The organism is Streptomyces sp. NPDC058697 (assembly GCF_042715345.1).
In the GTDB taxonomy this organism is placed as follows: Bacteria; Actinomycetota; Actinomycetes; order Streptomycetales; family Streptomycetaceae; genus Streptomyces; species Streptomyces liliifuscus.
Map to the genome: position 1 here is coordinate 107190 of NZ_JBHXSU010000005.1, position 115343 is coordinate 222532.

The following is a 115343-nucleotide window of genomic DNA, read 5'->3' on the forward strand; positions in this document are numbered from 1 at the left end:
CCGCCCGCCGCCGGCCGGGCGCCCGGGGGGCGCGGGGCCCGGGCCCGACATCCCGCCTCGTTGGCGCGGGGTGCGCGGGCCCCCCCCCCCCCCGACCCCCCCCCCACGACGCTTTTCCCTTGACACCCCGCCACCAACTCGGGACCCCGCCGTTCCCTCACGGTGTGACGTGTGGCACCATGCTGGCCACCCCCACCGGCACAGCCCTCACGGGAGACACTTCCTAGTGCAGCAATCCGCCGTTCCGGAACTGGCACACACGCACACCCGTCCGATCCACTGGCTGGCCACGGCGACCGCCCTCGCCGGAGTGGTCGCGGCCTCCGGCTTCCTGCAGCCCGACCGGGCCACCGCCGCCCAGCACGGCCCCGAGGCGAAGACGGCCCCGGCCGCCGTGGCGCCGCCCGACCCGGCCGGCGTCGAATTCCCGATCGAGTGCGGCCCCACCGAGGCCGCCGTCCAGAGACAGGCCTCCGGCGATCTCGACGGCGACGGCCGCCCCGAGACGGTCGCCGTGGTCCGCTGCGAGGCCGGCTTCGGCACCCCGCCCAGCGGTGTCTACGTCGTCACACGGTCCGCGGACGACCCGAAGCCCCGCGTCGTCGCCACGCTGGTCGACCCGAAGGACCGTATGAGCGTCAAGGACTTCGCCGTCCGTGACGCCACGATCACCGCGACCCTCCTCGGCTACTCGTCGCGCGACGTGCCGAGTTGCTGTCCGGACGTGACCGAGCGCGCCAAGTGGCAGTGGAAGAACGGCGCGTTCGTTCGCTCCACGCCGTCCGAGGCCCACAGCGTGTGAGAAGCGGGCCGGGCGTGAGAAATCAGACAGGTTGTCACGCGGAGTGGTCTTACGGTCACTCCGCGTCGGGACCGTAGACCTCGACCCTGTCCGAAACGCGACGTACATGGATGCAGTCGCCCGGACACTCCTTCGCGGAGTCGGCGACATCACGCAGAAGCGTCAGCGGTACGGGCGTTGTGGCGCCAGGGGCCTGCAGGAGCTCGTCCTGGGAACTCTTCACGTAGGCCAGGCCGTCGATGTCCAGCTCGAAGACCTCGGGGGCGTACTGGGCGCAGATTCCGTCGCCGGTACAGAGGTCCTGGTCGATCCAGACCTCAAGCCCCTCGCCGTCGACTCCGGCCTCCTGCTGCACGGTCTTTTCTCCTGCCGTTTCCTGCGCCGAGCGATCCGAGGACTTGGGAATCGGGCCAGCTCTGACGGGTGTTGAACACTTCGACCCTACCTCCGTCGGCTTCCCAATCATGTTGTGTGGGTATTCCACTGGCGTGAGGGAGAGCGCAAGGGTGAAGATCGGACACACCTCGACCGTCTTTGTGATCTAGGGGTTTCAATCGACACCCACCCAGGTAGGGTCTGGAAGCGTCCAGCTCCCCTTGGAGGAGGTGAGGACCGTGGCAGCCCACGACGACGACATGAACCGCGGCATCCGCCCGGGACGAGGGTCCGACGACCCGTCCGGGCAGATTGCCTACCTTGAGCAGGAGATCGCCGTCCTGCGACGCAAGCTCGCCGACTCTCCGCGACACACGAGGATTCTCGAAGAGCGGATCGTCGAGCTGCAGACCAATCTGGCCGGCGTGTCCGCGCAGAACGAGCGGCTCGCCAACACCCTCCGAGAGGCCCGCGACCAGATCGTGGCACTCAAGGAGGAGGTCGACCGGCTCGCACAGCCGCCGGCCGGCTTCGGTGTCTTCCTCGTGGCGAACGAGGACGGCACGGCCGACATCTTCACCGGGGGCCGCAAGCTCCGGGTGAACGTCAGCCCCAGTGTCGAGCTCGAAGAGCTCAGGCGTGGCCAGGAAGTGATGCTCAACGAAGCTCTCAACGTGGTCGAGGCCATGGAGTACGAGAGCGTCGGCGACATCGTCACCCTCAAGGAGATCCTCGAGGACGGCGAGCGCGCCCTCGTGGTGGGGCACACCGACGAGGAAAGGGTGGTGCGGCTCGCCGAGCCGCTGATGGATGTCACCATCCGCCCGGGCGACGCCCTGCTGCTCGAACCCCGCTCCGGCTATGTCTACGAGGTCGTTCCCAAGAGCGAGGTCGAGGAGCTCGTCCTCGAAGAGGTCCCGGACATCGGCTACGAGCAGATCGGCGGTCTGGGCGGCCAGATCGAGATGATCCGCGACGCGGTCGAGCTCCCGTACCTCTACCCCGACCTGTTCAAGGAGCACGAACTGCGGCCGCCCAAGGGCGTACTGCTGTACGGGCCCCCCGGATGCGGCAAGACGCTCATCGCCAAGGCCGTCGCCAACTCGCTGGCCAAGAAGGTCGCCGAGGTGACCGGACAGGCCACGGGCAAGAGCTTCTTCCTCAACATCAAGGGTCCCGAGCTCCTCAACAAGTACGTCGGTGAGACCGAGCGGCAGATCCGCCTCGTCTTCCAGCGTGCTCGTGAGAAGGCCAGCGAGGGCACCCCCGTCATCGTCTTCTTCGACGAGATGGAGTCCCTCTTCCGCACCCGTGGATCGGGCGTCAGCTCGGACGTGGAGAACACCATCGTTCCCCAGCTGCTCGCCGAGATCGACGGCGTGGAGGGCCTGCAGAACGTGGTGGTGATCGGCGCCTCGAACCGCGAGGACATGATCGACCCCGCGATCCTGCGTCCCGGCCGTCTCGACGTGAAGATCAAGATCGAGCGTCCGGACGCCGAGGCGGCCAAGGACATCTTCGCCAAGTACCTCACCGAGCGCCTCCCGCTGCACTCCGACGACGTCGGCGAGCACGGCGGCAGCAAGACCACCACGGTCCAGAGCATGATCCAGACCGCCGTCGAGCACATGTACACCGAGTCCGAGGAGAACCGCTTCCTCGAGGTCACGTACGCCAACGGCGACAAGGAAGTCCTGTACTTCAAGGACTTCAACTCCGGCGCCATGATCGAGAACATCGTCGGCCGCGCCAAGAAGATGGCGATCAAGGACTTCCTGGAGCACAACCAGAAGGGTCTGCGGGTCTCCCACCTGCTCCAGGCCTGCGTGGACGAGTTCAAGGAGAACGAGGACCTGCCGAACACCACGAACCCGGACGACTGGGCCCGTATCTCCGGAAAGAAGGGCGAACGGATCGTTTACATCCGTACGCTCATCACCGGAAAGCAGGGCGCGGACACCGGACGCTCCATCGACACGGTGGCGAACACCGGTCAGTACCTGTAAAAGACAGGGTGGCTGCGGGTGCCCTCACCGGGTACCCGCAGCCGACTGTTTTCCAGGGCACAGCTGGAGCTGAGCAATGACGCAAATGATCTCCCCACCAGCGCAAAGGCGCTCTAGGCTCTTCGGTACCGCCGAGTCGCGCAGTGCGGGGACGGGCACCGCACACGCACCGGAGCGCCAGCGGTACTTGAGCGGCGTCCCCGACCGAGGACGCCGCCGGGCAAGGAGGGCCGCATGACCGTACGGCGAGTAATGGGCATCGAGACGGAGTACGGGATCTCCGTCCCCGGCCACCCCAACGCCAATGCCATGCTCACCTCGTCCCAGATCGTCAACGCCTACGCGGCGGCGATGCACCGGGCCCGGCGGGCCCGCTGGGACTTCGAGGAGGAGAACCCGCTGCGGGACGCGCGGGGCTTCGACCTCGCCCGCGAGGCCGCCGACTCCAGTCAGCTCACCGACGAGGACATCGGCCTCGCCAATGTCATCCTCACCAACGGGGCGCGGCTGTACGTGGACCACGCACACCCGGAGTACAGTTCTCCCGAGGTGACCAACCCGATGGACGCCGTCCTGTGGGACAAGGCCGGCGAGCGCATCATGGCGGAGGCCGCGGAGCGCGCGGCCCAGCTGCCCGGCGCCCAGCCGATCCACCTCTACAAGAACAACACCGACAACAAGGGCGCCTCGTACGGCACGCACGAGAACTACCTGATGAAGCGGGAGACCCCCTTCTCGGACATCGTGCGCCACCTCACGCCGTTCTTCGTCTCACGCCAGGTCGTCACCGGAGCGGGCCGCGTCGGTATCGGTCAGGACGGGCACGAGCACGGCTTCCAGCTCAGCCAGCGCGCCGACTACTTCGAGGTCGAGGTGGGCCTCGAAACCACTCTGAAGCGCCCGATCATCAACACGCGTGACGAGCCGCACGCGGACGCCGAGAAGTACCGCCGCCTGCACGTGATCATCGGCGACGCGAACCTCTCGGAGATCTCGACCTATCTCAAGCTCGGCACGACCGCCCTCGTCCTGTCGATGATCGAGGACGGCTTCATCGCCGTCGACCTCGCAGTGGACCAGCCGGTGCGCACGCTGCACCAGGTCTCGCACGACCCGACCCTCAAGCGCCTGATCACGCTCCGCAGCGGCCGGACACTCACCGCTGTCCAGCTGCAGATGGAGTACTTCGAACTGGCGCGCAAGTACGTCGAGGAGCGGTTCGGCGCGGACGCGGACGAGCAGACCAAGGACGTGCTCACTCGTTGGGAGGACGTCCTGGGGCGCCTGGAGAGCGATCCCATGAGCCTGGCGGGCGAGCTGGACTGGGTGGCCAAGCGGGAGCTCATGGAGGGCTACCGGCGCCGTGACAGCCTCGAATGGGACGCGGCGCGGCTGCACCTGGTCGACCTCCAGTACGCCGACGTGCGCTCGGAGAAGGGCCTCTACAACCGCCTCGTGGCCCGCGGCAGGATGAAGCGCCTGCTGGACGAGCCGGACGTGGAGCGGGCCCGGACGAAGCCGCCGGAGGACACCCGCGCGTACTTCCGCGGGCGCTGTCTGGAGCAGTACGCGGACGATGTCGCGGCGGCCTCCTGGGACTCGGTGATCTTCGATCTGCCGGGCCGTGACTCGCTCCAGCGGGTCCCAACCCTCGAGCCGCTTCGCGGAACGCGTAATCACGTCAAGGAGCTCCTCGACCGCTGCCGTACGGCGGAAGACCTGGTCAGGGTCCTTTCGGGCGGCTGATCCGGCCGCCGCGGCCCTCGGGCCGATACGGCAGGGCGAGGTGGAAAGAGGCGGCGTCCGGGAATCATCGAGGTGGCCCCCGGACGTTGTAGCAACTGCGGGGCCGATGTCGGACCCTGCTTGTAGGGTCTGATCAAGAACGTCGAACCGAGCGGGGTGAGGGTTATGGCGACCAAGGACACCGGCGGCGGACAGCAGAAGGCGACGCGCAACACCGAAGAGGTCGAGGAGGCGCCCGAGGCGCAGGCATCCGAAGACCTCAAGGAGCGCCAGGAGAAGCTGTCGGACGATGTCGACTCCGTACTGGACGAGATCGACGACGTCCTCGAGGAGAACGCAGAGGACTTCGTGCGTTCCTTCGTCCAAAAGGGCGGAGAGTAACCCCGGTTGTCCGCCCCGGAGTCGGCCCGTTCCATCGGGTCGGCGCCGGGACGGATGACTGGCGTGGGTACGGGTATGGTCCGTGCACAGATTTGATGATCGGCTCGGCCGTCCCCGGCGGGCCGCCGCCTACGTGGAAGGACATCGCGTGGAAGCCAACCCTCGTAGCACCGGGCGTCTGCCGGCTGCCTTCCTGACGCCCGGCTCGTCCTCGTTCATGGACTTCCTGTCCGAACACCAGCCGGCCATTCTCCCGGGCAACCGGCAGTTGCCGCCCATGAAGGGCGTCATCGAGGCACCGCACGGGACCACGATCGTGGCCGCCACGTTCCCCGGCGGTGTCGTACTCGCGGGTGACCGTCGGGCCACCATGGGCAACATGATCGCCCAGCGCGACATCGAGAAGGTCTTCCCGGCCGACGAGTACTCGGCGGTGGGCATCGCCGGTACGGCCGGTCTGGCCGTGGAGATGGTGAAGCTGTTCCAGCTGGAGCTGGAGCACTTCGAGAAGGTGGAGGGCGCCACGCTCTCCCTGGAGGGCAAGGCGAACCGCCTCTCCACGATGATCCGGTCCAACCTCGGCATGGCCATGCAGGGCCTGGCCGTGGTCCCGCTCTTCGCGGGGTACGACGTGGACCGGGAGAAGGGCCGCATCTTCTCGTACGACGTGACGGGCGGCCGCTCCGAGGAACACGGCTTCGCGGCCACGGGCTCCGGCTCGATCTTCGCCCGCGGCGCCATGAAGAAGCTCTACAGCAAGGACCTGACCGAAGAGCAGGCCACGACGCTCGTCGTACAGGCGCTGTACGACGCGGCCGACGACGACTCGGCGACCGGTGGTCCCGATGTCGCCCGCCGGATCTACCCGATCGTCACCGTGATCACCGCAGACGGATTCCGCCGCCTCACCGACGACGAGTCCTCCGAGATCGCCCGCTCGATCCTGGAGCGGCGCCTTGAGCAGCCCGACGGCCCACGGGCCGCGCTGCTCTGACAGCGGACCTCTTGTCAAGGTGATCGAGTGACTTCCACAGAAAGGGACGGATAGCCGGTGTCGACGCCGTTCTATGTATCACCCCAGCAGGCCATGGCCGACCGGGCGGAATACGCCCGCAAGGGCATCGCCCGTGGCCGCAGCCTCGTCGTGCTGCAGTTCGCCGACGGCATCGTGTTCGTCGGCGAGAACCCGTCCCGTGCGCTGCACAAGTTCAGCGAGATCTATGACCGGATCGGTTTCGCTGCCGCAGGCAAATACAACGAATACGAGAACCTCCGGATCGGCGGCGTCCGTTACGCCGACCTCCGGGGCTACACCTACGACCGTGACGACGTGACCGCCCGCGGTCTGGCCAACGTCTACGCCCAGACCCTCGGCACGATCTTCTCCTCCGCGGCGGAGAAGCCGTACGAGGTGGAGCTGGTCGTCGCCGAGGTGGGCGAGACCCCCGACGGCGACCAGATCTACCGCCTTCCGCACGACGGGTCGATCGTGGACGAGCACGGCTCGGTCGCGGTCGGCGGAAATGCCGAGCAGATCAGCACCTACCTGGACCAGCAGCACCAGGAGGGGATGTCGCTCGCCGAGGCGCTCAAGCTGGCCGTTCAGGCGCTGTCGCGCGACACGAACGGTACTGAGCGGGAGATTCCCGCGGAGCGGCTGGAGGTCGCGGTGCTGGACCGTACGCGGCCGCAGCAGCGCAAGTTCAAGCGGATTACCGGGCGGCAGCTCGGGCGGTTGTTGGAGGAGGGTGGGGCTTCCACCGCTGCGGAGGCCGAGGACCCGGAGGACGAGGAGTGACCTCCTCGACCTGATTGGACTTGTGTGCCCTCGGCCTTTTGCAGGCCGGGGGCACACGGTGTTTGCGGGGGGCTCCGGCCGGTGGTCGTGTGCGGGTCGGTGGGGGCTTGTCGCGCAGTTCCCCGCGCCCCTTGGGGGGCAGGGGCCGGTGGTTGTGTGCGGGTTGTTCTGGGCCGAGCGCGCCGTTCCCCGCGCCCCTTGTGGGGGGCGGGTGTGCTGCCCCGTGAACCCTACGGGGCGGCTGGTGGAGCTGTGGAGGATCGGATTACCAGGTGTACCGGGATGTCCTCGGCGGTGGGCTCTCGGGCGTTGAGGACGGCCAGGAGGGCCTCCATGCCGCGTTCGCCGAAGAGGTCGGCGTCGAGGCGGACCGTCGTGAGTTCCGGGTCCAGGGCCGTGGCGAGGGCCAGGTCGTCGAGGCCGGTGACGGAGAGGTCGTCGGGGATGCGCAGGCCCAGGCGGCGGGCGGCCTTGTAGGCGCCGGCGGCCAGTTTGTCGTCGTCGCAGACCAGGGCGGTGGGGCGGGGGCCGGGAGCGGCCAGGGCCGTCTCGGCCGCGGCCAGGGCGCCCTCGATGGAGATCGGGGCCGGGGCCGTGCGGAGCTCCGTGCCCGGGACGGCAGCCAGACGCTCGGCGAGTTCGCGGGCGCGAATGTCGAAGGTCCAGGACGGGATGTCCGCCGCCAGGTGCAGGAAACGGCGGTGCCCGAGGCCCAGCAGATGCTCTGCGACCTGCCGTACGCCGTCGCGGATGTCGAGGTTGACCGTTGCCGCGCCCGTGCTGCCTGCCGGATCGCTGTCGAGCATCACCAGGGGCAGCTGGTCGCCGCGGATCGCCGTGAGGGCGTCGGCGGCCATGGAGGAGGCGATGACGCCGTCCAGGGCGGCCTGTGCGGAAGCGAACGGGTCCCTGGCCGGACCGATGCCCTCGGGGGAGGGGTAGAGCACCACTCCGAAGCCGTGCTTGGCCGCCACCCGGGCCGCGCCCGTGTAGACGCCGGCGAAGAACTCGGTCGTCAGGGCCGGGACCACCAGCAGGACCGTACGCGTGCTGCCCAGACGCAGGTTGCGGGCCGCCAGGTTCGGCCGGTAGCCGAGCTCCCGCGCGGCCTCCCGTACGCGCTCCGCCGTGCCCTCCGAGACCCGCCCGCGCCACTTGCCGCCGAGCACCAGCGAGACGGCCGCCTGGGACACTCCCGCGGCCTGGGCGACGTCACGGCTCGTGGGGCGGGGGCTGCCTGCTGCCACCGTCGACCTGTCTTTCTGCTGGACTCGCGGACAGCGCACATGGTACGTATGACCAGCGAAGTTATACGTAACACTTCCAACGCTTCCGGCGGCGCGGGTGGGACGACTCGGGCATTCTGGAGCCGAAAGGGGCGGGCCATGGCCACCGGCTATCTGGAGATTCTGCGGGCGAAACACGCCATGCGGCTGCTCGTCGGCACCCTGGTGGGACGGCTGCCGAACGCGACCTCCGCGATCGCCATCGTGCTGTTCATCCGCGCCGAGGGCGGCAGCTACAGCCTCGCCGGAGCGCTCGCCGCGGTCTACGGAGTGGCCAACGCCGTGGGCCAGCCGCTGCTCGGCCGCCTGGTGGACCTCTACGGCCAGCCGCGGATCCAGCTGCCCGCCGCGCTCGTCTCCGCCCTCGCCACCACCGTGTTCGCCCTCACCGGCACCGAGGCGCTCCCGCTCGCGTACGCCCTCATAGCCGTCGCCGGACTCTTCACGCCGCCCCTGGAGGGCGGTCTGCGGGCACTGTGGCCCTCCGTCCTCCGCAAGGAGGACCAGGTGCACACGGCGTACGCGATGGACGCCGTGGCGCAGGAGGTCATGTTCACCGTCGGGCCGCTGCTCGTGACGCTCTGCGTGGCCCTGTGGTCCGCGCAGGCCGCGCTGATCATCCTGAACGTCATCGGGGTGCTGGGCGCGCTCTCCGTGGTCGTCTCGCGGCCCTCGCGCGCGTGGCGTTCGGCGCCGCGCGAGGCGCACTGGCTCGGCGCGCTGCGCTCGCCCGGACTCATCGCCCTGCTCGGCGCGTTCCTTTTTGTCGGAATGGCGCTCGGTTCCATCACGGTCGCGAGCGTGTCGTACGCGGACGACCACGGCGGCGACGCGACGTACGGCTGGCTGATGTCCGCCATCGGGCTCGGTGCGCTCGTCGGCGGCACGGTCTACGGGGCGCGGCAGTGGGGCGGCGCGCCGGAGCGGCGACTGCGCGTGCTCGTCGCCCTTCTGGCGGTCTGTTATCTGCCGCTGATGCTCATGCCGGGTGTGGTCGCCATGACGGCGCTGATGGCCCTTGCCGGAGTCTTCCTCGCACCCTGTATCGCCTGCGCGTTCATCCTCGTCGACCGGCACGCGCCGCGGGGCACGGTCACCGAGGCGTTCTCCTGGCTTGTGACGACGTTCACCGTGGGAGCGTCCGTCGGGACGGGCCTCGCGGGACCGGTCATCGAGTGGGGCGGAGCCGTCCGGGGCTTCGCCGTATCGGCTGTCGCCGGAGGTGCCGCGCTGCTCGTTCTGCTGGCCACGGGACGGGTCCTCGCAGCTACGGGCGGGGGCACGGTGGTCGAGGGCGGTTCGGAAAATGATCGAAACGGTGCCCCCGAACCCCGTTTCAGCACAGGCCATCAGGCGTAATGTTCAGTCATGGACCGCCGCATTTTCGGGCTGGAGAACGAGTACGGCGTCACGTGTACGTTCAGGGGACAGCGACGCCTGTCTCCCGACGAGGTGGCGCGGTACCTCTTCCGCCGTGTCGTGTCATGGGGCCGCAGCAGCAATGTCTTTCTGCGAAACGGCGCCCGCCTCTATCTCGACGTGGGATCACATCCGGAATACGCGACACCCGAATGTGACAACGTGACGGAACTGGTCACCCACGACAAGGCCGGCGAGCGCATTCTGGAAGGACTCCTGGTAGACGCCGAACGACGCCTGCACGAGGAAGGAATCGCGGGCGACGTCTACCTCTTCAAGAACAACACCGACTCGGCGGGCAACTCCTACGGCTGCCACGAGAACTATCTGGTGGCCCGTCACGGGGAGTTCTCCCGGCTCGCGGACATCCTCATTCCGTTCCTCGTCACGAGGCAGCTCCTCTGCGGTGCCGGCAAGGTGCTGCAGACCCCGCGTGGTGCCGTGTACTGCGTAAGCCAGCGGGCCGAGCACATCTGGGAGGGCGTCTCCTCGGCGACGACCCGCTCCCGGCCGATCATCAACACCCGCGACGAACCGCACGCGGACGCCGAGCGCTACCGCCGGCTGCACGTCATCGTCGGCGACTCGAACATGTCCGAGACGACCATGCTCCTCAAGGTCGGCGCCACCGACCTCGTGCTGCGCATGATCGAGGCGGGCACGGTGATGCGCGACCTGACCCTGGAGAACCCGATCCGGGCCATCCGCGAGGTCAGCCACGACATCACGGGCCGCCGCAAGGTGCGCCTGGCCAGCGGCCGTGAGGCCTCGGCCCTAGAGGTACAGCGCGAGTACTACGAGAAGGCCGTGGACTTCGTCGAGCGCCGCGGTATCCGTACCGGCGTCGTCGACCAGGTCCTGGAGCTGTGGGGCCGCACACTCGACTCGATCGAGTCCGAGGACCTCGACCGGATCGGTACCGAAATCGACTGGGTGATGAAGTACAAGCTCATCGAGCGGTACCGCGCCAAGCACAACATGACGATGTCGCATCCGCGTGTCGCTCAGATAGACCTCGCCTACCACGACATCCACCGTCGCCGGGGTCTCTACTACCTGCTGGAGAAGCGGGGCCAAGCCGCGCGGATCTGCAACGACTTGAAGATCTTCGAGGGCAAGTCCGTACCGCCGCAGACCACTAGGGCCCGGCTGCGCGGCGACTTCATCCGGCGCGCCCAGGAACAGCGTCGTGATTTCACCGTCGACTGGGTCCACCTGAAGCTCAACGACCAGGCACAGCGCACCGTGTTGTGCAAGGACCCGTTCCGTTCCGTCGACGACCGGGTGGAGAAGCTCATCGCCGGAATGTGAGTCATGACGCGTCCGGGAGTGTTTCCGGAACGCAACGCGGGGCGCCGTACGTTTTCCGTACGGCGCCCTTCTCACGTCGTAGAGTTGCGCGCACGCCATCAACCAAGATCGACCGATACGAGGCCCCCACCGTGCGCCGACGCTCACTTCTCATCGCCGTCCCCGCTGGACTGGTCACTCTCGCCGGATGCGGTGACGACGACAAGTCGGACAAGGCCAAGTCCAGCGACAGCCCGTCCCCATCGGCTTCGCCCTCGGCCTCGGCGCCCCCGCCGCCGAAGATCGTCGACGGGCCGCTGCCGGGCATCACCGGTGGTGAGAAGTTCGGTGAGAAGCCCACCGTCGCCAAGGGCAGCGGTGACCCCTCGAAGGACCTCGCGGTCGAGACGGTCATCGTGGGCACCGGCCGGACGGTCGCGGAGAACGACTTCGTCCAGGCCCACTACCTGGGCCAGATCTGGTCCTCGGCGAAGGTCTTCGACAACTCCTTCGACCGCAAGACGCCGCTGGTCATCCAGCTCGCCCAGGGCCAGATCATCGACGGCTGGCGCTATGCCCTCGCGGGCAAGAAGGTCGGCAGCCGCGTCGAGATGGCCGTGCCCCCGACCTGGGGCTACGGCACGTCGGGCAACGCGCAGGCGGGTATCAAGGGCACCGACACGCTGGTCTTCGTGGTCGACATCCAGCAGGCGTTCAACGGCAAGAGCTCCGCCAAGGGGACGGCCGTCGCGCAGGACAACATCGACCTGCCGAAGGTCGGCACCAACACCGACGGCAAGGCCCCCTCCATCGAGGTGCCGAAGAAGGCCGCGCCGAAGAAGCTCGTCGCGAACTACATCCTGGAGGGTGACGGGGACGAGGTCGCCGAGAGCGACAGCCTCCTCGTCCAGTACAAGGGCGTGCTGTGGGCGGACGGCAAGGAGTTCGACTCCTCGTACAGCCGCGGGCAGCTCACGTCGTTCCCGCTCGCACAGGTCGTGAAGGGCTGGGCGCAGGGTCTGACCGGCAAGAAGGTCGGCAGCCGGGTCCTCATCGTCATTCCGCCGGCGCTGGGCTACGGAGACAACCCGCCGCAGGGCAGCAGCATCAAGAAGGACTCGGTGCTCGTCTTCTCCGTCGACATCCTCGCGAAGATGTAACGCCTTCGGGAATGCAAGACTGTCCGCGTTGCCTTGTCACAGAGGCGTCGCAAACACGTGCCGCAAACAAGCAGGAGCCAGAAAAGTGAGCATCGAGAAGCCCGAGATCGACTTCCCGGGCGGCGAGCCCCCGGCGGACCTCGAGATCAAGGACATCTGGGAGGGCGACGGCCCGGTGGCCCAGGCGGGCGACACCGTCTCCGTCCACTACGTGGGCGTGGCCTTCTCCACCGGCGAGGAGTTCGACGCCTCCTGGAACCGCGGTGCGCCGCTCCAGTTCCAGCTGGGCGTCGGCCAGGTCATCGCGGGCTGGGACAAGGGCGTACAGGGCATGAAGGTCGGCGGACGCCGTCAGCTGACCATCCCCTCGCACCTCGCCTACGGCGAGCGTGGCGCCGGTGGCGGCCGTATCGCGCCCGGCGAGGCGTTGATCTTCGTCTGCGACCTGGTCGGCGTCTGAGCCTTCGCGGCGGACCGGCCGGGGGAGACCTCCGGCCCGGTCACCACGAGAGCCCGAGTACGACCCGAGCACGACCCGATCACCACGAGGGCCCGAGCACGGCCCGGTGATCACGAAGGTCTGATCATGGTCCGGTCTTCGTACGCCGTGTGATCACGGTCCGACCGGACCCGATCACTTGGGGCCCATGCCAGTCCGGGCATGGGCCCTCGGCTTTTGCCACGACACCCCGGGGCGGTACGGTCATCGGTCGGAAGCATCATAGGGAAGGGCATCGATGGCCATTGCCAAGGCAGAGCGGCTGATGAACCTGGCGCTGTGTCTGCTCGGGACCCGGCGGCCGCTCAGCAAGCGTGAGCTCCGCGAGTCCATCGAGGCCTATCTGGAGGCGAGCTCGGACGACTCCTTCAACCGGATGTTCGAGCGCGACAAGGACGATCTGCGCGAACTCGGCCTGGTCATCGAGACGGTGGAGAACCTCGACGGCGAAGTCGGCTATCTGGCCCGCCGCGACAGCAACCGGCTGCCTCCCATCACCCTCGACGCCGAGGAGGCCGCGGCCCTCGGCCTCGCCGCCAAGGTCTGGCAGCAGGCCCGCCTCGCGGGCGCGGCGAGCGGCGCCCTGCAGAAACTGCGCGCCGCAGGCCTCCCCGAGGACGTAGATCCGTACGAGGCCCATGGCGCCCTCGAACCCCGCATCCCCGTCCACGAGGCCGCCTTCGAGCCCCTGATGCTCGCCTGCCGTGACCGGCGGCCCGTCGCCTTTGACTACCGCAAGGCCACCGCGGCCCGGCCCGAGCCCCGAGTCGTCGAGCCGTGGGCCCTGGAGTGCTGGCGCGGCCACTGGTACCTGGCCGGCTGGGACCGCGACCGGAGCGCCGAGCGGGTCTTCCGGCTCTCCAGGATCACCGGCAAGGTCCGTACACGCGGCGGAAAGTACACGGCCGAGGTGCCCGACGTCGTCACCGTGCGTGAGACCGTCGCGGGCTGGGCGGGGGACATCGCCGACCGCTCCGCGCTGATCCGGCTGCGATCGGGCTCCGGCTACCCCCTGCGGGCGAAGGCCGCCTCCGTACGGGAACTCGGTGGCGGGTGGGACGAGTTGGAGATTCCGTACGGGCACGGTCTGGATGCCTGGCTCGTCGAGTTCGGGCCCGACGTCGTCGTCCTGGAACCCGCCGAGCTGCGGGCCGACGTCGTCGACCGGCTGCGCGCCGTGGCCAAGGGCTGAGGGGGAACGTAAGAAAGTGGCAGGAAAACCGGCCAAGCCCACGAACGCGCTCGACCAGACCCGGCGGATGCTCTCGCTGGTGACATATCTGCGTGAGCGCCCCGGCGCCCGTGTCGAGGACGTCGCGCGGGCCTTCGGGATCACCGAGGACGAGCTGATCTCCGATCTCGACGTACTGCCGCTGTGCGGGACCAGCTTCCGCGGGGGCGACCTGCTGGACATCGACACCGACGGCGACCGGATCTGGTGGCACAACCCGGACGATGTCGCCGAGCCGCTGCGGATCGCCGCCGACGAGGCGACCGCGCTGCTGGTGGCCGCCCGGGCCGTGTCGACCCTGCCCGGACTGCGTGAGGGCGACCGGCAGGCGCTGCTGCGGGCCACCGCGAAGGTGGAGGCCGCCTCCGGAGAGGCCGCGGGGGCCAGCGCCCGGCTGTCGGTCACCTTCGAGTCCGAGGGCGGGGTCTTCGCCGACGTCGACCGGGCCATCTCCGAGCGCCGCAGGCTGTGGATCCGCTACTACTCGCCCTCGCGGGACGAGCTGACCGAGCGGGAGATCGACCCGATCCGCCTGGTCAGCGTCGGGCACACGTACGTGGAGGCGTGGTGCCGCCGCTCCGAGGCGCGGCGCACCTTCCGGCTCGACCGGGTCGCCGAGATCAAGATCCTCGACGAGGCGTCCGCGCCGCCCGAGGTCGAGCTGCGGGACCTCTCCGAAGGCCTTGTGCAGCCGGCCGCGGAGGATCCCGAGGTGGTCGTGGAGGTCGGCCCCGGCGGGCGCTGGGTCGCCGAGTACTACCCGCACGACAGCGCCGAGGAACTCCCCGACGGCGGCCTGCGCATCACCCTGCGCGCCCCCGACCCGGCGTCGCTGCGCCGGCTCGCGCTGCGGCTCGGCCGGGAAGGCCGGATCGTGTCGCCGGCGGAGGTCGCGGACAGCGCCCGGCAGGCGGCCCGTGAGGCGCTCGCGGCGTACGACGGACCGCAGGGCGCCGGCGAAGCAGGGGACCGGCCGCAGGACGTTCCCGGTACGCCTCGCGAGGGTGCCCCGGGTGCCCCGCTCGACGGCGGCGGGGGAGCGCAGCGCCCGGACGACGGGCCGCACGGAGTTCATGACGGGCTGTACGGCAGGCAGGAGCAAGGGCTTTGAGCGGGTCGGCGATGTCTGGTATCAGTGAAATGTCCGTGGCGTCCGCTTTCTCGGGGATGACAAGGGTGGATCCCGTGGTGTTCAAGGCCGCGTGCCCCGACTGCCGGGCCGGCTTCGAACTCTCGGCGAACGCTCTGCGCCTGGTCATCGGCGCCACACATCGGACCACTTTCTACTCCTTCACCTGCCCGGAGTGCGGCGCGGCGGTACGCAAGCCGGCCGGGGAGCGCATCGTCGAACTCCTCACCGGCGGAGGGGTCCGGGCCCTGCGGCTCCACGCGACGGTTCGCGGGGCTTAGGGTCGAGCCATGTTCTGGCCGATGTTCGCGATCGCTGTGGGTTTCCTGGGAATCTCCGTCCTCGGAGTGCTCGCCGTCCGTGTCTTTCTGGAGGCGGAGCGTCTGGGCAGGCAGGTCACCGAGTCCGCACGCAGGATCAGCCGCGCGGCCGAGGATCTGGAGCACGCGTCCGCCGGTGCGGCCCGCGCTGCGGACGCCCTCTGAGCCTTCCTGTCCGTGCGCTTTGAGTCACTCCGGCCTGTCTGGTTCGCAGGATCGGCAGGTACGCTGCTGGTCGCGGCCCGGAGAGCGAGGCGCCGACCGCAAACTGGGAGTACGCACAGGGATTGCCCCGCGTTTACCCCTGAGCGTTACGATCGCTGCCAGCACGACTGTCGGACAGACGTCCGACCGGTCGGGCAGCAACCCAACCACGCCGCCTCGGTGAGAAGGTAAAAGCTTATGTTCGGAAGGCTCGGCGCTCCCGAGATCATTCTCATCCTCGTCGTCATCATCCTGCTGTTCGGCGCGAAGAAGCTTCCGGACATGGCCCGCTCGCTGGGCAAGTCCGCCCGCATCCTCAAGAGCGAGGCCAAGGCGATGAAGACCGAGGGCAAGGACGACAGCGCCGCCCCGGCAGCCCCGCCGCACGACGACCAGTCCCAGGTCCAGCGCACCATCCAGGCCGCACCCGGTGACGTGACCAGCTCGCGCCCGGTCACCGAGCCGACGGACACGACCAAGCGCTGACGCAGGGCCGGTGACCGCCGGCCCCCTGCACGAGATGGGAACGTGGGTTGCTCAAGTCTGCCCGCAAGATCGAGGAGAAGGATCCGGAGGGGCGGATGCCCCTCGCGGAACACCTTCGTGAGCTCCGCAACCGGCTCGCGAAGGCGATGCTGGCCATCGTCGCCGTCACGGTCGTCGCCGCCTTCTTCTACAACGACATCATCAACTTCTTCACCGAACCGATCCTCGACTCGGTCGGTTGTGCGAAGTCCTTCGAGGAGTTGGCGAAGCAGCCCGACGACACCACCTGCGCGCAGATCACGATCAACGGTCTGCTCACGCCGTTCACCCTGGCGTTGAAGGTGTCCCTGATGGCGGGCGTCGTCTTCGCCTCGCCGATCTGGCTCTACCAGCTCTGGGCGTTCGTCGCGCCCGGCCTGCACAAGAGCGAGAAGAAGTACGCCTACGCGTTCGTCGCGACGGGCGTCCCGCTCTTCCTCGGCGGCGGATTCTTCGCCTACAAGGTGCTGCCCACCACCGCGAAGGTGCTGATCGAGTTCACGCCGTTCGGTGTGGACAACCTGCTGCCCCTGGACGACCTGCTCGACCTCGTCACGCGCATGGTGATCGTCTTCGGCCTCTCCTTCGAACTGCCGCTGCTCCTGGTGATGCTCAACATGACCGGGATCATCTCCGGCAAGCGCATGGCCGGCTGGTGGCGCGGCATGATCATGGGCATCACCGTGTTCGCCGCGGTCGCCACGCCCAGCACCGACCCGCTGACGATGATGGCGCTCGCCGGGCCGATCTGGATCCTCTACTTCGCGGCCACCGGCTTCTCGCTGCTGAACGACCGCCGCAGGGTCCGTCGCGAGGCCGAGGGACCGGACGACGACGAGGCCTCCGAGCTCGACCTCACCCCCGAGGACATCGGCGAGATCGAGTCCGTGTCGGCGAATCGCGCGCTCCCGGCGCAGGCGGACTCAGAGCACGACCGGATCAACGGCTACGACGACGTGACCTGACGCCGCCGGACGACCTTGTCGGCCGACACTGCCTGACGACGTTGTAGGGTCCGTGGCCGTGACCAGCGAGATCACCCTCTTCGTCAACCCCACCGCGGGACGCGGCCGGGGCGCCCGAGCGGCGCAGCCGGCCGCTTCCGCGTTGCGGGCCGCCGGCTTCTCCGTACGCACGGTCCTCGGCGAGAACGCCGAGGACGCCCTCACGCGCGCGCGTGCCGCCGTCGAGGCGGGCACGGGCGCCCTGGTGGCCGTCGGCGGCGACGGCATGGCGAACCTCGCCCTCCAGGCCGTCGCCGGGACCCGTACGCCGCTGGGTCTGGTCGCCGTCGGTACCGGGAACGACTTCGCTCGGGCCCTCGGACTGCCGGTGCGCGACCCCGCCGCCGCGGGACGGGTGGTCGCCGAGGCGCTCAAGGGGGCACGGCTGCGCGAGATCGACCTGGGGCGCGTCGGCGGCACCTGGTTCGGCACCGTCCTCGCCTCCGGCTTCGACTCACGGGTCAACGACCGCGGCAACCGCATGAGATGGCCCACCGGCCGCTTCAAGTACGACCTCGCGATGCTCGCCGAACTCGCCGCCTTCAGGCCCTTCCCGTTCCGGATCACCCTGGACGACGGCCAGGTCCGCGAGATCGAGGCGACGCTGGTGGCCGTCGGCAACGGATCCTCGTACGGGGGCGGGATGAAGATCTGCGCGGGTGCGGATCTCACGGACGGGCTCTTCGACGTCACCGTGGTCGGGGACTGCAGCCGCAGATCGCTGCTCCGGGTCTTTCCGAAGGTCTACAAGGGGACGCATCTCGGCCACCCCAAGATCACCGTGCATCGCGCGGCGAAGATCGAACTGGCTGCCGAGGGGATCACCGGATACGCCGACGGGGAGCCACTGGGGCCCCTGCCGCTGACCGCGGAATGCATACGCGGCGCGGTGCGGGTCGCCGGGCCCTGAGCGGCCGAGTACGGTCCCGAGGCGACTTCCTGAGCTGGCCGGACGCCGGATCCACAGGCTCCGATCGGATAATGATCGTCCTGTTGTCAGTGGTGGCCGGTAGTCTCGAATGCACGATGACAGAGGATCTCTCACCGGCCGAGCGGTACGCGGCAGCCCGTAAGCGTGCTGTCGAGCAGGCCACCGCGCTCGCGGACTTCCGCGAGATGTACGACTTCGGCCTCGACCCCTTCCAGATCGAGGCCTGTCAGGCCCTCGAAGCGGGCAAGGGTGTTCTCGTGGCCGCGCCCACCGGCTCGGGCAAGACGATCGTCGGTGAGTTCGCCGTCCATCTCGCCCTCCAGCAGGGCAAGAAATGCTTCTACACCACGCCCATCAAGGCACTGTCGAACCAGAAGTACGCCGACCTGAGCCGTCGTTACGGCGCGGACAAGGTCGGCCTGCTCACCGGCGACAACAGCGTCAACTCCGATGCACCGGTGGTCGTGATGACCACCGAGGTCCTGAGGAACATGCTGTACGCGGGCTCACAGACCCTCCTCGGCCTCGGGTACGTGGTCATGGACGAGGTGCACTACCTCTCGGACCGCTTCCGCGGCGCCGTCTGGGAGGAAGTGATCATCCACCTCCCCGAGTCGGTGACCCTGGTGTCACTGTCGGCGACGGTGTCGAACGCGGAGGAGTTCGGCGACTGGCTCGACACCGTCCGCGGTGACACCGAGGTGATCGTCTCCGAGCACCGGCCCGTGCCGCTGTTCCAGCACGTGCTCGCCGGACGCCGGATGTACGACCTCTTCGAGGAGGGTGAGGGCCACAAGAAGGCCGTCAACCCCGACCTCACGCGCCTGGCGCGCATGGAGGCCAGCCGTCCGTCGTACCAGGACCGCAAGCGGGGCCGCGCCATGCGCGACGCCGACCGGGAGCGCGAGCGGCGGCAGCGGTCCAGGGTGTGGACGCCGGGGCGGCCCGAGGTCATCGAGCGGCTCGACTCCGAAGGGCTGTTGCCCGCCATCACGTTCATCTTCAGCCGCGCCGCCTGCGAGGCCGCCGTCCAGCAGTGCATGTACGCGGGGCTGCGGCTGAACGACGAGGAGGCCCGGGAGAGAGTCCGCGCCCTCGTCGAGGAGCGCACGGCCTCCATCCCGACCGAGGACCTCCACGTCCTCGGCTACTACGAGTGGCTGGAAGGCCTGGAGCGCGGCATCGCGGCCCACCACGCGGGCATGCTGCCGACGTTCAAGGAAGTCGTCGAGGAACTCTTCGTACGCGGCCTGGTGAAGGCCGTGTTCGCCACCGAGACCCTCGCGCTCGGCATCAACATGCCCGCCCGCTCGGTGGTGCTGGAGAAGCTCGTCAAGTGGAACGGCGAGCAGCACGCCGACATCACCCCCGGCGAGTACACCCAGCTCACCGGCCGGGCCGGCCGCCGCGGCATCGACGTCGAGGGCCACGCCGTCGTGTTGTGGCAGCGCGGCATCAACCCCGACCACCTCGCGGGCCTCGCCGGCACGCGCACGTACCCGCTGCGCTCCAGCTTCAAGCCGTCCTACAACATGGCGGTGAACCTCGTCGAGCAGTTCGGGCGGCACCGCTCGCGCGAGCTGCTCGAGACATCCTTCGCGCAGTTCCAGGCCGACAAGTCGGTCGTCGGGATCTCCCGCCAGGTGCAGCGCAACGAAGAGGGTCTCGAGGGCTACCAGGAGTCCATGACCTGCCACCTCGGGGACTTCGAGGAGTACGCGCGGCTGCGCCGCGACCTCAAGGACCGCGAGACCGAGCTGGCCAAGCAGGGCGCGTCGCAGCGGCGCGCCGAGGCGGCCGTCTCCCTGGAGAAGCTCAAGCCGGGTGACGTCATCCACGTCCCGACCGGCAAGTTCGCGGGACTCGCACTCGTCCTCGACCCGGGGCTGCCCGCCGGGCGGTCCAACGGCCACCGGGGCTTCGAGCACCACGACGGGCCGCGCCCCCTCGTCCTCACCGCCGAGCGGCAGGTCAAGCGGCTCAACACGACCGACTTCCCGGTGCCCGTCGAGGCGTTGGAGCGGATGCGCATCCCGAAGTCGTTCAACGCGCGCTCGCCGCAGTCGCGCCGCGACCTCGCCTCGGCGCTGCGCACCAAGGCCGGACACATCGTGCCCGAGCGGCACCGCAAGCGCCGCGCCGAGGCGGCCGACGACCGCGAGATCGCCCAGCTGCGCACGGCGATCCGGGCCCATCCCTGCCACGGCTGCACCGACCGCGAGGACCACGCCCGCTGGGCCGAGCGCTACCACCGGCTGCGGCGGGACACCGCCCAGCTGGAGAGCCGCATCGAGGGCCGGACGAACACCATCGCCCGCACCTTCGACCGCATCGTCGCGCTCCTGACCGAGCTGGACTATCTGCGCGGCGACGAGGTCACCGAGCACGGCAAGCGGCTCGCCCGGCTGTACGGCGAGATGGACCTGCTCTCCAGCGAATGCCTGCGCGAAGGAGTCTGGGAGGGCCTCGGACCGGCCGAACTGGCCGCATGCGTCTCGGCGTTGGTGTACGAGTCCAGGGTCGGCGACGACGCGATGGCACCGAAGCTGCCGTCGGGCAGGGCGAAGGCCGCGCTCGGCGAGATGGTCCGCATCTGGGGCCGGCTCGACGCCCTGGAGGAGGACTTCCGCATCACCCAGACCGAGGGCGTCGGTCAGCGCGAGCCCGACCTGGGCTTCGCCTGGGCGGCGTACGAGTGGGCGTCGGGCAAGGGCCTCGACGAGGTGCTGCGCGAGGCGGAGATGCCAGCCGGTGACTTCGTCCGCTGGTGCAAGCAGGTCATCGACGTGCTGGGACAGATCTCGGCGGCGGCACCGGTCTCGTCCGGGGCGAGCTCTACGGTCGCGAAGAACGCGCGCAAGGCGGTTGATCAGTTGCTGCGGGGAGTGGTGGCTTACTCGTCGGTGGGGTGAGGCGGTGGGCGGTGAGTTGGTGGCGCGGGGCGGGGCCGGGGGTGTGTGCGGGGCTGGGCCGCCTGGGCGGGGTATGGCCGCCTGAGTGGGGTGGTTGCGCCGACGCGGCTCGCTGGCTGCCGTGGGTGTCGCGGTGAGATGGGTGTTGCCTGGCCTCTCGGGGGCGCCTCGCGGGCCTTGGAGGGCTTGGGGGCCTTGGGGGCCTTGGGGAGTGCTGGGGGCGGTCGGCGGGCTCGGCAGGCGGCGGTCGGGGCCGGCGGGGCGGCGGGGTGCTGGGGCGCTGGGCGGCCTCGGCGGGCGTGCGGGGCGCGGCTTGTGCGGCTCGTACGGATGCCTGTGCTTGGGCACGATTGGGCCGTACCGCTGCCCGTCGGGCGTGCGTCGGCCGGTGCCGTCGGGTGCGTGCCGCGCCGCTGTCGGGGGGCGTGCGACGGGCCGCTGACGTCGGGCACGCCCGGGAGGCTGCCGGAGCGCTCACCGCCACGGCCGTTCCCGTCGTTCTCCCGCAGGGCTCCAGTGGATCTCCCGGGGCGCTCCCCGGCGTAGGTGCAGGCTTCGCTCAGGAACGGCTGAGGAGTTGCCATGCGCTTCCGAGTACTGGGTCCTGTCTGCCTCGAACCCCGCACACCGTCCGCGCCCAAACAGAGGGCGGTGCTCGCGGCCCTGCTGGTACGCGCCGGAGCCGTCGTGCCCGCCGGTGCCCTCTTCGACGAACTCTGGCCGGACGGGCCGCCCCGCACCGCCGCCACGACTCTCCAGGTGTACGTCTCCCATCTGCGCAAGGCCCTCACCCAAGGAGGCCACGGCCGGGGCCCGTTGGAGACCCGGCCGCCCGGATATCTGCTCCGGGTCGAGCCCGGCGAACTGGATCTGCGACGGTTCGAGGAGCTGCTCTCGCGCGGCCGAGCCGCCTTCCGGGCCTGCGACTTCATGGCCGCGTCAGAGGCGTTGGCAGAGGCTCTCGGTCTGTGGAGCGGGCCCGCGCTGTCCGGCGTCCCGCAGGGTGAGGTGCTGACGGCGGCGGCCGTACGGCTCGACGAACTTCGGCTCGAAGCACTGGAGTTGCGGATCGAGGCCGACCTGCGGCTCGGCCGCCACCACGAGGTGACGGGTGAGCTGATGGAGCTGGCCCGCGCCCATCCGCTGCGCGAGCAGCTGCACTGTCAGTTGATGGAAGCACTGCGCCGGGCGGGCCGGACCACGGACGCGCTGCGCGCCTACCGCGCCGTACACCGGTCGCTGCACGACGAGTTGGGCGTCACACCTGGGCCGGCCCTGATGCGGTTGCACGCGCGTGTGCTCAGTGCTCACGCGTCCGAGCCGGTCACCGCCGCCACCGCCACTGCCTCCGCAGCTGTCGTTGCCGCCCCTATCGGCCGGCCCCGCGCAGGTTCCAGGCGAGCCAGCGGCGGACCGCTCCCGGATGTCCGGGCGATCCGTGCACATCGTCGATCACTTTGACGCGTACGTCGGGCACGGCGGTGCGCAGGAGGTCCGCGTCGCGGGGCGGGATGATCTCGTCCCGGGCGCTCGTCACACAGCGGACCGCCGCGCCGACCGAACGCAGTTGGTTCTCGGTGAGGGCGAACTCCAGGAGCCGTGAACGGAGTTCGGTCTCGTCCCGGGCGTCGGTCAGCCGGCGCAGGGTGTCTTTGGTGATGCCCGGGACCCGCTCCCACCACGTCGCGTCGGTGAAGAAGCCGGCGACCGGCGGGCCGACCGTCAGGATCCGGCGGACGCGCGGGTCCTCGGCGGCGGCCCGCAGTGCCATGTGCCCGCCGAAGCTGAGGGACAGGAGCGTGGCCGTGTCTGTGCGGGCCCGGGGCGACAGGTGGTCCAGGAGCCAAGGGATCAGGCGCCAGGAGTCGGCCGTGTAGCGCTGGGTGTTCTCGCCCACCCCGGGGAGCTCGGTGACCACGGCCGCGTAACCGAGCTTGGTGAGCCGGGGCAGCAGGGGTGCCCACTGCTCCTTGACGCTGACGATGCCGCCCATCATGAGGAGAAGGGGGCGGTGGGAGCGGCGGTGCGTGTCCAGGCCCGCCGCCCATGCGTGCAACGTGCCCTCCGGGTACGGGAGTTCGAGGCGCTCGATGCCTCCGTGCGTCCGCCGCCAGGTGTCGAAGGTGGCGACGGCCGTCTGCTGTGCGTGGCGCCGGGGATCGTCGTACGGGTAGGGGAAGCGGGCCAGGGTGTAGTGGCGGCAGGCCGCCAACAGGCGGCCACGGTCGGCCAGTTCGTCGCCGCGCAGCCGCCAGACGCGGGTCCAGGAGTCGGCCGCGTCGGGGGCGTCGGTGCCGATACGGGCCAGGATGCGGGCCGTTCCGCGGGCGCCGACGCCCTGGTTGCGGGCGTGGAGGCGGGCGAACTCCTTGAGCTCACCCAGGTGGTCGAGCGCGGCCCGGGAAGCACCCTGCTGTTGGAGCGGCTGGTCGAGCCGGTCCGGGGCGTCGAGGTGGCCGAGGTGGTCGAGGTGGTCGACAGGCGTGACGTGGTCGGTGGGGTGGCGGTCGGGCATGTGGTGTCCTTCCGGCGTGGGGTTCAGAGGTGTTCCAGCGCGAAGCCGGCTTTGATCCACTTGCTCGACTCCACGGCCACGGCCAGGGCCTTCTGACCGCTCGTCATTTCCCGTAGCAGGCGTTCCAGTTGGAGGAACGGCAGGGCGTTTCCGTTGTTGCCGGTGTCGGCGACGCAGGAGATCTCGCGGGCCTCGGGCACGCCCAGTTGCTCGGTGATCAGGCGGGTCATGCGTCCGGAGAGTTGCGGGGGCAGCAGGAAGTCGAGGTCCCCGGCCGCCCAGCCCAGGCTGTCGAGCAGCTCCCAGAGGATCTCGACGGCCATCGTCGGTACGGACTCCTCGATGGCCTTGTAGTCCTCGATGAGTGCCTGACGCGGTTCGTCGCGGTCGGCGAGGCCGAACCAGTCGATGATCTGGCCCGGCTCACGCCCCAGCCCCGTACAGCGGTTGAGAACCCGGCGCAGCGCCACGGCCCGGTCGCCCGGACGCGAACTGAGGACGGCGGCCCCCGCGCCGTCGCCGAACAGCACGCAGTTCACGAGGTCCCCCGGAGCCGCCTCGGAGAGGTCGCGGCGCAGGTCCAGATGCTTGGTGCAGACGTCGCCGCCGATCGCCAGACCGGTCGTGAACTCACCGCTGCCTATGAGGTGCCGGGCGACGGACAGCGCCTGGACCGCCCCCGCGCAGCCCGACTGCAGCTGGAAGGTGGGCAGTTGGTCGAGGCCGAGCTGGTCGGCCACCTGGTTGACCGTGGCCGGCATCAGATGGTCAGGCGTCGCGGTGCCCAGGACCAGGAACTCCACCTCCACCGGGTCCGTCCCGGCGTTCTCCAGCGCGTTCGCCGCCGCGTCGGCGCAGAGGTCCGCCAGGGTCCAGCGGATGTCGCCGCTCGTCAGATCGCGGGCGAAGTGCCGGGTGCGGGTGCCGATGAAGACGTCGATCCACTCCTCGTTGACCCCCAGGGCGGCGGCGAGCGCGGTGTTGTCGACAGGCTCGCCGGGCAACGCCGATCCGGCGGACATGACGTGGACGGAAGGGCCGGAAGGATCGGAAGGGGTGCAAGGAGCGGATGGGCCGGGACTGGTCATGCGGACGTCTCCTGCCGCAGGTAGCCGATGAGCTCGCCGAGGGAGGTGAGCCGGGGGAGCAGGTCCTGGACCGTCAGCGCGCCCACGGCGGGCAGGCGCTCGGTCAGGCGCTCCTTGAGTTCGACCAGGGCGACCGAGTCGAGGCCGAGGTCGTCGTGGAAGCGGGAGTCGTGCGAGAGGGCGGTGGGGTCGTAGCCGCCGAGCGCGGCGACGGTTTCGTACACCGCGGTGGCCACGGGGTCTCGGGGTGGAGTCACGGTCGCTGACACGGCTTCTGCGGGCGGAGGGTCCACCTTTGGCGCCTGCGGCTCCTCCTGTACGGCGGGTGCCTGCGGCTCCTCTTGTACGGGGATGGGGGCGCCCGGTGTCTCCGTACGCGTCGGCCCTCCCGTGTGCCAGAAGCGACTGTCCGTGGCGAAGGTGTACGGGGTCAGGCGTGCCGGGGTGTGGTCCCGGCCGGGGTGGGCCGCCGCCGTCCAGTCGATGTCGATGCCTGCCCGGTAGAGCGCGGCCACGGTTTCGGCGAGGGCGCGGCCGCCCGACTCGGAGTCCGGGAGCGGGTGCAGGGCGACCGGGTCGGCGGACCGGTCGCGGGCTTCCGGGGCGGTGGGCCGGTCGTCGAGGCGGCGGGCGAGGGCGGTGAGGACCGGACGGGGGCCGAGTTCCAGAAGGTGCGTCGGCCGTTCGTCCAGGAGCTGGGCCGCGGCGTCGGCGAACAAAACCGGGGCCTCGATGTGTTCGGTCCAGTACGAGGCGTCCAGCTGCTCGGACTCCAGGCGCTTGCCGCGGAGCGTCGAGTAGAACGGCAACCGCGGTGTCCCGCCCGCTACTTGCTCGGCCACCCGGCGAAACGCTTCGAGCGCCGGACGCATCAGCGGCGAGTGGAAGGCGTGCGAGACCTCAAGGCGGCGGAGTCGTACGCCGTCCAGCTCGCGTGACTCCGCGATGCGGTCCAGCGCGGCCAGGTCGCCCGAAATCACGGTCGAGCGGGGGCCGTTGAGGGCGGCGAAACCGACCAGTGGCTCGCGCTCGACCAGATCGCGCAGCCGGTCCGCGGAGGCGTGCACCGCCAGCATGGCGCCACCGTCGGGGAGTTGCTCCATCAGGGCACCCCGTACGGCGACCAGTCGCGCCGCGTCTTCGAGAGGCAGCGCCCCGGCGTGCACGGCGGCCGCGAACTCGCCCACGCTGTGGCCGAGCAGCAGGGCGGGGCGTACGCCGACCTCGGCGAGCGTGGCGCCGAGCGCGTGGCCGACCGCGAACAGGGCGGGCTGGGCCCAACCGGTCCTGTGCACCGCCGGGTCGCCGGTGAGGAGCAGGTCTCGGACGGAGCGGCCGGTGTGCGGGAGCAGTGCGGCGTCGGCGCCGTCGAGGTGCCGCCGGAACAGGGCGGACTCGCGGTAGAGGCGGGCTCCCATGCCCGGGTACTGGGCGCCCTGGCCGGTGAACAGCCAGGCGGTGAGGGGGAGTTCGGGGGAGAGGCTGGCGATTCCGGTTGAGCCGGTCGAGCCGGTTGAGCCGGTTGAGCCGGTTGAGCCGGAGGAGCCGGAGGAGCCGGTCGTGCTGAGCGGCTCCACAGCCTTGGCTGCCTCTCGCAGTCGTACCGCCAACTCGGCACTGTCCCCGGCCACGACCGCACTCCGGTGGCTGTGCCCGGTCTTCACCCGCTGCGATGCCCGGCACAGTGGTCCGAGCGGGGTGCGTCGCCGGCCGATGGTGTCGGCCTGCGTCAGCAGATTGCGGCGGAGGGCTCCCTCGGTGGGTGCGGTGAGGACGAACACCTCGGCGCCGAGGCCGCTGCCCGACGGCTCCGGCAGGCGGTCCGGCAGGCCGACGCCGGAGCGGTCCGGCGTGGCGACCGCGCGCCGCGTTGCGGCCGCCTTCCGGATCGGTGCCGACTCCAGCACCGCGTGCGCGTTCGTACCGCCCATTCCGAAGCTGCTCAGGCCCGCCAGCACCGGTTCTCCGGAGGGCAACCGCAGGGGAGCCTTCAGGAGCCGCAACCCTTGCTCCGCGAGGCGTAGTTGGGGGTTCTCGCGGGCCGCGTACCGGCTCACCGGGACCGTGCGGTGGTGGAGGGACAGGCACGTCTTGATGAGGCCCGCGATGCCGGCGGCGCCCTCCGTGTGGCCGAGGTTGCCCTTGACCGAGCCGAGGGAGAGCGGGCGCGGGCGGGGCCGGTCGGCGTGCAGGTGGCCCAGCGCCCTCGTCTCGATCATGTCGCCCAGGGCCGTACCGGTGCCGTGGGCCTCCAGGAAGGACACCTCGTGCGGATCGGCGCCCGCCCGGCGGCAGGCCGTCGCCAGGACCTCCTGCTGGGACCAGCGGGAGGGCGCGGTGATGCCGTTGCTGCGGCCGTCCTGGTTCACGGCGGTGCCCCGGATCACCGCGTACACCGGATCGCCGTCGGCGAGCGCGTCCGCGAGGCGGCGGAGCACCACCGCGCCCACGCCCTCGCCGCGCCCGATCCCGTCCGCCCCCGCGCTGAACGGCTTGCAGCGCCCGTCCGGCGCGGCGAGGCCGGCCTTCTCGTAGAAGAGGCCGAGCGCCGGAGTCAGCGCGAGATTGACCCCGCCCGCGATCGCCCGGTCGCACTCCTCGGTCAGCAGCGCGTTCACCGCGAGATGCACGGCCACCAGCGAGGACGAGCACGCCGTGTCGACGGCCATGCAGGGGCCGCGCAGGTCCAGGTGGTAGGAAATCCGGTTCGCGATCATGCAGTAGCCGTTGCCCGAGCCGATCTGCGGGGTGATGCGCGCCGGGTCGGTCAGCGTGAGCTGCGCCCACTCGCTGCCCATGACCCCGACGAACACCCCGGTCGGCGAACCGGCGAGCCGCCCGGGTGCCAGCCCCGAGTCCTCGACGGCCCGCCACGCGCACTGGAGCATCAGCCGCTGCTGCGGATCCATCGCGGCGGCGTCGCGGGGCGGGATCCTGAAGAACTCGTGGTCGAAGGCGTCCGCGTCCGCGAGGAAGCCGCCCTCCGCCGGGCCGCCCGTGAGCGACGGGTCCCAGCGGGGCGGCGGCACGGGGCCCGTCCCGTCGCCCGAGCGCATCAGCAACTCCCAGAACGCGCCCGGGTCTTGGGCGCCCGGGAACCGGCAGTCGATACCGGTGACGGCCACCGCGTTCACCCCTGGCCCTCCAACTCGGTCAGCAGGTGTCCGGCCAGTGCCCGTACGGTCGGGTAGTCCCAGGCCGCCGTCGGGTCGATGGTCACCTCGTAGTGGTCCTCGACATCGCCGCACAGGCTCAGCGCGGCCACGGAGTCGAGGCCGTATTCGGCGAGCGGGGTCGTCGGGTCTATCTCGGTGGGGGGCCGGCGGAGGTACTCGGCCACGCGGGTGGTGATCCAGGTGGTCAGGGTCTGCTCGGTGTGCGCCGTCGGTACGGGCATGACCGGTGGTCCTTTTCTTTTTGGCGGGGGGTTCCTGTGGTGTGTTTCGGCTGCGGGTGCGTTGTGGCTGGTCGCGCAGTTCCCCGCGCCCCTAAAGGCAGCCGTTGTACAGGTCGAACGTGCGTGACTCCTCGTAGCGCGATAGGAGTTCGTCGCGTAGGGGGCTCGCCCACCTGTCCGGCACCGGGTCTGTGCGCAGGCCCAGGCGGCATGCTGTGCGGTGGAGGGCGGCGCCCAGCCAGGCGGGGTCGGACAGGAAGCCGGAGCGTGCGGACCGTGCCACGCCTGTGGCGGCTGCCGCGCCGAGCAGTTCCGCGTAGCGCGCGGCCAGGGCGAATGCGTCCGGGGAGGCGAGCGGCGTGCGGTCGGCCGGGGGCAGGGCGCGGGCCCGGTCGCGTACGGCCGAGAGGTCGGCGGCGAGGTCGGTCAGGAGGGGGCGTACGGCGGCGGGGGCACCCTCCGGTGTCAGGGCCCCGGTGAGTGGGTCGCCCGTCGCGGACAGTGTGAGGCGGTCGAAGGGGATGCGCGGTGGTGGAGCTGTGGCGTCGGCCGGGGTGAACAGGGCGTCCAAGGGGTCGAGTTGAGGTGCCGTGGTCAGCCTTCGTAGTTGGGGGATCAGGGTGGCCAGGCATGCCGTGGGTCCGGCGTGTCCGAGGCTCAGTACCGGGAGGTCCCGTAGGTGTTTGCCGAACACCGCGTGCTCGCCCTCGCGCAGGTAGAAGCGGGCACCCAGCACCACCGAGAGGTCCCGCACTGTGCGGCTCAGCAGGCGGGGCACGAGGTACTTGACGGCGGCGGCGGTCACGCTCGCCTGCTCGGGGCGCAGTTGGACCGTACGGGCGGCGGCCAGCGACAGGCTGTCGCACAGGAGGAGGTCCGCGAACGCGGAGGTCAACGCCCCGGCCGCGTGCGGGAGTTCGAAGACCCGGCGGCGGTACAGGCGTCGGTCCAGGGCGAAGCGGAGTACCGAGCGCAGGCAGGTGTCCACCGTGCCGATCGCCATCCCCGGCAGCGCGCTGCGCGTCACCTGGAAGGAGCGCAGCGCCACTTCGCCGCCCCTGCCCTCGGCGCCGACGAGCGCCGACGCGGGCAACGGGCAGCCGTGGAAGGCGAGTCCGGTGAGCCGGCAGCCGCGGACGCCCGCGGTGCGATAACGGGCCATCCTTTGGAGACGGTCGGCGGGCACGTCGTCCGGGCCGGCGAGCAGCACCGAGTGGCTGCGGCTGCCCGGTCCGTCGCCGGTGCGCGCGAACAGCACCCACGCACCGGCCCGGTCGGCGTTGTTGATGACCTGCTTCACGCCCTCCAGCAGATAGCCGCCGGCCACCGGGCGGGCCGCGAACTCGTTGCGCAGGAAGTCGTTTCCGTGGGCCAGCTCGTGGTACGCGACCGAGGCCCGGCCGCCGTCCAACAGAAGGCCGGCCAGGTGCCGTTGCTGCTCCGCCGAGCCCGCCGTCCAGACGTTGACGGCGGCCATGAACGAAGTGATGCCGTGCCCCAGACCAAGCCCGACGTCCCGCCGGAACACCTCGCGCATCACCCGGACCAGTCCGTCCAGGTGAGTGAGCCGTCCGCCGAGCTCCGCCGGTACGTACTCGGCGGCCAGCCCGAACCGGTCGAGCAGCGCCTCCCCGTCAGCGCTGAGCACGCTCTGTTCGTCTGCAGCGAGGAGCGCCGCGGAACCGAGCGGGTTCGCCGGGTCCCAGAAGTCCCCGAAGGACCGGGCGAGTTCGGCCGCCCGGTCGGCGGCGGTCAGCGTCGAGTACGGCATCTATGCCGCCCCCCGGCGCAGTTGGAGCCGCAGCAGTGAGACCAGCCGCCCGTTCCCGTGCAGCGCGAACGCCGCCTCCAGCAGCTCCTCCTGCGCGTCGGACGACGACTGTTCGCCCAGCCGCGCGAGCAGTCGCTCCAGCGCGGCCCGCAGCCACAGCCCGTTCCGCCAGACGCCCTCCCCGCCCGGCACCCCGGAGCCCGACTCCACCCACAGCCCCAGGCACGCCGCCCCGGCGAAGCACAGGCAGTACCGGCGCGCCACGGCGAAGGCCTCCTCGGGGACGTCTGTCACCACATCCGCGTGGGCGGCCATCTCCTCGTGCACGCGGTCGGAAACGGCCAGCAGGTGTTCAGCCAGCTCGGCCGCGTCCTTCAATGCCGGTTCCTCGGCGGCCCGTTCACGCAAGGCGGCTGTCCACGCCGGGAGCGCGGCCAATGGAGCCGCGCCCCGCCGTGCGGCCAACTGAAGCTCGGCCGGGTCGAATTCGGGGAGCGGGGCCGCGAGATCGCACGCCGTGCGCACGCCGTCGGCGGGTGGCGTCCGGCGCCGCCAGTGACGTACGAGCGAACGGAACTGAAGGATCAGCGAGTTGAGATTGACGAGGGTGTTTCCGTCGAAGAGGCCCACGATTCGGTGGTCCCGCTCGACCTTCTGGAACATGCCGTACGGGCCCATGCCGGGGCCCGACACCAGGAAGGCGCGGGCGCCCAGCAGTTCTCCGAGGGCGGTCAGCACGTCCTCCGTGCCGGTCGGCAGCAGGTACTTGGTGACGGCCGCGACGACGGAGAGTTCGCCGGTCGTGGTGTGCACCATGCGGGAGGCGACCAGGGCCAGCGCCTCATGGGTCAGGACGTCCGCCACCGCTCCCGCCAACAGGGCCTGTGCTTGCGGGAGTTCGGCCAGCGGGCGACCGTACAGGCGGCGTCCGCGGGCGAAGTCCAGGGCGATGCGCAGTCCGTGGTCGGCGGCGCCGAGGGAGAGCGACGCGCACATCGTGCGGGTCAACTGGAGGGATTTGAGGACGGTCTCGATGCCACCGCCCTCCGGACCGATCAGCGCCTCCCGGTCCACGTGCGCCCCGTCGAGGACGATTCCGGAGATGTCCGCGCCCCGGATGCCGTGTGTCGGAACCTTCGGCAGCGGACGCCAACTGCCGGGCGCCAGCGTCCTCTTGTCGACGAGCAGCACGCTGAATGCGCGCGGGCCGCCCTCGGCGCCGGTACGGGCGAGGAGGCAGAGGACCGAGCCGCGGGTGGCGTTGTTGATGAGCCATTTCTCTCCGCGCAGCACGAATCCCTCGCCGTCCGCGACGGCTTCGACCTCCCCCGCCAACAGGTCGCTCCCGTGGGCCCGTTCGGTGAGTGCCAGCGCCACGGGGACCCCCGCCCGGATGTCGCTCCCGAGCCGCGCCGCCTGCTCCTCGCCGCCCGCGACCCACACGCACACCCCGCCCAGATACGTCTTCCCGTGCGCGACCGCGACCGTCAGATCGCGCCGCGCCACCGTACGGACGAGATGCAGCGCGTGCTCGTAGTCGCGCAGCCGTCCGCCGTGGCGTACCGGCACGTAGTAGTCGGGCAGGCCCCAGTCGTCCAGGAGCCGGCAGATTCCCGCCGGGAACTCCTCGCGGGCGTCCAGTTCCAGGCCGGCGGCGTACGAGAACGGGGTGCGGGCGTCCGCCGGGTCCCCGAGCGTGTGCTCCAGCTCCTCGGCGAGGCGGTAGGGGGAGTGCTCGCCGTTCACGAGGACACCGCCGAGTCGTTGGGCAGGGCCGCCGCGTCTGCCGTGTCTGTCGCGTCGCTCACGAGGTCCCGTACGGCCGGTTCCAAGACCTCGTACAGGGGGGTGAGCGAGCCGTCGAGGAACAGGTCGCGCATGGTGGTGCGGCGGACCTTGCCGCTGGTGGTGCGGCGTACGGTGCCGGGCTTGACCAGGACCACGTTGCCCGCGGGCACGGCGAACTGCCGCCCGATCGCACTCTGCGCGGCTGTCGCCACCGCCCGCAGGTCCCCGTCCCGGACCGCGGCGAGCCGCACCTCCTGGATGAGGACGAGATGCTCGCGCTCGGAGCCGCCCGAGCCGCCGGAACCGCCCGAGCCACCCGAGCCGCCGGAACCGCCCGAGCCGCCGGAACCGCCCGAGCCGCCGGAACGTACCGCGAAGGCTGCCCCCGCTCCGCGCGTGAGCGACGGGGCCGCCGACTGGGCGGCCCGCTCGATGTCGTGCGGGTAGAGGTTCCGCCCGGCGAGGACGATGACCTCCTTCAGGCGTCCGGTGACGAAGAGTTCGCCCTCGTCCAGGACACCCAGGTCGCCCGTACGCAGCCAGCCGTCGGCCCCGAAACAGTCGGCCGTGGCCGCTTCGTTGCCGAAGTAGCCCGCTGTCACGCTCGGCCCGCGCACCCAGATCTCCCCGACCAGGCCGTCCGCGAGAGGCGCTCCCGTGCCGGGGGCGACGATCCGCACCTCACAGTCGCGGGCGCTCCCGCTGCCCGCGAGTGTGCGCCCCTCGCCGACGGCCAGGACGCCCCGTTCCAGGGCGGCCGCGTCGACCGTGCGGATCGTCGGTTCGGTGGCCGGGTCCGCGCCGGTGACCAGGAGCGTGGTCTCGGCGAGGCCGTAGCAGGGCGCGAAGACCTCGCGGCGCAGTCCGGCGGGGGAGAAGCGCTCCACGAAGGCGCGCAGGGTGTCGGCGCGTACCGGCTCGGCGCCGTTGGGCGCGCACCGCCAGCTCGACAGATCCAGCCGCGCCAACTGCTCGTCCGTGACCCGCCGTAGACACAGGTCATACGCGAAGTCCGGTGCGCCGGAGCCCTCCACGCGGTAGTCACCGATCATCTCCAGCCAGCGGCGCGGCCGTTTGAGGAACGACAGCGGAGACATCTGCACCGACAGACCGCCTACGTACAGGGAGTGGAGGAGATGACCGATGAGGCCCAGGTCGTGGTAGTGCGGCAGCCAGCCGCCCACCACCATGCCCTCGTGGGTGCCCGCCCAGCGGCCGATCGCCGCCTCGTTGGCGAGCAGGTTGGCGTGGCTGACCATGACGCCCTTGGGCTCGCTGGTGGAGCCGGACGTGTACTGGAGGAACGCCAGGTCGTCGGGGGAGATGTCCGGCGCCCGCCACGCGTCGGGGTCGCCGATGTCCTCCCGGTCGGTGGCGAGGCAGTGCACGTGCGGCATGCCCACCGACTCCAGCCACGCCTCCAGCAACGGCACGTACGCGCCCGTCGAGAGCACCGCGGATGCGCCCGAGTCCCTCAAAATGCCTGCCACCCGGGCGAGTTGCTGCCCCTGGTCGGTCGGCAGCGGTGCGGGGACCGCCACCGAGCCCGCGTACAGACAACCCACGAAGGCGGCGACGAACGCCGTGCCCGGCGGGTGGAGCAGCAGCACGGGCCGCCCGACGGCCCCGTGCTCGCGCAGCCAAGAGGCGATGCCGCGGGCCCGCCGGTCGAGACCGGCGTACGTCAGGTGCTCGGGGACCGACCCCTGCCCGTCGTCCGGGAGGAAGACGAACGCGTCGCGTTCGGCGAGGGCGTCCGTGCGCTCCCGCACGACGTCGGTGAACGTCCGGGGCGTGCCCTGCGCGGGAGTCCGCGGGGTGATGGATGCGGTGGTCATGCCAGGGAGCGTGGGAGAGCGGCCTAAACGCGGCCTTGTGGCGGGGGTGTTGGCGCAAGGGGGCTACAAGAACCGTTGCGGAGGGTGGAGTTCAGCGACACGGCTTCACCGACACGGCTTCACCGAAACGGCTCCGGCACCGCCCCGCACGGACTCCCAGGAGGCAGCTGATGCACGTACCGACGCAGGTGTGCGTGGTGGGTGGTGGGCCCGCCGGGCTGACGCTCGCCGTGGAACTCGCCCGGCGATCCGTGCCCGTGGTCGTCGTGGAGGCGAGCCGGCACTTCAACCGGTCCTTCCGCGGCGAGTCCGTCTCGCCCGACTCCGTGTGGCTGCTCGACCGCCTCGGCCTGCTCGACCGGCTCGACGGCGAGTACGTCCAGATGCACCACATGCGCATCCAGGACTCCGGCCACACCGTGTTCGCCGCCGACTTCGAGCGCTTCCGCTATCCGCATCCCTTCCCCGTCGAACTCCCGCAGCCCGCCCTGCTGTCCGCGCTCGCCGAGACCGGCGCGGCCCACCCCGGCTTCACCCTCCTCCAGGGCGCGACCGCCACCGGACTGCTGCGCGATGACGACGGCACGGTCACGGGGGTGCGGGTGCGCACCGCCGAGGGCGAGCGGGAGATCCGGGCGACACTGACCGTCGCGGCGGACGGACGGTTCAGCAAGGTGCGCGAGATGTCGGGTCTCGCCTACCGGACGGTGCCGTTGGAGCGGGACGTCATCTGGTTCAAGTTGCCCTTTCCGTACGGAGATTGGGACGACCGTACGTATCGCGTCCGCATCCGGGGAGACCAGCACGGGCTGTTCATCCCGACCCGGCCCGACAGCGTCCGGGTCGGCTTCAACATTCCCAAGGGCGGCCTCAAGGAGATGCGGGGGCGGGGACTGCCACGCCTGTACGAACGGCTCGACGCGCTCGCCCCCGAACTGTCCGGCGCGGTGCGCGAGCAGGTGCGGTCCTGGTCGGACACGTCCATGCTGGACATCTTCACGACGGTCGTGCCGCGCTGGTCCGCGCCCGGCATCGTCCTCGTCGGAGACGCCGCCCACACGCTGACGCCGATCCTCGGGCAGGGCGTCAACCACGCCATCATCGACGCGGTCACGCTGGCGCCGCTGGTGGCGGACGCCCTGGACAGCGGGCCGGAGGCGCTGAACACCGCGACCCACGCGTTCCAGCGCACCCGCGAGGCGTCCGTGGCCCGCTCCAGGGCCCTCCAGCTCCGCCAGGAACGCCTCTTCACGCTGCACGGGCGCCTCGGCGGAGCCTGGCGGCGCACCCTCTACCGGGCCGTGAACCGCAGCGAGTTGCTCACCCGCCGGGTGCTGGCCGGGGCGTACTTCCAGCTCCAGGAACCGGGGGAGCGGGTTGCGAAGGTGCAGGATGCGGCGCGCTGAGGGGCCGTCGGCCGGGGCAGGGGTCGGGTTCGGTGGCGGGGGCCGGGTGCTGTACGCGGCCTGCGCGCTGAGCCAGTTCCTCGTCGCTGCCGGCGCCTCCGTGGTGACCACCATGGGCCCGGCACTGCGCGAGGCGAACGGGCTGCCCGCGAGCCGGCTGCCGTGGGCGGTCCTCGTGTACGTCCTCGCGCTGGGCCTCCTGGTCCTGCCGCTGCGCCTGCTGATCCAGCGCACCCGGCCGCTTCCGGTGCTGATCCTCGGGCTGTGGCTCTTCGTCCAGTCGTCGGTGGCGTTGACGCTGGTGTCCGGCGCGGGGGCCTTCCTCGCCTTCCGGGCGGTCCAGGGGGCGGGCGCGGCGGCGCTCACGGCGACCGCGCTCGCCCTCGTTCTTGCTCCTGTCGGGCAGCGCCCGGATCGGCTCCTCCTCGTGTGGAGCGCCGTGGTCGTCGCCGGTTTCGGTACGGGGCTTGCCGTGGGTGCGGTCGTCGGCGCCGACTGGAGGTGGGCGCTGTGGGCGAACGTGCCGTTGACGGCGACCGCCGGTATTCCGCTGGTACGGCTGCTGCGGTGGACTCCCCGGCGGGACAAGGCAGTTGGTGCGGGCGCGGGTGCGGCCTCAGGCGATGGTGACGGCTTGGGTGTCGGGCAGGGAGACGATGCTCAGGATGCCGCCGCGTGAACCGTCCCCAAGCCGCCGTAACGGCGGACCAGGGGTGCCACCTCGTCCAGCAGCCACCCCTCGTGCGTCCGCAGGAAGAAGTGCCCGCCCGGCAGGACCCGCACCTCGCAGCCGCGTGCCGCGTACCGGCGCCACGCGGTCACCTCGGGGACCCGTACGAGGGAGTCGTCCGCCCCGGCGAACAGGTGGAGGGGCACGCGGACGGGCCCGCCGGTCGGGCCCCCGCTCGCGCACAGCGCCAGGTCGTCCCGCACCACGGGCAGCAGCGCCCGCAGCCACTCCGGGTGCCCGAGCAGGGCCTCTGGCAGCCCGCCGAGTGCGACCAGCGCCCGGGCCAGGTCGAAGTCGGCATCGGACTCGGCATCGGAACCGAAGTCGGCATCGGAGCCGTCGGCATCGGAGTCGCCATCGGAGCCAAGGCGCGGCGGCGGCAGATGCGGGGCACGGTACGCGGCGAGCAGGGCCGCGCGCGGAAGGGGCGCTCCCCGCTCCTGACGCCGCCGGATCAGGGCGTACGCGATGAGGGCACCCATGCTGTGCCCGTACAGGAGATGTGGTGAGGCCAGCACCTCGTCGAGTTCCTCGTCCAACTCCTCCACCAGCGGGGCGAGTTCGGTGAAGCGGGGCTCGCCGGACCGCCCCTCGCGGCCGGGCAGCCGTACCGGCAGGACGTCCACCGAGGCGCCCCGCGTGTCGAGCTCGTGCTGCCAGCGTGCGTACGCCGAGGCCCCGCCGCCCGCGAAGGGGAAGCACAACAGCCGTACCGGCGCGTGCGGTTGCGGTGTCCGGGCCAGGTAATCCGTCATCGTCATGGCATCACCACGTGGGCCCCCGTCGCGGCGCCGCGCCACCCCGATGCCCGGTCGGGGTGCCCCTGCGCGGCGCCGCTCCACCCCCCATCAGAGTGGTCGCGGATGGCGTCCAGGGACGTGTCGCCCCGCAGGATCGCCTCGTGCAACTGCCTTACACGTACGGATGGTTCGAGTCCCAGCTCGTCCGACAGGACGCGGCGCAGACCCCGGAACAGCTCCAGCGACTGCCAGGAGCGGCCGCTGCGGTGCAGGGCGAGCATCAGCTGCGCGTGGAGGCTCTCGTGCAGGGGGTAGCGGGAGGCCAGGGCGGTGAGTTCGCCGAGGAGCGCGCGGTGGCGGCCCAGCCGGAGCTCCGCGCCGAAGCGCTCCTCCAGGGCGGTCAGCCGAAGCTCCTCCAGACGCAGAACCTCCGCACGCAGTACGGGTCCTGGCGACACGTCGGCCAGGGCGGGCCCCCGCCACAGCCGCAGCGCCCCCACCAGGAGCTCCGAACCCTCGGCGTCGGCGCCCGCCTCCAGTGCGGCACGTCCGGCCGAGGCGAGCCGTTCGAAGCGGGAGACGTCCATGGCGTCCGGCGGGGCGTCCAGGCGGTAGCCGACGGGTACCCGCCGCAGCACGTCCTTCGGACCGAGCACGTGATCGGGACCGAGCGCCGAGCCGATCATCCTGCGCAGCTGCTTCACGTACGTGTGCAGCGTGGCCTCGGCCGAGCGGGGCGGGCGGTCTCCCCACAACTCGTCGACCAGGGCCGAAACCCCCACCGGATTCCCGCGGTTGAGTGCCAGCAGAGCCAGGACCTGACGTGGCTTCCGTGCGCTCGGTACCACTGACGCCGGCCCCACCCGTGCGTTCAGCGGTCCGAGCACGGCGATCTCGATCACTCGTCCCCCCAGAGAGTGCGGCGTTCAACTGCCTTCCAGACCTTGGCAGTCGGCGTGCTGCGGTCGCCAGTGACGTGCCCACGAAAACATCATGAATCCCTCATACGCGGCACTTCTGGCACGCCCCGGCGAATGCGCCCCCTCCAAGGCCCACTGTCCGTGACCGGGTGCTTGCCCTTAGCATCCCCGCATCAGCACAGAGGGCGCTCTGGGAGACTTCTGAGGGGGAGTCGATGTCCGGTGCGGCTGAGCAGCTGACCAGCACATGGGTGGGGGAGTTCGACGGCAGGACCGCCGGTGTGCCGGTCACTCGGCATGCGTTCAGGACCGCGTTCGCGATCACGGCGGGATTCGTTCCGCTGGGCGCGGCCGCGATCGCCACTACACACCCCGGGCGGGGCGCGGCGGCAGCAGCCGTGGGAGCCCTGCTGGGGACGTACGTCCTGCATCTGGTGACGGGCCGGGTGCGGGAGCGCCGGCGTGCCCTGACGATCGCGGCACAGGGCCTACTGGGCTTCCTGCCCGCCCTGACACCCGTGGCCGTCTGGCCCGGCACGGCGGGGTACTTCGCCGGCGCGCTCCTGGTCAACTTTCCTGGCCTTGGAGGCCGTTCGCTCGCCGCTCTCGCGGTCGCCGCGACCTGTGCCGCGGCGCTTGCGGAGGGGGCGGACTGGGCGGACGGGCTGTACGCGGGGGCCGTCACCGGGGGCACGGCACTCGTCCTGCTGGGCGCGGCCCGGTTCGTGGAACTCGTGACCGCCGCGCACCACGAGCGCGAGACACTCGCTTGGCGGGCCGTCGAGCAGGAGCGGCGGCGGTACGCGCGCGATCTGCACGACCTGCTCGGCTACAGCCTCTCCGCCATCACCCTCAAGGGTGATCTCGCCCGGCGGCTGGTGCTGTTGCAACCCGACCGCACCCGTGAGGAGCTCGACGGGATACTCGGCGTCGCCCGCGAGGCGCTCGCCGACGTGCGGGCCGTGGCGCGCGGCTACCGGGAGCTGTCCCTGGCCGTCGAGGCCGAGTCCGCACGCTCGTTGCTCGCCGCGGCGGGGATCCGGGCCGGCCTCGATGTGCGGTGCCGGTGCGAGGGGCCGGTCGGGACCGTTCTCGCGACCGTTCTGCGGGAAGGGGTCACCAATCTCATCCGGCACAGCAAGGCGACGGAGTGCCGGATCGAGATCCGGGATGTCGAGGGGGGTTTCGTGCGGCTCACTCTGTCCAACGACGGGGTGGGGGCCGATGCGGGGGCGCTTCGCGGGTGCGGTGGCGGGGCTCGGGGTGGCCTCGACAACCTCACGGAGCGGATGGAGGCCGTCGGGGGGCGGTTGACCGCCGGCACGGATGGGAAGGGCTGGTATTTGGTGGTCGCGGAGGCGCCTTGCGGTGGTGTGTGACCTGCGGGCCCGGTGGGGGCTGGTCGCGCAGTTCCCCGCGCCCCTAAAAAGCCGGGGTTGCCCTCGCCCCTGGCAGACAAAGAACAGGGGCGCAGCCCCGTTCTTTTGGGGGCGCGGGGAACTGCGCGCTCAGCCCAAACGGACCGGCACCCAAGTCGCAGCATCAACCCCCACCCACCCAGGGGCGCGGGGAACTGCGCGAGCACCCCCCCACCGGCCCGCACCCGCAACCGAACCTCACATCAGCCACCCCGACTCCGCCGCAATCCGAACCGCATCCACGCGATTGCGGGCGTTGAGCTTGGTCACGACCGAGGTCAGATAGTTCCGCACCGTGCCCACGGACAGATGGAGCGCCTTGGCGATCTCGGTGGCGTCCGCGCCCTGCGACGCGAGACGCAGGATCTCCGTCTCGCGCCCCGTGAGAGGCGACTCGCCGTTCGCGAAGGCGGAGAGCGCGAGCTGCTGGTCGATGACCCGCTCACCGGCCGCCGCCTTGCGGACGACCTCGGCGAGGTAGGACGCCGGTGAGTCCTTGAGGACGAACCCGGCCACCTGCTGGGCCAGCGCCCGCCGCAGCGTCCCCGGCTTGCCGAGGCTGGTGATGATCACCGTTCGGCAACCGGGCAGCCGTTCGTGCAACTGCCCCGCCGCGGTGATCCCGTCCGTGTGCGGAAGGTCGTAGTCGATGACAGCCACATCCGGCCGTACGGCAAGTGCCGCCGAGAGGATCGCGTCGCCCCGGTCCACCTCGGCCACGACCTCCAGGTCGGGTTCGAGATTGAGCAGTGCCACCAACGCACCGCGCACCATCGAGACGTCCTCGGCCAGCAGAATCCGTATCAACCCGCCCCCAGCTCTCCTACGGGCGCGACTCCGCAACCCCCTTGCGAGGAAGTCTAGTTGGGTCATATAGCCGAGTTGTGCAGGACTTGTGTGCAGGGGTCCGTTGTAGGGGCGTACCGGGGTCAGGTCCGGCCACTCACGGGGCGCTCGGTGCGCGTGGGGATGTCCGGATACGTCGTACGCGCCTCCTCTTCGAGCCCCGCCCGCCGCTGCAGCCGTCGCAGGGGTGCCGGGGCCCACCAGGTGGCCCGCCCGGTGAGCCGGAGCACGGCGGGCACCAGGAGGGCCCGCACGACCATCGCGTCCATCAGTACGGCCAGTCCCACGCCCAGGCCCAGCATCTTGATGTTGGTCACGCGCGAGGTGCCGATCGCCACCATCACCACGGCCAGGATGAGCGCCGCCGCCGTGATGAGCCCGCCGGTGCGCCGGATGCCGAGGACCACCGCGTCACGGTGGTCGCCGCCGAGCTCGTACTCCTCCTTGATGCGTGAGACCAGGAAGACCCCGTAGTCCATGGAGAGTCCGAACGCCACGCAGAACATCAGCACGGGCAGTGCCGTCTCGATGTCCCCGGTGGGTGTGAAGCCGAGCGCGCCGGACAGGTGCCCGTCCTGGAAGACCCAGACCACGGCTCCGAACATCGCGGTCAGGCTGAGCCCGTTGACGACGACCGTGAGGAGCGGAAGCAGCACGCTTCCGGTGAGCAGGAAGACCAGGATCAGCGTTGTGACGGCGATCACCGCGAGCGCCCAGGGCAGCCGCTCGGCCGTCCCGTGCTGGGTGTCGGCGAGCACGGCGGCCGGTCCGGTCACCGAGGTCTCGAAGGAGGCCGGAACCGCGCGGATCTTCTTTACGAGACTCACACTCTGCGGTGAAGCGCTTTCCGCCGAGTGCAGTACGGAGACGTATCCGGCGGCCGGGGGCGCGTCGTCCACGCGCCTCCCGTCCACGAACCTCCCTGCGGGGCCCGCGACTTGGACGACGTACGGCAACCGCGACACCTCGCCGCTGTACTCCGCGAGCGCCTCGGGGGCCGGCTTCCCCTCGACGAGTACGGCCAGTGCGCTGCCGGGGCTGCCCGGGAACTCGTTCCTCAACTCCTCCTGCACGACCCGGGCTTCGGTGCTCGACGGCAGCTGGCGGTCGTCGGCCGTGCCGAACCGCACGTCCTTGAACGGCAGTCCGAGCGCGAGCAGCACGGCGACCGTGCCGACGGCGAACAGCGGGGCGCGTCGCATCACCAGCCGGGCGAGCCGCGCCCAGCCTGCTCCCGGATTCCCGCCGCGCCTGCCGACCGGCAGCCGCAGGGCGTTGACCCGGTGTCCCAGCAGCACGAGCGCCGCGGGCAGCGCGACGAGCGAGGCCGCGGCGGAGATGAGGACGACCGCGATACCGGCGTACGCGAGCGAGCGCAGGAAGTACTGCTCGAAGACCAGCATCGAGGCGAGACAGACCGCGACGGTCAGCGCCGAGTACAGCACCGTGCGACCGGCGGTCCGCAGGGTCACGGCCACCGCGTCCCTTGGATCACGGCCGGCGGCGAGCTCCTCGCGGTGGCGCCGCACCAGGAACAGCGCGTAGTCGATGGCGAGTCCGAGACCGAGGGCCGTCGTCAGGTTCTGGGCGTACACCGAGACGTCCGTGAACTCGGTGATCACCCGCAGTACGGCGTTCGTGCCGAGCACCGACACGATCCCCACGAGCAGGGGCAGGGCAGCCGCGACCGCGCTGCCGAACACCACGACGAGCAGGATCAACGTGACTGGCAGCGCGATGACTTCGGCCCGTACGAGGTCGTCGGCGATCACCTCCTGGGAGGCGTGCCGCACCGCCGCCGGGCCGCCGAGCCGGACGTCGACCGCGCCCTGTGCGCCCCGGTAGCGCGGCTCCAGAGCCTCCAGCGCGTCGTCGACCGCGTCCTCGTCCCCCTTGATGCGCGCGGTGATCAGCGCCTCGCCGCCGTCGCGGGCGCGCAGCGCGGTGTCCTCGCTCTGCCAGTACGAGATCACGCCCAACACGGCCTTCTCGTCGGCGAGTCGGCGGGCCAGGTCGCGCGCCGCGGACGCGACGGCTGGGTCGTCGACATCCCGTGATCCGTCGCGCGGCGACACGAGCAGCAGGAGATTCGGCTGGGAGGCGGGCCAGCGGCGCTCCAACTCGGCTGTCGCGTACGAGGATTCGGAGCCCGGGATCTGCGAGCCGCCGCTGCTCATGCGCTCGGCGACCCCACCGCCGACCACCACAGCGCCCGCGGTGAGCAGGAGTACCAGGAGGAGCAGCAGACGCGGCCGGCCGGTCACCACGCGGGCGACCCGCCCCCGCGGTCCGGCTGCGGACTGTGGTGACGAAGAGGTCGGCGAACTCGGCGATGTCTGCGAAGTCGGCGATGTCTGCGGTGTCATCGGCCCTGCCCTCCTGGACGGTCGCTCTTGCGAAAGACGATCGTCCGGTGAGGGGCTAAAGGGTCGGCTGGGGGCGTGTCCCGCCACGGCCGGCCCGGTGCAGGGGGCGTTTCACTCGCCGGGGGAGTTCAGATACGCGCGCCACCCTCCGTACGCCGTGATGTCCCGCGCGCCGTCGAGCGCGCCCGGCTCGCACAGGAAGCCGGGTACGTCGTCGCCGTCGGCCAGTTCGACCCGGCCCAGGGCCATCGGCCGGGGCAGCGCGGCGAGCAGGCGGCCCAGACCCTCGGCGGGCAGCCGCCACACCTCTGCCTCGATCGCGGCGCCGCCCTCGCCCACGTGGACGAGACCCGGCTTGGGCGGTTCGGTCGACAGGGCGTGCAGCCGGTAGACGGGCGCGGTCCTGGTCGTACGTTCCAACCAGGCACCCAGGGAGAGGAGTTGGCCGTTGAGCGGCTGGCCCGACAGGTGGGCGCCGACCACGGCGATCCGGGCCGTCGGCGCTTCCAGGGTCCGGGCGATCAGGGCGAGGCGGTCGTCGGTGAAGGCCGGGCCGATCAGCATCACGCCGAACGGGAGGCCCGCCACCTCGCCCGCCGGGACGGCCACGGCCGCCAGGTCGAGGAGGTTCGTGGAGTTGGTGAAGCGGCCGAGCCGGGCGTTGGAGCCGAGCGGGTCGGCGGCGACCTCGGCGAGCGTCGGGTGGCCGGGGGCCGTCGGGAGGAGCAGGGCGTCCGCGTCGCCGAGCTCCGCCAGCGCGCGGGTGCGCAGGGCCGCCAGGCGGTCCTGGTCGGCGAAGAGCTGGTGGGCCGGGATGTCACGGGCGCGGGTGATGATGCCGGCGACCGTCGGGTCCAGGCCCGCGCCGCCCTCGGAGAGCAACTTGTCGACAAAGCTGCCCACTGCGGTGTAGCGCTCGGCCACGAAGGCGCCCTCGTAGAGCATCGCGGCGGCCTCGGTGAAGGGGGCGAGGTCTAGGGGACGCAACTCTGCTCCCGCCGCGCGGAGTTGGGCCGCGGCCTCCTCGTACGCCTCCGCCCAGCCCTCGTCCAGTTCGCCGAGCTGTTCGCGGGGCGGGACGGCGATGCGCCAGGGGCCCGGGGTGCGCTGGGGGAGTGTGGGGAGGTCGCGGGCGGGTGGGGAGGCCATGTGGGCCAGGGCCTGTTCCGCCTCCTGGAGGGTGCGGGCGAAGACCGTCACGCAGTCGAGGGTGGCGCAGGCCGGGACCACGCCGTCCGTGGGGACGAGGCCTCGGGTCGGCTTGAGGCCCACGATGCCGTTGAAGGCCGCGGGGACGCGGCCGCTGCCCGCGGTGTCCGTGCCGAGGGCGAGGTCCACGATGCCGAGGGCTACCGCTACCGCGCTGCCTGAGCTGGAGCCGCCGCTGATTCTTTGCGGGTCGATGGCGTTGCGGACCGCGCCGTGCGGGGAGCGGGTGCCTACCAGGCCTGTGGCGAACTGGTCCAGGTTGGTGGTGCCCAGGGGGATCGCGCCTGCCGCGCGGAGGCGGGCGACGACCGGGGCGTCCGCCTCCGGGTGGTAGGCGTAGGCCGGGCAGCCTGCCGTGGTGGGGAGGCCTGCCACGTCGATGTTGCCCTTCGCGGCGAAGAGCTTGCCTGCTAGGGGGAGGTGTTCGCCTGCGGCGAGGCGGGTGTCGATGGCTCGGGCCTCCTCCTCGACCTCGGCCTGGGGGCGTAGGTCGATCCAGACCTCGGGGCGGGCTGTGGCCTCGATACGGGCGTAAGCCCTGCGGACGCGGGCCACTGCGTGGGGCTGGGTCTGGGGCGACATCTGTGCTCCTTGCTTGCGGTTCGTTGTCGGGTGCGGGCCGGTGGTCGTCTGTGCCCACCCGTTCCGCCCTGCGGAACGCCTGCCCACAGACAGACAGACAGACGGGTCGGGCGCCTGCCCACGCACGGGTGGGCGGGGCGCCTGCCCACGGGCAGACGGACGGACGGGCGGGTGGGGCTCCTGCCCACAGACGGGCGGGCGGGGAGCCGGCGCCTGCCCACAGGCGACGCGGCGCCGACGCACACGCTCAGGTCGCTGGTGGGCCCACCACCGCCAGTGCCGTCCCCGCGTTCACCTGGTCGCCCGGGCCGGCCAGGAGTTCGAGGACCACGCCGTCCATGGGGGAGGGGACCCGGGACTCCATCTTCATCGCCTCCAGGGCCAGTAGGGGCTGGCCCTGGACGACCGTGTCGCCCGGGTTGACGTTCAGCTGCCATACCGAGGCGGCGAACTCGGCTTCCACCAGGCGGGCGCCCGGCGGCACCGTCACCTCAACGGGGGTGGCGGCGGGAGCCGACACCGCCTCCGCACGGGTGAACTCGCCCGCCGCCTCCCACGCGTCGCGCTCCGCCGAGAAGGCCGCGCCCTGCCGGGTGCGGAACTCCTCGATCGCGTCGGCGTTCTCGGCGAGGAAGGCCTCGTACGAGGCGAGGGAGAACGTGCCCTCCTCGATCCTCGGGACGAAGCGGCCCGAGGTGATGTCGGAGCGCAGGTCCAGCAGCTCGTCCGCGTCCACCGGGTACCACTTGATCCGGTCGAAGAAGCGCAGCAGCCAGGGCGAACCCTGCTCGAACGCGCCCCGCTGCTGCCACCCGGACCACACCTGAGTCGTACGGCCCACGAACTGGTAGCCGCCGGGCCCCTCCATCCCGTAGATGCACAGATACGCCCCGCCGATGCCCACCGAGTTCTCGGCAGTCCACGTACGCGCAGGGTTGTACTTCGTCGTGACGAGACGGTGCCGGGGGTCGAGCGGCGTCGCCACCGGCGCCCCCAGATAGACATCACCGAGACCCAGGACCAGGTACTCGGCGTCGAAGACCGTCCGGTACACGTCCTCGACCGAGTCGAGACCGTTGACGCGGCGGATGAACTCGATGTTCCACGGGCACCAGGGCGCGTCGTCGCGTACGCCCGCCATATAGCGGGCGATGGCCTCACGCGTCGCCGGATCGTCCCAGGAGAGCGGGAGGTGCACGGTGCGCGACGGCACGACGAGCTGGTCGGCGGGCGGGAGCGAGGTGACGATCTCCCTTACCAGAGACAGGAGTTCGGGCTGCGGGAGCTCGTCCGGGTCCGTCTGGATCTGGAGCGAACGGATGCCGGGCGTGATGTCCGTGATGCCGGGCAGCGCCGCCGCCGACACCGCCTCCATCAGCGCGTGCACCCGCATGCGCAGCGCCAGGTCGAGTTGCATGGGCCCGAACTCGACGAGCAGGTTGTCGTCACCGCTGCGCCGGTACGTCACGTCGGCGTCCCGGGCCAGTACGCCGCCGTCGGCGATCTCCGCACGGTCCGCGATCGGCGCGGCAGCCGGGGTACGCCGCAGCCGCGCGGCCCCGGGCACGGTCACCGGCACGAACCGCACGGTGTCCCCGGGCCGCAGCTGCCCCAGCTTCCAGCGCTGCCCCTTCGCGATGGTCGCCGGGCAGACGAACCCGCCCAGCGAGGGCCCGTCCGGGCCGAGCAGCACCGGCATGTCGCCCGTGTAGTCGACCGCGCCGACCGAGTAGGGCGTGTCATGGATGTTGGAGGGGTGCAGGCCCGCCTCGCCACCGTCGGTGCGCGCCCAGCGGGGCTTGGGCCCGACCAGCCGTACGCCCGTACGCGCCGAGTTGAAGTGCACCTTCCACTCGGCCGCGTAGAAGTCGCGGATGTCCTCCTCGGTGAAGAACTCCGGTGCGGCATGCGGCCCTTCGAGCGCTCCGACCCACCACTCGGACCCGAACACCGGCCGCTCACCGACCGGAACGGGATCCCCGACAGGAACAGGACTCGACATCGGCTCACCTGCCGAAGGCACGGCAGCACCACCACCCACCACAGCACCCCCATGCAGCACATCCCCCGTCCGCAGCGCCCGCCCGCCGTGCCCCCCGAACCGGCCCAGCGTGAACGTCGAGGCGCTGCCCAGGAAGGCCGGCACGTCAAGGCCGCCGCCCGCGAGGAGTACGTACGTCCGCAGCCCGTGCTCCGAGGGCGCGCCCACCTCCAGCACACCGCCCGCGGGCACCGTCACTGGCTCCCACTGGGGGACCGCCGTCCCGTCGACCGCCACCGGCGCCGGCGCACCCGTGACGCACACGGTCGTCGGATGCGAGAACCTCAACGCCGGTCCCTGCAAGGTGCATTCGAGCCCGGGAGCGCCCTCGTCGTTGCCGAGTGCCCGGTTGCCGAGCCGGAACGACAGGTCGTCCATCGGCCCGCACGGCGGCACGCCCACCTGCCAGTGGCCGGTCCGCCCCGACCAGTCCTGGACCGTCGTCAGCATTCCGCCGGAGACGACCTCGATCCGCGGTGTCGGATCGCTCACCGCGGCGAGGGTGGCCGTGGAGTGCGCCGCCACGCGGAACGTCGGCTCCGACAGCGCGGCCCGCACCAGGCCGAGGTTCGTCTCGATGCCGTCCACCCGCGTCCTGGCCAGCGCCTCGTCCAGCCGCTCCAGCGCGTGCGCCCGGTCGGAGCCGTACGCGACGACCTTCGCGAGCATCGGGTCGTACGCCGTCGTGACTTCCGTGCCCGTCTCGATCCAGCCGTCCACGCGCACGCCCCGCGGGAACTCGACCCGTGTCAACAGGCCCGCGCTCGGCCGGTGTTCGCGCGAGGGGTCCTCGGCGTACACCCGTGCCTCGACGGCGTGACCGCGCGGCGCCCCGGGATCGCGTACGACATCGGAGTCGCCGCGGGCAAGGCGCAGCATCCACGCGACGAGGTCGACGCCGTAGATCTCCTCGGTGACCGGATGTTCCACCTGGAGCCGGGTGTTGACCTCCAGGAAGTACGCCTCCTCGCGGGCCGCGTCGTAGACGAACTCGACCGTGCCGGCGGAGCGGTAGCCGACGCTCGCGCACAAGTCCCGTGCGGCAGACGCCAGTTGCTCCCGCACCAGGGCGGGCAGACCAGGCGCCGGAGCCTCCTCCACGACCTTCTGGTTGCGGCGCTGGAGCGAGCAGTCGCGGTCGCCGAAGGTGACGACGCGGCCCTCGCCGTCGCCGAACACCTGTACCTCGACATGGCGGGCGTGCTCGACGAGCCGCTCCAGGAAGACACCTGCGGAGGAGAAGGAGGCCGCGGCGACGCGCTGCACCCGCTCCCAGGCGTCACGGAGGTCCTCCGCCGAGCGGCACGCGGACATGCCGATACCGCCTCCGCCGCCGGTCGCCTTGAGCATCACCGGGTAGCCGATGGCCTCGGCCCGGCGCAGGGCTTCGTCGACGTCCGCGAGCAGGCCCGTCCCCGGTGCAAGCGGCACCCCGGCCGCCTCGGCCGCCGCCCGGGCCGTGTGCTTCGCCCCGAACAGCTCCAGCTGCTCCGGCGTGGGACCCACGAACACGATGCCCGCGTCCTGGCAGCGCCGCGCGAACGCCGCGTCCTCGGACAGGAAGCCGTAGCCCGGGTGGATCGCCCCGGCGCCGGTGTCCTTCGCCGCCCTCAGGACGAGATCCGCGTCGAGATACGACTCCTTGGCGGGCGCGGGCCCCAGCCGTACGGCCTCGTCGGCGAGCCGCACATGGGGTGCCGAGCGGTCCGGGTCGGAGTACACCGCGACCGTGCGCAGGCCCAACTCCCGTGCCGTACGGATGATCCGGACCGCGATCTCGCCCCGGTTGGCGACGAGAAGCGTGTCGAAGGCCGCTCCTCCGCCGCCGCCCGATGCCCCGCCGCCGGTCCCTGCGCCTGCCGTTCCCCCGCCGCTCATTCGGGAGCCCCGACCGTCATCTCCACCGCGGTCGGCTCGAAGCCGTTGCAAGGGTTGTTGATCTGGGGGCAGTTGGAGACCAGCACGAGTACGTCGCGCTCGGCGCGCAGGGTCAGTGAGAGGCCCGGTGCCGAGATTCCGTCGACGATGCCGAGGGTGCCGTCCTTCTCGACCGGCACGTTCATGTACCAGTTGATGTTGGAGACCAGATCGCGCTTGCCGAGGCCGTAACGGGCGCCCTCCGCAAGGAAGTTGTCCACGCAGGCGTGCTGGGACCAGGTGTGCTGCCCGTACCGCAGGGTGTTCGACTCCTTGGAGCAGGCGCCGCCGACCGTGTCGTGCCGGCCGACGTCGTCCGCGACGACCGTCATCAGCGGCGTGTGCTCGTTCGACATGAGCACACTGCCCGTGGTCAGGAAGATGTTCCCCTGCGCCTGGATCGTGTCGGGCGCGCTGTACCGCACGGCCGTGTCCCCGGCGTCGTACACGAGGAAGTCGACGGCCTGGTTGCCGTGCAGGTCCGTGATGGTGAGCGTGGAGCCCGCGCGGACGACGGCCGACCAGGCGGCCCGGGCCGGAACGGTGGTCTTCTGGACGGCCTGCTCGCTCATGCGATCCCCCTGGCGGCAAGGAACTCGGCGGTGTTGAGGAAGGCGCGGTGGCCCTCGGGCGTGGCCTCCCACAGCGGATCGCCGGACCGGGTGGCCTCGGCGCGCCAGGCCAGTACCTCCAGCGGTGTGCTCGTGTAGGCCTCGCGGGGGTCGGCCGGGTGGGGCACATTGGCCAGCAGCACGGTGACGTCCTGCTCGGTGCGCAGCGTCACGCTCGCCCCGGGACCGGCCGAACCGGTGAAGTCCAGGGAGCCGTCCTCGCGTACCTCCACGCCCTGGAAGAAGGACAGCGACGGCGGCAGATCGCGCGGCGCCAGCCCGTTCTTCGCCGCCGCCAGCTTGAACAGCTCGCGCCCGGCGGGCGATGGAGACTGCGGCGCCCCGTCCCCGTACCGCTCGGTGTTCCGTACGAGGCCGGAGGTGCCGCACAGCGCGTCGTGCCGCCCGGAGGTGTCGGCGATCACCGTGGCGAGGACGCGCCCCTGGTCGGAGAGGAGCAGCCGGCCCTCGCCGAGGTAGGCGTTCCACTGCACCTTCACCGTGTCGGCCACGTTCAGGCGCTCCCACGGCCGGTCGGCTGCGAAGAGGAGCAGATGGGCGCAGGCGTCGCCCGACAGGTCGGTCAGCCGCAGCTCCGTGCCGCGCGCCAGCACCTTGTGTGTGTAGTTGCCGCCCGCCACCGTCTCGGCCCACACGAGGTGGCCGGCCTCGCACGGCGGGGCGGGCCAGGCGCTCGCCGGGACGACGGGCATGGCCTCGGCGCGGGTGCCCTCCTGGGCGCGGGCGTGCGCGCGGGCTCCGTAAGTGGTCGCTGTCGCCATCGCGGGACCTCCGGCTCGGCAGTGGTCGGTCATGGGTGCGGTCGAGCGGGTGCTCGTATTTCTGTCGCCGTATTTCTGTCGCCCGACAGAAATTAGGAGCCGGGCGGGTCGCCGCCGTTGCCCGCGGGTTGCGGCCCCGTTACCGATCCCTCACCGAGATCGCCTGGTGGGGCGGTGTGCGAGGATCGAACGCATGGGTTCCGGTGGACGACGAGTGGGCAGGCCGCGCGCCGAGCAGCGGCCGGACAGCGGCCTCTCGCCGCGCGACGAACTGCTCGTCGCGGCCGCAGAACTGTTCACGACGCGGGGGTACGCGGCCACGACCACCCGGGCCGTCGCCGAGCGGGCGGGCATGCGCCAGGCGTCCATGTACCACTACGTGTCCGGCAAGGAGGAGCTCCTCGCCGCGCTCCTGGAGTCCACCGTCACGCCCTCGCTGGCCTTCGCCCGGCAGCTCCTCGCCGAGGACGACACCGCCGCCGAGGACCGGCTCTGGGATCTGTGCCGCACGGACGTCGAACTGCTCTGCGGCGGCTCGCACAACCTCGGCGGGCTCTATCTGCTGCCCGAGGTCCACTCGGAGCGCTTCGCCGGCTTCCATGCCGTACGGGCCGAACTCAAGGACGCCTACCGGCAGTTGCTCGCCGCGACCGGGGCGGGCGGCGCGCTCGCCAAGAGCGAGCTGGACCTCCGGACCGATCTGCTCTTCGGTCTCATCGAAGGGGTGATCCTCGTGCACCGCTCCGATCCCGAGCGGCCTGTCTCCGCCTTCGCCGAAGCCACCGCGGACGCGGCCCTGCGCATCGCCGGAATCTGAGCCGGAACCAGGCTCCCGGGCGGTGTCTCACCCCTTCTGATGAGGGGTTTTCGTATGCCCGTACGCCGTCACGCACCGTGTGCGAATGGCAGCGCTGCGTGTAAATGGGGCAGAGCGTACTCCTGTCGCGAGGGTGATTTCAGGTGGTTGCTGAATATGACACGGCGATGATCCGGTCGGACTAAGCTCGCCCGCAGCGCACCGAGTTGGGGTGTATTCGTGCGCTTGTTCCAAAAGATACCGAAGATCCAGTTTGATTGGCAGACAAACCCCCAGCACGTTCCCCGACCTTCAGCCGATTCGTCTCAGAGGGCATACATGGTGAGTGTTCAATCGCCTCCCGGTGGCCGTGAACTTCCCTACGCGCGCGTACTCCTGCTGCCGGCGATACTGATGGCCGCGGTGACCGGGACCGGTGTCGCCCTGGTGACGGGGTCGGCCCGGATCGCCGTCGGCTTGTGCGGAGCCGCCGCGACACTCCTGGTGATCGCGGTCGCGGCCGTCGCGGTGCGCCGCGGCCGTATGGTCCGTGACCTGGGTGTCGAGCATGCTCGGAGAACCGCCTGCCTGGAGCAGCGGATCGCTGCCCACGACCAGGAGTTCACCCGGCTCGGCACGCAGCTCCTGCCCGCCGCGCTGGAACGCCTGCGCAGCGGAGAATCCCCCGACGAGGTGATTCGTCATCATGTCGAGGGCGACGCCGTGTGGGCCGAACTTCCCAAGTCTCAGATCGACTTGGTGCGCATGATGCTCGACATCGTCGACGGTGAGGAAGCGCTGCGCGACTCCTCGCAGCGGTCCTTCGTCAACATCGCCCGGCGTGTCCAGGCGATCGTCCACCAGCAGAACAAGGAACTCCGGGAGATGGAGGAGGACCACGGGCGCAACCCCGAGGTCTTCGACGACCTCCTGCGCATCGACCACGGCACCGCGCTGATCGGCCGCCTCGCCGACTCCATCGCCGTCCTCGGCGGCAGCCGCCCCGGACGTGTGTGGCCCAAGCCCGTGCCGTTGTACAGCGTGCTGCGCGGCGCGATGTCCCGCATCCTGGACTACCGGCGCATCGAGCTGCACTCGATCGCCAAGGCCAACGTCAACGGCGTCTCCGTCGAACCGGTCATCCACGCCTGCGCCGAACTCCTCGACAACGCGACGCGCTACTCGCCGCCGCACACCAAGGTGCACGTCACCGCCGTCGAGGTGCAGACCGGCATCGCCATCGAGATCGAGGACGGCGGCGTCAGCCTCAGCGAGGAGTCCCGCGCCAAGGTCGAGGACATGCTCGCCAAGGCCCAGGCAAGCGTCGACCTGCAGGAGCTCGGCGACAGTCCGCGTCTGGGCCTCGCCGTCGTCGGCCGTCTGTCGACGATGTACAAGATGCACATCGCGCTCAGGCAGTCCGCGTACGGCGGGGTCCGCGCCGTGGTCGTCGTACCGCGCGACATGCTCAGCATCGAGCCCGCTCCCGGGCTCGCCCACGGCATCGGCGCAGCCGCCGTACCCACCATGGACACCAATGGTGTCGAGGGCCCCAACCGCAAGCCCAAACGGCGTCGCCCGACCACCGGACCGCGGGTCCCGAGTTCCGCGGAGGAAATGGACCCGGGCATGGAGGACGACGTCCCCGTCGTCACCGAGTGGACGCCCAACGGTCTGCCGCAGCGCCGCAGCCGGGTGAAGACCCCGCTCAGCCAGCGCATGGCCGAGGCCGCGGCCGCGGAGGCCGCCGCCGAGGCCGCCATGGCCGCCGCGCCCGTGTGGCAGCCCGAGCCCGAACCGGCGAAGAAGCTGCCCCCGCCCGGCATGTGGGTCGAGGCGTTCATGGCCGGCCTCAAGCGTGACCCGGACCCGAACGCCTTCACCCGGAACCCGAACGACCCGACGGCGTCCACCGCCTCCACCGTGAACAACGAGCCGGCCCGCACCGACGCCGACGACGAGGGAGATCTCAAGTGATCCAGCAGCGAGCCAACTTCGACTGGATGCTCAAGGATCTGGCCGATGGCGTACCCGGCATCCAGCAGATCGTCGTGCTCTCCGCCGACGGCCTGCGGATCGCCCGCTTCGGCGGCGATCCGGACACCGCCGACCGGGTCGCCGCGGCCTGCGCGGGACTGCAGAGCCTGGCCGGGGCCGTGGCCGGCGAGATCCCGCAGAGCGACGGCCAGATGCGGATGGTCATCATCGAGATCAACGGCGGCTACTTCTACCTGATGGCCGCGGGGTCCAACGCCTATCTCGCGGTGCTCGCCAACGAGAGCGCGGAGCCCGGGCTGATGAGCAACCGCATGCGCGACCTCGTCGACCGGATCGGCTCCCACCTCACCAGTCCGCCGCGGCGGAACGGGCAGACCGTATGACGCCTCCGCAACGCCGACGGCGCAAACCCAAGCAGCAGCCGCCTCCCCCGCCGGTGGTGGAAGGGTCCCAGGAGGGTGCGGGGGACCGCCCGCCCGAGCGGCTCTACATCCTCACCGGCGAGGACTGCGAGCGGGCCCCCATCGACCTCGTCACGTTAATCGTGGCGCGCGCCGATCCGCCGCACTCCGCCGCTCCGGAGCAGTCGGCGCTGCTCCGGATCTGCCAGGCCCCCCTCTCGGTGGCCGAGATCTCGGCCTATCTCAACCTGCCGATCAGCGTGGTGACCGTCCTGCTCACCGAGCTGCTGACGGCCGAACTCGTACAGGCCCGCGCACCGGTCGTCAGGCAGGCGCGGGCCGACCGTTCCCTCCTCGAAGCGGTGATGCATGGACTTCAAAAACTCTGACACCATCACGGGTCCACGGACCGAGGACCACCTTCCGGGCACCGCGCAGGCCGCCGTGAAGATCGTGATCGTGGGCGGTTTCGGGGTCGGCAAGACGACCATGGTGGGCTCCGTCAGCGAGATCAAGCCGCTGACGACCGAGGAGACCATGACGCAGGCCGGCATCGGAGTCGACGACAACTTCGGCTCCAAGTCCAAGACGGCCACCACCGTGGCCATGGACTTCGGCCGCATCAGCGTCACGGACGAGCTGGTGCTCTATCTGTTCGGCACCCCCGGCCAGGAGCGCTTCTGGTTCCTGTGGAACGGGCTGTTCGAGGGCGCCCTCGGCGCGGTCGTCCTGATCGACACCCGCCGGCTGGAGGTCAGCTTCGACGTCATGGGACGCCTGGAGGAGCGCGGCGTGCCCTTCGTCGTCGCGGTCAACGACTTCCCGGACGCACCCCGGTACGCCGTCGAGGAACTGCGCCAGGCGCTCGACCTGGCCGAGGAGATCCCGATCATCCGCTGCGACGTGCGACGCCGGGCCTCCAGCCGGGACGTCCTGATGACCCTCATGCGCTTCCTGCACTCCCTGACGATGACGGGCGCGTCGGCATGAGGCCGGTACCAGTTCCGCGAGTCCCCTGAACCGCACGCCGTACGAGTCCCCAGGGCCGGGAGCCGTGTCGTCCCGCACGTCAGTCCCCTCCCGGTTTTCACCAACTCCCCAGACACCGGATCCACTTCAGCTCGGAGCGATCATCGTGACGCCTGAATCCCACTCCCTGACCGGTACGGACGACCCCTCGCTCGGTCCGCCGCCCGGCTGCCCCGCCCACGGCAAGGGCCCCGGCGGCCTGCGCCGGCTGTACGGCCCCGAGGCGGAGGACCTGGGAGCCGTGTACGAGAAACTCCGCGCCGAACACGGCGCGGTGGCCCCCGCGCTGCTCCACGAGGACGTGCCGATCTGGGTGGTGCTCGGCCACGGCGAGAACATGCACATGGTGCGCACCCCCTCGCAGTACAGCCGTGACACCCGGCTGTGGACCGCCCTGCAGGACGGCACGGTCAAGCCGGACCACCCGCTCATGCCGATCATTGCCTGGCAGCCCATCTGCTGCCACGCCGAGGGCGACGAGCACCTGCGGCTGCGCGGGGCGGTCACCAGCGCCATGTCGACGATCGACCACCGGGGCATCCGCCGTCACATCAACCGCGCGACCCAGCACCTCGTCAACCAGTTCTGCGAGGAGGGCAGGGCCGACCTGGTCGCCCAGTTCGCCGAGCACCTGCCGATGGCGGTGATGTGCGAGATCTTCGGCATGCCCGACGAGTACAGCGACCGGATCGTGCACGCCGCTCGCGACATGCTCAAGGGCACCGACACCGCCATCGCCAGCAACGCGTACATCATGGAAGTACTGATGCGGCTCACCGTCCGCCGCCGGGCCGAACCCAGGGGCGACTTCACGAGCCGGCTGATCAACGACCCGGCGGGGCTCAACGACGAGGAGGTCGGCCAGCACCTGCGCGTCGTCCTGATCGTCGCGTACGAGGCGACCGCCAACCTCCTCGCCAACGTACTGCGGGTCGTGCTCACCGACCCGGGGTTCCGCGCCCAGCTCAACGGCGGCCAGATGACGGTGCCCCAGGCGGTCGAGCAGTCCCTGTGGGACGAGCCGCCGTTCAGCACCATCCTCCCCTACGTCGCCAAGCAGGAGACCGAGCTGGGCGGCCGGCGCATCCGCAAGGGCGACGGCCTCATCCTCGGTATGGAGCCGGGCAACGTCGACCCGCGCGTCCGTCCCGACCTCAAGGCCAACATGCAGGGCAACCGCTCCCACCTCGCCTTCAGCGGCGGTCCCCACGAGTGCCCGGGCCAGGACATCGGCCGGGCCATCGCCGACGTCGGCGTCGACGCGCTGCTGACCCGCCTTCCGGACGTCCAGCTCGACTGCGAGGAGCACGAGCTGCGCTGGCGGGCGTCCATCTCGAACCGGCACCTGGTGGACCTGCCGGTGAAGTTCGCGCCCAAGCCCCAGCAGGACGTCATGGCGCGGCCCGCGTACGCCGTGCCGGCTCAGAATCCCAGCGACTGGCAGGTCAGCAAGCCACAGCCGCAGACGGCGGCTCCGGAGCCCGCAGCTCCGGCCACTGCCCCGACGCCGACGCCGGCGCCGACGTCCGAACCGGCCCCCCGGCCGGGCGTGTTCCGGCGCCTCCAGCGCTGGTGGCGCGGCATGTGAGCCGACCGGGCAACGGGGCTACCCGGCCCACTCCTCGTACGACGACCAGGCCCGCAGCACGCGCGGGCTGACGAACCGGTGCTCGCACCCCGTGAGCGGATCGGTGAACTCCAGTACCCGCGCCAGCAGTTGGAGCGGACGCCGGAAGTCACCGTCCGCCACGGGGGCGGTCACCACGGGATAGAGGGGATCGCCGAGGATCGGCACCCCCAAAGCGCTCATGTGCACCCGGAGTTGGTGCGTCTGCCCGGTGCGGGGCCTCAGCCGATACCGAGCCGGCCCGTCGTCCCGCCGTTCCAGCAACTCCACGTCGCTGACGGCATTGGGCTCGCCCTCGACCTCGCGCGCCGCCATGACCCCGCGCTCCTTCACGATCCGGCTGCGCACGGTGCGCGGCAGAGCGAGCGCCGGATCGTACGGGGCGAGGGCCTCGTACTCCTTGGATACGAGCCGGTCGCGGAACAGCGACTGGTAGGCGCCGCGCTCCGCGGGGCGCACGGTGAACAGCACCAGCCCGGCGGTGAGCCGGTCCAGGCGGTGGGCGGCGCCCAGCGTGGGCAGGTCCAGCTCCCGGCGCAGCCGGGCGAGCGCGGTCTCCGACACATGACTGCCGCGTGGTGTCGTGGCCAGGAAATGCGGCTTGTCGGCGACGACCACGTGCTCGTCGCGGTACACGACGTCCAGCGCGAACGGCACCGGCACCTCGTACGGCAGCTCCCGGTGGAACCACACGAACATGCCCGGCACGTACGCCATGTCACGCGGTACGGCACGCCCGGAAGCGTCCACGATCAGCCCCGCGTCCAGCATTCCGTCGATCACCCCCGCCCCGGCCGCGAGCCGCTCCACCAGATGATCGCGCACGGTCGCCCATGCCGTCCCCGGCGGCAGCTTCACCCGCACGGGATCGACCCCGCCACGCTGCGGCAGGGGAGAGGGAGGGATCGGGCTTCTGCGTCTCATCACGATCAAGCGTACGAGGGGGCGCCGACAGCGGGGGCCGAGCCGGTCCCCGCTCCCGCCCTCCGCCGACGTCCCGAGCGGCGCTCTGACCGTCGGAGTCAACAGCAGGGGGCGTGCACGTCCTGATCGGGCGACCGTCCAGATGTGAGTGCAACATGTTCACGTCTGGATCAAAGACGGCCACTTCCGGTCTGGACGTAACTGCGATGTGATAGATGCTGTACCGCCGAAGGCGGCACGTCCTGCTCGCGCCATCGTGGAAGGGGAGCCCGTGCCGCCACCCGTCCTGGCCCCTCCCGCCGCGGCCGCCACTGCCTCGGCCCTCTTGGAGCACGCCCGTGAGTGGGCACGCCAACAGCGCAGACGGAGATGTCCTCCCAGGACCTCGTGAAGCACCGATCGGCCACCGACTCCACGGCTTCTCGCTGCGCGAGCGGGCAGCCTGCCGAGGCCTCACCCGCCTTGGCGAACTCCGGCGCCACAGACATGGAGGACTCAATGCTCGCCATGATCCCGACGTACGCGGAGCCCACCCCCCCGGCCGAAAGCCCATACGCCCAGCGCATCGAGGAATATGTCCGCTCACTCGGAGAAAGCCTAGGACTGGCAGAGACACGGGCCGGCCGGAAACGACTGGAAGCCGGCTACGGGAAATTTGTTGCCTGGACCTATCCAGAAGCATCGTTCGAGGATCTCTGCCTCTGCGCGGAATGGCTTTTCGTCACCTTCATCCTGGACGACCTGCACACGCTGAAGGTCTACGACGATCCCGGAGCCTGGGCTCCGGTGCACCGGCGCCTGATGGGCATCATCAATACGGGGAAAGACCCTGCCCCCGCACGGGAGCAGACTCCTTTCACCGAGGCGCTCACGGATCTGTCCATACGCACCGGCGAAAGGCTCTCACCGGCGCTTCGCGGACGACTGAACCGGCACCTGGATTTATTCTTCCAGGGATTCACCGAAGAATCCATGAACCGGTTCCGCGGCACTCCCCCCGGGATTGAGAGTTTCACCCACACCAGGCGACTTTCGGTAGGAATGGAGTTCGGCTTCGATCTCGTCGAACTCAGCCAGGGCACGGAGGTGCCTGAAAGCGTCTATGAGTCAGGCCTGTTCAGGGAGATCGTCGAAGCCGCGAGCGATGTGGTCGCCTGGCAGAACGACCTGCATTCGGTTCGGCTGGACGACATGCGTGGAGACTTCCACAACGTTGTCATCGTCATGCGGCACTCCAGCGGAATCTCGCTGCAGGAAGCCATCCGCCTGGCCGTCGCCAAGGTTCAGGGGCGAATTGCCGACTTCCTGGCCGCCGAAGAGCGGCTCCGGCCCTTCCTGAAGAGCCGTGGTGTGCCGCCCGCCACCCGTGACGAGATCCTGAAGGTCACAGCGGGAATGCGCCAGTGGACGAATGGATGCCTGCACTGGTACGGGAACACCACCCGCTATGCGATCCCCACCGCCTCGGACGAGTCGGATCAGCAGCACGCTCACCTGGAGGCGATGCTCCCGAGCCAGGATCTTGCGTACCGGCACAGTTACGGGTGATCAGCAAGGAATGCGCCCGGCTTTCTCAGTGCCGGCCCGCACGATGCTCCCGCCCCGTCGACGCGACCAAGAGCGGCTCGGGGCACTGGCTCGCCAACATCCTGGATCGACAAGAAGGGCCTACACGCCATGGCAACGGACCTTGCAGGAATCACACGGGCTCCGGGGGCACTGCCGGTCGTCGGGCATCTGTTTCCCCTGATCCGCGACCCGCTGCGTTTCCTCAAAACCCTTCCCGCCCATGGTGACCTGGTACAGATACGGTTAGGTCCGCAAACGGCCGTCGTGGTCTGCCGACCCGAGCTCGTCCAGGAAGTTCTCCTGCACGACCGCACGTACGACAAGGGCGGACCCATCATCGAGCGGATAGGGAACGCGCTCGGGGACGGCCTTGCCGCGTGCCCCCACAGCGCCCATCGGCGGCAGCGACGCACCTTGCAACCGGCTTTTTCTCGCGCTTGCCTGCGCGAGTACGCCGCCATCATGACCGAGCAGATCGACACGCTGGCCGTCGACTGGAGCGACGGTCAGCCGGTCGATGTGGCCGAGCAGATGTACACGTTCGCGAGTGACACCATTGCCCGGACACTGTTCACGGCTGAATCCGCGGCACCCGCCATAGACACCGTCAAGGAATGTCTGCCGGGTATCTTCCGAGGTATCTACCAGCAGGCCGTCTTCCCGCCCGCGCTGAACCGTCTGCCGCTCCCCTCGAACGTGCGCTACGAGCGGGCTCGCAACCGGGCATGGGCCGCGGTCAGCAAAACCATCAGCTCGTACCGGCAGGACGACAAGACCCACGGCGATGTGCTGTCGATGCTCCTCAAGACGCAGGACGACGCGGGAAACGGGCTCGGCGACGCCGAGATCCACGCCCAGATCATGACCCTGCTCGTCGCCGGCATCGAATCCACCGCGGTGGCTCTCACCTGGGCGGTGCATCTTCTGTGCCAATACCCCGATGTCCAGGAGCGGTTGCGCACCGAGACAGCCAAGGTTCTCGGCACCCGAACCGCCACTTGGGACGACCTTCCCCAGCTCGACCTGGCCCGCCGGGTCATCACGGAGACGCTGCGCCTCTACCCACCCGGGTGGATCCTGACTCGGACGACCGCCACCGAAACCCGGCTGGCGGACGCCCTGATCCCCGCCGAAACCACCCTCATCTACAGCCCGTATCTCATCCACCACGATGCACGATTCAATCCGCGGCCCGGCGATTTCGATCCCGACCGGTGGCTTCCGGAGCAGCAACACGTGCGCGGCGCCTTCATTCCGTTCGGCGGGGGCGCGCGCAAGTGCATCGGTGACAACTACGCGATGACCTTGGCGACGCTCGCCCTGTCCACGATCGTGGCCCAGTGGCGCCTCTCGAGTGTCGACGATCAGCCGCCGCACATCGAACCGCGTATGACCCTGACGCCTCACGGGGTCCGGGTCCGGGCGGAGTGCCTGCAGACAGTGCCCGACTGACGGCGGATTACCGGCCTCTGTCAGGTTGGCCTGATCGACGGCCTGGAGAAGCGGGCTCGGCCGGAGTCCTCACTCCGCGGGCACTGCCGGCGGTGTCCCCTCCTCCGCGGTCTGAGTCCGATGTGCCCGCAGCCACCGGTACAGGCCTCCCAGTCCCACTGTGACCAGCAAGAACAGCACCGTGAACCACTGGAAGTACCAGTGCCCGCCCGCCGGGTCGTACACGTCCGCCCGCGGCCAGGCCAGGTTGACCGTCATGAACAGGCCGTAGAGGAGGGCCAGCGCGTTTACGGGGACGCCCCAGCGGCCGAGGGAGAAGAGCGGGCGGCCCGTCTCGTCGGTGCCCTCGACCGTGAAGTCGCCGCGCAGGCGCCGCCACAGCAGGGGGCCGGTGACCATCGCGTACGCGAGGTACAGCATCACGATGCAGGTGGTGCCGATGGCCAGGAAGGCCTCCGGTGAGGCGAAGTTGAGGAGCAGCACGGCCGCGGCGAGGACACCGACGACCAGGGCGGGGGCGCTCGGCATACCGGTGCGCGGGTTGACCTTCGCGAGGCGCCCGGAGAAGGGCATCTGGCCGTCGCGGGCCATGGAGAACAGCATTCGGCAGGCCGACGTCTGGATCGCGAGGGTCGCGACGGCGATGGCGACGACCACGTCCACGAGCAGGGCCCGGCCCACGCCGTCGCCCAGGCTGCTGGTGAGGACGTAACTCAGGCCCTCGATGCCGAGCCGGCCGTCGGTGAGGCTGGGTGCGGCGAGCAGACCGCCGAGGATGATCAGGCCGCCGAGCAGGCCCGCGGCACCGAGCGCGGTGAGGATCGTGCGGGGCGCGGTGCGCCGGGGATGGTGCGTCTCCTCGCTCATCTCGCCCGCGCTGTCGAAGCCGATCATCACGTACGCCGCTGTGAACGACCCCACGAGCAGCGCCCCGACCAGGCCCGACTCGGCGGCCGTGCCGGTGTGGAAGGTGATGCCCGGAGTGCGCTCGGAGTGGGTGAACAGGAGCACGATGATCAGGGCGGCGCCGATGATCTCGGCGGTCACCCCGATGCGGTTGATCAGGGACATCACACGGTTGTCGACGACGTTCACGAAGGTCGTCAGGACCAGCAGGAGCACGCCCAGGACCGCCGCGTTGGCCGCGCCGCTCGCCGACGTGGGCGCCGGGTCGTCGCCGATCAGCTGGAAGCCGGACCAGATCGCGGGCATGACCACCTGCAGCGCGAGCGCCGCGGCCGCGACCACCACGATCTGTCCGATCACCATGATCCAGCCGGCGAACCAGCCGAAGGTGAGGCTGGAGAGCCGGGACGACCACTGGTAGATGGCGCCGGAGATCGGATAGCGCGCGGCCAGCTCGGCGAAGCACGCGGCGACCAGCAACTGGCCGGTCAGCACGGCCGGCCAGGCCCAGAAGAAGACGGGACCGCCGAACGCGTACCCGAAGGCGAAGAACTGGAAGACGGTCGTCAGGACCGAGATGAAGGAGAATCCGGCGGCGAACGAGGCGTACCTGCCCAGGCTGCGATGCAGCTCCTGGCGGTAGCCGAACTCGGCGAGGGAGCGGTCGCCGGACGACTCCGGCGGATCGGGGCGTACGTCGGAGGGGGCGGTGGTGGTCACGGCGGCGGCACCTGCCTTCGGCGCAGGGGAGCGGGATCCTGGCGGCGACTTGGGGAACTCCGCGGCGGAATTCCTGTCGGGTGACAGAAATTAGGGAGAGCCTGTTTCGCCCGCATGACGCGGCCATGTCGAGGCCGGGCCTAAGTCCTCACGCCCTTGCGTCCGAACCTGAATCGCGATACATCGTGTGTATTGACCCTCGCCGTCGAGACGCGATATGTTCGGCCACGGATATTCGTGTACGAGGATATGAGTGGTGATCCCGGTGGCGATCAAGCGCCGCAAGCTCGGCAACCCGCTGGCGCTGGCCGTCATGGTGCTGCTCACCGAGCGGCCGATGCATCCGTACGAGATCGCCCAGACCCTGCGCAGCCGCGGCAAGGACGCGAGCCTGAAGATCAACTACGGCTCGCTCTACACGGTCGTGCAGAACCTGGAGAAGTACGGATTCGTCGAGGTCGCCGAGGTGCAGCGGCAGGGCAACCGCCCCGAGCGCACGCTCTACGGCATCACGGACGCCGGGCGTGAGGAGGCGACGGAGTGGCTGTCGGACCTGCTCTCCGTCCCGGCCAGGGAGTTCCCGATCTTCGAGGCCGCCCTCTCGCTGATGGCGGTGATCCACCCCGACGAGGTGGCGCGTCTGCTGACCGAGCGGCTCAAGGTGCTGGACGTGCAGGCGGCCAGCGCCCGCGGCGGCCTGACGAAGCTGTACGAGACGCTGCCGCGGATCTTCCTCGTCGAGAGCGAGTACCAACTGCACATGGTCGAGGCGCAGGCCGAGTGGGTCCGCGGATTTCTGCGGGAGCTCCGGTCCGGCGCGCTCGACGGGGTCAAGGAGTGGCGGAGCTTCCACGAGACAGGGGAAGTGCCCCCAGAGTTCGAGGAGTTGGAGGCCCGGCGCTTCGACGAGGAGTGAAGCAGCAGCAAGCAGAACAGACCCCGGCAGAGCTGTTGGAGCAGCTCCGCCAGGGTCTCGAACCCCGAGCCGACTCCGCGGTGAGGCAGGCCAGGCGATCGAGGTGCGGCACACCCAGGATAGCCCGGCGCTCTTCACCCGGATCGGCCGTCATCCGCTCACCCAGGAGAGCAGCCGTCATGAGCACCCGTGCGCCCGCAGTGCAGGCGCGTCAGCTGATCAAGACCTATCCCGGCGAGGTCACCGCCCTCAGCGGCATGGACCTCACCGTCGAGGCAGGAACCGTCTTCGGACTCCTCGGCCCGAACGGCGCCGGCAAGTCCACCACCGTCAAGATCCTCACCACCCTCGCCCGCCCCGACTCGGGCACCGCAACGGTCGCGGGCCACGACGTCCTGCGCCACCCGGACCGGGTGCGCCGCGCGATCGGCGTGGTCGCCCAGAAGTCCGGCGCCGACCCGGTGGCCACGGGCCGTGAGAACCTCCAACTCCAGGGCAGGCTCTACGGATTGAAGGGCACGGACCTCCGCAACCGGGTGGACGAGCTGCTGGCCCGCTTCCATCTCACGGACGCGGCCGGCCGCCAGGTCAAGGGCTACTCCGGAGGCATGCAGCGCCGCCTCGACGTCGCCCTCGGCCTCGTCCACCGGCCCGAGGTCCTCTTCCTCGACGAGCCGACGACCGGCCTCGACCCCGAGGCGCGCACCGCGATGTGGGACGAGATCGCCCGTCTGGCCGGCGACGAGGGCCTGACCATCCTGCTCACCACGCACTACCTCGAAGAGGCCGACCGCCTCGCCGGGCACATCGCCATCGTCGACCGCGGCCGTGTCGTCGTCGAGGGCACTCCGGACGCCCTCAAGGGCGAACTCCGCGGCGACGCCGTCCATGTGGAACTGCGCCACCCGGTCGGCGAGGCCGGCCGTACGCTCCTGACGGGCGCCCTCACCGCCCTGCCCGGCGTGTACGAGGCACTCCTCGACGGCCGCCGCATCAGCGTCCGCGCCGAGGACGGGGCCGCGGCCGTGCCCGCCCTGCTCGCCGCCCTGGAACGCGCCGGGGTCGCCGTCAGCGCCGCCACCGTCGCCCGCCCCTCGCTCGACGACGTCTATCTGCGCTACGCGGGCCGCCGTTACTCCGAGGCCGAGGCCGCGGCGGCGGTCACGGCCGAGGGCGCCGACCCCCTCGCCCTCACGGGAGGCACCCGATGAGCACCAACACCCTCACCCAGACCTGGTACATGACGCAGCGTCAACTGACAGCGGTACTGCGCCAGCCCGCGTACGTCGTGATGATGCTGATCCAGCCCGCGATCTGGCTGTTCCTGTTCGGCAACCTCTTCAAGGAGGTCGTCGAACTCGGCGGCTTCGGCACGAGCAGCTATCTCGACTACCTCGTACCGGGCATCGTCGTGATGAGCGCGCTCAGCTCCAACATGTGGGCCGGCATGGGCACGTTGGAGGAGATCGAGCGCGGCACGCTCAACCGGTTCCTGACCACTCCGGTCGGCCGCGGCGCCCTGATGAACGCCAACGTCGTGCAGCAGGCGCTCACCACGGCCGTGCAGTCCCTGCTGATCATCCTGCTCGGCAAGCTCGGCGGCGCGGACTATCCCGGTGGGGCCGCGGGCCTGCTCGTGCTGGTCGTCGCGGCCTCGCTGCTCGGCACGGTCTTCGGCGCGTTCTCCAACGCGCTCGGCATGCTGGTGCGCCAGCGGGAGTCGATCATCGGCATCAACACCTTCCTGCTGCTGCCGCTGACCTTCCTCTCCTCGGCCTTCATGGCCCCGTCCCAGATGCCCGACTGGATGCGCCACATCGCCGACTACAACCCACTCAACTGGGCGATGGTGGCAGGCCGTTCAGCGATGTCGGAAAACCCGGACTGGTCCGCCGTACTGACAAGGGGCGGCGCACTCCTGGCCCTGGCGGTAGTAGCGGTCTGGCTCTCGATCCAAACGTTCAGGTCATACCAACGCTCGGTCTAGAGGGGCTCCGCCCCTTAAGGGGCGCGGGGAACTGCGCGACCAGCCACAACGAACCCGCAGACGACAACGAACCCAGGACGAACCCTAGGCAACCGGCGGAGCAGTCGGCGGAGCCTCCTGCTCCGCCTCAACCTGAGCGTTCCAGTCCCGCTTCGCGGCCTGCCACCCGTCCTCGTTGTGCCCCAGCCGCCAGTACCCGGAAATGGAAAGGTCCTCCCGGGCGACCTCGTGCTCGACCCGCAGCACCCGCCGAAGCTCCTTCACGAACGCGGCCTCACCGTGCACGAACGCGTGCACCCGGCCCTCGGGGAACGAAAGGCCCCGCACGGCCTCGACCAGCGCCTCACCGATCGGCCGGTCGCCGCGGTGCAGCCAGACGACCTCCACATCGGAGTCGATCTTCTGCTCCTCCTCCGGCCCCGAGACCTCCACGAAGGCGTGCACCCGCGCACCGTCGGGCATCGCCTCAAGCGAGGCGGCGATCGCGGGCAGCGCGCTCTCGTCACCGGCCAGCAGATGCCAGTCCGCCCCGGCGTCGGGGGCGTACGCCCCGCCGGGGCCGAGGAACCGGACGATCTCGCCGGCCTGGACACGTGTCGCCCAGGGCCCGGCGAGACCCTCGTCGCCGTGGATCACGAAGTCGAGGGTCAGCTCGCGCAGTTCCGGGTCCCAGGCGCGCACCGTGTACGTACGCGTAACGGGCCACTGGTCGCGCGGGAACTCCTCGCGGATCCGGGCCATGTCGAAGGGTTCCGGATAGGTCACACCCTCGGCCCCGAACAGCAGCTTGACGTAGTGGTCGGTGCTCGTGCCCGCGGTGAATTCGGCGAGGCCGTCGCCGCCGAGGACCACACGCTGCATATGCGGCGTGAGTCGCTCCGTGCGGATCACGCTCGCGGCGTGGGGCTTGGGGGCCCTCCGTGCCGGACGCTCTGCCATGACAGCCTCCCGAAGTTCGCTTAGGCTTACCTAAGTTAGCACCTCACCGCCCACTGGCGCCCCCTTCTTGAGAACCCGATTACCGTTCCGTGGGAATCGAATTGCTGCTTCACCTGCGGAGTGTCGTCAGCAGTCGCGCCAGCGAACCACCCAGGCCCCAGCGTGTCGCGAGCTCCTCCAGAGCTGCCGGATCGCGCGGCGTGTGGGGCAGCGCGGTGGTCACGTCCGGCAAGGGTACGTCTCCGGCCACCCGGACGACCTTGGGCGCCACGGCGACGTACGGCCGGGACTCGTCCAGACGCTTGCGCTGGGACGGTGTGAGCTTGGCCCTGGGATCGTCGATCGCCGCCATGATCCCGGCCAGGTCGCCGAACTCGGCCAGCAGCTTGGCGGCGGTCTTCTCGCCGATGCCGGGCACCCCCGGCAGACCGTCGCTCGGGTCGCCGCGCAGCAGTGCCAGAGTCGCGTACCCCGCGCCGTCGACGCCGTACTTCTCGCGCAGCCAGGCCTCGTCGGTGAGCTGGAGCATGCCGACGCCCTTGAGCGGGTACAGCACGCGCACCTCCCGCTTGTCGTCGACCAGTTGGTACAGGTCGCGGTCGCCGGTGACGATGTCGACCGGGCCCGTGGCGCGGCCGGTGAACGTCCCGATCACGTCGTCCGCCTCGTACCCCTCGACGCCCACGCGCGCGATGCCCAGCGCGTCCAGGACCGCCTCGATGACCGGCACCTGGGGCGAGAGCGTGTCGGGCACCTCCTCCTCGTCCGGGCCGGTCTCGGTCTCCTGGGCGACGCGATGCGCCTTGTAGGAGGGGATCAGGTCGACCCGCCACTGGGGCCGCCAGTCCGCGTCCATGCAGGCGACCAGGTCGTCCGGGCGGTGGTCCTTCACCAGCCGGTCGATGAACTCGAGCAGGCCCCGCACGGCGTTCACCGGTGTGCCGTCCGGGGCCCGCACGGAATCCGGGACCCCGAAATAGGCCCGGAAGTACAGGGAGGCGGTGTCGAGGAGCATGGTTCGCCGGGGCTGCTGCGTCTGCTGCGTCACGCCTCGCATCATGCCGTACGGCACTGACAGTCACCGGTCGGCGCGGAGAGTGGACGAAAGCGGGTGCCCGCACCGTCCGGATGTAAACGCCCTGTGAACTGGGACACGGTCACGTTTGCGCCATCCGGTCGGGGGCAGGCGCCGAGCCGGAGCGAACCCGGTCGCATTTTCAACCACATCTGACATATGCGTACCGGACGAGCGGGCGGAACCCGCATCGCTCCACGGCCCGCCGGCGGGGGAGGCGGGCCGTCTTCGTTCGACCCGAGAGGTACTTGTGTCATCCAGGCTGCAGGCGGAACAGCTCTACAAAGTGTTCGGCAGACGACCCGGCGAGGCGGTCGAGCGACTGCGCGGGGGAGCCGACCGTGAGGAACTGCGCGCGGACGGCACCACGGCCGCGGTGATCGACGCGTCGTTCACCGTCGAACCGGGCGAGATCTTCGTCGTCATGGGCCTGTCGGGCTCCGGCAAGTCCACGTTGCTGCGCATGCTCAACGGACTCCTGGAGCCGACCGCGGGACGCGTGGTCTTCGACGGGCAGGACCTGACCGCGCTCAACGACCGTGAGATGCGCGAGGTCCGCTCCAGGAAGGTCAGCATGGTCTTCCAGCACTTCGCGCTCTTCCCACACCGCAGCGTCCTGGAGAACGCCGCGTACGGCCTGGAGGTCCAGGGCGTGCCGCGCGCCGAGCGCGAGGAGCGCGCCACCAAGGCCCTGGTGCTGGCCGGACTCGCCGGCTGGGAGACGTCCTGGCCCGACGAGCTGTCCGGCGGTATGCAGCAGCGCGTGGGCCTCGCCCGGGCGCTCGCCACCGACGCCGACCTGCTGCTGATGGACGAGTCCTTCAGCGCGCTCGACCCGCTGATCCGCCGCGACATGCAGGACCAGCTGATCGAGCTCCAGAAGAAGCTCAAGAAGACCATCGTCTTCATCACCCACGACCTCAACGAGGCCATGCGCCTGGGCGACCGCATCGCCGTCATGCGCGACGGCAGCATCGTCCAGATCGGCACCGCCGAGGACATCCTCGTCCGCCCCGCGAACGACTACGTCGCCTCCTTCACGAAGGACGTCGACCGCTCCCGGGTCCTCACCGCGGCCTCCGTCATGGACACGGAGCTGCGCGGTGACGAGGCCGACTGCGGCTGCGAGACCGCCAGGCCCGACTCCTCGTTCGGCGACCTGTGCGCCATCAGCGCGCGGCTGACGCACCCCGTGGCGGTCGTCGACAAGACGGGCAAGCTGCTCGGTGTCGTGCCCCGGCAGCGGCTCGTCGGCTTCCTCGGCGACGAACAGAGCGAACCCGTGCCCTGCGACACACCGCGCGACAAGACCGTCAAGGCGGTGAAGGCCGGTGCCTAGGATCCCCTTCGGCGACTGGGTCAATGACACGGTCGACTGGCTGCTCAACCACATGTCGTGGCTCTTCGACTTCCTGAAGACCGTCTTCCAGGGCACCTACGACATCATCAACGACGTCCTCCAGGCGCCCGAACCCCTTCTCCTCGCGGGCATCTTCGCCGTCATCGCGTTCTGGCTGCGCGGCACGTCCGCCGGTGTCCTCGCCTTCGTGGGATTCGCCTTCATCGACTCCCTCGAACTGTGGGAGAACGCGATGGTGACCCTGTCGCTGGTCCTCGTGGCGACGATCATCGCGCTCGTCATCTCCGTGCCCGTCGGCATCTGGGCGGCACGCTCGGACCGGGTCAGCGGCCTTGTACGCCCCGTGCTCGACCTCATGCAGACGATGCCCGCGATGATCTACCTCATCCCGGCGATCCTGTTCTTCGGCACCGGCGGGCCCGCGGGCATCGTGGCCACCCTGATCTTCGCCCTGGCACCCGGCGTCCGTATGACGGAACTGGGCATCCGCCAGGTCGACAAGGAACTGGTCGAGGCCGCCGACGCGTTCGGCACCACCCCCGGCAACATCCTGCTGCGCGTCCAGCTGCCGCTGGCGCTGCCCACCGTCATGGCCGGTGTCAACCAGGTCATCATGCTGGGCCTGTCCATGGCCGCCATCGCGGGCATGGTCGGTACCGGCGGCCTCGGTGGCGACGTGAACGAGGCGATCGGCCAGCTCAACGTCGGCCTCGGCGCCGAGGCGGGCATAGCCATCGTCATCCTCGCCATCTACCTGGACCGCATGACCAGCGCCCTGGGCACCCAGGTCTCGCCGCTCGGCCGCCGCACCGCGGCCAAGCTGCGTGCCGCACAGGGCCTGAAGATCTGGTCCTACCGCCCCCAAGCCTCCGTGGCCGTCGTCGGCGTCGTCGTGCTCGCGCTCGTCGCGGGCGGCATGGGCATCTTCGGCTCCAGCGACAGCGAGCCGACCGCATCGGACGGCGGGAACGTCGGCCAGGGCAAGAAGGTCAGCATCGGCTACATCCCCTGGGACGAGGGCGTCGCCTCCACCTTCCTCTGGAAGGAGATCCTGGAGCAGCGCGGCTTCGAGGTCGAGACCAAGCAGTTCGACGCCGGCCCGCTCTACACCTCGCTCGCCCAGGGCGACATCGACTTCGAGACCGACTCCTGGCTGCCGACCACCCACGAGCAGTACTGGAAGAAGTACGGCAAGCAGCTCGAAGACCTGGGCTCCTGGTTCGGTCCCACGTCGCTGGAGCTGAGCGTGCCCGCCTACATGACGGACATCAAGTCGCTGGAGGACCTCAAGGGCAAGGCCGGTGAGTTCGACGGCAAGATCACCGGCATCGAGTCGAGCGCCGGAATGATGGGTCTGCTCAAGACCAAGGTCCTCAAGGAGTACGGGCTCGACAAGGAGTACAAGGTCGTCGACAGCTCCACGCCGGCGATGCTGGCCGAGCTGAAGCGCGCGTACGCCAAGAAGGAGCCGTTCGTCGGCACGCTCTGGTCGCCGCACTGGGCGTACAGCGACTACAAGCTGAAGAAGCTCGAGGACCCCAAGGGTGCCTGGGGTTCGGGCGACGGTGTGCACACGCTCGCCCGCAAGGGGTTCACCAAGGAGAACCCGGTCGTCGGGAAGTGGCTCAAGAACTTCAAGATGACCGAGAAGCAGCTCACCAGCCTTGAGTCGGAGATCAACAAGGCCGGCAAGGGCGCGCAGCAGGACGCCGTGCGCACCTGGCTGAAGAGCAACCCCGGTGTCGTCGACAAGCTGGCCCCGGTCGAGAAGTCCTCCTCCGGCACCCCGGCCGAGGCCAAGCGCACGGTCGACGTCGCCTGGTTCCCCTGGGACGAGGACGTCGCCGTCACCTACCTCTGGAAGGACGTCCTGGCCCGTCGCGGCTACAAGCTGAACCTGAAGCAGATGGACGTCGGCCCGGTCTACACGGGCCTGGCCACCGGCGACATCGACCTCAACTTCGACGCCTGGCTGCCGTACGCGCAGGCGAACTACTGGGACAAGCACAAGGACAACCTGCGCGACCTCGGCACCTGGTACGAGCCGACCTCCCTGGAGATCGCGGTGCCCTCGTACGTGAAGGACGTCAAGTCCCTCGCCGACCTCAAGGGCAAGGGCGATCTCTTCAAGGGGAAGATCATCGGCATCGAACCGGGCACCGGCGAGATGAACCTCGCCAAGACGAAGGTCCTGCCCGGCTACGGCCTGGACAAGGAGTACGAGATCGTCGACGGCTCCACGCCCGCGATGCTGGCCGAGCTGAAGCGCGCGTACGCCAAGAAGGAGCCCGTCGCCGTCACACTCTGGTCGCCGCACTGGGCCTACAGCGAGTACGAGCTGACGAAGCTCGCGGACCCGAAGAAGACCTTCGGTGAGGGCAACACGATCCGGACGATCTCCAGCAAGAAGTTCCCCGAGCAGTACCCGCAGCTCACGAAGTGGATCAAGAACTTCAAGATGAGCGAGGACGAGCTCGGCAGCCTGGAGAGCGAGATCAAGGACCGCGGCCAGGGCCAGGAGGAGGAAGCCGTCTCCGCGTGGCTCAAGGAGCACCCGGACATGGTGGAACGGATGACTCCGCAGTAGATCCGCAGTAGACACGTCCCCAGTGGGGGCCTCCGCGAGGGGTGGGCAGCGCCATTCGGCGAGGCCCACCCCTCGCGGCGTCACCTGTGCATACGACCCGGGCAAGGGCCGCACCGGCCTTTCGGCCCCGCGCGCACACCCCGTCGGCCGCTCCGGCGCTCCCACCGGCGCGAACCGTGACGGTCGGTCACGCGATCGGTGCGGCGATGTTTACAGCGATGTGACGGGCGCATGAAACGGTTTGCCGAACACCCGTAGGGTGCAGACAAGACATCAGGAACTCGCGAGAAATCGGCGTGTACGTACAGCGAACGTGCCGCCACCGCACCGCGCGTACCGCATGCACCGAGCAGCGCACCGACGACGCACAGGGGGGAGCCGAAGCGATGGATGAAAACAAGGAAACCCTTCGAGTGGGCGCGGCCGTCAGGCGGCGGCGCCGGGCACTGGAGCTCACCCTCGCCGTGGTCGCCGAGCGCAGCGGCCTGTCGGTGCCCTTCCTGAGCCAGGTCGAGAACGAGCGGGCGCGGCCCAGCATGCGGTCCCTCCAACGGGTCGCCGACGCCCTGCACACCACGTGCGTCGAGCTCCTCGCCGCCGCCGACCCGGCGCGCAGCGTCGACGTGGTGCGCGCGGACGACTCCGAGTTCACCCATGAGCCCCGAGTGCGCCCCCTGGTGCGTGGTCACCACCAGTTGCACGCCATGGAGTTCTCCGGCGACCACGACGCCGGCCGCGAATTCCAGCACCGCAACGACGAGTTGATGTACGTGGCCGACGGCGCCGTCGAGGTCGAGGCGGAGGGCCGCGCGTACCGACTGGGACGCGGCGACACGCTGCACCTGACGGGCGGCGTACGGCACCGGTGGCGGGCGACCGACGCGGACACGCGCGTGCTCATCGTCGCGGTCGCGGACCACATCGAGGCCGTGGAGGACGATCCGCGCCGATGACCGTCATCCGGAGTACTCGCCCATGAGAGTGGTTCGGCCATGAGAGTGGTGTCACTCGTCCCGTCGCTCACCGAGGCCGTCGCCGTGTCCGCGCCGGGCGTCCTGGTCGGGGCGACCGACTGGTGCAGCCATCCGCCCGGCCTCGATGTCGTACGCGTCAAGGGCACCAAGAACCCGGACGTCGAGCGGATCGTCGCCCTCGCGCCCGACCTGGTCATCGCCAACGAGGAGGAGAACCGCGAGCCGGACCTGATCGCCCTGCGGCAGGCGGGACTGGACGTGCTCGTCACCGAGGTACGGGACGTGCCGGGGGCCTTCCGAGAACTGGAGCGGGTGGTCCGCGCGTGCGGACTGCGCACCAGGCCGCGGTGGCTGGACGAGGCCGAGGAGGCCTGGCAGGACCCGCCCCGCCCCGAGACGCGCCTGCGCGCCGCCGTGCCGATCTGGCGGCGGCCCTGGATGGTGCTCGGGCGGGACACGTTCGCCGGGGACGTGCTGGCGCGGCTGGGCGTCGACAACGCGTACGCGAGCCACGCCGAACGCTATCCGCGCGTCCCGGTCGAGGAACTGCGCGCGGCGGACCTCGACCTGGTCGTGCTGCCCGACGAGCCGTACCGCTTCACGAACGACGACGGCCCGGAGGCGTTCCCGGGAGTGCCCTGCGCGCTGGTCGGCGGACGCCATCTCACGTGGTACGGACCGTCGTTGGTGCAGGCACCGCGAGCGCTCGGCGAGGCGCTGCGAGCAGCCGTCCGCTGACCAGGCCGCGGGCCGTGTGGACGGCGGCCACCGTCCAGGCCGTGAGGAGCAGGGCGTACAGGACGACCGTGAGCCCGTCGTAGACGACGAGCCCGGTGTGCCGGGCGAGCCCCTCGGCGCCCGTCACACACGTACCGACCGGGAAGGTGAACGCCCACCAGGTCATGCCGAAGACCATGCCCCGGCGGCGGGCCCGCAGCACCAGGGCGGCGGCCAGCGCCAGCCAGAGCAGCGCGAAACCCATCACAGGGACGCCGTAGAGCACGGGCAGGATCGCGAATCCCCGGTCGTACGGGGCCGGCACCACACCCGGGGCGGCGACGGCGAACTTGTCGACGGCCGTCGTGGACTGGCCCAGCGGGCCCAGGACCAGGAACAGGGTCGGGGTGAGCGCGAGCGGCAGCGGGCCGCCCGTGACGAGGCGGGCGAAGATCATCGGCAGCATGACGAGCGTGGCCAGCAGGCTGAGACCGAACATCGCGAAGCAGGCGAGCAGCAGGGTCTCGCGGGCCTGACCGGCCGGGAGATGCGGTACGAACAGGGGGCCGAGCGCCGCGGAGACCATCGGCGCGACGAGGGGGAGCAGCCACACCGGGGTGGCCTGGGACGGGTCCACCCGGTGGCGCACCACCATCAGGTACGGGACGGCCACGGCCGCCGCCAGACCGATCAGGGTGCCCGTGGAGAAGAGCACGGCGTCCAGGGCGACCGCCGCCGGTGTGCCGATCCAGTCCCGCCCGACCACCAGGGCGCCGCCGCCGACGGCCACCAGGGCCATGGAGAGGCAGCCGTAGAACGGCGCCATCGACGGATCCAGGAGATGGGCGCGGGCCTGGTCCCTGTGGTGCCTCCAGTGGGCCGTCCGGGCGGCGAGGAGGGCGACGAGCAGGGTCAGGGCGAGTGCCCAGACGGCGGTGCAGAACGTGCGCAGGCCCGGCACGTCGAAGGGGAGGCCCGCGCCCGCGGTGGCCACGATGGCCGTGCCCATCACAGGGGCGTACCAGTTGGGGCCGAGGTGGCGGAAGGGGGACGTCTTTGTCCTCACCGCTGCGTCTGCGTCTGCCGCTGCCTTTGCCCTTGTGGGGCGGCCGGGGTTGGCGTTGCTGCTGTTGTCCGTGGTGGCGGTGAGCGGGTGGGCTGTGGCCATGAGTTCACCGTGCCTCGGTGGGGGACGGCTCACCAGGGAGTACCGGTCTATGAGGACATAAGGTGGGCTTATGAGTCGGGATGACGGGACGGATGACCAGGGAGCCCGCGAGACGGTGCCCGTACCGGGTGGCGGGCTGTCGCACCGGGTCCCCGATCTGGGTGCGCTGGAGCTGCTGCTCGCCGTGGCGCGGCTCGGGAGTCTGGGGCGGGCCGCCCGGGAGGTCGGGATCACGCAGCCGGCCGCCAGCAGCCGGATCCGGTCCATGGAACGGCAGCTGGGGGTCGCCCTGGTCGACCGCTCGCCCACTGGGTCGCGGCTCACCGACGCGGGGGCGCTGGTGACGGACTGGGCCCGACGGGTGGTGGAGGTGGCGGAGGCGTTCGACGCGGGGGCGCAGGCGTTGCGGGACCGGCGGGACTCCCGGCTGCGGGTCGCGGCGAGCATGACGATCGCCGAGTATCTGCTGCCTGGGTGGCTGCTCGCGCTGCGCGCGCAGCGGCCGGACACCGCGGTGTCCCTGATCGCCGGGAACTCGACGGTCGTGGCCGAGCGGGTGCTCTCCGGCGAGGCGGACCTCGGGTTCGTGGAGGGGGTGTCCGTGGCGAGCGGGCTGGACTCCGTGGTGATCGCCCACGACCGGCTGATCGTGGTGACCGCGCCCGGGCATCCGTGGGCGCGGAGGCGGCGGGCGCTCGACGCGGGGGAGTTGGCGGGGGCGCCGCTGATTCTGCGGGAGGAGGGGTCGGGGACGCGGCAGGTCTTGGACGCGGCGCTCGGTGGGCTGGCCCGCCCTCTGATCGAGCTGTCCTCCACGACGGCGGTGAAGGCGTCTGCGGCTTCGGGGGCGGGTCCTGCGGTTCTCAGTGAGCTGGCGTTGGGGGAGGAGTTGTCCGCTCGTCGGCTTGTCGAGATTCCTGTGGAGGGGGTTCGGCTGAGCCGGGATCTGCGGGCGGTTTGGCCTGTGGGGCATCGGCCTACTGGGCCTGCGCGGGATTTGTTGACATTGACTCGGGGGTAGGGCGGGCGGTGCGTTTTCGGGTGCGGGTGTGTGGGGGCTGGCCGCGCAGTTCCCCGCGCCCCTAAAAGATTGCGCCGTTCCCCGCGCCCCCAGAAGGCTGCGCTGTTCCTCGCGTCCCTAAAAGATTGCGCCGTTCCCCGCGCCCCTAAAGACTGCGTTGTTCCCCGCGGCCCCAGAAGGCTGCGCTGTTCCCCGCGCCCCTAAAAGATTGCGCCGTTTCCCGCGCCCCTAGGGGGCTGCGCCCCTGGGTGCGTGAGTGGGTCAGGAAGCGGTTTGGATCAAGCCCGTCATGACTCGGGTGTCCTCTTCCATCTCGGGGTGCCATTGGACTCCCAGCACCCAGTTGGGGGTGGGGAGTTCGATGGCCTCGATCGTGCCGTCCGTGGCGTGGGCGGACGGGATGAGGCCCGTGCCCAGGTGGTCCACGGACTGGTGGTGGTAGGTCGGTACGGAGGTTTCCTCGGGGATCAAGGTGGCGTAGAGGGAACCCGGGACCGGCTTGACCGTGTGGTGGCCGAAGACTCCCACCGATTCGATGTGGTCGTCGATGTGCTGGACGAGGGTTCCGCCGAGCGCGACGTTCAGGAGCTGCATGCCGCGGCAGATTCCGAGGAGGGGTGTGCCGGAGGCCAACGCGGCCTCGATCAGGGCGAGTTCCCAGGCGTCGCGGGCGCGGGCCTCGGGGCCGCAGCGCGGGTCGCGGGGGGCGCCGTAGCGCGACGGGTCCACGTCGGGGCCGCCCGCGATCACCAGGCCGTCGAGCCGGGCCACGGTCTCGGCGGCGTGGGCGGGCTCGTCCGGCGGCAGCATCGCGGCCAGGCCGCCCGCCGACCGGACCAGGCGCGGGTAGCCGGCCGGCAGCAGCGCCGCCTCCAGTTCCCAGACGCCCCAGCGTGCGGTCTCCAGGTATGTGCTGACTCCGATGAGCGGTCTGCCTGCCATCCCCACGCTCCCTGTTTCTCGTGCGCCCTTCGGGAGGAGGCTAATAGACCGACCCCATACCTTTACAGGGGCAGCTTGGTCGGATCTTGTGCGCGAGTGCCTCGTGCGGGTGCCTCGTGCGGGTTCCTACGCCAGGAAGCCGCGCAGGAGTGCTGCCGTGCCCGCGCAGTGTTCGCGCATCATCTCTCGGGCTCCGTCCGCGTCTCCGTCCAGCACCGCCTCGACCAGTGCCTCGTGCTGGCGCTGTGAGTGCTCCAGGTTCCGGACCAGGAGGGGGATGCAGTCGAGCAGGTCGTTCACAGTGGCGCGTACGGCCGCGTACTGGGCGGTGAGCGTCGGTGAACCGCACAGCTCGGCGAGGGTGAGGTGCAGGAGGGTGTCCAGGCGGCGGTAGTCCGCCAGGGGGGCGTCCTGGGTGCGGGCCAGGGCCTCGCGCAGGCGGGCCGACCGGTCGGGGGACAGGCCGTGTGCCGCGCAGAGGCCGGCCGCGCCCACCTCCAGGACCTCGCGGAAGCGCAGGACGTCCTCTATGTCGACCTCGTCGATCCGGCGGCGCAGCTCCCCCTCGCCGGGGGCGTCGGTCCGGGGGAGGACGAACGTGCCGCCGTAGCGGCCGCGTCGCGACTCGACCAGTCCCTGGTCCTGGAGGACCTTCAGGACCTCGCGCAGCGTCACCCGGCTGATCCCGAGGCGGTCCGCCAACTCCCGTTCGGCGGGCAGCCGTTCGCCGCCGGGCACCAGGCCCAGCCGGACGACCTGGAGGATCTGCTCCAGGGCCTCCTCGAAGCCGTTGCCCGCGCGCACCGGGCGCAGTACCGGCGTCAACCGGTCGTTCAGTTCGTGTGGATCCTGCTGCGGCATCTGGCCGTGCCCCCTTCCCAAGCAATGGTTCTCGGCAATACCTTATGGCTCTCGGCTGACCGAAGGAGGCATTTCCCGTGGCAGACCGCACACCACCCCTCAGTGTCGAGGAGCTGCACACCCTCGTCGCGGGCGGCGAGATCGACACGGTCGTCCTGGCCTTCCCGGACATGCAGGGGCGGCTCCAGGGCAAGCGGTTCGCCGCGCGTTTCTTCCTCGACGAGGTCCTGCACCACGGTACGGAGGGCTGCAACTACCTCCTCGCCGTCGACACCGAGATGAACACCGTCGACGGGTACGAGATGTCGTCCTGGGAGCGCGGGTACGGCGACTTCGCCATGCATCCGGATCTGAGCACGCTGCGCCGGGTTCCGTGGAACGCGGGTACGGCGATGCTCGTCGCCGACCTCGCCTGGGACAACGGCTCGCCCGTCGTGGCCGCGCCCCGCCAGATCCTCCGGCGCCAGCTGGAGCGGCTCGCCGAGCACGGGTTCACCGCGCAGGTGGGCACCGAGCTGGAGTTCATCGTCTTCAAGGACACCTACGAGCAGGCGTGGGACGCGAACTACCGGGGGCTCACGCCCGCCAACCAGTACAACATCGACTACTCGGTGCTCGGGACCGGGCGCATCGAGCCCCTGCTGCGGCGCATTCGCAATGAGATGGGCGCCGCCGGACTGATCGTCGAGTCCGCAAAGGGCGAGTGCAACCCCGGGCAGCACGAGATCGCCTTCAAGTACGACGAGGCCCTGGTCACCTGCGACCAGCACGCCATCTACAAGACCGGGGCCAAGGAGATCGCCTCCCAGGAAGGTGTCTCGCTCACCTTCATGGCCAAGTACAACGAGCGCGAGGGCAACTCCTGCCACATCCACCTCTCGCTCGCCGACGCCGACGGCACCAATGCCATGGCGGGCGACGGGGCGGGCGGGATGTCGCAGGTCATGCGGTACTTCCTCGCCGGCCAGCTCGCCGCACTCCGGGACTTCTCGCTGCTGTACGCGCCCAACATCAACTCGTACAAGCGGTTCCAGCCCGGGTCGTTCGCACCGACGGCCGTGGCCTGGGGGTACGACAACCGGACGTGCGCGCTGCGGGTCGTCGGGCACGGGCGCTCGATGCGGTTCGAGAACCGGCTGCCGGGCGGTGACGTCAATCCGCATCTCGCCGTCGCGGGGCTCGTCGCGGCCGGGCTGTACGGCATCGAGCAGAAGCTGGAGCTGCCGGAGGCGTGTACCGGGAACGCGTACACCTCGGGGTACGAACACGTGCCCACCACACTGCACGAGGCCGCCGAGATCTGGGAGAAGAGCGCCATCGCCAAGGCCGCCTTCGGTGACGAGGTGGTCGCGCACTACCGCAACATGGCGCGCGTCGAACTGGACGCCTTCGACGCCGCGGTGACCGACTGGGAGCTTCGCCGCTCCTTCGAACGTCTGTGAGGCCGAAGTTGTCGCACCTGCACGAACTGGAAGTTCTCAACCCGGCGACGGAGGAGGTCATCGCCACCGTCCCGGGCGCCACCCCCGAGGCCGTCGACGCCGCGGTCGTACGGGCGGAAAAGGCACAGGTCCGATGGGCCGCCCTCGCTCCCGGGGAACGCGCCCGGCTGCTCCGCCGGTTCGCCGTCGTCGTGGACGAGCATCTGGAAGAGCTCGCCCGGTCGGAGGTCCGCGAGGCCGGTCACGTGATCGGCAACGCCCGCTGGGAGGCGGGCAATGTCCGTGACCTGCTCGACTACGCGGCCGGGGGAGTGGAGCGGTTGACCGGCCGCCAGATCCCGGTGCCGGGCGGTCTCGACATCACGATCCTCGAACCGCTGGGTGTCGTCGCCGTCATCGCGCCCTGGAACTTTCCGATGCCCATCGCGGCATGGGGTACGGCTCCGTCGCTCGCGGCGGGCAACGCGGTCATCCTCAAGCCCGCCGAGACGACACCACTGACGGCTCTGCGGCTGGCCGAACTCGCCCTGGAGGCGGGGCTTCCGGAGCATCTCTTCCAGGTACTCCCGGGGGCGGGCGCGATCACCGGCAACGCGCTGGTCGAGCACCCCGGGGTCGCGAAGATCGTCTTCACGGGGTCAACGGCCGTGGGCAAACAGGTGTTGGCGAAGGGCTCGGCGCTGCTCAAGCGCGTCACCCTCGAACTCGGCGGCAAGAGCCCCAACATCGTCTTCGCCGACGCCGACATCGAGGCAGCCGCGGCCGCCACCCCCATGTCCTTCCTCGACAACTCCGGCCAGGACTGCTGCGCCCGCACCCGCGTCCTCGTCCAGCGGTCCGTGTACGACCGCTTCCTCGAACTCCTCGCCCCGGCGATCGAGTCCGTGGTCGTCGGCGACCCGGCCGACGAGAAGACCGCCATGGGCCCGCTGATCTCCAAGTCCCAGCTGGAGCGCGTACGGTCGTATGTCACGGATGACTTGAGCGGCATCCGGGGCGCCGCCCCCGAAGGCCCCGGATTCTGGTTCCCGCCCACCGTTCTGACCGGAATCGAGTCCCACGCGCGCGTGGCCGTCGAAGAGGTCTTCGGACCGGTCGCCGTGCTCCTGCCCTTCGAGGACGAGGCCGACGCGATCCGCCTCGCCAACGCCACCGACTACGGCCTGTCCGGATCCATCTGGACCCGGGACGTGGGCCGCGCCCTGCGCGTGTCGAGCGCGGTCCGCGCCGGGAACCTGTCCGTCAACTCCCACTCCAGCGTCCGCTACTGGACCCCCTTCGGCGGCTTCAAGCAGTCCGGCATCGGCCGTGAACTCGGCCCGGACGCCCTGGCCGCCTTCACCGAAACCAAGAACGTCTTCATCAGCACGGAGGGCCCCGCACAGTGAGCGCATCGACCGACGACATCATCTGCCGCCGCCTGGTCGGCCGCACCGCCGTCATCACCGGGGCCGGCAGCGGCATCGGCCTCGCCACCGCCCGCCGGCTCGCCTCCGAGGGCGCCCACGTCGTCTGCGGCGACGTCGACGAGACCCGCGGCAAGGCGGCCGCCGAGGAGATCGGCGGCATCTTCGTGAAGGTCGACGTCACCGACCCCGAGCAGGTCGACGCGCTCTTCAAGACCGCGTTCGACACGTACGGGTCCGTCGACATCGCCTTCAACAACGCGGGTATCTCACCGCCCGACGACGACTCGATCCTGGAGACGGGCCTGGAGGCATGGAAGCGCGTCCAGGAGGTCAACCTCACGTCGGTGTACCTGTGTTGCAAGGCCGCGATCCCCTACATGCGGCAGCAGGGCAAGGGCTCGATCATCAACACCGCGTCGTTCGTGGCCCGGATGGGCGCGGCGACCTCGCAGATCTCGTACACGGCCTCCAAGGGCGGTGTGCTCGCCATGTCCCGTGAGCTGGGCGTGCAGTTCGCGCGGGAGGGCATCCGCGTGAACGCGCTGTGCCCCGGGCCGGTCAACACGCCCCTCCTCCAGGAACTGTTCGCCAAGGACCCGGAGCGGGCCGCGCGCCGCCTCGTACACATCCCGGTCGGCCGGTTCGCGCAGGCCGAGGAGATCGCCGCGGCGGTCGCGTTCCTCGCCAGCGACGACTCCTCGTTCGTGAACGCCACGGACTTCCTGGTGGACGGCGGAATCTCGGGAGCGTACGTCACGCCGTTGTAGGCCGCGGGCCGTTCGTGGCTGGTCGCGCAGTTCCCCGCGCCCCTGCGGGGCACGGTGGCTCACCGGAGTTCGCCGAAGCCGCCTAGAGTGCCGGGATGAGCATGACGCCCCCGCCCGGGTGGTACCGGGACCCCTCCGCCCCGCACGTGGAGCGCTGGTGGGACGGGACCGCCTGGACCGACCACCGGCGCTCACCCGAGGCGACGACGCCACAACAGCCGTACGCGCAGCCGCAATTCACGCCCTCGACGCCGACGGTACCGCTCGGGACCGGCGTCTCCGGCGGTTCTGGGGGCTCCGGCCGTGCGAAGGCGGTCGCCCTCACCGCCGCGGCGGTCGTGCTGGTCGCCGCGATCGTGACGGGCGCCGTCGTCCTGAGAGGGGACGACGGCGACCCGCAGACGCAGACCGCGCCGACGCCCACGTCGTCCGCGCCCACGAGTGCCGCGCCCTCGCCCTCGGAGTCCAGCTCCGAACCGTCCGCCGACGACCCCTCCGTCGTCGTGGACGAGCTCAACGGCATCACTCTGCCGCTCCTCGACGGCTGGGCCAGACCCCAGAGCGTCATCGAGGCCGACATCGTGATGACCACGTCCGGGACGTACGACTGCCCCGGCGACGACGGCCTCTGCCGCCACGGCACGGTCATCTCGCGCACGGTCACCTCGAACGACGAGAAGTCCCCCGAGACCCTCGCCAAGGACGACATCTCCGAGGCGGCCGACCGCGCCTACGACCGCAACAAGGTCAACCAGCGCCCCTTCCACGGCATCACCTCGCACGAGGTGGTCGGGCAGGGGTCGGTGGCGGTCGCGGGCCGCACCGGGTACTTCGTGCGCTGGCGCGTCAAGACCGAGGCGGGGCCCGGGGGTTACGTCCAGTCGATGGCGTTCCCGTCCAGCGTCGGCTCGGAGTCGATGGTCATGGTGCGGTACGCCTTCGACGCGGGCGAGGAGGGGCCGCCCCTCGCCGACATGGACCGGATCACCAAGGGGATCCGGCCGGTGGGCGACGAGGGCACGGGCGGCGGGGTGGGCAGCAGCATCGGCCCCACCCAGTAGCCGGCTCCGGCCCGCACGACAGGCTGGAGCCGACTGCCGACTGCCGACTGCCGACTGCCGACTGCCGACCGTCGGCTACAGGAACGTGTGGCCTTCCCCGCGATACGTCGGGACCGTCGCCGTCACCGCGTCGCCCTCCACGAGCTGCAGCACGTCGAACCGCTCGCACAGCTCCCCGGCCTTCGCGTGCCGGAACCACACCTTGTCGCCGATCAGCAGATCGTCCGCGGGCGAGCCGAGCAGCGGAGTCTGCACCTCGCCGGCCCCCTCCTGGGCGTCGTACCGAAGCCCCTCGGGCAGGTACGGCACGGGCGACCGGTCGGGGCCCGCGGCACCCGAGGCCGGGTAGCCGCCGCCGAGGACGGTCACCACACCCACCCCCGGCCTGCGCACGACGGGCTGCGCGAAGAGCGCGGCCGGACGCCCGCTGAACGACGTGTAGTTGTCGAAGAGCCGCGGCTGGTACAGCCCGGACCCGGCCGCGATCTCGGTCACCGAGTCCTCGGCCGCGGTGTGCTGGACGCTGCCCGTGCCACCGCCGTTGACGAACTCCAGGTCCGGCACGACGGCCCGGACCGCCCGCACGACGTCCGCACGGCGCTGCGCCAGCTCCTTGCGGGCCGTGGCCTGCATCAGCCGGATCGCACGCGACCGCAGCGGCCGCCCCTGCACGGAGTCGCCCACCCCCGCGATGTGCCCCTCGTACGCCATGATCCCGGCGAGCCGGAAACCGGGCCGACGAGCGACCGTACGGGCCATCTCGGCGACCTGGGCGGGGGAGTGGAGCGGCGAACGGCGGGCGCCGACCCGGACCCGGCCGCCGAGCATCTTCAGCGCGGTGTCCAACTCCAGGCAGACACGCACCTCTTCGCGTCCGCCGTCCCGGGCGTCGTCGATCAGCTTCAGCTGCGCCGGGTCGTCGACCATGACGGTCACGGCGGCCGCGAGCTTCGGATCGGCGGCGAGCTCCGCGTACGCCTTGCGGTCCGCGGACGGATACGCGAGCAGTACGTCCTCGAAACCGGAGCGCGCCAGCCACAGCGACTCGGCGAGCGTGAACGACATGATCCCGGCGAAGCCGTCCCGGGCCAGCACGCGTTCGAGCAGCGCACGGCAGCGTACGGACTTGCTCGCGACGCGTACGGGCTTGCCTGCTGCCCGCCGTACGAGATCCTCCGCGTTGGCGTCGAAGGCCTCCAGGTCCACGATGGCGACGGGTGCGTCTAGGTGAGCGGTGGCCCGGTCGTAACGGGCCCGGTCTGCGGCGCGGGCAGTCATGGGCGAAGCCTGCCAGACCTGATTACCGCAGGGTAGGGGGACGTTCCGGGCAGATGCCCCGGGCCTGCCGACTGGTTCCCACTCGCACAGCGTCAACCCGTAGAGTGACGCGCACGCAAGCAGGGAACGGGTCCGGAGGGGATCCTTCGGCGGGCCGGTCGCCGGGGCCGAGGAAACGGGGGGTGCATGAGCACGGAAGCGCGCCGCGCCTCCATTCCGCCACGTCCCTCGACGCCCCCCGAGCAGTCCGAGGGGCCCGGGGATACGGGAAACACGGACAACTCCGGTACGCCGTCGGGCCGTGGGGCCGCCGAGGCGCCCGAGAGCCCGGACCGCCGGCCCTGGCTCGACGCCTTCGGAACCGCGAGGTCGGGGCGTGCGGTGCACGAGCCCGGGGCCGCGGGTGTTCCGCGGCGACCCGAGGGACCCGGCGCCGACGACACGGACTCTCTGGCCGGGCGCGACTTCGGAGACGCTCCGCCGAGGCACGGCAGCGCGGGGACTCGGCCGGGCTCCGGCGCGCCGCACCGGCCGCACGCCTCGGACGGGACGACCGGCCCCCGAGGCACGTCCCCGGCCGCGTCGTCCCGCTTCCCGAACCTCCGTCCCGCCGGCGAACGGCGACACGAACCGGAGATGCCCCCGCCACCGCCCGCTTCGGCACGCTTCCCGGACACGCCGCCGCCCGACACGGGCGCCATGCCGCGCGTGGCCGGGACCGGAAAACCGCCCGCCCCACCGCGCCCGACGACCGGCCCACGCACCACCCCGACGAGCCCGGAGAACGCGCCTCGCCCACCCCGCCCGGCCGACACGACTCCGGGACGCACCGAACAGACGGCTCAGGGCCGTGCCAACCAGCCGGGCGTCCCACCGCGCCCACCGCGTGAACCCGGTGCGGCCCCAAGGACCACGGACCAGGCCGATGTCCCACGCCCTCCGGCGACCGAGCCGGGGATGAGCGCAGGGCGTGCCGACCGGGCGGGCGTTCCACCGCGTCCGGCACGTGAGCCTGGTGCGGCCCCAACGACCACCGACCGGGCCGATGTCCCAGGCCGCCCGGCCACCGAATCCGGGACGGGCACCCGCCGTGCCGAGTGGGCTGGTGTTCCGCCGCGTCTGGCGACGGAGGCCGGGACGGGCACGGGCCGTGCCGAGCGGGCGGGTGTTCCGTCGCGTCCGGTGACGGAAGCCGGGGCGGGTACAGGGCGTGCCGACCAGCCGGGCGTTCCACCGCGCCCGCCGCGTGAACCCGGTGCGGCCCCAAGGACCACCGAACAGGCCGATGTCCCACGCCGCCCGGCAACCGAATCCGGGACGGGCACGGGGCGTGCAGAGCGGGCGGGTGTTCCCCCGCGTCCGGCGACCGAGTCCGGGGCGGGTACTGGGCGTGCCGAGTGGGCTGGCGTTCCGCCGCGTCCGGTGACCGAGTCTGGGACGGGCACGGGGCGTGCAGAGCGGGCGGGTGTTCCCCCGCGTCCGGCGACCGAGGCCGGGGCGACCGCAGGGCGTGCCGGGCAGGCAGGCTTTGCGCAGCGCCCGGCGGGGGATCCGCATGATCCGAGGAGGAGTGCCGAGGGGGCGGCCGGGAGCCCGCCGCGTCCCGCGAGCGCGCCGGGAGGGGCGGGAGCGGCCGGTCGGAGCACTCGTGGCGCTTCGGGGACCGACGGTCCGTCGCGGTCCGCGGCCGAGTCCCGTAACCCGATGACGAACGGCGAGGGCAGGTCCGCCCCGCCTCGTCCCGCCACCGAGCCGAGGACGGCCAACGGCACCTCGCCGCAGCAGCGGCCCGCCAACGGTCTGCCCCTGCGCCCCTTCGCCCCGCCGAGGCCGGGCGCCGCCGAGCCCCGGGTTGCGCCGCCGAGCGGGCCCGGTGCCGCTGAACGCCGGGTCGCGCCGGCGTCCGGGCCGGGCGGCGCGGAACGTCCGGCCAGGCCGCCCGTTCCGCCGCGGCCGGGTATGTTCCACCCCTCCGCGCGGCGCACCGGGGCGCCCTGGGAGACTCCGTCGGAGACCACCACCAGGCTCCGGCCGGTTCCGGCCGACCCGCCCGCGGCGGCCGGCGCCCCGCGCCGCCACGACATTCACCTGTCCAGCTCGGCGGAGTCCTTCACGGACCCAACTCCGCACGTCACCGAGCCCCCGGACCCGGCCCACCGCCCCTTCGTGTCCCTCGCGGCCCCCGACACGTACGACAACGACACCGTCGAGCCGCGCACGGGAGGCGCCCGGCCGCGCCCCCGACTCGCGGCCGTGGTGACCTGCGTGGTGCTGGGGCTCGGGCTCATCGGCGGTGCGGTGACGGGCAGTTGGCTGAGCGGCGACAGCGCGGACGGGGCCGGAACACCGGACGCGTTCACGGCGGCCGGGGCCCTGTGGCACAGCATCCCCGTGGACGAACTCTTCCCGCCCACCGTCGACGGCCAGGGCGCGGGCCCCGGCGGCGCCGACCGCACATGGACCCGTATCGCCGTGGCCCCGGACAGCGGCTGCAAGGACGCCTTCGACCCGCTCCTGAGCAAGGCGCTCGCCCCCGCGGGCTGTCTGCGCCTCCTGCGTGCGACCTACACGGACGCCACCCGCAGCCACGTCACCACGGTCGGCCTGCTGTTCACGAAGGCCGACTCCGCGGCCATGGGCACCCTGCGCGCCCGGTTCAACGCGCAGGGCCTCGACCGGCGGCGCGACCTCATGCCCCGCCCGTACGCGGCACAGGGCACCCTCGCCACCGGGTTCGGCGACGCCCAGCGCGCCTCCTGGACCATCTCGGTCCTGACCGACGCCCCGGTCGTCGTCTACGCCGTCTCCGGCTTCGCCGACCGCCGTACCGTCACCGAACCGCAGCCCGCCGAGGACGCGATGAAGGCCGACGCCACCACGCCCGCCGCCCAGGGCGGCCTGGGCCACGACGCACAGGGCCTCGCCGACCGCATCGAGCGAAGCCTCCGGAAAACCGTCAACTCGGCCACGGAGAAGCCGTCATGACCCGCAGGGCCCTGCACAGGAAGGGACTCGCGGTCGGCCTCCTGGCCGCCACCATCGCGCTCCTGCCCTCCACCGCCGCTCACGCCGACGGCATCCGCGCCAAGCAGTGGGCCCTCGACGCGATGCACACGCGGGAGGCGTGGCAGACGACGAAGGGCAAGGGCATCACCGTCGCCGTACTCGACACGGGCGTCGACGACGAACACCCCGACCTTGAGGGCAACGTCCTCACCGGCAAGGACATGGTCGGCTTCGGCGCCGGCCGCGGCGACCGTCCCTGGGCCCGCCACGGCACCGCGATGGCCGGCATCATCGCCGGCCACGGACACGGCGTGGGCGACGCCGACGGAGTCATGGGCATCGCCCCCGAGGCGAAGATCCTCCCCGTCCGCGTGATCCTCGAAGACGGCGACTCCGCCCGCGGCAAGGCCCGCAACACCCGCGGCAACGCCCTCGCCGAAGGCATCCGCTGGGCCGCCGACCACGACGCCGACGTCATCAACCTCTCCCTCGGCGACGACTCCAAGTCCGCCCACCCCGAGGCCTCCGAGGACGCCGCCGTCCAGTACGCCCTGAAGAAGGGCTCAGTCGTCGTCGCCTCGGCCGGCAACGGCGGCGAGAAGGGCGACCACATCTCGTACCCGGCGGCCTACCCGGGCGTCATCGCCGCGACGGCCGTCGACCGCTACGGAACCCGCGCCTCGTTCTCCACCCGCCGTTGGTACGCCACGGTCAGCGCGCCCGGCGTCGACGTCGTCATCGCCGATCCGGACCGGAAGTACTACGAGGGCTGGGGCACGAGCGCCGCGTCGGCCTTCGTCTCCGGCGCTGTCGCCCTCATCAAGGCGGCCCACCCCGGTCTGTCCCCGGCCCAGATCAAACAGCTCCTTGAGGACACGGCCCGCGACGCCCCCACCGGCGGCCGCGACGACTCCCGGGGCTTCGGCTTCGTGGACCCCGCGGCGGCCATCAAGGCGGGCGCCGACCTGAAGCCCGAGGGCCTCAAGGCGGCGGCCCACAACAACAAGTACTTCGGCAAGGGCCCCGACGCCGCCAAGGAGGACAGCCCCACCTCCGCCTGGGTCGGCCCCCTGGCAGGCAGCACCGGCGGCGTCCTCCTGGTAGTGGCCATCATCCTCTGGCGAGGCAGCAGAAAACCGACCGAGCCCCGATAGGGGCGCGAGGAACTGCGCGACCAGCCCACCACGACCCGCACGTCACCCACCGGACCTCGCGGGAGCGTCAGTCCCCTCAAAACAGGACACGGCGGCCTTGGCAACCGCCTCCACCACCGAAATCCCCTTCTCCTTCGACGAGTTGCCGTCGGACAGCACAGCGACCAGAAACTCCCGACCGCCGCCCACACTCACCCGCCCCACACTGTTGATGTCCCACAACCCGGTCGCACTCCGAGGCAACCACCCGTTCTTCAGGGCGAATTCAGAGGCCCCCACACCGGACGCGGCCGCCGACACCCCCCAGTCCTGCCCCACGGCAACCTCCCCCATGAGCCCCGCCAGATACGCCCGGGACCCCTCGCTCAACTCCGACTCGTCCCCGAACACCTGCCGCAACAAGGTGAGTTGATCGGCGGCCGTGGTCTGCGTAAGCCCCCACAACGCCCCGTCCCCACCCTCGGTGTCCCGCAGCCCGAACCGCTCGTTCGCCGTCCGCAACCCCTCCGCCTGCCCGATCGCCGTCCACAGGGCCGTCGCCGACGCGTTGTCACTGTTCCGGATCATCGCGGTGGCGTACGTCTTCTCCTGCGCGCTGAGCCCCCGGCCCGCGTCCTGCGCCCGCAACAGCACCGAGGCCAGAATGTCGACCTTCACGATGCTCGCGGTGTCGAACGCCCCGTCCCCGTACACCGCGCTCTCGCCGGACGACACATCCAGCACCGCCACCGACACCGCCGCCCCGTCCTCGACGGCCACGGCCTCCACCGCCTCGGCGAGCAGCGCGTCCCGGTCCACCACGGGACTGGGCCTGGGCCTGGAACTGGCCGCAGCCGTGGGCACCGCCGAAGATTCCACCGTCGCCTCCATCGCTTCCGTCGCCCCCGACGAGGCCCCCGCACCACCGGACGCCACCGAGGAAGACACGAGCCCCTCGGCATCGTGCGCCTGTGCCTTCACGTACATCGTCCCCGAGGACGCGGCGCCCACGAGCACGACGGAGGCGACCGAGGCGTACACGAGAGACCTGCGAGGGGACGGACGGTCACCGCGCGGACGAGCCCTGTGGGGGAACATGCCGCGATCGTGGGCCCCGGCACTGTGCGCCCGGTTAGACGGATGTTAGAAGCGTGTCAGCGATCCCTGAGAAACGCGTGAACCCCGTGAACGCCGGGTTTCCGAGCGGCGCAAACCGCACGATCGGCCCACCGGACGGACCGGTTCTCCCCACCGGACGGACCGCCACCGCCCACCGATAGGCTCGGTGCCCGTGGCGAACAAGAACATCCCCGACCCCGGCTTCTCCGACGACGACGGCTCCGCCGACCCCCGGCTGAGCGCGGCGCTCACGGCCTGGGCCGAGGACCGGTCCGCGCACGGCCCCGTCCTCGCGGCGCTCAAGGGGGCCCGGCTCCTCGTCCCCGTTGTCGCGGTGCTCGGCGAGGTCGAGGAGGACGAGAACGGGCTGCGCCGCGAGAAGACCAGCGACATGGCCGTCCCCACCCTCAAGGCCGGCGGCCGGACGGCCCTGCCCGCCTTCACGTCCACCGAGTCGCTGGCCCGCTGGGACCCCGAGGCCCGCCCCGTCGCCGTACCCCTGCACCAGGCGCTCCAGGCGGCCGCCCACGAGAAGGCCGACACCGTCGTACTCGACCTGGCGGGCCCCGTCCCGTACGAGCTCACGGGTCCGGCCCTGCTGGCGCTCGCCGAAGGGCGTACCACGACGGACCCGCTGGCCGATCCGGCCGTGGTCGCCGCCGTCCGCGCGGCGGTCGCCGACGAACCCCTGGTGCTCCGCGCCCACCTCGGCCCCGGCCAGGCGGACGGCACCCTCGCCCTCGTACTGGACCCGTCCGCCGCCCCGGCCGAGACCGCCCAGGCCGTCGCCCGGCGTCTCGCCGCGGACGAAACACTGAGGGCCCGCCTGGTACGCGGCCTCGACCTGGCACTCCTGCCGGCCGAGGCGACGCCACCGGGCGAGCCCCTGTACGTACGCCAGTGATGGACGCACGTCACAAGTAGAAGCGGGCGAGACGTCACAAGGAGAAGCAGGCGAGACGTACGCCAGAAAAAGGTGCTGCCGGACGGGTCAGCCGAAGACCGGGCCCGTGTACTTCTCGCCCGGACCCTGGCCCGGCTCGTCCGGGACGAGTGACGCCTCGCGGAACGCCAGCTGCAGCGACTTCAGGCCGTCGCGCAGCGGGGCCGCGTGGAAGGAGCTGATCTCGGTCGCACTCGCGTCGAGCAGCCCGGCCAGTGCGTGCACCAGCTTGCGTGCCTCGTCGAGGTCCTTGTACTTGTCACCCTCCTCGGTCAGACCGAGCTTCACGGCGGCGGCGCTCATCAGGTTGACGGCGACCGTCACGAGGACCTCGACCGCCGGGACCTCCGCGATGTCGCGGGTCATGGCGTCGAAGTCGGGGTTCTCAGGAGGGGTCTCACTCATGCCCCACACGATAGGCCCCGGCCCGTCGGCCCTCGTCCGCGGGAGCGCTGTTCCCCTTCCGCCGTCCCCGTCGGCGGAACAGCCGGAGAACAGTGCATGCAGGCCGATTCGCACCACCCGGGGGGAGCTGCTAACCTTGTGTAACGACCGGCCGGTCACTCCTGTGCCCGGCCCGCAAGTGGAGGCTCCGATCTCCCACCCGACTGTCCTCAGGGACGGCGGGTCACCCGGTCAGGCGGCCACCATCGTTCCGTACGGACGATGGAGTCGCTGGATATGCGCCCCGCGGGCCACCGCGGCGGTGCTCCGGTCATTCTTGGAGCCACCGCCTGTGTCCTGTCCGGGGCATTTTTCATGTGCCGCGGTGGTTGGTCCAGTGAAACAGACATACGCGAGCTGTCTGCCAGACAGCCGTGTGGTGCTATCCGAGGAGGATCCATCAGCGCCGAGCCCCGCATCAACGACCGGATTCGCGTTCCCGAGGTGCGACTTGTCGGTCCCAGCGGCGAGCAGGTCGGGATTGTTCCGCTTGCCAAGGCCCTGGAGCTTGCGCAGGAGTACGACCTCGACCTGGTCGAGGTGGCCGCGAACGCGCGACCGCCGGTCTGCAAGCTCATGGACTACGGGAAGTTCAAGTACGAGTCGGCCATGAAGGCCCGTGAGGCGCGCAAGAACCAGGCGCACACGGTCATCAAGGAGATGAAGCTCCGGCCGAAGATCGACCCGCACGACTATGACACCAAAAAGGGTCACGTCGTCCGGTTCCTCAAGCAGGGCGACAAGGTCAAGATCACGATCATGTTCCGTGGTCGCGAGCAGTCCCGGCCGGAACTGGGCTACCGACTGCTGCAGCGTCTCGCTTCGGACGTCGAGGACCTCGGGTTCGTCGAGTCCAACCCGAAGCAGGACGGCCGAAACATGATCATGGTTCTCGGCCCGCACAAGAAGAAGACCGAGGCGATGGCCGAGGCCCGTGAGGCCCAGGCCGCCCGCAAGGCCGAGGCGAAGGCCAACCCGGGCAAGTCGCAGAACCATGCCGGTGACGACATCCCCGAAGGGGAGGTCGCCGACGCCGACACGGAGACCGCCGAGGCTCCGGCCGAGGCTTCCGCCGAGGCCTGATCCCGGGGCGCGAGTCCCAAGGGGGTTCCCGGACGCGAGTCCGGGGACGTCAACCGATACACATGACGTTCCGTTGTGCCCGGTTTCACGACCGGGCACAGGAGCGCCACTGACGAGGAGAGAACGGCGCTATGCCGAAGAACAAGTCGCACAGCGGTGCCAGCAAGCGCTTCAAGATCACCGGCTCCGGCAAGGTGCTCCGTGAGCGCGCCGGCAAGCGCCACCTGCTCGAGCACAAGTCGTCCCGCGTGACGCGTCGCCTCACCGGCAACGCCGAGATGGCCCCGGGCGACGCCAAGAAGATCAAGAAGCTTCTCGGCAAGTGACGTTCGGGCGCCTCGGCGCCGTACGTCTGGACCGGGACCCAATCGAATTCGGGCCGTGTGACGACCACCACGGCCCCGCTACAAGGAGTTAAAAAGTGGCACGCGTCAAGCGGGCAGTCAACGCCCACAAGAAGCGCCGGGCGATCCTCGAGGCGGCCTCCGGCTACCGCGGTCAGCGTTCGCGCCTGTACCGCAAGGCCAAGGAGCAGGTCACCCACTCGCTGGTCTACAACTACAACGACCGCAAGAAGCGCAAGGGTGACTTCCGTCAGCTGTGGATCCAGCGCATCAACGCTGCGGCCCGCCAGAACGGCATGACGTACAACCGCCTCATCCAGGGTCTGAAGGCCGCCAACATCGAGGTGGACCGCAAGATCCTCGCCGAGCTGGCCGTCAACGACGCCAACGCGTTCGCCGCGCTCGTCGAGGTCGCGCAGAAGGCCCTGCCGTCGGACGTCAACGCGCCGAAGGCTGCGTGACGCTCGCGCTGGCCTTGGCCGGAACTGCTGTGGACCCGCTCGCCTTTCGGCTTGCGGGTCCACTTGTGTTCTCCTCCGCCGCGCGTCGGGCCGGCCGGTTCGGCACCGCCGGAATCCGCCGTCGCGGCTGAGCGCCGCCGCGGCGGAAACGAGGGGCCCGCCCCTGGCCCCGTGAACCCCGCGGAATGACGTGCCCCACCCGTGAACCAAAGGTGAACCCATGCCTGTCGGCCCCGAGCTGATCTCCCCCCGTTCCGCGCGCGTATCGGCCGCCCGGCGGCTCGCGAAGCGGAACTTCCGGGGGAAGGAGCGGCTGTTCCTCGCGGAGGGACCGCAGGCCGTGCGGGAGGCCGCCGGGCATCGGGGGGACGGCGGCGAAACACTGGTCGAACTCTTCGCGACGCCGGACGCCGCCGAGCGGTACGCCGACATCGTGGGGGAGGCCCGGGACGCCGGGGCCCGGGTGCACCTCGCCGACGAGGACGTGATCGCGGACATCTCGACGACCGTCACTCCACAGGGACTCGTCGGGATCTGCCGGTTCCTGGACACGCCCTTCGAGGAGATCCTCAAGGCCGGGCCGAGGCTGGTCGCCGTACTGGCGAACGTCCGGGATCCCGGGAACGCCGGCACCGTCCTGCGCTGCGCGGACGCCGCGGGCGCCGACGCCGTCGTCCTCACCGACGCTTCCGTCGACCTCTACAACCCCAAGTCCGTACGGGCGTCGGTCGGTTCGCTGTTCCATCTGCCCGTCGCGATCGGCGTACCCGTGGAGCACGCGGTGCGGGGTCTGAAGGACGCCGGGGTGCGGATTCTCGCCGCCGACGGCGCGGGCGAGGACGACCTCGACGACGAGCTCGACAAGGGCACCATGAGCGGTCCCACCGCCTGGGTCTTCGGGAACGAGGCGTGGGGGCTCCCGGAGGAGACACGTGCGCTGGCGGACGCCGTCGTGCGCGTACCCATTCACGGCAAGGCCGAGAGCTTGAACCTCGCGACGGCGGCCGCCGTATGTCTCTACGCGTCGGCTCGTGCGCAGCGTGCCCGCCGTGCTGGTTCCTGAGGGGGTCCGTTTCGTCACTCCCAGCTAGTAGGGTGACGGGCTCGGGGGCCCTGCGCCAGACGAGAGGTGGGGTACGGGGATGAGCGTCGGCACGAGCGGTGCGAAGAGCGCACTGCGGGCACATGACGTGCGGAGCGCGCCCGCGTCCCGGCATGTCGATCTCGCCGAACTCGGCATCGACCCCGACGAGCTGCCCGACGGACTCGTGATCGCCGACGAGCGCGGCCGGGTGATCTGCTTCAACGCCGCGGCCGCCCGCATCACCGCCACGTCCGCCGCCGACGTCCTCGGCCGGCACCTCGAGTGGGCCCTGCCCTTAGAGGACCTCGAAGGCCGCCGCTGGTGGCAGCTGACCGACCCGTACGGCGGGCTGGCGATCCGGGTCGGACAGCCCGAGCGCAATCTGCTGCTCCCGGGGGGCCGGGAGGTCCTGGTCTCGGCAAGGTACGTGCGCGTGCGGCCCACCGGCCCGATCCGCCGGGTCGTCGTCTCCCTCCGCGACACCGAGGCCCGCCGCCGCACCGAGCGCAGTCACGCCGAGCTGATCGCCACGGTCGCCCACGAACTCCGCTCGCCGCTCACCTCCGTGAAGGGCTTCACCGCGACGCTGCTCGCCAAGTGGGAGCGGTTCACGGACGACCAGAAGAAGCTGATGCTGGAGACGGTGGACGCGGACGCCAACCGGGTCACCCGCCTCATCGCGGAACTCCTCGACATCTCGCGCATCGACTCAGGGCGCCTCGAACTGCGCCGCCAGCCCGTCGACATAGGCGCCGCCGTCGGCCGGCACATCCAGGCGTACGTCGCCTCCGGCCAGTCGGCCGACCGCTTCCTGCTGCGCATCGGCCAGCCCCTGCCCGATCTGTGGGCCGACCCCGACAAGGTCGACCAGGTGCTCAGCAACCTGCTGGAAAATGCCGTGCGGCACGGCGAGGGAACCGTCACCATCGACGTGGAGCCCGCGCCGTCCCTCCGTGAAGGAGAGGACGCCTGCACGTCGGTCACGGTGAGCGACGAAGGCCCCGGCATCCCGGAGGAGTCCATGAACCGCGTCTTCACCCGCTTCTGGCGGGGCAGCAAGCGCGGAGGCACCGGCCTCGGGCTCTACATCGTCAAGGGCATCGTCGAAGCCCATGGCGGCACCATCACGGTCGGCCGCGCCCCCGAGGGCGGCGCACAGTTCCGATTTACGTTGCCCGTGGGCACCCCGGCGTACCTGCAGTAACGCTGAGAGAGCCCCACGGGCGCATTCGCATACCTCACCCCCGTTAGACTCGGCCTTTGGCACCTTTGCGTCCCCTTTTCAGGGACCGGGCGTCCCGCGAGTCGCGACGGGGACCGTTGGCCAACCAATCGGAAGCACGGGAAGAGATGTCGGCACCGAACAAGTCGTACGACCCTGTTGAGGTCGAGGCACTGAAACCGGAAGAGATCGAGCGCATGCGGGACGAGGCGCTCGCCGCCTTCGCCGCCGCCGGTGACCTCGACGCGCTCCAGGAGGCCAAGGTCGCCCACACCGGTGGCGCCTCGCCGCTGGCCCTCGCCAACCGCGAGATCGGCGCCCTGCCCCCGCACGCCAAGGCCGCCGCCGGCAAGCTGGTCGGCCAGGCCCGCGGTGCGGTGAACAAGGGGCTCGCAGGCCGCCAGGCCGAACTGGAGGCCGAGCGCGACGCACGCGTGCTGGTCGAGGAGGCCGTGGACGTCACGCTGCCCTACGACCGTGTACCGGCCGGCGCCCGGCACCCGCTGACCACCATGATGGAGCGGGTCGCGGACGTCTTCGTGTCCATGGGATACGAGATCGCCGAGGGCCCCGAGGTCGAGGCGGAGTGGTTCAACTTCGACGCCCTGAACTTCGGCCCGGACCACCCGGCCCGGCAGATGCAGGACACCTTCTTCGTACAGGGCCCCAAGGGCGCCGACAGCGACGGCGAGTCCGGTGTCGTGCTCCGGACGCACACCTCGCCCGTGCAGGCCCGCGCGCTGCTCGACCGGGAGCCGCCCGTCTACGTCGTGTGCCCCGGCCGCGTCTACCGCACCGACGAGCTGGACGCCACGCACACCCCGGTCTTCCACCAGATCGAGCTGCTCGCCGTCGACGAGGGCCTGACCATGGCCGACCTCAAGGGCACCCTGGACCACATGGTCCAGTCGCTCTTCGGCGCGGACATGAAGACCCGGCTGCGCCCGAACTACTTCCCCTTCACCGAGCCGTCCGCCGAGATGGACATGCTCTGCTATGTCTGCAAGGGCGAGTCCGTCGGCAACCCCGACCGCTCCTGCCGCACCTGTTCCAGCGAGGGCTGGATCGAGCTGGGCGGCTGCGGCATGGTCAACCCGCGTGTGCTGACCGCCTGCGGTGTGGACCCCGAGAAGTACAGCGGATTCGCCTTCGGGTTCGGCATCGAGCGGATGCTGATGTTCCGCCACAACGTCGAAGACATGCGAGACATGGTCGAGGGTGACGTCCGGTTCACCCGGCCGTTCGGGATGGAGATCTGATGCGGGTCCCGCTTTCCTGGCTGCGGGAGTACGTCGACCTCCCCGCCACCGAGACCGGCCGCGATGTGCAGGCCAAGCTCGTGTCCGCCGGCCTGGAGGTCGAGAGGGTCGAGCAGCTCGGCGCCGACCTCAAGGGCCCCCTCGTCGTCGGCAAGGTGCTGACCATCGAGGAGCTGGAGGGCTTCAAGAAGCCCATCCGCTTCTGCACGGTCGACGTCGGCACGGCCAACGGCACGGGGGAGCCGCAGGAGATCGTCTGCGGCGCCCGCAACTTCGCCGTCGGCGACAAGGTCGTCGTGGTTCTGCCCGGCGCCGTCCTGCCCGGCAACTTCGCGATCGCCGCGCGCAAGACGTACGGCCACACCTCGCACGGCATGATCTGCTCCGGCGACGAGCTGGGCATGGGCGACGACGGCAGCGGCGGCATCATCGTCCTGCCGCCCGAGCACGAGGTCGGCACCGACGCCGTCGAACTGCTCGAACTCGTCGACGAGGTCCTCGACATCGCCGTCACGCCCGACCGCGGCTACGCCCTGTCGATGCGCGGTGTCGCCCGCGAGGCCGCCACCGCGTACGGGCTGCCGCTGCGCGACCCGGCGCTGCTCGACGTACCGGGTCCGAACGCCTTCGGCTACCCCGTGCAGGTGTCCGACCCGCAGGGCTGCGACCGCTTCACCGCGCGTACCGTCACCGGTCTGTCGCCCGAGGCGCGCTCCCCGATCTGGCTGCGGCGCCGCCTCCAGAAGGCGGGCATGCGCCCGATCTCGCTGGCCGTCGACATCACCAACTACGTGATGCTGGAGCTCGGTCAGCCCCTGCACGCGTACGACCGCTCGCGTGTCCAGGGCACGATCGGTGTGCGCCGGGCCGAGCCGGGCGAGAAGCTCACCACCCTCGACGGCACCAAGCGCACGCTGGATGCCGAGGACCTGGTGATCACCGACGACCGCGGGCCGATCGGCCTGGCCGGTGTCATGGGCGGTGCCAACACCGAGATCGACGACACCGAGGGCACCACCACCGAGGTCGTCGTCGAGGCCGCGCACTTCGACCCGATCTCCATCGCGCGCACGGCCCGCCGGCACAAGCTGGCCTCCGAGGCGTCCAAGCGCTTCGAGCGGGGCGTCGACCCGGAGGCCACGTCCGCCGCCGCCCAGCGCACGGTCGACCTGCTGGTCCTCCTCGCGGGCGGCACCGCCGACGGGGGCGTCACCGAGGTCATCGCGCCCTCGGCGCCGCGCACGATCAGCATCCCGGCCGACCACCCGGACAAGGTCGCGGGCGTCGACTACGGCCGCGAGACCGTCGTACGCCGTCTGCAGCAGGTCGGCTGTGACGTCTACGGGCAGGACGAGCTGATCGTCACCGTGCCGTCCTGGCGGCCCGACCTGACGGACCCGAACGACCTGGCCGAAGAGGTCATCCGCCTTGAGGGCTACGAGAACCTGCCCTCGACGCTGCCGAAGCCCCCGGCGGGCCTCGGCCTCACCGACCGGCAGCGGCTGCACCGCCGGGTCGGCCGCGCGCTGGCCGGCGCCGGCTATGTCGAGGCGCTGAACTACCCGTTCATCGGCGAGCACGTCTTCGACCAGCTCGGCCTGGCCGCCGACGATCCCAAGCGCAAGGTCGTCAAGCTGGTCAACCCGCTCTCCGACGAGGAGCCCGCGCTCCGTACGACGCTGCTGCCGGGCCTCCTGCAGGCCCTGCGCCGCAACGACGGGCGGGGCTCGCACGACCTGGCGCTCTTCGAGACGGGCCTGGTCTTCCACCCGCAGGACGAGCTGCGCGTGGCGGTGCGGCTGCCCGTCGACCGCCGTCCCACGGACGAGGAGATCGCGTCCCTCACCGACGCGCTCCCCGTCCAGCCCCGGCACGCCGCCGTCGTCCTCGCGGGCGCCCGTGAGCAGGCCGGCTGGTGGGGCAAGGGCCGCCCGGCCGACTGGGCCGACGCTGTCGAGGCCGCGCGCGCCCTCGCCCACGAGGCGGGGACCGAACTCCTCGTGCGCCAGGGCCAGTACGGGCCGTGGCACCCGGGCCGCTGCGCCGAGCTCGCCGTCGTCGTGGATGGCGCCGAGCGGGTCATCGGGTACGCGGGCGAGCTGCACCCCCGTGTCCTCAAGGCCCTGGGGCTGCCCGCGCGCACCTGCGCGACGGAGCTGAACCTGGATGCGCTGGAGCAGGCGAGTGCGGGGCTGCCCAAGGGCCCGCACGTGTCGACCTTCCCGGTCGCCACGCAGGATGTCGCGCTGGTCGTCTCCGGGGACGTACCGGCGGCCGACGTCGAAGCCGCGCTCCGCGAGGGGGCGGGTGAACTGCTGGAGTCCATCCGGCTGTTCGACGTCTATGAGGGTGAGCAGCTCGGTGAGGGGCGGAAGTCGCTGGCGTACGCGTTGCGCTTCCGCGCGGACGATCGCACGTTGACCGTGGACGAGGCCTCCGCGGCGCGTGACGCTGCGGTTGCCCTCGCGGGCGAGCGTGCGGGGGCTGTTCTTCGGAGCTAGCTCCACTGGTGGTGCCGGGGAACTGCGGGTTGTTGGCTGGCTGCGGGTGCGTCGTGGCTTGTCGCGCAGTTCCCCGCGCCCCTTTGAGGGGCCCGTGGCTGGTCGCGCTCTCGCGGCGGAGCCGCAAAATTTCACAGCCCCGCGCCCCTTTCGGGGCGCTGTTCGTGTCACCTCACTCATTTGGGTGACAAGTGTGGGCGATCTGGGCCGATGGGGGCAGGCGGTCGACAGAATCGACCCGGCCGAACAGGCCGGTGCCTGCGCTGAACAGGGCCTTAGGGGGGCCATCGGCATGATCCATACCAAGGCTGGAGGTCTCCGTCGGGCCAGTCCCGGGGTGAGCCACCGGACACGATGGCGGAAAACGGTATCGCACACACTCGGTCGCACACAGGCCGACAGACTGCGCCGAGCCCGGGCCCGCCGGCTGGGCCGCAGCGAGGCCCGCCGGCTCGGCCGGGACCAGCAGCGACTGCGGCGGGTGCTGGAGATGGGGCTGCCCGCCGCGTGGGGCGCGGCGGCGATCACGTACAAACTGGCCTGTCCGCTCGCCCAGGAGGACGGGCTCGGTGCCCGGATCGTCACCTGTGCCGTCTTCTTCGCCGTCGGTACGGGCCTGATGCTGCACGTCAGACGGGGACTGCTGCGCGAACTCCGGCAGATCCGCAAGGTCGCGGGGGCTGCCCAGGGCGCCCTCCTCCGCCCGCTGCCGCCGCGCATCGAGGGGCTGAACATCGCGGCGGCGCAGTTCTCCGCCGACCGCGGGGCCACCGTCGGGGGAGACCTGTACGAGGTGATCGGCACCGAGCACGGTGTGCGGATCGTGATGGGCGACGTCCGCGGGCACGGGCTCGCCGCTCTCGGTACCGTCGCCGCCGTGCTCGGCAGCTTCCGCGAGGCCGTCCACGACGAGGCCGAACTCGCGGGCGTACTACGGAGGCTGGAGCGCGCCATGGCCCGCCATCTGCGGGAGCGCGCGAGGGCCGAGCACCCCTCGTCCGGGCTCGACCCCGACAACCCGGTCGCCGAGGAGTTCGTCACCGTGCTGCTCCTGGAGATCGGTCCCGACGGCGAGATGCGTGCCCTCAACTGCGGTCACCCGCGGCCGTATCTGCTGCGCCGCCACGCGGAACCGGTCGGTGTACGAGGACATGTGGAGCACCTCGCCGTCGGTGACCCCCTGCCTCCCCTCGGGCTCTTCCCTCTCCCCGCCGAACTGCCCGTCGTCCACTGCGGGCCCTTCCTGCCCGGCGATGCGCTGTTCCTGCACACCGACGGCGTCGAGGACGCCCGCGACAGCGACGGCCGGTTCTTTCCCCTCACGACCACACTCACCGAGGCGGCCCGCACCCAGCCGCTCGCACCTCACTCCGTACTCCGCACCGTCTTCACCCAACTGCTGCGCCACGCGGGAGGATTCCCGACGGACGACGTAGCCGTACTGGTCCTGCGCAACGATCGTCAGCACGGTCGGGCCCCCATAGGGGCGCGGGGAACTGCGCGACCAGCCACGCTGGACCCGCAGCCGACCAACCACCTCTAGTCATCCGGTGCTTGGTCGTCCGGCCCGACCCAGCGGAGCGAACCGGCGGAGCCGTCCGCCCCGCCACGGAGTGTCGGGCAGGCAGCTGGGCGGACGGCGCGAATCGGGCCGCCGCACTGTACGAGGGGGAGCCGGCGGCCCGGCCGGCCTCTTACGAGGCAATTCAGTCAACCGGGTAGCAACTCTCCGCAACAGCGCGCGTACTGCCCGGATTCGGGCACTCCGTTCACACCCCGTGTGAAGGCGGAGGCGCTACGTTAAGCAGCACCGTCTGCACCGAGCCACCGGATGGCATTCATGCAGCCCAACACTCTGCTCGACGCGATCCTCGACGAGGCCGGTGTCTCGCACGCGGGGCTCGCGGCCCATGTGAACCAGGCAGGCCGGGCACGTGGCCTCGCGCTCCGTTACGAACACACGGCAGTGGCGCGATGGTTGAAGGGGCAGCGACCGCGCGGCCAGGTACCCGACCTGATCTGCGAGGTACTCGCCGGCCGGCTCCAACGCCCCGTCACACTCGACGACATCGGCCTCGGAGTGCCCGGCGAACCGGCCACTCCGCACGGCACGACGCTCTCCGGTTTCGTGGAGCGCGCCACCGCGCTGTGGCGCTCCGACGAACAGCAGCGCCCGCACATCCTGGGCGCCCCCGCCGTCACCGGCACACCCGCCGTGATGCCCGTGTGGGAGTGGGAGAACCCTCCCGAGGACGTGGACGTCTCGCGCGGCGGCCGGCACCGCGTGAGCATGTCCGACATCGAGATGCTGCGCGCCGCCCGCGCCCACTACGAGCAGATGTACCGCAAGGCCGGTGGTGTGGCGACCCGTACCCGCATCGTCGGCTTCCTCAACTCGGAGACCGCGCCGCTCCTCAGGGGCAGCTACACCGACGCCACCGGCCGCCAGCTGCACCGGGCCACCGGCGGCCTGGTGGCGATCGCGGGCATCTGCGCGTACGACTCCGACGCGCACGGCCTGGCCCAGCGGTACTTCCACCAGGCGCTCAGACTCGCGAAGGCCAGCGGGGACAGGGGACTTGGCGCCTATGTCATCGCGCTCCTCGTCAACCAGGCGCTGTTCATGCGCGAGCACCGGCAGGCGGTCGCCTTCGCGGAGGCCGCGCTGCGTGCCGCGGGCCGGCACATCACTCCGGCGCTCGCGTCGGACCTCTACGCGATGCAGGCCAAGGCGTACGCGCACCTCGGCGACGGCAGCAGCGCGCTGTCCTGCATCCGGCGTGCCGAACAGGCCGCCGAGCGCATCCGGCGCGGCTACGAACCGGACGAGACCGGCTATGTCCAGCCCGGTCTTGTCAACGTACAGGTGGCGGAGGCCCTCTTGAGCCTCGGCGACCTGTCCGCCGCGCGGGAGCACGCCGCGGCGGCCGTGGACAACCCGGCGCACGACCGGGGCAGGGTGCACCGGCTCGCCATGCTCAGCCAGATCGAACTGCGTCAGGGCAACGCCGACAAGGCGGTGGTCACCGCGGTCGAAATGGCGGAGCGGGCGCGGGGAATGGAGTCCCAGCGGCTGCGCGACAGACTGCGGGCGGTACGCGAACACCTGGTGGCCAACGGGTGCGCGGGAACCTCCGAAGCCGCTGAACTCATCGACGGAGCACTGCGCGTACCGCTCTAGACGTTCCGGCCACCGCGGGGAGCCTCCGAGCCTCCCCGCGGTGGGCAACTCTGCGCCTGCCGCTGCGCTGTGAAGACGCTCCTGCTGCCATATTGCCATCTACTCGGCGGAAGGTGGCAGAACAGTGCAGTGGACGAAACTGAACGAACAAACTGTGTACGCAAACCGCTGGTTCAGCGTCAATCTCGCAGATGTCGAGTTGCCGGACGGTCGGCACCTCGATCACTTCTTAATACGGCTGCGGCCCGTCGCCGTGGCCACTGTGGTGAACGAGGCGAACGAGGTGCTTCTTCTGTGGCGGCACCGCTTCATCACCGACAGCTGGGGATGGGAGCTTCCCGCGGGTGTCGTCGAGGACGGCGAGGACATCGCCGTCGCGGCGGCCCGCGAACTGGAGGAGGAGACCGGGTGGCGACCGGGACCCCTGCGCCATCTGATGAGCGTCGAGCCGTCCAACGGGCTCACCGACGCACGGCACCACATCTACTGGGCCGACGAGGGCGCGTACATCGGGCATCCCGTGGACGACTTCGAGTCCGACCGTCGGGAATGGGTTCCCCTCAAGCTCGTCCCCGACATGGTCGCCCGCGGCGAGGTCCCGGCCGCCAACATGGCAGCCGCACTGCTCCTCCTGCACCATCTGAGGCTCGGGCAGGACGCTTTGCCCTGATCCCCCCATCGCGTCCTGGGGCCTAGCGGCCCAGAGCCTGATAGACCGCCACGGCGAGCGCGCCCACGGCCGTGACGACCGCTACCGCGCGCAGCGGCCAGCGGGTGTGTTCCAGGGTGACGATCCGTGCGCTCAGGTCGTTCACCTCCTTGGCGGTCTGTTCGGCACGATGGCTGAGCAGAGCCAGACCGCCCTCGACGCGGGCATGAGCCACATCGAGTCGGCGGCGTAACTCTGCGAGTTCTCCTTGGACCACGGGATGCTCCGGGTCGGCGGTCACGGGTCCGCTCCTTTCCGTAGTCGGCACATCCGCTTCATGCGCACGGAAAGTCAACTCGCCTGGTGGACACGTGGGGAGAGTGTGCGAGGGGCATATGCGAGCCCGCCACGCACACGGTGTGTGAATGACACGGACCCGGCCCCCCAAAGGGAGCCGGGCCCGCGCCGCCCTGAGGTTGTACGGACAGTAACCAAGCCCCGTAAGGGGCGCGGGGAACTGCGCGACAAGCCACAACGAACCCGCAGCCAACAGCCAAACCCGCGGAAGCGCCCCTCAGGCGTACGTATAAAACCCGGAGCCGGACTTACGCCCGAGCCGCCCCGCGTCAACCATCCGCTGAAGCAACGGCGGAGCCGCATACAACGGCTCTTTGTATTCGTCGTACATCGAATCCGCGACCGACGCGACCGTGTCGAGCCCGATCAGGTCGGACAACTTCAGCGGTCCCATCGGATGGGCACACCCGAGCTCCATCCCGTTGTCGATGTCCTCGCGACTCGCCATCCCGGACTCGAACATCCGGATCGCGGAGAGCAGATACGGGATCAGCAGCGCGTTGACCACGAAGCCCGAGCGGTCCTGCGCACGGATCGCGTGCTTGCCGAGGATCTTCTCGACCAGCGACTGCGCCCGGCTGATGGTGCCCTCGGACGTGGTGAGCGCCGGGATCAGCTCGACGAGCTTCTGCACCGGGGCCGGGTTGAAGAAGTGGATGCCGATGACCTGGTCGGGACGCGACGTGGCGACGGCGAGCTTCACCAGCGGGATCGAGGAGGTGTTGGAGGCGAGGATCGCGTCCTGCCGGGTCACCACCTGGTCCAGCACCTGGAAGATCTCGGTCTTCACCTGCTCGTTCTCGACGACCGCCTCGATCACCAGATCGCGGTCGGAGAACTCGCCGAGGTCGGTGGTGAAGGAGAGCCGCGCCTGGGTGGCGTCCCGCTCCTCCTCGGAGATCTTGCCTCGCTCGGCCGCCTTGGCGAGCGAGTTGTAGAGCCGGGTCCGCCCAATCTCCAACGCCTCACCGGTGGTCTCGGCGACCTTCACATCCAGGCCGGCACGGGCGCACACCTCGGCGATGCCCGCCCCCATCTGGCCGCAGCCCACCACTCCGACGCGTTCGATGTCGGTCACATCGTCCCTTTCGCTCTCACTCGTCACTGGCCCGACAGGTCCCGGTCCGGTGCCTGTCACCGCCACGCACGTTACTCCGGAACCGCACACGATCGTCCGGCCGGGTCGGGCATGCTGTGCGGTGGGAACGGTCCGTGACCAGGCGGACCCGGAGTGTTTGGAGCGTGCGGCATGGGGCGTATGTCACGTCGGGGGTTCGCGGCGGCCGCGGCGGTCGGGCTGACGGGACTCGTGACGGCGGGACTGGCGGTGGCGGAGGTCTCCGGGGGTGACGGGCCGGACGGCGACTCCGGCGACGACTCCCGGCCCCGCGGGCGCCGCGCTCCGGCAGGCGAGCTGCGCGGCATGTGGGTGGCGACCGTCGCCAACCGCGACTGGCCCTCGAAACCCGGGCTGACCGCCGCTCAGCAACGCACCGAACTGCTCGCGCACCTCGACCAGGCGGTGGAGCGCCGGCTGAACGCGGTGATCTTCCAGGTGCGGCCCACGGCCGACGCGCTGTGGCCCTCGCCGTACGAGCCCTGGGCCCAGTGCCTCACCGGCGTCCAGGGCAGGGCCCCCGGCTGGGACCCGCTCGGCACCGCGGTGAAGGAGGCCCACGCGCGCGGTCTGGAACTGCACGCCTGGTTCAACCCGTACCGGATCGCCAACCACACCGACCCGACGAAGCTCGTCGCCTCGCACCCCGCGCGCAAGCACCCGGACTGGGTCGTGCCGTACGGCGGGAAGCTGTACTACAACCCGGGGCTGCCCGAGGTCCGCACGTTCGTCCAGGACGCGATGCTCGACGCGGTGGAGAAGTACGCCGTGGACGCCGTGCACTGGGACGACTACTTCTACCCGTATCCGGTCGCGGGCCAGGTCTTCGACGACGACGCCGCGTATGCCGCGTACGGCGACGACTTCGACGACCGGGCGGCCTGGCGGCGGAACAACATCGACCAGCTGGTGCTGGAGACGGCCGCCCGGATCAAGAAGGCCCGGCCGGGCACGAAGTTCGGGGTCAGCCCGTTCGGGGTGTGGCGCAACGCCACGACCGACCCGCAGGGCTCGGACACCCGGGCCGGGGTGCAGACGTACGACGATCTGCACGCCGACACCAGGAAGTGGGTCCGGCAGGGCTGGATCGACTACATCGTCCCGCAGCTCTACTGGAACATCGGCTTCGCCGCCGCGGACTACGCGAAGCTGGTCCCCTGGTGGGCCGAGACCGCGCGCGGCAGCAGCACGAAGCTGTACGTCGGTGAGGCGCTCTACAAGGCCGGTGATCCCGCGCAGCCCGCGGCCTGGCAGGACGTGGCCGAGCTGTCCCGCCACCTCACCCTTGCGCGGGACCATCCGGAGGTACGCGGGCACGTGTTCTTCTCCGCCAGGGAAGTGGCGGCCGACAGCATCGGTGCCATGGCACGCGTGGTCGCCGACCACTACAAGCAGCCGGCGAAGCCCGCGCGCAGGGCCTAGTCGGTGTCCTTGTGGTGCTGGACCACACAGTCGGGGCCGGGTGACATCAGGGTCTCGTGGCCGTCCTCGAAGCGGACCCGGTAAGGGGGGCTGCCCTTCTGTCCGAGTACCTCGATGACTTCCGCGACCCGGTCGTGCTGCCCGACGATCCTGCCGTGCACCAGCAGATGGTCGCCCTTGGTTGCTTGCATCTGTATGGCCTCCTCGTTCCGCACGGGAGTAGCGGTTGGTGGCCGTAAGTCTACGGCGGGTGACACCGGTTCGTACCGGCTCGTGCGGGCCGGTCAGCCCCGGGCCCGTTGGGTGACGGCGATGCAGACGAGCACGGCCGCGGCCGTCAGCGGTGCGGCCGGTGTCAGGTGCTCGCCTAGGAGCAGTACCGACCACACCAGTGTGAGCAGCGGCTGGGCCAACTGCAACTGGCTGGCCTTCGGGATGCCGATCGCCGCCATGCCGCGGTACCAGACGACCAGACCGACGAACTGGGAGCCCGCCGCGACCCACAGCAGCCCGGTCACGCTGTGCGCGGTCAGCTGGACGGGCTCGTACGACAGCGCGATCGCGGCCACGGGCACCGTCACCGGCAGGCACAGGACCAGCGCCCAGCCGATGACCTGCCAGCCCGGCATGACGCGGGCCAGCCGGCCGCCCTCCGTGTATCCGGCGGCGCAGACCAGCAGGGCCCCGAAGAGATAGGCGTCCGCGCCGGTCAGCGCGCCGCCACTCTGCTGCACGGTGAACGCGATCACCACGGCCGCGCCCGCGGACGCCGCGACCCAGAACGTGCGCGAGGGGCGGGTGCCGACGCGCAGAGCGGAGAACAGGGCCGTGGTCAGGGGGAGCAGCCCGACGACGACCGCTGCGTGCGCGGTGGTCGACGTCCGCAGGGCGAGGGTCGTCAGCAGCGGGAAGCCGAGCACGACCCCGGCGGCGACGACGGCCAGGCCCGCCCAGTGACCGCGGCCGGGGAGCGGTATCCGCAGGGCGAGCAGGCAGCCGCCCGCGATGACGGCCGCCAGAACGGTCCGTACGGCGACGAGCGACCAGGGGCCGAACCCCTCAAGACCCCAGGCGGTGGCCGGGAACGTGAGGGAGAACGCGGTGACGCCGAGGGCGGCCTGGAGGGTGCCGGCCCTCGCGGCGGAGCCCCGGCCCGTGGCGGGCCGACCGGATCCGGGGGCGACGGGCACCGCTATCGCGGTCTGCGCAGTAGCGCTATCCTGTGCTCTCATGCAAGAGCGTAGCAGTGTCGGTGATCTGGCGAATCAGTTGAGGGGCGAGCTGAACCGCTACTCTCCAGGTGGAAAGCTGCCGTCCAGTCGGGCCCTCGTCGAGCGGTTCCGGGTGAGTCCGGTGACCGTGTCCCGGGCGCTGGCCCAGCTGGCCGCCGAGGGGCTGGTGGTCACGCGGCCGGGAGCGGGGGCGTTCCGGGCCGCGCCACGCGATGCCGGGCCGGCCGTCGGAGACACGTCCTGGCAGGAGGTCTCGCTCAGCGCGGACTCCGCCGCCGAACTCGTACCGCGCACGGTGGACGCCTCCGCGGTGGTCGCCACGCTCGCCGCCCCGTCGCCGGGAGTCGTCGAGTTCAACGGCGGCTATCTGCACCCCTCGCTCCAGCCGGAGCGGGCGATGGCCGCCGCCCTGTCCCGGGCCGGCCGCCGCCCCGGCGCCTGGGGGCGTCCGCCTGTGGACGGGCTGCCGGAGCTGCGTGAGTGGTTCGCGCGGGGCATCGGCGGTGCCGTCACCGCCGCCGAGGTGCTCATCACGGCGGGCGGCCAGTCCGGGCTGACCACCGCGCTGCGCGCGCTCGCCCCGCCCGGCGCCCCGGTCCTCGTCGAGTCGCCCACCTACCCCGGCATGCTGGCGATCGCCCGCGCCGCCGGCCTCAGGCCCGTGCCGGTGCCCGTGGACCGGGACGGGGTGAAACCGGAGCTGCTCGCCGACGCCCTGCGGGCGACCGGGGCCCGCGTCTTCGTCTGCCAGCCGCTCTTCCAGAACCCCACCGGCGCGGTGCTCGCCCCCGAGCGACGCGGCGAGGTGCTGCGGATCGCACGCGAGGCGGGCGCGTTCGTCGTCGAGGACGACTTCGTACGCCGGCTCGTGCACGAGGACTCGGGGCCGCTGCCGCGTCCGCTGGCCTCGGAGGACCCCGACGGAGTCGTCGTGCACGTCTGCTCCCTCACCAAGGCGACCTCACCGAGCTTCCGGGTGAGCGCGCTGGCCGCCCGCGGCCCCGTACTGGAACGGCTGCGGGCGATCCAGGTCGTCGACACCTTCTTCGTGCCGCGCCCGCTCCAGGAGGCGGCCCTGGAACTCGTCGGCTCGCCCGCCTGGCCACGGCACCTGCGTGCCGTCGCGACCGAGCTGAGGAACCGCCGCGACACGATGACCGCCGCGCTCCGGCTGAACCTCCCCGAACTCGCCCTGCCCCACATTCCGTCCGGCGGCTACCACCTGTGGCTGCGCCTCCCCGACGGCACGGACGAGCAGGCCCTGTTCACCGCCGCGCTCCGCTCGGGCGTCGCCGTCACCCCGGGCCGCCCCTACTTCAGCGCCGAACCCCCGGCCGCCCACCTCCGGTTGAGCTTCGCGGCCGTCGCGGGGACGGCGGAGATCACGGAGGGCGTACGGAGACTGCGGACGGCCTGTGACGAGGTGCTCCGGGTCTGAGCCCGGCACGACGAAGAGGTGGCACCGAATCTTCGGCGATCCGACGGCGCCGGGCCTCCCGCGGTCCACCGTCCGTGAGCATTCCGTAAGTGCTGCGGATCACCTCTTGACCTGCGGAGTTCCGCCCTCCACGATCGCCGCATGCATGTTCGGGTCACGCTGATCGCCGCCGCCCGCAGCTCCTCGCTGCTCGCCGAGCGCTTCGACGACGACCGGCCGCTCGACCAGGCGGGCTGGGGCGAGGTGCAGCGCGTCGCGCACATGCTGGTGCCGCTGGCGGCGGCCGAGCTGCGGTACTGCTCGCCGACGCCGCGCAGCCGGGCCACCGGTGACGCGCTGGGTCTCGCGCCGCTGGCCCAGCCGGCCCTGCGGGACTGCGACATGGGGCGCTGGCGCGGGCTGACGCTCGGCGAGGCGATGGCCCGCGAACCCGAGGCCGTGGACGCCTGGCTCGCCGACCCGTACTCCGCGGCGCACGGCGGGGAGTCGCTGGTGGAGTTCATCCAGCGGGTGGGCGGCTGGCTCGACACCCGCCCGGCCGACGACGGGGGCCGCATCGTCGCCGTGGCGGAGCCCGCCGTCGTACGGGCCGCGCTCGTCTACGTCCTGAAGGCGCACCCGTCGGCGTACTGGAACCTCGACGTCCGCCCCTTGTCGACGGCCACGCTCACCGGGCGGGCCGGACGCTGGAACCTCCGCTTCGAGACCCAGTCCGAACGTCTTTAGCCCTGCCGCGTGTAGTCCGTCGTGAGGAGCAGGTCCTTGGCGGGGCCGCCCACCCGCCAGACCGTCCGCCAGTGGTCGGCGTCGTGCACGGTGAACTCGCCCCGGTAGAGGTCCGCCGAGCACGGATGGTCGGTGACGTGGTGGCCGGAGGTCAGGTCCAGGTCGTGGAAGGGGCGGCCGTCGGCGAACCGTACGTCGGCCCGGCCGGCCCCCTCGTCGCTCGCCAGGAACCGCAGGGTGCGCTCGGCGGGGCGGGCCACGTCCTGCCACACGAAGGTGCCGGACTCGTGGTGGAGCAGCCCCTTCTCGTCGTCGAGCGGCTCGAACACCGTCGTCCCGCTGAACGAGCCCCGGGCCCCGCTCGCGAGATCCCGCACCGAACGCTCCACGCGCCAGCCCCCCGCCAGATACGCCAGCACATCGGTCACGGGCCAGTATTCGGACATCCCCTCCGCCTCCCCGGCCTCTCCTGTGCAACCCATTGACGTGCTCCTGCCCTCTACCTATCTTGCCGTTCGAAGTATTGATCACTGTCCGGTATCTCGAACGGTTGACCTCGCCTGCTGAACCCCTGCTGACCCCTCTAGAGCCGCGGAGGATCCATGTCACGCACCCGCACCCGCTGGAGACTCTCCCTCACGGCCACCGCACTGCTGGCCGCGTCCTTCCTCGTCCCGGCCCCGGTGAACGCAGCCGCCGAGGACACCACCGACTACGCGATCACCGTCGACCCGAGGACCGCGGGCGCGAAGATCGACGACACGATGTACGGCGTCTTCTTCGAGGACATCAACCGGGCGGCGGACGGTGGCCTGTACGCGGAGCTCGTGCAGAACCGGTCCTTCGAGTACTCGACGGCCGACAACCGCTCGTACACCTCGCTCACCTCCTGGACGGTCACCGGCACCGCCAAGACCGCGGACGACGACGGCCGCCTGAACGCCCGCAACCGCACGTACCTCGCTCTGGACGGCGGTTCGTCCGTCACCAACTCCGGCTACAACACCGGGATCTCGGTCGAGAAGGGCAAGGTCTACGACTTCTCGGTCTGGGCCCGCGCGGAGGGCAGGTCGGCGCTCACGGTCACCCTCCAGGACGCCGACGGCGAACTCGCCGAGGTCAGGCGCGTCACCGCGCGAGGCGGCTGGGCGAAGTACACGGCACGCTTCACCGCGACCCGTACCAGCGCCACCGGCCGGCTCACGGTGGGCACCGGCGGCCCGGTCGCGCTCGACATGATCTCGCTCATCCCGCGCGACACCTACAAGGGCCACGGCCTGCGCAAGGACCTCGCCCGGAAGATCGCCGCCCTGGACCCCGCCTTCGTCCGCTTCCCGGGCGGCTGCCTCGTCAACACGGGCTCCATGCAGGACTACAGCGAGGCCTCCAACTGGGAGCGCAAGCGGTCGTACCAGTGGAAGGACACCGTCGGACCCGTCGAGCAGCGCCCGACGAACGCCAACTTCTGGGGCTACAACCAGAGTTACGGGCTCGGCTACCACGAGTACTTCCAGTTCTCCGAGGACATCGGCGCCATGCCGCTGCCCGTCGTGCCCGCACTCGTCACCGGCTGCGGCCAGAACAGGGCCGTCGACGACGACGCGCTCCTCAAGCGGCACATCCAGGACACCCTGGACCTCATCGAGTACGCCAACGGTCCCGTGACCAGCGAGTGGGGCAAGAAGCGGGCGAAGGCGGGCCACCCGAAGCCCTTCCATCTCACGCACCTCGCGGTCGGCAACGAGGAGAACCTGCCGAACGAGTACTTCGAGCGCTTCAAGCAGTTCCGCGCGGCCATCGAGTCGAAGTACCCGGACATCACCGTCATCTCCAACTCCGGCCCTGACGACAGTGGTTCGACCTTCGACACGGCCTGGAAGCTCAACCGGGAAGCGAACGTCGACATGGTCGACGAGCACTACTACAACAGCCCGGCCTGGTTCCTCCAGAACAACGACCGCTACGACTCGTACGACAGGAACGGGCCCAAGGTCTTCCTCGGCGAGTACGCCTCGCAGGGCAACACCTTCAAGAACGCCCTCTCCGAAGCCGCGTTCATGACCGGCCTCGAACGCAACGCGGACATCGTGAAGCTCGCCTCGTACGCCCCGCTGCTCGCCAACGAGGACTACGTGCAGTGGCGGCCCGACCTGATCTGGTTCAACAACCACGCCTCCTGGAACTCGGCCAACTACGAGGTCCAGAAGCTCTTCATGCGCAACGTCGGCGACCGGGTCGTGCCCTCGACCGCGACCGGCACACCCTCGCTGAACGGGCCCATCACGGGCGCGGTCGGCCTGTCGACGTGGGCGACGACCGCCGCGTACGACGATGTGCGGGTGACCGGCGCGGACGGCACCGCGCTGCTCAGCGACGACTTCTCCGGTGACGCCTCCAGGTGGACCCACACGGGCGGCGGCAGCTGGAGCGTCCAGGACGGGCAGTACGTGCAGAGCGACGTGGCGGCCGAGAACACCATGGTGTCCGCGGGCGACCCGGCCTGGCACGACTACGACCTGCATGTGAAGGCCACCAAGAAGTCCGGCAAGGAGGGCTTCCTCGTCGCCTTCGGCGTCAAGGACACCGGCAACTACTACTGGTGGAACCTCGGCGGCTGGAACAACACCCAGTCCGCCGTCGAACAGGCCGTGGACGGAGGCAAGTCGACGCTCGTCTCCAAGGCCGGGTCCATCGAGACGGGCCGCGCCTACGACATCGACATCAAGGTCCGCGGCCGTCAGGTGACCCTCCTCCTCGACGGCAAGGAGTGGGGCAGCTTCACCGACGACAAGCCGGCCGAGCCGTTCCGGCAGGTGGTCACCAAGGACAAGAAGACCGGTGACCTGATCGTCAAGGTGGTCAACGCCCAGGCGGCGGACGCCCGTACGGCGATCGACCTCGGCGGTGCGAAGGTCCGCTCGAAGGCCGCGGTGACCACGCTGGCCGCCGCGCCCGACGCGGTGAACACCGAGACGGAGGCGCCCGTCGCACCGGTCACGTCCACGTTCTCCGGAGTGGCCGACAGGTTCACGTACACGTTCCCGGCGAACTCGGTGACGTTCCTGCGGATCAGGAAGGGATGACCTGGCGGGCGGCTCAGGTGCCGAAGTACACCTGGGCCGCCCGCACCCCCTCCGCCAACTGCTCCACTTCCTCAAGGGTGTTGTAGACGTAGAAGGTCGCGCGGGTGGTGGCCGGGACGCCGTAGCGGCGGACGATGGGACGGGCACAGTGGTGGCCCGTGCGGACCGCGACGCCGCGCTCGTCGAGGACCTGGCCGACGGCGTGCGGGTGGATGCCGTCGACGGCGAAGGAGACCGCCGAGCCGCGGTCTTCGGTGCCGCGCGGGCCGATGATGTGCACGCCCGGGATCTCCTGGAGGAGTTGAAGCGCCCGCGCGGTGAGGACGTCCTCGTGTGCGGCGACCTCGTCCTCGGCGGCACCGACGAAGTCCGCGATCGTGCGTCGCGCGTTCTCGTGCGCCTCCGTCGCCTCGCCGGCCGGCTGGTGGGCGCCGCGGTGCACGGCGGCGTTGCCCGGAGGTAGAAGTCCCGTTCGGCGTCCAGGACCTGGAGCGGTTTCTGCGTGGCGGCCCGGGAGTCGAGGTAGACGAGCCGGGCACCGCTGTCCACCGTCCGCCCGAGGATCGGGAAGTCCTTGCGGAGCGCGTCCACTCATTACCTGCATCATCTGCAGGTCCCCGGCGAGGAGCGCTATGTCTCGCTCGCGGCTCGTACGGCACGAGCTGCTGCCGGACCGGGTGGCGCTGAACGGGCGGCAGGCGGGCAGGCTCCTCGGGCTGCGGGAGGCGTCACGCGCGCTCTTCGAGGCGCGGGCCGCCGGAGCCGTACCGCCCGGGGGGAGCCTCGACACCCTCAACTCCGCTCTGGGGGCGGCCCCTTCGACGCCACGGCTCGCCTGGACGGCCGACGGGCCGCACCGCGCCGACGAGCCCGACACCGGCAACCCGGCCGCGGCCGCCCTCTCCCTCCTCGCCGAGGACGCCACGGAGCTCCCCACCGGCGCCGAGGCCGAACAGCTCACGGAATGCGCCGCCCGGGGCTGCGCCCGCTGGTTCCTGCGCTCCCACGCGGCGCGGAAGGAGCGGTGTCGTCGGGGCTCCGCGTCAGGGCAGGGCGAGGACGCAGAACTCGTGGCCGTCCGGGTCGGTCAGGCACGTCCACGGGACGTCGCCCTGGCCGAGGTCGAGGTCGGTGGCGCCGAGGGCGCGCAGCCGGGCGATCTCGGCCGCCTTGTCGTCGCCGGGGTGGGGCAGCAGGTCGAGGTGGACGCGGTCCGGCACGGTCTTCGCGCCGGGCGTGCGGAGGAACTCGAGATACGGGCCGCCACCCTTGGCGGAGCGAAACGACGCGTGATCGTCGGTCACCTCGTGCAGGGTCCAGTCGGTCGCCTCGCCCCAGAACCGGGCCATGGCCCGCGGATCCACGCAGTCGACCACCACCGCGGCGATCGGCCCGGTGTCCCGGTAGATCTCCCGGGGCTCCAGCACGCAGAACTCGTTGCCCTCGGGGTCGGCGAGGACCGTCCACGGCACGTCCTTCTGCCCCACGTCCACAGGCGCCGCACCGAGAGCCCTCAGGCGCGCGACCAGCTCCGCCTGATGGGCCAGGGAGGTGGTGGCGAGATCGAGGTGCGTACGGTTCTTCGTCGCCGTCTTGGGCTCCGGGACGGGAACGACGTCGATGCAGACGGCGACCGGATGCGGCCAGACGAGTCCGCCGTCGGGTCCGCTGTCGGATCCGCCGTCGGGTCCGACGTAGGTGGTCACACCGGGGCTGAAAACTCTCCAGCCGAGCGCTTCCGCCCAGAACCGGCCGACCGCCGGGCCGTCGAGGGCCTTGATGTTCACCTGGACCGGTCGCAGTGCCATGCCGGCGATCCTATGCACCGGCTCTGCGGCGACCATCGCAGTTACCGGGCCCGGCCCCGCGCCACACCGCTGAGATTGCATAAACGTGCAGCGAAACGTATAGTCATGCCATCCAAGAGGAGGGTTCCATGGCGGTACGTGCGGCAGTGGCCGGAGCGAGTGGGTACGCGGGCGGGGAACTGCTGCGTCTGCTCCTGGCGCACCCCGAGATCGAGATCGGCGCCCTGACCGGAAACTCCAACGCGGGGCAACGGCTCGGTGCGCTGCAACCGCATCTGCTGCCGCTCGCCGACCACGTGCTTCAGGAGACCACACCCGAGGTCCTCGCGGGACACGATGTCGTCTTTCTCGCGTTGCCGCACGGCCAGTCCGCCGCCGTCGCCGAGCAACTCGGACCCGATGTACTGGTCGTCGACATGGGGGCCGACTTCCGGCTGAAGGACGCCGCCGACTGGGAGCGGTTCTACGGCTCGGCACACGCCGGGACCTGGCCCTACGGTCTCCCCGAACTGCCGGGTGCCCGCGCTGCGCTGGAGGGGTCCAAGCGCATCGCGGTGCCCGGTTGCTACCCGACGGCCGCCTCGCTGGCGCTCTTCCCGGCGTACGGTGCCGGTCTCGCCGAGCCCGAAGCCGTGATCGTCGCCGCCTCCGGGACCTCCGGAGCGGGCAAGGCGCCCAAAGCACACCTGCTGGGCAGCGAGGTCATGGGGTCCATGTCCCCGTACGGCGTCGGCGGCGTCCACCGGCACACCCCCGAGATGATCCAGAACCTCGGCGCGGCCGCCGGCGAGCCCGTCACCGTCTCCTTCACGCCGACCCTCGCCCCGATGCCCCGCGGCATCCTCGCCACGTGCACGGCGAAGGCCCGCGAGGGCGTCACCGCCGAGTCCGTACGGGCCGCGTACGAGAAGGCCTACGCCGACGAACCGTTCGTGCACCTGCTGCCCGAGGGCCAGTGGCCCGCGACCGCGTCCGTCTACGGTTCCAACGCCGTTCAGGTGCAGGTCGCGTTCGACGCGGCCGCGCACCGCATCATCGCGATCAGCGCCATCGACAACCTCACCAAGGGCACCGCGGGCGGTGCCGTCCAGAGCATGAACATCGCCCTCGGGCTCGACGAGGCCACCGGCCTTTCCACGATCGGAGTCGCACCGTGAGTGTCACCGCCGCCAAGGGGTTCACCGCCTCCGGCATCGCCGCCGGAATCAAGGAGAACGGCAACCCGGACCTCGCCCTCGTGGTCAACAACGGGCCCAAACTGGCCGCGGCGGGCGTCTTCACCTCCAACCGGGTAAAGGCCGCGCCGGTGCTCTGGTCCGAGCAGGTACTGAAGGGCGGACTGGTCTCCGCCGTGATCCTCAACTCCGGTGGTGCCAACGCCTGTACGGGTCCGAAGGGCTTCCAGGACACGCACGCGACGGCCGAGAAGGTGGCCGAGGTCCTCGGGCAGAACGCCGGTGAGGTCGCCGTCGCGTCGACCGGGCTCATCGGCCTGCTGCTCCCGATGGACAAGCTCCTGCCGGGAGTTGAGCAGGCCGCCGCCCAACTCTCCGAACACGGCGGCGAGAAGGCCGCCATCGCCATCAAGACCACCGACTCCGTCCACAAGACCTCGGTCGTCGTGGGGGACGGCTGGACCGTCGGCGGGATGGCCAAGGGCGCGGGCATGCTCGCCCCCGGTCTCGCCACGATGCTGGTCGTGCTCACCACGGACGCCGACGTCGAGGGCGATGTGCTGGACAGGGCCCTGCGCGCCGCCACCCGTACGACCTTCGACCGGGTCGACTCCGACGGCTGCATGTCGACCAACGACACCGTGCTGCTGCTCGCCTCCGGGGCCTCCCAAGTCACCCCGGACGAGGCGGAGTTCGCCGAGGTCGTACGGAAGGTCTGTGACGATCTCGGTCAGCAGCTCATCCGGGACGCCGAGGGCGCCAGCAAGGACATCAAGGTCGAGGTGGTCAACGCGGCGAGCGAGGACGACGCCGTCGAGGTGGGCCGCTCCATCGCCCGCAACAACCTCCTCAAGTGCGCGATCCACGGCGAAGACCCCAACTGGGGGCGGGTGTTGTCCGCGATCGGCACAACCCGGGCCGCCTTCGAGCCGGACCGGCTGAACGTCGCCATCAACGGCGTCTGGGTCTGCAAGAACGGTGGCGTCGGCGAGGACCGCGACAAGGTCGACATGCGCTACCGCGAGGTCCACATCGTCGCCGACCTCGCCGCGGGCACCGAGACCGCCACGATCTGGACCAACGACCTCACCGCCGACTACGTCCACGAGAACAGCGCGTACTCGTCATGAGCACTACCCGCAAGCACACCGCGCTGCCCAAGGCGCAGATCCTCATCGAGGCGCTGCCCTGGCTGACGCGGCACAACGGCAGGACGGTCGTCATCAAGTTCGGCGGCAACGCCATGATCGACGAGGACCTCAAGGCCGCGTTCGCACAGGACGTCGTGTTCCTGCGCCAGGCCGGGCTCAAGCCCGTGGTCGTGCACGGCGGCGGCCCGCAGATCAGCGCGGCCCTGGACCGGCACGGCATCGTCAGCGAGTTCAAGGCGGGCCTCAGGGTCACCACCGAGGACGCCATGGACGTCGTACGCATGGTGCTCGCCGGACAGGTCCAGCGGGAGCTGGTCGGGCTGCTCAACCAACACGGGCCGCTCGCCGTGGGGTTGACCGGCGAGGACGCGCACACCATCACCGCCACCAGGCACCAGCCCGAGATCGACGGGGAGTTGGTCGACATCGGGCGGGTGGGCGAGATCACCGCGATCGACACGGGCGCGATCGAGGCACTGCTCGCCGACGGCCGGATCCCGGTCGTCTCGTCGATCGCCCGTAGCCAGGACGACGGACATGTCTACAACGTCAATGCTGATACGGCGGCTGCGGCACTCGCTGCGGCGCTGGGCGCCGAAACACTGATGGTCCTCACGGACGTCGAGGGACTCTACGAGGACTGGCCGAACTCCGACGAGGTCATCAGCCGGCTCACCGCGAGAGAGCTGGAGAAGCTGCTGCCCGAACTGGCCAGCGGCATGGTGCCGAAGATGGAGGGCTGTCTGCACGCCGTCCGCAACGGCGTGAACACCGCCCGGGTGATCGACGGCCGGGTCCAGCACTCGATCCTGCTGGAGATCTTCACCGACGAGGGCATCGGCACGATGGTCGTGCCGGACACGGAAGCGTCGAGCAGGCAAGAGCCGAACGCGCAAGAGCCGCACGCGCATGAGCCGATCAGTCATGAGCCGAACAGGCATGAGGGGGACGCCGTATGACCGCCAACGAACAGCTCACCCAGCGATGGCAGGGTGCGCTCATGGACAACTACGGCACCCCGCGGCTGCCCCTCGTCCGCGGAGCCGGCACCAAGCTGTGGGACGCCGACGGCAAGGAGTATCTGGACTTCGTCGGCGGGATCGCGGTCAACGCGCTCGGCCACGCCCACCCGGCGATCGTCGAGGCCGTCAGCCGGCAGATCGCCTCCCTCGGCCATGTCTCCAACCTCTTCGTCGCCGAGCCGCCCGTCGCGCTCGCCGAACGTCTCCTCCAGCTCTTCGGACGGGACGGCCGGGTCTACTTCTGCAACTCGGGGGCCGAGGCCAACGAGGGCGCCTTCAAGATCGGCCGGCTCACGGGCCGCGGCCACATGGTGGCGACCGAGGGCGGTTTCCACGGCCGCACCATGGGCGCGCTCGCGCTCACCGGCCAGCCGGGCAAGCGGGAGCCGTTCCTGCCGCTGCCGGGCGATGTCACGCATGTGCCGTACGGGGACCCGCAGGCGCTCGCCGCCGCCGTCACTGAGGACACCGCGCTGGTCGTCATCGAGCCGGTGCAGGGCGAGAACGGCGTGATCGTGCCACCGCCCGGCTATCTCAAGGCGGCCCGTGCCATCACCGCGGCCACCGGCACGCTCCTCGTCCTCGACGAGGTGCAGACGGGTGTCGGCCGGACGGGGCACTGGTTCGAGTACCAGGCCCACGAGGGTGTCCTGCCGGACATCGTGACGCTCGCCAAGGGCCTCGGCGGCGGGCTTCCGCTCGGCGCGACCGTCGCCTTCGGCCGGGCCGCGCAGCTGCTGAAGCCCGGCCACCACGGCACGACCTTCGGCGGCAACCCGGTGGCCTGCGCCGCCGGACTCGCCGTACTCGACACGATCGAGTCGGAGGGGCTGCTGGAGAACGTGAAGCGGACCAGCGAGAAGCTGCGCGACGGAATCGAGTCGCTCGGCCACCCGTTGATCGGTCATGTCCGGGGAGCGGGCCTCCTCCTGGGTATCGTGCTCACCGAGCCGCTTGCGCCCCGCGCGCAGCAGACGGCTCAGGACGCCGGTCTCCTGGTGAACGCGCCCGCCCCCGATGTCGTACGGCTGATGCCGCCGCTGAACGTGAGCGACGACGAGGTGGACGTCTTCCTGCGGGCCCTGCCCGGCGTCCTCGACCAGGCCCGAGACGCCGACGTGGACGGAGCATCCTGAGGAATGGGACGACGACGATGAGTCAGGCGCAGGACCACGAGCACGCGGGGCCGGCGGTCCCGCAGACCCGCACCGCACGCCACCGCCGGATCGTGGACATCCTCAACCGGCAGCCGGTGCGTTCGCAGAGCCAGTTGGCGAAGCTTCTCGCCGACGACGGGCTGAACGTCACTCAGGCGACGCTCTCCCGGGACCTGGACGAGCTGAACGCGGTGAAGATCCGCAACAACGACGGCGACCTGATCTACGCGGTGCCGAGTGAGGGGGGTTTCCGGACCCCTCGCGCGCCGCTGGGGGAGTCGGCGAAGGAGGAGCGGATGCGGAGGCTGTCCTCGGAG

At 70.8% G+C, this 115343-nt stretch carries 98 protein-coding genes and 1 pseudogene (1 of these 99 only partly in view); 65 read left to right on the forward strand and 34 right to left on the reverse strand.

Annotated features, from left to right (window positions below; translation table 11 throughout):
• The first annotated feature begins 226 nt into the window (after positions 1-226).
• Positions 227-802: a hypothetical protein gene (locus tag ACFWXQ_RS14100; RefSeq protein ID WP_384083781.1), complete on the forward strand. Its 576-nt coding sequence runs from the start codon at positions 227-229 to the stop codon at positions 800-802.
• A gap of 55 nt (positions 803-857) precedes the next feature.
• On the opposite strand, the gene ACFWXQ_RS14105 is transcribed toward ACFWXQ_RS14100, so the two are convergent.
• A complete protein-coding gene (locus ACFWXQ_RS14105; RefSeq protein ID WP_055618382.1) occupies positions 858-1157 on the reverse strand; it encodes a ferredoxin in 300 nt (99 codons plus the stop codon).
• A 259-nt stretch (positions 1158-1416) separates the two neighbouring features.
• Here ACFWXQ_RS14105 and arc point away from each other — a divergent pair, with 259 nt between their 5' ends.
• The 5 genes from arc to prcA all read left to right on the forward strand — a co-directional run bounded on the left by arc (position 1417) and on the right by prcA (position 7108).
• Positions 1417-3183 (forward strand): proteasome ATPase, encoded by a 1767-nt coding sequence (gene arc / locus ACFWXQ_RS14110; RefSeq protein ID WP_055618381.1) that lies wholly within the window; start codon positions 1417-1419, stop codon positions 3181-3183.
• A 234-nt stretch (positions 3184-3417) separates the two neighbouring features.
• Positions 3418-4929 carry a depupylase/deamidase Dop gene (gene dop, locus ACFWXQ_RS14115; RefSeq protein WP_383952222.1) on the forward strand — a complete coding sequence of 504 codons (1512 nt, stop codon included), beginning with the start codon at positions 3418-3420 and terminating at the stop codon, positions 4927-4929.
• A gap of 165 nt (positions 4930-5094) precedes the next feature.
• On the forward strand, positions 5095-5310 hold the full coding sequence (locus ACFWXQ_RS14120; protein ID WP_030932625.1) for a ubiquitin-like protein Pup: 216 nt from the start codon (positions 5095-5097) through the stop codon (positions 5308-5310).
• Between the two features lie 148 nt (positions 5311-5458).
• On the forward strand, positions 5459-6304 hold the full coding sequence (prcB, locus tag ACFWXQ_RS14125; RefSeq protein WP_362077747.1) for a proteasome subunit beta: 846 nt from the start codon (positions 5459-5461) through the stop codon (positions 6302-6304).
• 57 nt (positions 6305-6361) lie between these two features.
• The gene (gene prcA, locus ACFWXQ_RS14130; RefSeq protein WP_383952219.1) at positions 6362-7108 is read left to right on the forward strand and encodes a proteasome subunit alpha; all 747 of its coding nucleotides are present in this window, start codon (positions 6362-6364) and stop codon (positions 7106-7108) included.
• Between the two features lie 230 nt (positions 7109-7338).
• Here prcA and ACFWXQ_RS14135 read toward each other — a convergent pair whose 3' ends face one another.
• Positions 7339-8355 carry a LacI family DNA-binding transcriptional regulator gene (locus ACFWXQ_RS14135; protein WP_383952217.1) on the reverse strand — a complete coding sequence of 339 codons (1017 nt, stop codon included), beginning with the start codon at positions 8353-8355 and terminating at the stop codon, positions 7339-7341.
• 138 nt (positions 8356-8493) lie between these two features.
• On the opposite strand from ACFWXQ_RS14135, the gene ACFWXQ_RS14140 reads away from it, so the two are divergent.
• The 13 genes from ACFWXQ_RS14140 (at position 8494) to ACFWXQ_RS14200 (ending at position 22479) form a co-directional block, all read left to right on the forward strand.
• Positions 8494-9753 (forward strand): MFS transporter, encoded by a 1260-nt coding sequence (locus ACFWXQ_RS14140; RefSeq protein ID WP_383952215.1) that lies wholly within the window; start codon positions 8494-8496, stop codon positions 9751-9753.
• A 9-nt stretch (positions 9754-9762) separates the two neighbouring features.
• Positions 9763-11124, forward strand: a complete 1362-nt coding sequence (gene pafA, locus ACFWXQ_RS14145) for a Pup--protein ligase (protein ID WP_143635636.1) — start codon at positions 9763-9765, stop codon at positions 11122-11124.
• A 131-nt stretch (positions 11125-11255) separates the two neighbouring features.
• Positions 11256-12263 (forward strand): FKBP-type peptidyl-prolyl cis-trans isomerase, encoded by a 1008-nt coding sequence (locus tag ACFWXQ_RS14150; protein ID WP_307526364.1) that lies wholly within the window; start codon positions 11256-11258, stop codon positions 12261-12263.
• A gap of 85 nt (positions 12264-12348) precedes the next feature.
• The gene (locus ACFWXQ_RS14155) at positions 12349-12723 is read left to right on the forward strand and encodes an FKBP-type peptidyl-prolyl cis-trans isomerase (protein WP_383952213.1); all 375 of its coding nucleotides are present in this window, start codon (positions 12349-12351) and stop codon (positions 12721-12723) included.
• 277 nt (positions 12724-13000) lie between these two features.
• Positions 13001-13954 carry a helix-turn-helix transcriptional regulator gene (locus ACFWXQ_RS14160; RefSeq protein WP_383952211.1) on the forward strand — a complete coding sequence of 318 codons (954 nt, stop codon included), beginning with the start codon at positions 13001-13003 and terminating at the stop codon, positions 13952-13954.
• 16 nt (positions 13955-13970) lie between these two features.
• Positions 13971-15104, forward strand: coding sequence for a helix-turn-helix transcriptional regulator (locus ACFWXQ_RS14165; RefSeq protein WP_383952209.1), 1134 nt, complete (start codon positions 13971-13973; stop codon positions 15102-15104).
• An 11-nt stretch (positions 15105-15115) separates the two neighbouring features.
• On the forward strand, positions 15116-15403 hold the full coding sequence (locus tag ACFWXQ_RS14170) for a hypothetical protein (protein ID WP_359941572.1): 288 nt from the start codon (positions 15116-15118) through the stop codon (positions 15401-15403).
• A 9-nt stretch (positions 15404-15412) separates the two neighbouring features.
• Positions 15413-15607, forward strand: a complete 195-nt coding sequence (locus tag ACFWXQ_RS14175; RefSeq protein ID WP_055615502.1) for a hypothetical protein — start codon at positions 15413-15415, stop codon at positions 15605-15607.
• A 237-nt stretch (positions 15608-15844) separates the two neighbouring features.
• Entirely contained in the window at positions 15845-16132 is a 288-nt protein-coding gene (gene tatA / locus ACFWXQ_RS14180) for a Sec-independent protein translocase subunit TatA (RefSeq protein ID WP_200399357.1), read from the forward strand.
• 47 nt (positions 16133-16179) lie between these two features.
• Positions 16180-17136, forward strand: coding sequence for a twin-arginine translocase subunit TatC (tatC, locus tag ACFWXQ_RS14185; protein ID WP_383952206.1), 957 nt, complete (start codon positions 16180-16182; stop codon positions 17134-17136).
• A 58-nt stretch (positions 17137-17194) separates the two neighbouring features.
• Positions 17195-18085 carry a diacylglycerol kinase gene (locus ACFWXQ_RS14190; RefSeq protein WP_386268236.1) on the forward strand — a complete coding sequence of 297 codons (891 nt, stop codon included), beginning with the start codon at positions 17195-17197 and terminating at the stop codon, positions 18083-18085.
• 71 nt (positions 18086-18156) lie between these two features.
• Complete coding sequence (locus tag ACFWXQ_RS14195; protein WP_383945010.1) at positions 18157-21018, forward strand: DEAD/DEAH box helicase; 2862 nt, start codon at positions 18157-18159, stop codon at positions 21016-21018.
• 582 nt (positions 21019-21600) lie between these two features.
• Positions 21601-22479, forward strand: coding sequence for a BTAD domain-containing putative transcriptional regulator (locus tag ACFWXQ_RS14200; protein WP_383945012.1), 879 nt, complete (start codon positions 21601-21603; stop codon positions 22477-22479).
• Here ACFWXQ_RS14200 and ACFWXQ_RS14205 read toward each other — a convergent pair.
• From ACFWXQ_RS14205 to ACFWXQ_RS14235, 7 genes are all read right to left on the reverse strand, one after another.
• A complete protein-coding gene (locus ACFWXQ_RS14205) occupies positions 22388-23533 on the reverse strand; it encodes an alpha/beta fold hydrolase (protein WP_383945014.1) in 1146 nt (381 codons plus the stop codon). The two genes, ACFWXQ_RS14200 and ACFWXQ_RS14205, sit on opposite strands and share 92 nt — an antisense overlap.
• Positions 23534-23556: 23 nt before the next feature.
• The gene (locus ACFWXQ_RS14210; RefSeq protein ID WP_383945017.1) at positions 23557-24555 is read right to left on the reverse strand and encodes a 3-oxoacyl-ACP synthase III family protein; all 999 of its coding nucleotides are present in this window, start codon (positions 24553-24555) and stop codon (positions 23557-23559) included.
• A 62-nt stretch (positions 24556-24617) separates the two neighbouring features.
• Entirely contained in the window at positions 24618-27755 is a 3138-nt protein-coding gene (locus ACFWXQ_RS14215; RefSeq protein ID WP_383945020.1) for a type I polyketide synthase, read from the reverse strand.
• Positions 27752-28018, reverse strand: coding sequence for an acyl carrier protein (locus ACFWXQ_RS14220; protein ID WP_266741536.1), 267 nt, complete (start codon positions 28016-28018; stop codon positions 27752-27754). Before ACFWXQ_RS14220 ends, ACFWXQ_RS14215 begins: the two co-directional genes overlap by 4 nt.
• A 91-nt stretch (positions 28019-28109) precedes the next feature.
• On the reverse strand, positions 28110-29789 hold the full coding sequence (locus ACFWXQ_RS14225; protein ID WP_383945025.1) for an acyl-CoA dehydrogenase family protein: 1680 nt from the start codon (positions 29787-29789) through the stop codon (positions 28110-28112).
• The gene (locus ACFWXQ_RS14230; protein WP_383945027.1) at positions 29790-31535 is read right to left on the reverse strand and encodes an acyl-CoA dehydrogenase family protein; all 1746 of its coding nucleotides are present in this window, start codon (positions 31533-31535) and stop codon (positions 29790-29792) included.
• Entirely contained in the window at positions 31532-33415 is a 1884-nt protein-coding gene (locus ACFWXQ_RS14235) for a fatty acyl-AMP ligase (protein WP_383945030.1), read from the reverse strand. The genes ACFWXQ_RS14230 and ACFWXQ_RS14235 overlap by 4 nt, the downstream gene beginning before the upstream one ends.
• Before the next feature lie 170 nt (positions 33416-33585).
• Between ACFWXQ_RS14235 and ACFWXQ_RS14240 the strand changes: the two genes are divergently transcribed.
• Positions 33586-34821 (forward strand): FAD-dependent oxidoreductase, encoded by a 1236-nt coding sequence (locus ACFWXQ_RS14240; RefSeq protein ID WP_383945033.1) that lies wholly within the window; start codon positions 33586-33588, stop codon positions 34819-34821.
• Positions 34808-35500, forward strand: coding sequence for an MFS transporter (locus ACFWXQ_RS14245; protein WP_383945036.1), 693 nt, complete (start codon positions 34808-34810; stop codon positions 35498-35500). Before ACFWXQ_RS14240 ends, ACFWXQ_RS14245 begins: the two co-directional genes overlap by 14 nt.
• Here ACFWXQ_RS14245 and ACFWXQ_RS14250 read toward each other — a convergent pair.
• The gene (locus tag ACFWXQ_RS14250) at positions 35482-36312 is read right to left on the reverse strand and encodes a thioesterase II family protein (RefSeq protein WP_386268239.1); all 831 of its coding nucleotides are present in this window, start codon (positions 36310-36312) and stop codon (positions 35482-35484) included. The genes ACFWXQ_RS14245 and ACFWXQ_RS14250 overlap by 19 nt on opposite strands.
• Entirely contained in the window at positions 36309-37190 is an 882-nt protein-coding gene (locus ACFWXQ_RS14255; RefSeq protein WP_386268358.1) for a BTAD domain-containing putative transcriptional regulator, read from the reverse strand. The genes ACFWXQ_RS14250 and ACFWXQ_RS14255 overlap by 4 nt, the downstream gene beginning before the upstream one ends.
• A 236-nt stretch (positions 37191-37426) precedes the next feature.
• Between ACFWXQ_RS14255 and ACFWXQ_RS14260 the strand changes: the two genes are divergently transcribed.
• Positions 37427-38590 carry a sensor histidine kinase gene (locus ACFWXQ_RS14260; protein WP_383945041.1) on the forward strand — a complete coding sequence of 388 codons (1164 nt, stop codon included), beginning with the start codon at positions 37427-37429 and terminating at the stop codon, positions 38588-38590.
• A 237-nt stretch (positions 38591-38827) separates the two neighbouring features.
• Here the strand turns inward: ACFWXQ_RS14260 and ACFWXQ_RS14265 are convergent, their stop codons facing one another.
• From ACFWXQ_RS14265 to ACFWXQ_RS14290, 6 genes are all read right to left on the reverse strand, one after another.
• Positions 38828-39436, reverse strand: coding sequence for a DNA-binding response regulator (locus ACFWXQ_RS14265; protein WP_383945043.1), 609 nt, complete (start codon positions 39434-39436; stop codon positions 38828-38830).
• A gap of 122 nt (positions 39437-39558) precedes the next feature.
• Positions 39559-41841 (reverse strand): MMPL family transporter, encoded by a 2283-nt coding sequence (locus ACFWXQ_RS14270; RefSeq protein ID WP_383945046.1) that lies wholly within the window; start codon positions 41839-41841, stop codon positions 39559-39561.
• A gap of 111 nt (positions 41842-41952) precedes the next feature.
• The gene (gene atzF, locus ACFWXQ_RS14275) at positions 41953-43632 is read right to left on the reverse strand and encodes an allophanate hydrolase (RefSeq protein WP_383945048.1); all 1680 of its coding nucleotides are present in this window, start codon (positions 43630-43632) and stop codon (positions 41953-41955) included.
• Between the two features lie 247 nt (positions 43633-43879).
• On the reverse strand, positions 43880-47551 hold the full coding sequence (gene uca, locus ACFWXQ_RS14280) for an urea carboxylase (RefSeq protein WP_383945051.1): 3672 nt from the start codon (positions 47549-47551) through the stop codon (positions 43880-43882).
• On the reverse strand, positions 47548-48162 hold the full coding sequence (locus ACFWXQ_RS14285; RefSeq protein WP_383945053.1) for an urea amidolyase associated protein UAAP2: 615 nt from the start codon (positions 48160-48162) through the stop codon (positions 47548-47550). Before ACFWXQ_RS14285 ends, uca begins: the two co-directional genes overlap by 4 nt.
• Positions 48159-48983, reverse strand: a complete 825-nt coding sequence (locus ACFWXQ_RS14290; RefSeq protein ID WP_383945056.1) for an urea amidolyase associated protein UAAP1 — start codon at positions 48981-48983, stop codon at positions 48159-48161. Before ACFWXQ_RS14290 ends, ACFWXQ_RS14285 begins: the two co-directional genes overlap by 4 nt.
• 193 nt (positions 48984-49176) lie before the next feature.
• Between ACFWXQ_RS14290 and ACFWXQ_RS14295 the strand changes: the two genes are divergently transcribed.
• The 6 genes from ACFWXQ_RS14295 (at position 49177) to ACFWXQ_RS14320 (ending at position 54795) form a co-directional block, all read left to right on the forward strand.
• The gene (locus ACFWXQ_RS14295; protein ID WP_383945058.1) at positions 49177-49800 is read left to right on the forward strand and encodes a TetR/AcrR family transcriptional regulator; all 624 of its coding nucleotides are present in this window, start codon (positions 49177-49179) and stop codon (positions 49798-49800) included.
• Between the two features lie 318 nt (positions 49801-50118).
• Complete coding sequence (locus ACFWXQ_RS14300; RefSeq protein ID WP_384083716.1) at positions 50119-51756, forward strand: sensor histidine kinase; 1638 nt, start codon at positions 50119-50121, stop codon at positions 51754-51756.
• Positions 51753-52160, forward strand: a complete 408-nt coding sequence (locus ACFWXQ_RS14305) for a roadblock/LC7 domain-containing protein (RefSeq protein ID WP_383951876.1) — start codon at positions 51753-51755, stop codon at positions 52158-52160. The genes ACFWXQ_RS14300 and ACFWXQ_RS14305 overlap by 4 nt, the downstream gene beginning before the upstream one ends.
• On the forward strand, positions 52157-52567 hold the full coding sequence (locus tag ACFWXQ_RS14310; protein ID WP_383951874.1) for a DUF742 domain-containing protein: 411 nt from the start codon (positions 52157-52159) through the stop codon (positions 52565-52567). The genes ACFWXQ_RS14305 and ACFWXQ_RS14310 overlap by 4 nt, the downstream gene beginning before the upstream one ends.
• The gene (locus ACFWXQ_RS14315) at positions 52548-53168 is read left to right on the forward strand and encodes an ATP/GTP-binding protein (protein WP_383951872.1); all 621 of its coding nucleotides are present in this window, start codon (positions 52548-52550) and stop codon (positions 53166-53168) included. Before ACFWXQ_RS14310 ends, ACFWXQ_RS14315 begins: the two co-directional genes overlap by 20 nt.
• Before the next feature lie 145 nt (positions 53169-53313).
• Positions 53314-54795, forward strand: a complete 1482-nt coding sequence (locus tag ACFWXQ_RS14320) for a cytochrome P450 (protein WP_383951870.1) — start codon at positions 53314-53316, stop codon at positions 54793-54795.
• A gap of 18 nt (positions 54796-54813) precedes the next feature.
• On the opposite strand, the gene ACFWXQ_RS14325 is transcribed toward ACFWXQ_RS14320, so the two are convergent.
• Entirely contained in the window at positions 54814-55758 is a 945-nt protein-coding gene (locus ACFWXQ_RS14325; protein WP_383951868.1) for an RluA family pseudouridine synthase, read from the reverse strand.
• 498 nt (positions 55759-56256) lie between these two features.
• Here ACFWXQ_RS14325 and ACFWXQ_RS14330 point away from each other — a divergent pair, with 498 nt between their 5' ends.
• Both ACFWXQ_RS14330 and ACFWXQ_RS14335 read left to right on the forward strand, forming a co-directional pair.
• Entirely contained in the window at positions 56257-57306 is a 1050-nt protein-coding gene (locus ACFWXQ_RS14330) for a hypothetical protein (RefSeq protein ID WP_383951866.1), read from the forward strand.
• A 129-nt stretch (positions 57307-57435) separates the two neighbouring features.
• Positions 57436-58779, forward strand: a complete 1344-nt coding sequence (locus ACFWXQ_RS14335) for a cytochrome P450 (RefSeq protein ID WP_383951864.1) — start codon at positions 57436-57438, stop codon at positions 58777-58779.
• Between the two features lie 69 nt (positions 58780-58848).
• Here ACFWXQ_RS14335 and ACFWXQ_RS14340 read toward each other — a convergent pair whose 3' ends face one another.
• Positions 58849-60405 (reverse strand): amino acid permease, encoded by a 1557-nt coding sequence (locus ACFWXQ_RS14340; RefSeq protein WP_383951862.1) that lies wholly within the window; start codon positions 60403-60405, stop codon positions 58849-58851.
• Between the two features lie 265 nt (positions 60406-60670).
• Between ACFWXQ_RS14340 and ACFWXQ_RS14345 the strand changes: the two genes are divergently transcribed.
• From ACFWXQ_RS14345 to ACFWXQ_RS14355, 3 genes are all read left to right on the forward strand, one after another.
• Positions 60671-61321, forward strand: a complete 651-nt coding sequence (locus tag ACFWXQ_RS14345; protein ID WP_383951880.1) for a PadR family transcriptional regulator — start codon at positions 60671-60673, stop codon at positions 61319-61321.
• 179 nt (positions 61322-61500) lie between these two features.
• Positions 61501-62532 (forward strand): ATP-binding cassette domain-containing protein, encoded by a 1032-nt coding sequence (locus ACFWXQ_RS14350; RefSeq protein WP_383951860.1) that lies wholly within the window; start codon positions 61501-61503, stop codon positions 62530-62532.
• Positions 62529-63308, forward strand: coding sequence for an ABC transporter permease (locus ACFWXQ_RS14355; protein ID WP_383951859.1), 780 nt, complete (start codon positions 62529-62531; stop codon positions 63306-63308). The genes ACFWXQ_RS14350 and ACFWXQ_RS14355 overlap by 4 nt, the downstream gene beginning before the upstream one ends.
• An 84-nt stretch (positions 63309-63392) precedes the next feature.
• On the opposite strand, the gene ACFWXQ_RS14360 is transcribed toward ACFWXQ_RS14355, so the two are convergent.
• On the reverse strand, positions 63393-64247 hold the full coding sequence (locus ACFWXQ_RS14360; protein WP_383951857.1) for a siderophore-interacting protein: 855 nt from the start codon (positions 64245-64247) through the stop codon (positions 63393-63395).
• A gap of 109 nt (positions 64248-64356) precedes the next feature.
• Complete coding sequence (locus tag ACFWXQ_RS14365) at positions 64357-65304, reverse strand: 5'-3' exonuclease H3TH domain-containing protein (protein WP_383951878.1); 948 nt, start codon at positions 65302-65304, stop codon at positions 64357-64359.
• Positions 65305-65572: 268 nt separating this feature from the next.
• On the opposite strand from ACFWXQ_RS14365, the gene ACFWXQ_RS14370 reads away from it, so the two are divergent.
• The 4 genes from ACFWXQ_RS14370 (at position 65573) to ACFWXQ_RS14385 (ending at position 70981) form a co-directional block, all read left to right on the forward strand.
• Entirely contained in the window at positions 65573-66661 is a 1089-nt protein-coding gene (locus ACFWXQ_RS14370) for a glycine betaine/L-proline ABC transporter ATP-binding protein (RefSeq protein ID WP_383951855.1), read from the forward strand.
• Positions 66654-69269 carry an ABC transporter permease/substrate binding protein gene (locus ACFWXQ_RS14375; protein WP_383951854.1) on the forward strand — a complete coding sequence of 872 codons (2616 nt, stop codon included), beginning with the start codon at positions 66654-66656 and terminating at the stop codon, positions 69267-69269. Before ACFWXQ_RS14370 ends, ACFWXQ_RS14375 begins: the two co-directional genes overlap by 8 nt.
• Positions 69270-69655: 386 nt before the next feature.
• Positions 69656-70222: a helix-turn-helix domain-containing protein gene (locus ACFWXQ_RS14380; RefSeq protein WP_143635589.1), complete on the forward strand. Its 567-nt coding sequence runs from the start codon at positions 69656-69658 to the stop codon at positions 70220-70222.
• A 39-nt stretch (positions 70223-70261) separates the two neighbouring features.
• Positions 70262-70981: a helical backbone metal receptor gene (locus ACFWXQ_RS14385; RefSeq protein WP_383954906.1), complete on the forward strand. Its 720-nt coding sequence runs from the start codon at positions 70262-70264 to the stop codon at positions 70979-70981.
• Here the strand turns inward: ACFWXQ_RS14385 and ACFWXQ_RS14390 are convergent.
• On the reverse strand, positions 70908-71969 hold the full coding sequence (locus tag ACFWXQ_RS14390; RefSeq protein WP_383954908.1) for a TDT family transporter: 1062 nt from the start codon (positions 71967-71969) through the stop codon (positions 70908-70910). The two genes, ACFWXQ_RS14385 and ACFWXQ_RS14390, sit on opposite strands and share 74 nt — an antisense overlap.
• Positions 71970-72198: 229 nt before the next feature.
• On the opposite strand from ACFWXQ_RS14390, the gene ACFWXQ_RS14395 reads away from it, so the two are divergent.
• A complete protein-coding gene (locus ACFWXQ_RS14395) occupies positions 72199-73149 on the forward strand; it encodes a LysR family transcriptional regulator (protein WP_386268248.1) in 951 nt (316 codons plus the stop codon).
• 261 nt (positions 73150-73410) lie between these two features.
• On the opposite strand, the gene ACFWXQ_RS14400 is transcribed toward ACFWXQ_RS14395, so the two are convergent.
• Both ACFWXQ_RS14400 and ACFWXQ_RS14405 read right to left on the reverse strand, forming a co-directional pair.
• Positions 73411-74091 (reverse strand): gamma-glutamyl-gamma-aminobutyrate hydrolase family protein, encoded by a 681-nt coding sequence (locus tag ACFWXQ_RS14400; protein ID WP_383954903.1) that lies wholly within the window; start codon positions 74089-74091, stop codon positions 73411-73413.
• A gap of 126 nt (positions 74092-74217) precedes the next feature.
• Positions 74218-74952, reverse strand: a complete 735-nt coding sequence (locus ACFWXQ_RS14405; RefSeq protein ID WP_383954901.1) for a FadR/GntR family transcriptional regulator — start codon at positions 74950-74952, stop codon at positions 74218-74220.
• A 77-nt stretch (positions 74953-75029) separates the two neighbouring features.
• Between ACFWXQ_RS14405 and ACFWXQ_RS14410 the strand changes: the two genes are divergently transcribed.
• From ACFWXQ_RS14410 to ACFWXQ_RS14425, 4 genes are all read left to right on the forward strand, one after another.
• Positions 75030-76394 carry a glutamine synthetase family protein gene (locus ACFWXQ_RS14410; protein ID WP_383954899.1) on the forward strand — a complete coding sequence of 455 codons (1365 nt, stop codon included), beginning with the start codon at positions 75030-75032 and terminating at the stop codon, positions 76392-76394.
• An 8-nt stretch (positions 76395-76402) separates the two neighbouring features.
• Complete coding sequence (locus ACFWXQ_RS14415; protein WP_383954897.1) at positions 76403-77782, forward strand: aldehyde dehydrogenase family protein; 1380 nt, start codon at positions 76403-76405, stop codon at positions 77780-77782.
• A complete protein-coding gene (locus ACFWXQ_RS14420; protein WP_266741593.1) occupies positions 77779-78570 on the forward strand; it encodes a 3-oxoacyl-ACP reductase in 792 nt (263 codons plus the stop codon). The genes ACFWXQ_RS14415 and ACFWXQ_RS14420 overlap by 4 nt, the downstream gene beginning before the upstream one ends.
• Positions 78571-78671: 101 nt before the next feature.
• A complete protein-coding gene (locus ACFWXQ_RS14425) occupies positions 78672-79631 on the forward strand; it encodes a DUF2510 domain-containing protein (RefSeq protein ID WP_383937274.1) in 960 nt (319 codons plus the stop codon).
• Positions 79632-79706: 75 nt separating this feature from the next.
• Here the strand turns inward: ACFWXQ_RS14425 and ACFWXQ_RS14430 are convergent, their stop codons facing one another.
• On the reverse strand, positions 79707-80909 hold the full coding sequence (locus ACFWXQ_RS14430; protein ID WP_383937170.1) for an amino acid deaminase/aldolase: 1203 nt from the start codon (positions 80907-80909) through the stop codon (positions 79707-79709).
• Positions 80910-82613: 1704 nt separating this feature from the next.
• Between ACFWXQ_RS14430 and ACFWXQ_RS14435 the strand changes: the two genes are divergently transcribed.
• Positions 82614-83894 carry a hypothetical protein gene (locus ACFWXQ_RS14435; RefSeq protein WP_383937172.1) on the forward strand — a complete coding sequence of 427 codons (1281 nt, stop codon included), beginning with the start codon at positions 82614-82616 and terminating at the stop codon, positions 83892-83894.
• The gene (gene mycP / locus ACFWXQ_RS14440) at positions 83891-85069 is read left to right on the forward strand and encodes a type VII secretion-associated serine protease mycosin (RefSeq protein ID WP_383937174.1); all 1179 of its coding nucleotides are present in this window, start codon (positions 83891-83893) and stop codon (positions 85067-85069) included. Before ACFWXQ_RS14435 ends, mycP begins: the two co-directional genes overlap by 4 nt.
• A gap of 42 nt (positions 85070-85111) precedes the next feature.
• Here the strand turns inward: mycP and ACFWXQ_RS14445 are convergent, their stop codons facing one another.
• Complete coding sequence (locus ACFWXQ_RS14445) at positions 85112-86146, reverse strand: serine hydrolase (protein ID WP_383937176.1); 1035 nt, start codon at positions 86144-86146, stop codon at positions 85112-85114.
• Between the two features lie 193 nt (positions 86147-86339).
• Here ACFWXQ_RS14445 and ACFWXQ_RS14450 point away from each other — a divergent pair, with 193 nt between their 5' ends.
• On the forward strand, positions 86340-87071 hold the full coding sequence (locus ACFWXQ_RS14450) for an SseB family protein (RefSeq protein WP_383937178.1): 732 nt from the start codon (positions 86340-86342) through the stop codon (positions 87069-87071).
• Positions 87072-87158: 87 nt separating this feature from the next.
• Here ACFWXQ_RS14450 and ACFWXQ_RS14455 read toward each other — a convergent pair whose 3' ends face one another.
• Complete coding sequence (locus ACFWXQ_RS14455; RefSeq protein WP_361891638.1) at positions 87159-87515, reverse strand: DUF1844 domain-containing protein; 357 nt, start codon at positions 87513-87515, stop codon at positions 87159-87161.
• A 483-nt stretch (positions 87516-87998) separates the two neighbouring features.
• Between ACFWXQ_RS14455 and infC the strand changes: the two genes are divergently transcribed.
• The 10 genes from infC (at position 87999) to ACFWXQ_RS14505 (ending at position 99359) form a co-directional block, all read left to right on the forward strand.
• Positions 87999-88637, forward strand: coding sequence for a translation initiation factor IF-3 (gene infC / locus ACFWXQ_RS14460; protein WP_234048511.1), 639 nt, complete (start codon positions 87999-88001; stop codon positions 88635-88637).
• A gap of 131 nt (positions 88638-88768) precedes the next feature.
• Positions 88769-88963, forward strand: coding sequence for a 50S ribosomal protein L35 (rpmI, locus tag ACFWXQ_RS14465; protein WP_019065473.1), 195 nt, complete (start codon positions 88769-88771; stop codon positions 88961-88963).
• 95 nt (positions 88964-89058) lie between these two features.
• The gene (rplT, locus tag ACFWXQ_RS14470; RefSeq protein ID WP_003970214.1) at positions 89059-89442 is read left to right on the forward strand and encodes a 50S ribosomal protein L20; all 384 of its coding nucleotides are present in this window, start codon (positions 89059-89061) and stop codon (positions 89440-89442) included.
• Between the two features lie 220 nt (positions 89443-89662).
• Positions 89663-90505 carry a TrmH family RNA methyltransferase gene (locus ACFWXQ_RS14475; protein ID WP_383937181.1) on the forward strand — a complete coding sequence of 281 codons (843 nt, stop codon included), beginning with the start codon at positions 89663-89665 and terminating at the stop codon, positions 90503-90505.
• 79 nt (positions 90506-90584) lie between these two features.
• Positions 90585-91730: an ATP-binding protein gene (locus ACFWXQ_RS14480; RefSeq protein ID WP_383937183.1), complete on the forward strand. Its 1146-nt coding sequence runs from the start codon at positions 90585-90587 to the stop codon at positions 91728-91730.
• A 146-nt stretch (positions 91731-91876) separates the two neighbouring features.
• A complete protein-coding gene (gene pheS, locus ACFWXQ_RS14485; protein WP_383937185.1) occupies positions 91877-93007 on the forward strand; it encodes a phenylalanine--tRNA ligase subunit alpha in 1131 nt (376 codons plus the stop codon).
• A complete protein-coding gene (pheT, locus tag ACFWXQ_RS14490) occupies positions 93007-95508 on the forward strand; it encodes a phenylalanine--tRNA ligase subunit beta (RefSeq protein ID WP_383937187.1) in 2502 nt (833 codons plus the stop codon). Before pheS ends, pheT begins: the two co-directional genes overlap by 1 nt.
• Before the next feature lie 490 nt (positions 95509-95998).
• Positions 95999-97051: a PP2C family protein-serine/threonine phosphatase gene (locus tag ACFWXQ_RS14495; protein WP_383937276.1), complete on the forward strand. Its 1053-nt coding sequence runs from the start codon at positions 95999-96001 to the stop codon at positions 97049-97051.
• A gap of 297 nt (positions 97052-97348) precedes the next feature.
• Complete coding sequence (locus ACFWXQ_RS14500; protein WP_055613930.1) at positions 97349-98689, forward strand: hypothetical protein; 1341 nt, start codon at positions 97349-97351, stop codon at positions 98687-98689.
• Between the two features lie 124 nt (positions 98690-98813).
• Positions 98814-99359, forward strand: coding sequence for an NUDIX hydrolase (locus tag ACFWXQ_RS14505; protein WP_055613886.1), 546 nt, complete (start codon positions 98814-98816; stop codon positions 99357-99359).
• A gap of 22 nt (positions 99360-99381) precedes the next feature.
• On the opposite strand, the gene ACFWXQ_RS14510 is transcribed toward ACFWXQ_RS14505, so the two are convergent.
• Both ACFWXQ_RS14510 and ACFWXQ_RS14515 read right to left on the reverse strand, forming a co-directional pair.
• Positions 99382-99639: a hypothetical protein gene (locus ACFWXQ_RS14510; protein WP_383937189.1), complete on the reverse strand. Its 258-nt coding sequence runs from the start codon at positions 99637-99639 to the stop codon at positions 99382-99384.
• Positions 99640-99912: 273 nt separating this feature from the next.
• Positions 99913-100773: a 3-hydroxybutyryl-CoA dehydrogenase gene (locus ACFWXQ_RS14515; protein WP_200399405.1), complete on the reverse strand. Its 861-nt coding sequence runs from the start codon at positions 100771-100773 to the stop codon at positions 99913-99915.
• Positions 100774-100944: 171 nt separating this feature from the next.
• On the opposite strand from ACFWXQ_RS14515, the gene ACFWXQ_RS14520 reads away from it, so the two are divergent.
• The gene (locus ACFWXQ_RS14520; protein ID WP_383937191.1) at positions 100945-102234 is read left to right on the forward strand and encodes a glycoside hydrolase family 10 protein; all 1290 of its coding nucleotides are present in this window, start codon (positions 100945-100947) and stop codon (positions 102232-102234) included.
• Here ACFWXQ_RS14520 and ACFWXQ_RS14525 read toward each other — a convergent pair.
• The gene (locus tag ACFWXQ_RS14525) at positions 102231-102425 is read right to left on the reverse strand and encodes a DUF1918 domain-containing protein (protein WP_383937193.1); all 195 of its coding nucleotides are present in this window, start codon (positions 102423-102425) and stop codon (positions 102231-102233) included. The two genes, ACFWXQ_RS14520 and ACFWXQ_RS14525, sit on opposite strands and share 4 nt — an antisense overlap.
• Positions 102426-102518: 93 nt before the next feature.
• On the reverse strand, positions 102519-103466 hold the full coding sequence (locus ACFWXQ_RS14530) for a DMT family transporter (protein ID WP_383937195.1): 948 nt from the start codon (positions 103464-103466) through the stop codon (positions 102519-102521).
• Between ACFWXQ_RS14530 and ACFWXQ_RS14535 the strand changes: the two genes are divergently transcribed.
• Entirely contained in the window at positions 103390-104904 is a 1515-nt protein-coding gene (locus ACFWXQ_RS14535; protein ID WP_383937197.1) for a PLP-dependent aminotransferase family protein, read from the forward strand. The genes ACFWXQ_RS14530 and ACFWXQ_RS14535 overlap by 77 nt on opposite strands.
• 141 nt (positions 104905-105045) lie before the next feature.
• A complete protein-coding gene (locus ACFWXQ_RS14540) occupies positions 105046-105630 on the forward strand; it encodes a histidine phosphatase family protein (protein ID WP_383937199.1) in 585 nt (194 codons plus the stop codon).
• Here ACFWXQ_RS14540 and ACFWXQ_RS14545 read toward each other — a convergent pair.
• Positions 105627-106076 carry a DUF6314 family protein gene (locus ACFWXQ_RS14545; RefSeq protein WP_383937200.1) on the reverse strand — a complete coding sequence of 150 codons (450 nt, stop codon included), beginning with the start codon at positions 106074-106076 and terminating at the stop codon, positions 105627-105629. The genes ACFWXQ_RS14540 and ACFWXQ_RS14545 overlap by 4 nt on opposite strands.
• Positions 106077-106232: 156 nt before the next feature.
• On the opposite strand from ACFWXQ_RS14545, the gene ACFWXQ_RS14550 reads away from it, so the two are divergent.
• Complete coding sequence (locus tag ACFWXQ_RS14550) at positions 106233-108713, forward strand: alpha-L-arabinofuranosidase C-terminal domain-containing protein (RefSeq protein WP_383937202.1); 2481 nt, start codon at positions 106233-106235, stop codon at positions 108711-108713.
• A gap of 13 nt (positions 108714-108726) precedes the next feature.
• Here ACFWXQ_RS14550 and ACFWXQ_RS14555 read toward each other — a convergent pair whose 3' ends face one another.
• Positions 108727-109155, reverse strand: a complete 429-nt coding sequence (locus ACFWXQ_RS14555) for an aminotransferase class V-fold PLP-dependent enzyme (RefSeq protein ID WP_383937204.1) — start codon at positions 109153-109155, stop codon at positions 108727-108729.
• Between the two features lie 190 nt (positions 109156-109345).
• On the opposite strand from ACFWXQ_RS14555, the pseudogene ACFWXQ_RS14560 reads away from it, so the two are divergent.
• Positions 109346-109594 (forward strand): annotated as a pseudogene (locus tag ACFWXQ_RS14560) (ABATE domain-containing protein); the annotation flags it as partial.
• 162 nt (positions 109595-109756) lie between these two features.
• Here the strand turns inward: ACFWXQ_RS14560 and ACFWXQ_RS14565 are convergent.
• Positions 109757-110521, reverse strand: a complete 765-nt coding sequence (locus tag ACFWXQ_RS14565) for a VOC family protein (protein WP_383937205.1) — start codon at positions 110519-110521, stop codon at positions 109757-109759.
• A 128-nt stretch (positions 110522-110649) separates the two neighbouring features.
• Between ACFWXQ_RS14565 and argC the strand changes: the two genes are divergently transcribed.
• The 5 genes in view from argC to ACFWXQ_RS14590 are tightly spaced (at most 17 nt apart) and all read left to right on the forward strand, a layout consistent with a single transcriptional unit that may run on beyond the window.
• The gene (argC, locus tag ACFWXQ_RS14570) at positions 110650-111678 is read left to right on the forward strand and encodes an N-acetyl-gamma-glutamyl-phosphate reductase (RefSeq protein WP_383937207.1); all 1029 of its coding nucleotides are present in this window, start codon (positions 110650-110652) and stop codon (positions 111676-111678) included.
• Positions 111675-112826, forward strand: a complete 1152-nt coding sequence (gene argJ, locus ACFWXQ_RS14575; RefSeq protein WP_383937210.1) for a bifunctional glutamate N-acetyltransferase/amino-acid acetyltransferase ArgJ — start codon at positions 111675-111677, stop codon at positions 112824-112826. The genes argC and argJ overlap by 4 nt, the downstream gene beginning before the upstream one ends.
• The gene (gene argB / locus ACFWXQ_RS14580) at positions 112823-113806 is read left to right on the forward strand and encodes an acetylglutamate kinase (RefSeq protein ID WP_383937212.1); all 984 of its coding nucleotides are present in this window, start codon (positions 112823-112825) and stop codon (positions 113804-113806) included. Before argJ ends, argB begins: the two co-directional genes overlap by 4 nt.
• Positions 113803-115005 carry an acetylornithine transaminase gene (locus tag ACFWXQ_RS14585; RefSeq protein WP_383937214.1) on the forward strand — a complete coding sequence of 401 codons (1203 nt, stop codon included), beginning with the start codon at positions 113803-113805 and terminating at the stop codon, positions 115003-115005. The genes argB and ACFWXQ_RS14585 overlap by 4 nt, the downstream gene beginning before the upstream one ends.
• 17 nt (positions 115006-115022) lie before the next feature.
• Positions 115023-115343, forward strand: the 5' portion of a protein-coding gene (locus tag ACFWXQ_RS14590; RefSeq protein ID WP_200399437.1) for an arginine repressor. Its footprint extends 216 nt past the window's final position; only the first 321 of its 537 coding nucleotides appear in the window; the start codon lies at positions 115023-115025; its stop codon lies beyond the right edge, outside the window.

What these genes read in the sequence shown, in the direction of transcription:
- ACFWXQ_RS14195 (WP_383945010.1), top strand. Translation starts at nt 18,157, where the DNA reads ATGATCGTCCTGTTGTCAGTGGTGGCCGGTAGTCTCGAATGCACGATG.
- ACFWXQ_RS14210 (WP_383945017.1), bottom strand. Translation starts at nt 24,555, where the DNA reads ATGTCCGCCGGATCGGCGTTGCCCGGCGAGCCTGTCGACAACACCGCG.
- ACFWXQ_RS14250 (WP_386268239.1), bottom strand. Translation starts at nt 36,312, where the DNA reads ATGACGATGACGGATTACCTGGCCCGGACACCGCAACCGCACGCGCCG.
- ACFWXQ_RS14540 (WP_383937199.1), top strand. Translation starts at nt 105,046, where the DNA reads ATGCATGTTCGGGTCACGCTGATCGCCGCCGCCCGCAGCTCCTCGCTG.
- ACFWXQ_RS14585 (WP_383937214.1), top strand. Translation starts at nt 113,803, where the DNA reads ATGACCGCCAACGAACAGCTCACCCAGCGATGGCAGGGTGCGCTCATG.
- pafA (WP_143635636.1), top strand. Translation starts at nt 9,763, where the DNA reads ATGGACCGCCGCATTTTCGGGCTGGAGAACGAGTACGGCGTCACGTGT.
- atzF (WP_383945048.1), bottom strand. Translation starts at nt 43,632, where the DNA reads ATGTCGCCCCAGACCCAGCCCCACGCAGTGGCCCGCGTCCGCAGGGCT.
- dop (WP_383952222.1), top strand. Translation starts at nt 3,418, where the DNA reads ATGACCGTACGGCGAGTAATGGGCATCGAGACGGAGTACGGGATCTCC.
- ACFWXQ_RS14550 (WP_383937202.1), top strand. Translation starts at nt 106,233, where the DNA reads ATGTCACGCACCCGCACCCGCTGGAGACTCTCCCTCACGGCCACCGCA.
- ACFWXQ_RS14240 (WP_383945033.1), top strand. Translation starts at nt 33,586, where the DNA reads ATGCACGTACCGACGCAGGTGTGCGTGGTGGGTGGTGGGCCCGCCGGG.
- ACFWXQ_RS14245 (WP_383945036.1), top strand. Translation starts at nt 34,808, where the DNA reads ATGCGGCGCGCTGAGGGGCCGTCGGCCGGGGCAGGGGTCGGGTTCGGT.
- ACFWXQ_RS14475 (WP_383937181.1), top strand. Translation starts at nt 89,663, where the DNA reads ATGCCTGTCGGCCCCGAGCTGATCTCCCCCCGTTCCGCGCGCGTATCG.
- ACFWXQ_RS14175 (WP_055615502.1), top strand. Translation starts at nt 15,413, where the DNA reads ATGTTCTGGCCGATGTTCGCGATCGCTGTGGGTTTCCTGGGAATCTCC.
- ACFWXQ_RS14480 (WP_383937183.1), top strand. Translation starts at nt 90,585, where the DNA reads ATGAGCGTCGGCACGAGCGGTGCGAAGAGCGCACTGCGGGCACATGAC.
- ACFWXQ_RS14385 (WP_383954906.1), top strand. Translation starts at nt 70,262, where the DNA reads ATGAGAGTGGTGTCACTCGTCCCGTCGCTCACCGAGGCCGTCGCCGTG.
- ACFWXQ_RS14200 (WP_383945012.1), top strand. Translation starts at nt 21,601, where the DNA reads ATGCGCTTCCGAGTACTGGGTCCTGTCTGCCTCGAACCCCGCACACCG.
- ACFWXQ_RS14310 (WP_383951874.1), top strand. Translation starts at nt 52,157, where the DNA reads ATGACGCCTCCGCAACGCCGACGGCGCAAACCCAAGCAGCAGCCGCCT.
- ACFWXQ_RS14220 (WP_266741536.1), bottom strand. Translation starts at nt 28,018, where the DNA reads ATGCCCGTACCGACGGCGCACACCGAGCAGACCCTGACCACCTGGATC.
- pheT (WP_383937187.1), top strand. Translation starts at nt 93,007, where the DNA reads ATGCGGGTCCCGCTTTCCTGGCTGCGGGAGTACGTCGACCTCCCCGCC.
- ACFWXQ_RS14315 (WP_383951872.1), top strand. Translation starts at nt 52,548, where the DNA reads ATGGACTTCAAAAACTCTGACACCATCACGGGTCCACGGACCGAGGAC.
- ACFWXQ_RS14530 (WP_383937195.1), bottom strand. Translation starts at nt 103,466, where the DNA reads ATGAGAGCACAGGATAGCGCTACTGCGCAGACCGCGATAGCGGTGCCC.
- pheS (WP_383937185.1), top strand. Translation starts at nt 91,877, where the DNA reads ATGTCGGCACCGAACAAGTCGTACGACCCTGTTGAGGTCGAGGCACTG.
- ACFWXQ_RS14120 (WP_030932625.1), top strand. Translation starts at nt 5,095, where the DNA reads ATGGCGACCAAGGACACCGGCGGCGGACAGCAGAAGGCGACGCGCAAC.
- ACFWXQ_RS14335 (WP_383951864.1), top strand. Translation starts at nt 57,436, where the DNA reads ATGGCAACGGACCTTGCAGGAATCACACGGGCTCCGGGGGCACTGCCG.
- ACFWXQ_RS14380 (WP_143635589.1), top strand. Translation starts at nt 69,656, where the DNA reads ATGGATGAAAACAAGGAAACCCTTCGAGTGGGCGCGGCCGTCAGGCGG.
- ACFWXQ_RS14390 (WP_383954908.1), bottom strand. Translation starts at nt 71,969, where the DNA reads ATGGGCACGGCCATCGTGGCCACCGCGGGCGCGGGCCTCCCCTTCGAC.
- argB (WP_383937212.1), top strand. Translation starts at nt 112,823, where the DNA reads ATGAGCACTACCCGCAAGCACACCGCGCTGCCCAAGGCGCAGATCCTC.
- ACFWXQ_RS14565 (WP_383937205.1), bottom strand. Translation starts at nt 110,521, where the DNA reads ATGGCACTGCGACCGGTCCAGGTGAACATCAAGGCCCTCGACGGCCCG.
- ACFWXQ_RS14455 (WP_361891638.1), bottom strand. Translation starts at nt 87,515, where the DNA reads ATGAGTGAGACCCCTCCTGAGAACCCCGACTTCGACGCCATGACCCGC.
- ACFWXQ_RS14425 (WP_383937274.1), top strand. Translation starts at nt 78,672, where the DNA reads ATGACGCCCCCGCCCGGGTGGTACCGGGACCCCTCCGCCCCGCACGTG.
- ACFWXQ_RS14160 (WP_383952211.1), top strand. Translation starts at nt 13,001, where the DNA reads ATGGCCATTGCCAAGGCAGAGCGGCTGATGAACCTGGCGCTGTGTCTG.
- ACFWXQ_RS14205 (WP_383945014.1), bottom strand. Translation starts at nt 23,533, where the DNA reads ATGCCCGACCGCCACCCCACCGACCACGTCACGCCTGTCGACCACCTC.
- ACFWXQ_RS14430 (WP_383937170.1), bottom strand. Translation starts at nt 80,909, where the DNA reads ATGACTGCCCGCGCCGCAGACCGGGCCCGTTACGACCGGGCCACCGCT.
- ACFWXQ_RS14285 (WP_383945053.1), bottom strand. Translation starts at nt 48,162, where the DNA reads ATGAGCGAGCAGGCCGTCCAGAAGACCACCGTTCCGGCCCGGGCCGCC.
- ACFWXQ_RS14295 (WP_383945058.1), top strand. Translation starts at nt 49,177, where the DNA reads ATGGGTTCCGGTGGACGACGAGTGGGCAGGCCGCGCGCCGAGCAGCGG.
- ACFWXQ_RS14140 (WP_383952215.1), top strand. Translation starts at nt 8,494, where the DNA reads ATGGCCACCGGCTATCTGGAGATTCTGCGGGCGAAACACGCCATGCGG.
- ACFWXQ_RS14435 (WP_383937172.1), top strand. Translation starts at nt 82,614, where the DNA reads ATGACGAACGGCGAGGGCAGGTCCGCCCCGCCTCGTCCCGCCACCGAG.
- ACFWXQ_RS14365 (WP_383951878.1), bottom strand. Translation starts at nt 65,304, where the DNA reads ATGCGAGGCGTGACGCAGCAGACGCAGCAGCCCCGGCGAACCATGCTC.
- ACFWXQ_RS14405 (WP_383954901.1), bottom strand. Translation starts at nt 74,952, where the DNA reads ATGCCGCAGCAGGATCCACACGAACTGAACGACCGGTTGACGCCGGTA.
- ACFWXQ_RS14330 (WP_383951866.1), top strand. Translation starts at nt 56,257, where the DNA reads ATGCTCGCCATGATCCCGACGTACGCGGAGCCCACCCCCCCGGCCGAA.
- ACFWXQ_RS14260 (WP_383945041.1), top strand. Translation starts at nt 37,427, where the DNA reads ATGTCCGGTGCGGCTGAGCAGCTGACCAGCACATGGGTGGGGGAGTTC.
- ACFWXQ_RS14270 (WP_383945046.1), bottom strand. Translation starts at nt 41,841, where the DNA reads ATGACACCGCAGACATCGCCGACTTCGCAGACATCGCCGAGTTCGCCG.
- ACFWXQ_RS14235 (WP_383945030.1), bottom strand. Translation starts at nt 33,415, where the DNA reads ATGACCACCGCATCCATCACCCCGCGGACTCCCGCGCAGGGCACGCCC.
- ACFWXQ_RS14300 (WP_384083716.1), top strand. Translation starts at nt 50,119, where the DNA reads ATGGTGAGTGTTCAATCGCCTCCCGGTGGCCGTGAACTTCCCTACGCG.
- ACFWXQ_RS14225 (WP_383945025.1), bottom strand. Translation starts at nt 29,789, where the DNA reads ATGCCGTACTCGACGCTGACCGCCGCCGACCGGGCGGCCGAACTCGCC.
- ACFWXQ_RS14395 (WP_386268248.1), top strand. Translation starts at nt 72,199, where the DNA reads ATGAGTCGGGATGACGGGACGGATGACCAGGGAGCCCGCGAGACGGTG.
- ACFWXQ_RS14520 (WP_383937191.1), top strand. Translation starts at nt 100,945, where the DNA reads ATGGGGCGTATGTCACGTCGGGGGTTCGCGGCGGCCGCGGCGGTCGGG.
- tatA (WP_200399357.1), top strand. Translation starts at nt 15,845, where the DNA reads ATGTTCGGAAGGCTCGGCGCTCCCGAGATCATTCTCATCCTCGTCGTC.
- ACFWXQ_RS14445 (WP_383937176.1), bottom strand. Translation starts at nt 86,146, where the DNA reads ATGTTCCCCCACAGGGCTCGTCCGCGCGGTGACCGTCCGTCCCCTCGC.
- uca (WP_383945051.1), bottom strand. Translation starts at nt 47,551, where the DNA reads ATGAGCGGCGGGGGAACGGCAGGCGCAGGGACCGGCGGCGGGGCATCG.
- ACFWXQ_RS14545 (WP_383937200.1), bottom strand. Translation starts at nt 106,076, where the DNA reads ATGTCCGAATACTGGCCCGTGACCGATGTGCTGGCGTATCTGGCGGGG.
- ACFWXQ_RS14355 (WP_383951859.1), top strand. Translation starts at nt 62,529, where the DNA reads ATGAGCACCAACACCCTCACCCAGACCTGGTACATGACGCAGCGTCAA.
- ACFWXQ_RS14360 (WP_383951857.1), bottom strand. Translation starts at nt 64,247, where the DNA reads ATGGCAGAGCGTCCGGCACGGAGGGCCCCCAAGCCCCACGCCGCGAGC.
- ACFWXQ_RS14525 (WP_383937193.1), bottom strand. Translation starts at nt 102,425, where the DNA reads ATGCAAGCAACCAAGGGCGACCATCTGCTGGTGCACGGCAGGATCGTC.
- rpmI (WP_019065473.1), top strand. Translation starts at nt 88,769, where the DNA reads ATGCCGAAGAACAAGTCGCACAGCGGTGCCAGCAAGCGCTTCAAGATC.
- argC (WP_383937207.1), top strand. Translation starts at nt 110,650, where the DNA reads ATGGCGGTACGTGCGGCAGTGGCCGGAGCGAGTGGGTACGCGGGCGGG.
- ACFWXQ_RS14170 (WP_359941572.1), top strand. Translation starts at nt 15,116, where the DNA reads ATGTCTGGTATCAGTGAAATGTCCGTGGCGTCCGCTTTCTCGGGGATG.
- ACFWXQ_RS14350 (WP_383951860.1), top strand. Translation starts at nt 61,501, where the DNA reads ATGAGCACCCGTGCGCCCGCAGTGCAGGCGCGTCAGCTGATCAAGACC.
- mycP (WP_383937174.1), top strand. Translation starts at nt 83,891, where the DNA reads ATGACCCGCAGGGCCCTGCACAGGAAGGGACTCGCGGTCGGCCTCCTG.
- ACFWXQ_RS14500 (WP_055613930.1), top strand. Translation starts at nt 97,349, where the DNA reads ATGCAGCCCAACACTCTGCTCGACGCGATCCTCGACGAGGCCGGTGTC.
- ACFWXQ_RS14495 (WP_383937276.1), top strand. Translation starts at nt 95,999, where the DNA reads ATGGGGCTGCCCGCCGCGTGGGGCGCGGCGGCGATCACGTACAAACTG.
- ACFWXQ_RS14325 (WP_383951868.1), bottom strand. Translation starts at nt 55,758, where the DNA reads ATGAGACGCAGAAGCCCGATCCCTCCCTCTCCCCTGCCGCAGCGTGGC.
- ACFWXQ_RS14400 (WP_383954903.1), bottom strand. Translation starts at nt 74,091, where the DNA reads ATGGCAGGCAGACCGCTCATCGGAGTCAGCACATACCTGGAGACCGCA.
- ACFWXQ_RS14290 (WP_383945056.1), bottom strand. Translation starts at nt 48,983, where the DNA reads ATGGCGACAGCGACCACTTACGGAGCCCGCGCGCACGCCCGCGCCCAG.